Below are 91,154 nucleotides of genomic sequence, written 5' to 3'. Positions count from 1 at the left end.
TGGCCAGCGCACCACGCGATTTCGCCAGATCCGGGTAGGCGGCGGTGATTTCGGCGATCCGCTCGTGCGACAGGCCGGGGTGACTGTCCCGTACCCCGTTGAGCATGGCGTTCACCGCCTCCGGGGTGACCGGCATGATCGGGGAACGGAACAGGCGGAACAGCGACGATTCGTCCTTGTTGGTGCCGATCAGCAGCGGCACCCGATGCGAAAACCCTTGCTGGAACCGGTCGGTGGGATAGCCAGGCAGCAGTTCGCCGTCGACCACGGGCGCGGCGGCCAACGTTCCCGGCACCTGCACCGGCACCTCGTCCATCAAAATGGCGGCGGCGTCGGTGATGCGGTCCAGAGGAAGTTCGACCAGTTCACCTGCCCGTTCCCGCGGCAGCTCGAGCAATTCGAGGAAACGCTCGGCGACCCCGGCGGCGCGTTCGGGACCGAAAACGGTGGTCGCGGGCGGGCTTTGCGCGATCGCCCGATGGAACAGCCCGGCCACCCGTGGCGCGGTGAGCAGAGCAGTGACGCAACCGGCGCCGGAGGATTCACCGAACAGGGTGACGTTGTCCGGGTCGCCTCCGAAGGAGGCGATATTGTCGCGCACCCATTCCAGTGCGGCGATCTGATCGTGCAAGCCCAGGTTCGGCGTGAAATCCGGGGACAGCGAGGACAGATCGAGGAAACCGAACGCGCCGACCCGGTAATTCACGGTGACCACGACGACATCACCGGTTTCGGACAGTTTCCGGCCGTCGTAGACGCCCTGGGCTGCGGTGCCGAGACAGTAGGCTCCGCCGTGCACCCATACCAGCACCGGGCGCGGTACGTCGCTGGTCGCGGCGGGCGCCCAGATATTGAGCCACAGGCAGTCCTCCCCCATCGCCAGCGACCGATCGATGGGCACGGTGTTGTCCATGTTCTGCGGTGCGACCTGTCCGTCGGTGAAACAGTCGCGCACTCCGTCCCACGGTTGCGGCCGCCGCGGCAGCCGGAAACGATGCGGCCCCGAGACCGGCGCAGCGTAAGGGATCCCGCGCCAGACGAAGGACGAACCGGTACGCATCCCGCGGACCGCGCCGTATTCCGTGCGCGCTACCGGCTCGGTACCGTCCAGGCCGGGCGCCGTCTCGAAGAACCGAGTGCTCATCGCAGACCTCCTCATACCTCTGATTTCGAGGGTACGTCCCTGCTCAACGCGAAATCTGCGCCTCTTGACGTACGTCACAACAGCGAGCAGTCCCCGGCGTGTCGCCAATGGAGGGCAGGTGCCACCGATCCCGCCAAGTGTTTCAGCGCGTCGTGGTGCGAGAACGAGGTGTCTACACTCACCACATGCCGAGTTACAGCTTTCGGTGCCGCAGTTGCGGCGACACGTTCGAAGTGAATCGTCCGATGGCGCAGTCGTCGGATCCCGCGCAGTGCCCCAGCGGCCATGACGACACGGTCAAGCTGCTCACCACATTCGCCACCGTCGGCCGGGCTGCGGGGAGCGCGCCGAGTCCGGCGCCCGCCGCGCCGAGTGGCGGCGGCTGCTGCGGTGGGGGCTGCTGCGCCTGACAGCTCGGGTCGGCTCGCCTCAGCCGGAGGTGCGATCGGTGTGGCCGAGGTCGCGTTCGGGTGCCACGCGGTCCCGAACCCGCTGTTTGAGTACGGCGATATCGGGGAAGCCGCCGTCGGTTTTGCGTTCCCATATCTGTTCGTCGTCGACGGTGATGCGGAAGACTCCGCCGGTGCCGGGGATCAGCGCGACCTCGCCGAGATCGGTGGTGAAGGTGGTCAGCAGCTCCTGCGCCATCCAGCTCGCCCGCAGCAACCAGCGGCACTGGGTGCAGTACTCGATCGCGACACGTGCCATGCGCCGACCCTACCGGGGCACTACTGGTCGAGAACCGATGCTGCCGGCCGTTGCCCACTCAGGCGTCGACGACTCCGTCAAGGTAACGCCAGGCCCCTTCCTCCTTGCGGAACCGGCTGACCTCATGCAACGCGCCGCGTCCGTTGCCGTCGCGGTAGTGGGCGGTGAACTCCACGATGCCGTCGTCGTCGAAGGGACCGCCGCGCTCGGTGCGCTGGACGTCCAGGAACAGCCAGCGCCGTTCGGGGTCGAGTTCCAGCCGCGGCGGCCGGGTCCGCGCATGCCAGGAGCGCAGCAGGTAGTCGGCGTCGCCCACGACGAACGCGGTATAGCGGGAGCGCATCAGGGCTTCGGCGCTGGGGGCGGCGCGTTCACCCGCGAGGATGGGGCCACAGCATGCGCCGAAAGTGTCGCCGCGCCGGCACGGGCACGGCTGCGAATCGTCCATGCCGTCGATTGTGTAGCGCTTTCACCACAAGCGAAACTCACCCCCGGTGAGCTGCGGTTCCGGCGAGCGCCGCCGATACCTACCCTCGAACTATGACAACCAGCGGCATCACCCTCGACGAATCGGTACTCGAGCGTCTTCTGCGTGAGCGGGTCGTCTTCCTCGGCGCACAAGTGGACGACGAAATCGCCAACCGGCTGTGCGCCCAGCTACTGCTGCTGGCCGCCGAAGACCCGGCCGCCGACATCAGCTTCTACATCAACTCCCCCGGTGGCTCCGTCGACGCGGGTATGGCGATCTACGACACCATGCACTATGTCCCGTGCGATGTGGCGACCTACGCCATGGGTCTGGCCGGATCGATGGGCCAATTCCTGCTCACCTGCGGCGCAAAGGGCAAACGGTACGCTCTGCCGCACACCAGGATCCTGATGCATCAACCGTCCGGTGTGATCGGTGGCGCAGCCGCGGATATCGAAATCATGGCCGAACAGCACGCCTACACCAAACGGCAGATGGCTGAACTGACCGCCCAGCACACCGGGCAGAGCTACGAGCAGATCCTCGAGGACTGGGACCGCGACCGCTGGTTCACTGCGGAACAGGCGCGCGAATACGGAATGATCGACCACCTCGTCAGCGGGCCACCCCGCAAATTGCGCTGACCGGCCGCACGGATGACGGACGGCTGAATGCTGGATCGGTGGACCAGCGACGACACCAACCGCCCGGCCGAGAGACCCCGCGGGTACAGCGGTTCAAGAGACAGCAGCGACCGCCCGGAAGACCCGAGCTCTGGGTTGCGCACGTCGGCGGCTCGACGGTCGCCCTGGCTCATCGCACAGCTGACAGGTCGGCGGCGATGGCAGCGGTTTCTTCCCGCCAGCGCCGCAACTCCGTCGCACCGGGGGCGAGCTCGTAGTCGTGGTGGTGGGTGGCATGCGACAGCGCACTCCACAGGGTGGCGATACGCGCGGCGGTGAACGGGCCGGTGAAGGCCCGCAGCGCCAGCAGTTGCGCGCGCATCGGGCAGCGCATCAGCTCCGGTGCGACCCTGGCCCACAGTTCGTCGACGAGCTGTTCCAACGCTATCCGCAGAATCCAGGCGGTGGCGCGCGGCCAGAGACCGCCCGCGTCGGTCACCGTTCCGGCGAGCAGCCGGTCGACAGTTTCCAGCCGTTGCGCGACGGACGGCCTGGGCGCCTCCGGCGGGTTCGGTCTCCGGCCGGGACGGCGGTGGCGGTCGGGCCTGCGGCGACTCGAACGCGCCGGGCCGCCGCGCCGGTTGCCCGCGCTCACCGGGACAACCAGTCGACGAGTTTTTCGGTGTCGGCGATCAGTTCGGACACGTCCCGGCTGATGGGCACATGCGCGCCCGCGGTCGCGTCACGTAATGCGTCCACCGCCCATCTACCTTCCTTGGCCAACCGTTTGTTCAGGTCCTCGATACGCCCGGACACACCGAGCACCGCCAGCGCCACCATTGCCCGGGTGGATTGCGCGGTATCGATATGCCGCTGTACCTCGCGGTGGTCGACTCCGTCGTCGAGCATGGTCCGGCGCACCCTGGCCAAGCTCGCGGCCTCCAACGCGGAGCGGCAGCAGGTGGCAACGAGTTCGTCGGCGATCGCGGGTGGCAGCTGCGGGGTGCGGGTCAGGGCGCGTGCGTCGTCCAGATAGCGGCGCACCGGATCACTGGACACCCTGACCTCCACCACCGACCGCTCCCGCCGCTGCACCTCCAGCACGTGCGCATCGATCTGCATCCGGCGCACTGCCTCGGCCAGGCGTTCGTCGTGGGTGAACACAATGACCTGCCGGTTCCACGCGACCGTGGCGAGCACCCTGGCGAGGCCGTCCACCTTCGCCGGGTCCATGGCCTGCACCGGGTCGTCGATCAGCACGAAACGGAACGGGCTGTCGGGCACCGTCGCCCGCGGCAGGAACAGCGACAACCCGAGCGCATGCAATTCGCCCTGGCTCATCACCCCTAGCGCGGCGCCGTCCACCTCGTCCACGGTGACGTCGAGCAGCACCCGCCGCGCGGTGTTCGCGCTGCCCTGCAACCGGATTCCACCCAGCTCCACGTTGCTGTGCTGGCGCAGGCTCTGCCACACCCAGCGGGCGGTTTTCTCCAGCGGAGCCATCCGCTCATCGCGCAGGCCTGCCGTCGCCGACTTGAGCCAGTCTTCGGCCATCCGGGTGGTGCGCAGTTCGCCCGCTTGCGCCGCGACCATACGCGCATCGGCAACCCAGGCCGTCAGACGCGCCGCCAACGGGGCCCACACCTGGTCCAGCCGTTCCAGTTCCTTGCCGACGCCCTGCTGGAGGAACCGCAGTTCGTGGGCCAGGCGGGTATGCGCGCGGGTCAGTCGCCGAGGCAGGTCCGGGGTGTAGTCGGCCGACGCCGCCGCGATCCATTCGGTCCAGGCGTCACATACCGCCGCGGTGTCCAGGGCGGGTGGGCACGCACCATCCGGGGCGAGCTGCACGGGCAGCTCCTCGGCTAGTGCCCACACCTGGGTCAGCACCTGATCGAGCCGGTCTCTCGCTTCGACCAGCGCGGCAACCCGGGCGGTCAGCTCATCGACGGCGGTATCGGCGCCGCTCGCCCAGGCGTCGTCGAGTGTGCCCGCACCGCATACCGGGCAGTGGCAGGCCCCGCCTGCCGCCATATGCCTGCGCGCCTGACGCAGTAGTTCGAGCACCCGCATATCGGCCTGCGCTTCGGCGGTGGCATGGCGGTCCACCTCTGCGCCACATGCGGCGAGCCGGTCCGCGACGGCGGTCACCTCGGCTTCGCTGGGGAGGGTGAGGGCAGCGATCGCGCGCAACGCTTCCGGATCGATACCAGCGCCACCGGGGGACAACGCGCGCTCGAGTTCGTCGAGATCGGTGGTGGGATCACGCAGCAGGTCCGCGGCGCGGGTGGCGCGGACGTCGGCGATGTCGGCCAAGTCGGCCAGCAGCGCCGGCCGTTGTCGCCGGATCGCGCGGGCGATGCGTTCCAGCTCCACCCGCCTGGTCCGAATGGTTTCGTGCGCGACGATCAGGTCGTCCAGGCCGAGCAGTTGGTGTAGCGCGTCGAACAGTTCGCTGGGTTTGCCGTCGACCAGCGCGCCGAGTTCGCTGTAGGACAGGAACGGGCGATACAGCTCGAGCGGCGATGCCCACGCCTCGACCGGATAGGCGATATCGGTGCCGGTGCCGCGGTGCTGGCGCCAGTCGGCTTCGGCCAATGTGGCGTCGGGTGCCCACTCCTTGGTGACGGCCACGCGCGGAGAGTCGCCGTCGACGAGCAGTTCCACCTCGATGCGCGCGTCGGGCTCGTGCAGATTGCGCCAGCCTTCCCGCCAGGCCGCCGATCGGCCCTCCCAGCGTCGGTTGCCCCCGGTGAGCGCCAGTTCGACGGCTTCGGCGAAACTGGATTTCCCACTGCCGTTGCGGCCGACGACCAAGGTCAAACCGGGCCCGGGTGGCAACTCGAGCGCGCTTTCCGGACCGATGCCACGGAATCCGCGGACCCGAATGGCACGCAGGAAGATTCCCGTCACGATATCGGCGTCGTTGTCAGGCACGCTGTCGCCGGTGTTGTCGGTGGCGCCGAGCGCGTCCAAGACGGTTCGGGCGACTTCGGTGGGAACCGCCCGGTCGGCGGCCAGTCTGCGCGAGACCAGGTCGGCCACTCGGATCGGGTGCGCCGCCTCGTTCGCCGATTCCATACGCATTCACCCCCTGCACACCGCGGCACTTGGTCCCCGCGCGCGATCGCGCTGACGAAAGCTTGGCGAAACGCTACCCGATCACCGGGCGTTCGCCCAGCCGCTGCACGGGATTCAGCAGTGGCAGAACGTATCACCAGGGCCGAATCTGCCCGCGGGGATGGAATTGGTCATCGAAGGCTGGGCCTGCGCACCGATGTCCACCCCTCGCCAGCCCCGTCGGGCAGCTCGATGGTGTGTCACCCGTCGCCGGGCGGCCCGGCCGAGCCGAACAGGACAGGATGTCAGACATACCCGAGTCACGCAAGATGAAAGCTGCAAACGAGCAGATACGGAACAGGCGCGCTCGCAATGTTTTCCGGCTACCACACGCTTGCGGCGGGAACTTGTCAGCGCCCTGCGATACAACTTCGGGCGACCGACGAACGGGGGACCACATGACCGACGCGACGAACGAAGGCGGCCGATGAGCCAGCGATGGACCGAAACCCAGGTGCGGTCGCTGGCACCGGACAACAGTTCGTTGACCGCGGCCCGGAAACTAGCCGGACGGTGGAGCGACGACGGATGGACCGATACCGCGCTGTGGGGGTTGTGCGCGGGCAGCGGATCGCGGCCGTATCAGACCATTGTCGACCTGTCCGGCCCCGCCTACCGCTGCTCATGCCCGAGCCGGAAATTCCCGTGCAAACACGCGCTGTCGCTACTGTTGCGCTGGTCGCGGGGCGAGGTGGGCGAGCAGGAGGAACGAGCCGACTTCGCGGCGAGCTGGATCGACGGACGCACCACCAAAGCCGCGACCGCCGCGACGCGGGCGCCACGCACCGATAACCCGGCAACCGCCGAACAACGCCGGGCGCGGGTGAGCGCGGGCCTGGAAGAACTCGACACCTGGCTGACGGATCAGGTGCGCACCGGTCTGGCCCAGGCGGACCGTTCCTTCCGCGCGTTCGAAACGATCGCGGCGCGGATGGTGGATGCGCAGGCGCCAGGAGTAGCTGCCATGCTGCGCAAGCTGCCCTCACTCGTCACCACCCGACCCGATTGGCCGGAGGCGTTGCTCAGCCGATATGCGCGACTGCATCTGCTGGTCGCGGCGCACCGCAAGCTCGACGAACTCGAGCCCGCGCTCGCTGCCAGCGTGCGCACGCATATCGGGTACCCGACGGCCGCCGAAGCGGTGCGTCGCGAACCCGCGGTCCGCGACCACTGGATGGTGCTGGGCATGCGGCTCACCGAGGAGGAACGCCTGTACACCCGCCGGACCTGGTTGCTGGGACGGCGAACCCAGCGCTGGGCGCTGGTGCTCGAACACGTATACGGCGGGCCCGGATTCTCCGCCGAAATACCCGCCCCCGGCCTCATGGTGGAGGCGGACCTGCACTACTACCCCGGCGCGGCACCGCTACGAGCCTTGTTCGGCGAGCGCCACGGCGCCCCCGAACCGTTCACCACCCTGCCACCGGAACCCGAGCCCCGCCCGGTGTCCGACCCGGCTCGCGTTCCACCCTCCGCAGCGACCACACCGAAGACACCAGCAGTCCCTGAACCACCCCCAACTGACCCACATACCCAGCCCCGTCCGGTTTGCGGCCCGGCTCGCGTTTCAGCCCTCGCAGCGCACGCGCCGAAGGCGCAAGTCGCGAGGGCTGAAACGCGAGCCCCAAAGGGCCGCAAACCCGCGCGCGCCAGCGCGCCAAAAACACAGCAAACCCGCCGCAACGAAGTCGCGTCCACCAAACAGAGCTACGCCGAGGCGCTGGGTGCCGACCCGTGGCTGGACAGCTGGCCGGTGCTGCTGCGCGATATCCTCCCGGTCCGCGCCGACGGCTGGTATGTCGCCGAATCCGACGGTTCGGCGCTTCCCTTGGTGCCGCTGGACGAGCCGTGGCGGCTGTTGTCGGTTTCCGGCGGCCACCCGGTGACGCTGTGCGCGGAATGGAACGGTGAGCGCCTGTCCCCGATTTCGGCGTTCACGGCAGGCGAAGTGAACGACCTCGGCTCGGCCGGTGAGGCGCAGCCGGGCGCGCCTGCCGCGCTGGCCGATCTGGCGTCCGTCGCGTTGCTGGGCACCGCCCGCACATCCGCGGACGAGCACCGCCTTCCCGCGCCGGTCGCGTCGGCGGCCGCACGGTTGGCAGGTGACGCCGCGGTGCGGCTGCTCGAAACCACGGCGCTGCAACAGGCCTTCGCTACCGCTGGGCTGGCGGCAGCTACGGTGAAACCGAACCTGGATACCGCCGCCGACGACCCACGCAGGCTGCTGCCGCCCGCCGCCGCGGACCGGCTGGCCGGGATGCTGCGGGAGCGTTCGGATTTTCTGACCGAATGGTTCGCCGCCGCCGATCCGCTGAACTACCGTGCGCCTGACCGGTTGTGCGGGCCGCTGTTGGAATTCGCGCACCACAACCGGGACCTGCGTGAACCGGCGCTGCGACTGGCGGGGAGCCGCGGCAGTTGGCTGGCTGCCCAGTTGCCCGAATGGCACGCGCTGGTGCGGCACGGGGTCACGGCACCGGATGCCCCGGATGAGGTGTGGCGACTGGGCAGCCCGCCGGAGCGTAGACAGTGGCTGGCGCGGTTGCGTGATCGCGACCCCGCTGCGGCCCGGGACGAGCTGGCAGCCGGATGGGCCAAGGAATCGGGCCCGCTGAAAGCCGAATTGCTCGCGGTGCTCGGCGACCGTCTCTCGCCCAGCGACGAAGGTCTGCTCGAAACCGCGCTCGACGACCGGCGCGCCGATGTGCGGCGCAACGCGGCCGGTCTACTGGCCTGCCTACCGGATTCGGCATTCGCACAGCGCATGATCGAACGCGCCGAAGCCTGGATACACCGCGGAGGCGAACGGGAGCGACTCGAACTGGTCGTGCAGGTCCCGGAAACTCTGGACGAGGCAACCATCCGCGACGGGATCACCGACCGCAGTGTGGAGTTCAGTTACCGCTGGATGGGGGCGCCCGACACCGCGGCAAGCAGGCTGCGTCAACTGGTGGCCGCGATACCGTTGCGCTACTGGTCCGACCGGTTCGGCGATCCGGGCACGACCACCGCGGCACGGATCGACGACCGATTCCGTCAACCACTGTTCGACGGCTGGATGGACGCCGCGCTCACCCAGCAGGCCCCGGTCTGGGCGCGGACCCTGTTCCAGGCCGGTATGCCTTCCGATCAGGCGATGCTGCGCCGAAGGGAACTGTTCGCGCTGGTACCCGCGGCGGACCGGACCCGGCACCTGCTGCGCCTGGACGGTTCCTGGCTCTCGGAGATCGAGGCACTGCTGCCTGCGATCGAACGGCCATGGCCACGGGAACTGGCACAACATCTGATCCTGTTGCTGTTCGAACGGGCGCGGGCCGCGGCACGCAGGCCCGGCGCGCAGGGCACCTCCCCCGCCGCGCATCGCTCGCTGCTGCTGGCCGCATCCCTGCACCTGCCTCCCGATACCGCGCGCGAGATCGCCGCGCTCGCCCCGCGCTGCCAAGACCCTGCCTGGCAGCAGGCGTTCGACCGTATTACCGATGACCTTCGCCACCGCTCGATCGCGCTCGAGGAGCTGCATTGACCACCGAAACCACCGCCCCCGAATCCGCTCCCGCGCTGCTGCACCCGCACGCCGAACAGGCTTTCGCCGACGAACTGCGTGCCCTCGCCGCCGCCGACGACCGGCCGCGGCCACCGTCGTGGCGGCTGTCGCCCTGGGCGGTGGTCACCTATCTGCTCGGCGGCGTCCTCGCCGACGGAACCGTGATCAGCCCCAAATATGTCGGACCGCGCAGGCTCATGGAGGTCGCCGTCGCGACGTTGGCCACCGACCGGGCGCTGCTGCTGCTCGGAGTGCCCGGAACAGCCAAAACGTGGGTTTCGGAACATCTTTCGGCCGCCATCAGCGGCTCCTCCACGCTGCTCGTGCAAGGCACCTCCGGCACCGCCGAGGAGGCCATCCGCTACGGCTGGAACTATGCACGACTGCTCGCGGAGGGGCCGAGCGAGGGCGCGCTGGTTCCTTCGCCGGTGCTCACGGCCATGCGTACCGGGGCGATCGCCCGGCTGGAGGAGCTCACCCGCATCCCGTCGGATGTGCAGGACGCGCTGATCACCATCCTGTCGGAGAAAACTCTGCCGGTCCCCGAACTCGGTATCGAGGTCCAGGCCGCCAAGGGTTTCAACGTCATCGCCACCGCCAACGACCGCGACCGCGGCGTCAACGACCTGTCCTCGGCGCTGCGGCGGCGATTCAACACCGTCGTGCTGCCGTTGCCGGCCAGCGAAGCCGAAGAGGTCGATATCGTCACCCGGCGGGTGGCGCAGCTGGGCGCCGCACTGGAGCTACCCGAGGTGCCCGCGGCCGCCGAGGAGGTGCGGCGGGTAGTGCGGGTCTTCCGGGAACTGCGTTCCGGTATCACCGCCGACGGTCGCACCAAACTCAAATCGCCGTCGGGCACGCTGTCGACTGCGGAGGCGATCTCGGTGATCACCAGTGGTCTCGCACTGTCGGCGCATTTCGGCGACGGTGTGCTGCGGGCCTCCGATATCGCAGGTGCAGTATTGGGTTCGGTGATCAAGGACCCGGTAGCCGACACCGTGGTGTGGACCGAATATTTGGAAGCCGTGGTGCGAGAACGACACGAGTGGTCCGATTTCTACCGGGCCTGCCGTGAGGTGACCGGATGAACACCAGCGCAGCAGCACCCACCGTCGGCCCCACCGAAGCGGCGCCCTATGCTCACCTGTTCGCAGGGACACCCGACGCCCGCTCCACCCCTCCCGAACTCACCGGCCCGCAGACCCGCGTCTTCGGCATCCGCCACCACGGACCCGGTTCGGCCCGTTCGCTGCGGCTCGCACTGACGGAGTTCCGCCCCGACGCCATCCTGATCGAGGGTCCCGCCGACGCCGACCCGCTGGTCGCCTTCGTCGGCGCCGAGGGAATGCGCCCGCCGGTCGCGCTGCTGGCTTATGTCCCCGACGAGCCCGCCCGCGCCGCGTTCTGGCCGTTCGCTGCGTTCTCCCCGGAATGGCAGGCGCTGCGCTACGCGGTGGAACACGATATCCCCGTTCACTTCTGCGATCTCCCCGCTGGCAACGTCCTCGCCGCCGACGACCCACCCGGCACCGGCGACCCCTTGTCCGAACTCGCAGCGGCCGCAGGCTACGACGACGCCGAACGCTGGTGGGACGCAGTGGTCGAATCCAGCACCGACGCCGATATCTTCACCGCCATCACCGAAGCGATGAGCGCACTACGCGAAGCCGGCACTGAAGCCTGCCTCAGTACATCACCGCTGTCACCAGTACCCCCGACGGCCCCACCAGACGGCAACCGCGGCAACGAACGCAACGAGCCAACAGGCCACAAACCTGAGATCGACACAGCCGGCAACGCGGAGGCCGACCCCACCGACCGCAACACCAACGGAACCACGACGGCCGCATCGACCAACAACAACGCACGCGGGACCGCAACCAACGGAGTGCGATCGATCGCCGACGTCTCCCCGCAACAGCCCCTCTGGCGCGCCGCAGAGGCCCTGGTGGCTTTCGGGTCCAGCCGAGCAGATTCCTCCGCTCCGCAGGTAGCAGTCCACCAGCCGCCATCCGGCAGCACGGGCGGCGACACGAAAGCCGCCCAGGCGGCCACCAGCACTCCGACCGATCCCGACCAAGACGCGTCCACCACAGCATCCGATAACACAGCAGGCGCAACCGCGACCACTGCGGACGTCGAGGCAGCAGGTACGGCCTGGAGCACACCGGGAATCGATGCTCATACTTTGCGTCGCGAGGCGTATATGCGGCAGGTGCTGCGGAAGACGTTGAAAGCGGGTGCGCAACGGGTCGCTGTGGTGTGCGGGGCGTGGCATGCGCCTGCGCTGGCCGGGCCGCTCGGTCCGACGGCGGCCGATACCCGGTTGCTGAAGGGGATGCCGAAGGTGAAGGCGCGCACGACGTGGGTGCCGTGGACGCATTCACGGCTGACGTCGGCGTCCGGGTACGGCGCGGGCGTGACATCGCCGGGCTGGTACCACCATTTGTTCGTCCAGCCGGAGCAGCCCGTCGCAGCATGGTTGACCAAGGTCGCGACTGTGTTGCGGAGGCACGATCTGCCGGTGTCTAGTGCACACATCATCGAATCGGTCCGGCTCGCCGAGTCTTTGGCCACCTTGCGTGGCAGGCCCCTGGCGGGGCTGTCGGAGGTCACCGAGGCAACCCGCGCGGTGCTGTGCGAGGGCGACGAGACGATGCTGCGGCTGATCGGCGCGGAATTGGTGGTGGGCGAGGAACTCGGCGCGGTACCCGAGGGGGTGCCCGCGGTCGCGCTGGACGTCGATCTGCGCGCACAGCTGCGTTCCCTGCGTATGAAACTCGACCCGCTGATGAGAACCGTCGACCTGGATCTGCGCAAGGAACGCGATATCGCGAAATCACGGCTGCTGCACCGGCTGCGGCTGCTCGACGTGGCCTGGGGCACCCGCACCGACAGCGAGGTCCGCTCGACCGGCACCTTCCGGGAGACCTGGACGCTGCAGTGGCGGCCCGAATTCGCCGTCGCCGTCATCGAGGCGGCGCGCTGGGGCACCACGGTGCGCGGCGCAGCCGAGGCGAAGATCCTCGACACCGCTTCCCGCGACGACAGCGGTGTCGGCGACCTCACCGACGCGCTGGAGTTGGCGCTGCTCGCCGATCTGGGCGGTGCTACCGACGGTCTGATCGCGCGCTTGGCGTCGGCGGCCGCGGTCGACCACGACGTGAGTCACCTGCTGACCGCGCTACCCGGTCTGGTGCGGACACTGCGGTACGGGGACGTGCGCGGCACCGACACCGCTGCACTCACCCAGGTGGCCGACGGCATGCTGGTGCGCATCTGCGCCGGGCTGCCCGCCGCCGTCACCGGTTTGGGCGCCGATGCCGCGCTGGAACTGCGCGCCCTGCTCGATACCGCACACACCGCAATCCTGACCCGCGACAACGAGCAGGCCACCGATACCTGGCTGTCCGCGTTGCGCAGGCTGGCCGACCGCGGTGACGTGCACGGCGCACTGACCGGGCGGGTGGTACGGCTGCTCAGCGATGCCGGGGTGATCGAGCCCGGCGATTCCGCGCTCCGGCTCTCGGCGGCGCTGTCGGTCGGTAGCAGCGCCGCCGACAAGGCGGCCTGGATCGACGGTTTCGTCGGTGGTCGCGGGCTGCTGCTAGTGCATGACCGCGGGCTGCTACGGCTCGTCGACGACTGGCTGACCACCCTCACCGACGACCAGTTCGTCGAAACCCTGCCGCTGCTGCGCCGCACTTTCGGTGCCTTCGAATCCGGGGAACGCCGTGCCATCGGCCGAGCGGTCCGCGCAGGCGGCCCCACTCGAGCGAGCACGGCGGCCACCGGCCTCGATCTCGCACGTGGTGAGCTCGCGATGCGGGTCGTCGCCGAGATTCTAGGAGTTGCGGTATGAGCGAGAACATCAACGGTGCCGCCGATCGCGCAATGGTGCGCTGCGATGAGGACAACCGGATCCGGCGGTGGCGGTTAGTGCTGGGGCAGGCGGCCGAATCCGAACTCGGCGCCCTCGGCGGAGCCGACGACCCGGCCATCGACCGCGCCCTGGCGGCACTGTACGACAGCGCCGACCCCGACCAGGGCAGACGTTCCGGCGGATTACAAGGCTCGGCGCCGCGGGTGGCGCGCTGGCTCGGCGATATCCGCAATTACTTCCCCGCCACCGTGGTCGAGGTGATGCAGCGCGACGCGGTGGAGCGGCTCCAACTCACCCAGCTGCTGCTGGAACCGGAGCTGATGGAGGCGGTGGAACCGGATGTCCATCTGGTCGGGACCTTGCTGAGCCTGAACCGGGTGATACCGGAAACCACCAGGGCGACTGCGCGGGCGGTGGTGGCGAAGGTGGTGCGCGAGATCGAGGAGCGGATCGCCTCACGCACCGTGGCCGCGGTCAGCGGCGCGCTCAACCGAGCTGCCCGGGTGAGCCGCCCCAAGCCGCGCGATATCGACTTCGACCGCACCATCCGCCGCAATCTCGCCAACTATCTGCCCGAGCAGCGCACCATCATCGCCGAACGGTTGGTCGGCTACGGCCGCCGCGCCCACGCGGTGCACCGGGACGTGATCCTGGCGATCGACCAATCCGGTTCGATGGCCTCGAGCGTGGTGTACGCGTCGGTATTCGGTGCGGTGCTGGCGTCGATGCGGTCGCTGCGCATCTCACTGGTGGTGTTCGACACCGAAGTGGTGGATCTGACCGAGCAACTGTCGGATCCGGTGGAGGTGCTGTTCGGCACGCAACTCGGCGGCGGCACCGATATCAACCGGGCCATCGCCTATTCCCAGTCGCTGGTCACCCGCCCCGACGATACGGTCTTCTTCCTCATCTCCGACCTGTACGAGGGCGGTATCCGCGAGGAGATGCTGCGCCGAATAAACACACTGCGTGAATCCGGCGTACAGGTGGTGGTGCTACTGGCGCTGTCCGACGACGGTGCACCGTCCTACGACCGCGATAACGCCGCCGCCCTGGCCGCGCTCGGCGTCCCGGCCTTCGCCTGCACCCCCGACCGATTCCCCGAACTACTGGCCCAAACCCTCAACCGCAGCGACCTGTCCAGCTGGTCGAGCGGCACGACATAAGCGACCGCCCCCGCCGGATGACCAGGCCCACCACCTTCGAGGTGAGCCGAGCTGTGGTATCGAGCGCTCGTCTGCACCCCCGAACTGCGGCTCACCCGAGTGACAGACACCCCCCCCCGAGGGCAGCCGCACCTCACAAAGCGGCGTAACAAACGCTCGACCGCACTTCTCGAACAGCGGTACACCCCGCCTGACAGGCAGCCTCACCGTCCCGAGGCGAGCTCCCGCACCTCACAGAGAGCACTCGAACACGCACCGCTGCTCAAACATGCGACGGACATCCTGGACCCGAGGCAGCCAACGGCTCACCCGGCCTCCTGACCCGAGGCAAACGCCGCACCTCACAAAGCGGCGTAACGAACACTCGACCGCGCTGGCTCAAATATGCGACGAACAGCCCCAGACCCGAGGCAGTCAGCCGCACATCCCAGAGCGGCAGTAACAAGCACCCGCCTGCGCACTCCCGGAACAGTGGTTTACCTGCGTGGCTGCCCGCCCTTCGAGGCGGGTGGTCGCGCCTTACAGGTCGGAGATGGCGGCCAGCGGTGGAGTGCGGGCGGCGCGGACCGCCGGCCACAGGGCGGCCAGTACACCTACCAGCGCCGAGCCGACCAGCATCAGGACCAGCTGTCCCCACGGGACAATGATTTCCTCCAGCCCCAGGTCTCGCAGGGTGCGCAGGAAGCCGACGCCGAGGCCGAGGCCGAGCAGTGCGCCGATGATGGCGCCGAATACGGCGATCAGCATCGATTCCAGGTAGATGCTGCGGCGTACCTGCGCGCGCTGGGTGCCGACCGCGCGCAACATACCGATTTCGCGGCGCCGCTCCACCACCGACAGCGCCAGGGTGTTGACGATGCCGAGGATCGCGATCACCACCGCCAACGCGAGCAGCCCGTACAGGATCGCCATCATGGTGTTGATCTGTCTGCCCTGTGCGCCCTTGAAATCCTCCTTGTCTTGGACCTGCACCACCACGAACTGTTCAGTGGCTTGTTCCAGATCGGTGCGCATCGCGGTCAGGTCGGCTCCGGGCTGCGCCCGCACCAGCACCAGTGCGTCCACCCGCAACGCCACCGGCATCACCTGCTCGTATACCGCCGAGGGCAGCACCATCGGGCCGAGCAGCGGTGAGTTGGTGTAGACCCCGGCGACCGTCACCGGGATCTTCTTGTTGTCCAGGCTGTTGAGGGTGATGGCGTCTCCGGCCGTCACGCTGTGTTCAGTGGCTTCGTCCTCCGACAGCAGGATCTCGTCGTCGCCGAACTGGGCGCTGCCGCTGATGATGTCGTAGTCGAGCACCCCGTCGATCGGCCCGTCGGGTGAGGTACCGAATTCGTCGTCGTCGCCGATTTTCACGGCGGCCCCACGTAACGCGACGACCTCGGCGACGCCGGGCACCGAATCCCGGACTGCAGCGGCGGCGCCGCGCGGCACCCCGATCATCTGCGGCCCGGCCAGCACGTAGTCGGCCTTCATCCCCTTGTCCACCAGGACGTCGACGCTCGCTTTGGCGGAAGCCCCGAGCATGCCGATCGCCGAAACCAGCATGAGCCCCAGAGTGAGCGCGAACGCGGTTGCGGCGGTGCGGCGCGGGTTACGCACCGCGTTGTTGCGGGCCATCCGCCCGATCGGGCCGAACGGGCGCAACAACAACCCGAGTGCGCCGACCACCGGACGCGACAGTGCGGGCGAAACGAACAGCACCGCGAACACCAGCGCGAGCGCGCCGACCCCGACAACGGTCGCCGCGGTGCCGCCGGTGCCGCGAGCGCCGAGCACCACGAACACCAAGCCTGCCACCGCAAGCACCGTGCCGATCACCGTGCGTACCCGCAGCGATTCACCGCTGGTTGAGGCAAATTCTTCGCGCATCGCCTGCACCGGCGGGATCGTGGCTGCCCGGCGGGCGGGTGCGTACGCGCTGAGCACGGTCACCAGTAGCCCCACCGCGAGACCGACCAGCACGGTACGCGGCCGCACCGCCAGCGAGCCCGTCGGCAAGCCCAGATCGAATGCGTTGAGCGCCCCCGACAGCCCGAACGCGAGCGCGATACCCGCAGCGAGACCGATCACGCTGCCGATCACGCCGATCACCAGCGCCTCGGCCACCACGGAGCGGCCGACCTGCCCGCGGCTCGCGCCGACGGCCCGCAACAGCGCCAGCTCCCGCAACCGCTGCGCCACGATCATGGAGAAGGTGTTGTAGATGATGAAGGTGCCGACGATCAGCGCGATGGCGCCGAAGGCCAGCAGGAAGTAGTTGATGAAGTTGAGCGCCTCGGAGATCTCGGCGCGCATCTCCTCGCGTACCTGCTCCCCGTTCTGCACCTTGTAGTCGGGCAACGCCGCCGCGATCCGGTCGCGCAGTTCGTCGCCGCCGATCCCCTGGGCGGATATATCCACATAGGCGACGTGTTTGCCGTCGGTGAACAGCTGCCGAGCCTGGGCGTCGTCGAACAGCACCCCGATATAGCCCCCGGTATCGGTCGCGACCTCGTAGATACCGGTCACTGTGACGTCGATGATCCCCTTGGACGGGATCATCACTTTGGTCCGGTCGCCGACCTCGAGCCCGGCCCGTTCTGCGCCCCCGGTATTGATCGCTATCTCGCCCGGCTGCGCAGGCGCAGCGCCCGCCACGAACCGCTCCGGTTCGGCTACCGCACGTTCGGGAGGCATATACGATTCGCCCCAGCTGGGCGCGCCACCGGTCTGCACCGCCTTCTTCCCGGTGGGGTCGAGCAGTACCAACGGCCCGTTCACGTTCGGCGCGACCGCGCCCACCCCGTCCATATCGGTGATCTGGTCGACCACCTGCTGCGGTACGCCCATCGACTGCCGCTCCTGCGGGCTCACCCGGACCGCGACACCCTTGGCTTCGTCGGCGTAGATCCCGTCGAAGGTGCGCTGCAGGGTATCGGTGAACACGAACGAGCCTGCGATGAACGCGGTGCCCAGCACCACCGACAGCAACGTCAGCGCCAGCCGCACCTTGTGCGCGGCGAGGTTGCGCAAGGCCACCTTGCGCATAGGGTTGGCCGCCATCACCGTGTCTCCAGGGCCTTCATCCGGTCCAGCACCGAGTCGGCGGTGGGGTCGCGTAGTTCGTCGACGATGCTGCCATCGGCGAGGAATACCACGCGGTCGGCGTACGAGGCGGCGTGCGGGTCGTGGGTGACGATGACGACGGTCTGTCCGAATTCGTCGACCGCGGTCCGCAGGATCGACAGCACCTCGCTGGAGGAATGCGAATCCAGGTTGCCGGTCGGTTCGTCACCGAAGATGATTTCCGGTTTGCCCGCCAGCGCCCTGGCGCACGCCACCCGCTGCTGCTGCCCGCCGGACAGTTCGCTCGGCCGGTGGGTGAGCCGGCCGGTCAAGCCGAGGCGGTCGAGGACGGTGTCGAGCCAGGCACGGTCAGGTTCCCGGTTCGCGATATCCAGCGGCAGGGTGATGTTTTCCAGCGCGGTCAGCGTCGGCACCAGGTTGAACGCCTGGAAGACGAAACCGATCCGGTCCCGCCGCAGCTTCGTCATCTGTTTGTCGGTCAGTTCGGTCAGCTCGGTGTCGCCGATGCGGACGGTGCCGGAGGTGGCGCTGTCCAGCCCGGCCAGGCAGTGCATCAATGTCGACTTACCGGAACCGGACGGACCCATGATCGCGGTGAACTCGCCGCGCACGAAATCGGCTGATACCGCGTCCAGGGCCGTGACCTGGGTGTCTCCGGACCCGTAGACCTTGGTCAGTTCGATCGCGCTCGCCGCGATCAGGGATGCCTCGTCTGTCTCGGCCGGGTCCAGATCCACCGCGTGTGAAGTCATGGTGTCCAGTTTGTCGGGCGAGGCGCCGCCGCGCCATCGGTAATCACCCCGACCTCGGGTAAGCGGACGCCCATGAGCTCGCCGGTCAGTTCAGCGGCGCCGACTTCCACCAGGTGAGAACCTCGTCGATCGTGCCGACCACGCCGTCGGTGAACATCAGGAACTGTGCCCGGTTCGGATCGCCGGTGAACACCGTGATCATCATCGGGCTGTCTTTCTCGAGTTTGTAGTTGGTGTAGGTCTGGCCACCGTTGCTGTCGGTGGACTTCTGCGCGCCCGACAGCGACTGCACCACGGCTTCCACGTCGGCGGCCGATTCGTACACGTAGAACCGATAGAAGGGGTCGTCGTTGTTGTTACCGCCGTAGCAGCGCCACTGGTAGGTCCATGTGCCGAAGTCCGGTTCGCCTGCATCGGGCGAGGGCGGGGAGTCGGAGCTGGCGTTCCAGCAGTTTGCGGCGTTGTATCCGACATCGCCGGAGGTCGTCGCGGGCACCATGCCGGGGAATTCTTTGCTGAGGGAATCCAGGGTGGCCGGGACGGAGGCCGCGGTGCTGGAAGCGCTGGTGCTGGTGCTGGAACCGTCTGCCGTCGACGACGAATCGTCGCCACCGATGGCGACCACGATGCCGATGCCGACGGCGACGAGCACCACGAGGCCGAGGCAGAGACCGATGATCAGACCGGTGTTCTTGGTCGATCCCTGCGGCGGGGGCGGCTGGTTGTAGGGATAGGCGGGCTGCTGCTGGTATGGGCCGACCCCTGGGCCACCGATATTGCCCTGATTCGGCGCGGTAGGCGCCGCGCTCGGGTAGGGCTGGCCGGGTGCGCCGCCGGCGAACGGTTGCGCGACGCCGGCCGGCGACTGCTGCTGAGCCCCGCCTGCCTGGGGCTGGGACTGCAGCCCGCTGGGGTATGGCTGGGCCTGTGTACCACTGGGATACGGCTGGGCTTGCAGCCCGCTGGGATAGGGCTGGGCTTGGGCGCCGCTGGGATAGGGCTGGGCTTGGGCGCCGCTGGGATAGGGCTGGGCTTGGGCGCCGCTGGGATAGGGCTGCTGGTGGCCGCCGCTGGGATAGGGCTGCTGGTGGCCGCCGCTGGTATACGGCGGCGTGACCGGCAGTGCGGGCGAGCTCTGGTTGCTCAGCGCCTGCTTGGCGGCCGCGGCGAATTCCGCGCAGGAGCCGAAACGGTCGTCGGGACGTTTGGCCATCGCCTTGGCCAGCACCGCGTCGAGCGCGATCGGCAGACCGGGGCGCACGGTGCTCAGCGCGGGCGGCGGCGACTGCAGATGTCCCTGGATCACCGCGGCCGGGTTGGTCGCTGTGAACGGGCCATTGCCGGTGAACAGCCAGAACAGCGAGCAGGCCAGCGAGTACTGGTCGGAGCGGTGATCCAGCGAGGCTCCGGTCAGCTGTTCCGGCGAGGCGTAGGCCAGGGTGGCGGTGAAGGTGCCGGTCTGGGTGAGGTGGCCGGTGTCGTCGCGCAACCGGGCGATACCGAAGTCGGTCAGATAGACCCGTTCGCCGCGTCCACCGGTGGACCGGGCCAGCAGGATATTGGCTGGTTTCACGTCACGGTGCAGTACACCCATCCCGTGCGCGTAGTCGAGTGCCTCCGCGGTTTCCTGGATGATCTGCACGGCGCGTTCCGACGGCAGTCGCTGCGGATCCACCGAAGCGGCGTCGATGCCGTCGATGTACTGCATCGAAATCCACAGCTGCTCGTCTTCGAGGCCGCGGTCGTAGACGGTGACGATGCTGGGATGGTCTAGCCGGGCAACCAGATCCGCCTCCCGTTCGAACCGCGCCCGCACCTCCTTGTCGAAGAACATCTCCCGGTTCAACAGCTTGAGCGCAGTCATTCGCGGCAACCGCGGATGCTTTGCAAGATAAACCGAGCCCATGCCACCCCGACCCAGCTGCCGGTCGATGACATAGCCGGCGAAAACGTCACCGTTGGCCAGCATGTCCGCTCCACTTCCCGCCACGCACCGGGACCCACCGGTATGTGGCGTACAGGCAAAAAACGCGACCGAGCTCCTCCGGCTCGACCACGTGAAAACATCGAAACCATAGCAGTACTCGCGCGATCAGCCGCCGGGTTGCCGCATCGGGCAAGGGCGGCAGACGGCGATGAACAATAGCCCGCGACTATGGTGGCTGGCCGAGATCGCGCGGCGGTGGCTGCCGCGTGGGCAGTGTCGGCGGGGGTAGCGGAGCCGAGCCGGGGCGGCGCAACCCGGGCAATTCGATCATCGCGGGCGTGGGCGGACGCCGCGGCGCGTACGGCCGCGGCGCAGCGGCGACGGACGGGTCGGCCCCGGTCATCATCGGGGCGTGACCCGGATGAGGCGAGGGGCCTATCGTGGGGCCTGCGCCGGTGGCAGGAGCCACCTGACGCAGGGCCGCAGGCCTGCGCAGTGACGCAGCGAGCGCCCGCCGGGCCGCGGCGGCGAATTCGAGGCAACTGGCGAACCGGTCGGCAGGCTGTTTGGCCAGCGCGCGGGCGAGTACGTTGTCGAGCGCGGGCGGCAGGCCCGGCCGGATCCGGCTCAATTGCGGCACCGGCGCGTGCAGATGTGCGTGGATCACCGCGGCGGGCGATTTCCCCGGATAGGGCGCCGCACCGGTCAGCAGCCAGAACAGCGTGCAGGCCAGCGAGTACTGGTCGGCGTGCGGGTCGAGTTTCGCGCCGACGAGCTGTTCGGGCGCGGCGTAGGCGAGGGTGGCGGTAATGGAACCGGCATCGGCGAGGGTGGTTTCCGAATCGCGCATCCCCGCGATGCCGAAATCGGTGAGCAGGACGCGTTCCGGGTGCCCGATGGGGGCCTTTGCCAGCAGGATATTGCCCGGTTTCACATCGCGGTGCAGTACTCCGTTGGCATGTGCGAAGTCCAGCGCGGCAGCGGTTTCGCCGATGATCTGCACTGCTCGCCCCGGCGCGAGCACGTCGACGTCGGCAGCCGAGGCGTCCGACCCCGGCACGAACTGCATGGAAATCCACAGCTGGCGGTCTTCGGTGCCGCGGTCGTAGACGGTCACGATATTGGGGTGATCGAGCTGGGCGGCCAAATCGGCTTCGCGTTCGAACCGGCGGCGAATCTCGTTGTCGGTGTAGAGGTTCGGGTTCAGTAGTTTGAGCGCGATCAGCCGCGGCAGCCGCGGATGCCTGGCCAGGTAGACCATGCCCATACCGCCGACACCGAGCCTGCGGCGAATGGTGTAGCCCGCGAAAACGTCACCAGCCTCGAGCATTACAGACTCTCCCCCCTCGTCCGGGTTGAACTCGATGCTACCTACTCTGTGTATCTGCCCGCCGGGCACCGATGCAACGTCGATCTCGCCGGGTGTGGGGTCTGTTCCGTCGAGCCAGTCCTGTGCTGTCGGTGCACAGTGTTGTCGGTGGTCACCGATAGGCTGACCACATGCGCATTGGAGCACATGTCAGGCTCGACAGCGATCCGATCGGCTTCGGCGAGCAACTCGGCGCCGATGTCATCCAGTTGTTCGTCATCGATCCGCAGAGCTGGGACAAACCGCAACCACATCCGCGGGCCGAGCAGATCCTGGCCAGCCCGATCGATGTGGTTGTGCACTCCTCCTACCAGATCAATGTGGCCAGCCTGAACAATCGGCTGCGGATGCCCTCGCGCAATGCGGTGGCGCAGCAGGCGAAGGCCGCCGCCGATCTCGGCGCGTTCGGGCTGGTGGTGCACGGCGGGCACGTCCGCTCCGACGACGAGATCGAGGCGGGCATCGTCAACTGGCGCAAACTGTTCGAACGCCAGCAGGACAAGGGTGGTTTCGCGGTGCCGATCCTGATCGAGAACACCGCGGGCGGAAACTACGCGATGGCACGGCATTTCGATGCCATTGCCCGGCTGTGGGATGCGGTCGGCGATTTCGGCGCCGGTTTCTGCCTCGACACCTGCCACGCCTGGGCGGGTGGTGAGGAGCTGGTCGGCGTGGTGGAACGGATTCGCGCCATCACCGGCCGTATCGATCTGGTGCATCTGAATTCTTCCCGCGACGAGTTCAACTCCGGCGCCGACCGGCACGCCAACTTCGCCGACGGCACGATCGATCCGCAACTGCTGGCCGAGGTGTGCCGCACCGCCGATGCACCGGTCATCCTGGAGACCCCTGCCGAAGGCATCGCCGACGATCTGGCCTACCTGCGCGAACACGTGGGCTGAGCACGGTGGGGCGGGTGCATCCCAATACCGGTGAACGCACCCTGCCGCCAGGGGCACCGAGGGCGCGCCCAACCAAGCACTACACCGCCGCGGACTGCGACGGCAGGCGCATGACCGGACAAGGGCCGTTCCGGTGCACAGCGCCGGGCGGCTGCCGACACCGGCCGTGGACGAAGAACCGTGCCGTTCGGCCACTGGGCTACGACGTGCCCGCTGAGGCCGTCTCATCCCGGCGAACGCGCATAGTTCACACTGATGCGCATGAGTAACCGGCCGCTGGAGGGCGTACGCGTCCTGGAACTGGGCAATTATGTGGCTGCGCCCACAGCGGGGCGCATTCTCGGCGATTTCGGCGCCGAGGTGATCAAGGTCGAGCGCCCCGGCACCGGGGACGAACTGCGCAACTGGCGCCTCTACGGCGGCGACACCTCGATGCTGTACCGAACCATCAACCGGAACAAGAAGTCGATAACCCTGGATCTGCGTACCGAGACCGGCCGCGGGATCGTGCTCGACCTGATCCGGCAGTGCGATGTGCTGTTGGAGAATTTCCGTCCCGGCATGCTGGAGAAATGGGGGCTGGGCCCGCAGGTGCTCGAAGAGGTCAATCCCGATCTGGTATTGACCCGGATCTCCGCCTACGGGCAGACCGGTCCGCTGGCCGCGCGGCCCGGTTTCGCCGCGGTCGCCGAAGCGGTCGGTGGGCTGCGGGAACTGGTGGGTGATCCGGACCGGCCGCCGGTGCGGGTGGGGGTGTCGATCGGTGATTCCATCGCCGGTATCTATGCGGCCTTCGGCACAGTCATGGCCCTTTTCCAGCGGGAACGACGCGCCCCGCAGTCCGGTGCGGCCGCGCCGCTGGCCGATCGAACCATCGACGTGGCGCTCAACGAGGCGATCCTGTCGGTGATGGAGTCGCTGGTGCCGGATTATTTGGCCTATGGGATCAACCGGGAACGTGTCGGCGGGCGGATGGAAGGTATCGCCCCCAGCAACGCCTACCCGTGCTCCGACGGCACCAGCATCATCATCGGTGGTAACGGCGACGCCATATTCCAGCGCTATATGCGGGTCATCGAACGTCCCGACCTGGCCGCCGACCCGGAACTGCAGGACAATGCCGGACGCTGGCGTCACCGCGACCGGCTCGACGCTGCGATCGGCGCATGGACCGTCCGGCACACCCGCGACGAGGCGTTGCGGATCCTGGAGGCCGAAGCCATACCGTGCGGCCCCATCTACACCGCCGCCGATATCGTCGCCGACGAGCAGTACGCGGCGCGCAACATGATCCAGACGTTCCCAGTGGACGTCGGCGAGCCCGAACCGAAAGCAGTGGGTTTCACCGGGATCGTCCCGGTACTCGGCGGGCAGTCGCTGCCCATCCGCAATATCGGCCCCGATCTTGGTGAGCACACCCGCGAGGTGCTGCGCGAGATCCTCGGGATGAGCGATGAGCAGATCACCGAGGTGGTCGGTGACGGCGCAGGCAACAGCCGGGCCGAGACCGCGCCGGAGACCCGGTGAGACGCCGCCGCGTTGCGCGCCGCCCCCGTGGCCGTGCCGTACACGAATTGCGCGCGCCGGAACACCGCAGGCCGACCGTGCACCCTAATCCCGCTGGGCTCAACGAGAAACCATGCGGTGGTGTCATGTGCACCCGGCCGCAGATACGGGAGAATCAGGTGCACCAGACCAAGGAGCAATGATGACCGGGTACGGCGAGGCGATACTGCGCGACGTCACCCTGCGTGACGGACTCCAGCTGACCGGGAAGATGCTGCCGGTGCGGCGCAAAGCGGAGGTGGTGCGGCGGTTGCTCGCCCTCGGTGTGCCCGCGCTGGAGATCGGTTCGATGGCGCGGCCGGATCTGGTGCCGCCGATGGCCAACACCATGGAACTGGTCGAAGAACTCACCCCGGATGAGCTGAGCCGCTGCTGGCTGTGGGTGGCCACCCCGCGTCATGTGGAAAAAGCCGCGGCCGCGGGGGTGCGCAACTTCCAGTACTGCTTCTCGGTGTCCGATGCGCATAATCGCGCCAATATCGGCCGTGATACCGAGGCGAGCCTGGCCGCCATGCCGGAGGCGGTCGAATTCGCCCGTGCGGCGGGCGGCAGTATCCAGCTGTGCCTGGCGACGGCGTTCACCTGCCCGTTCGATGGCCCGGTCGATCCTGCCCGGGTGTTGGCTATCGCCGCCGATCCGCGCGCCGAGGGCGCCGACGATATCGTGCTCGCCGATACGCTGGGTCAAGCCCACCCCGCGCAGGTGGCGGCGCTGGTCACGGCGGTGCGCGAGCACACGCCGCGGCGCCGCATCGTCTTCCACGGGCACGACACCTGGGGTATGGGCGTGGCCAACTCGCTTGCCGCCCTCGACGCGGGCGCCCAGATGGTCGACGGCTCCCTCGGCGGTCTCGGCGGCTGCCCGTTCGCGCCCGGCGCCAGCGGCAACACCCCGAGCGAAGACCTGCTGTTCGCCACCCGCCCGGCTTGGTTCACCCCGGCCACCCTGGCGGGCCTGTTATCGGTCACCGACACCATCCTCGGCGAGCTCGGCGAACCCAACCGCTCCCGCACCGCCGAGGGCGCGCGTTCGAAGGCGTCGGCCTTCGAATGGGTGGTCTCCGGCGCGGGAGAACCGGCTCGCTGATTACGGGCTCGGTACCCCCGGTAGGCCGGCGAACAGCAGCTGGAAGACCGTGGGATGGTTCTGGTGGATCCGCGTGGAGGGGACGAAGGGCGTGACTTCCGCGGTATCGGTGACCACGTAGTCGGCGTGGCTGCCGGGTGTGCGGTCGAGTACACCGGTACAGTCCGGCCCGCCGGTGGCGTTGACTTTCGCCAGGTCCTCCGGATATTTGTACGCTTCGGCTCCATACATGAAGCTGGCGTTGAAGGATGCTCCCGGTCTGCGCCCGCCCACCAGGTCTTCGGCCAGCGGCATGGCTTCGGCGAGACCGCGGATTGTGCAGTCGATGCCGGTGCGGTAGTTGTAGAGCAGTTCGCTGGTCGGCCGCAGCAGGTCCAGCGCCGTGATCAGTGGCTGTTCGCTGTCGTGTAGTACGGCGCCGGTGGTTTCAGCGAGGCCGATGGTGTTGAGCAGCAGGTTGTCCAGGTTTTCCGGGTTGTCGGTGATCGCCGCGCCGGTGACGGTGGCGTTGTCGACGGTGCGCAGCAGGCCGGGCGCGGTGTCGGCGTACAGGTTGGTCACCTGGGCGCCTGTCTGCAGATCGCGACGCAGTGCGGGCAGGGACGGGTTGATATCGCGCAGGTAGGTATCCGATCGCACCAGTAGGTCGCCGAGTTCGGTACCGCGGCCCTGTAGGGCGGTGCCGATGGCGGTGAGGGTGGCGTTGAGCTCGGCCGGTTCGATCATCGCCAGCACCTCGGTGAGGTGCTGGAACAGGGTGTTGAACTCCACGGTGACCGATTCGCCGTGCAGGACCGCTCCTGGACGCAAGGTGCCCGAGGGCTGCGCGGGTTCGACGAAGTTGACGTATTTGGCGCCGAATACGGTGGTGGAACGGATATCGACTCCGGCGTTCGCCGGCACGAGCCGCATCAGGTCGGGGTCGAGCTCTAGCCGCAACCGCACTCCGTCGCTTGCGGTGTCGATCTCGTCGACTCGACCTATTTCGATACCGCGGAATTCGACCTTCGCCTCTGGATCGAGCACTAATCCGCTGCGTGGAACCTCGATGGTAACCGGCTTGTGGGTGGTGAATCCGCCGCTGAACATCGTCAGGGCGGCCGTGATGACGAGCGCGAACACTCCCAGCATTGCCAGTCCGGCGAGCTTCAGCCGCAGGATCTCACAGGTCGCCCGCAGTATCGGGTATTTGTGTGCTGTCTCAGCCTCGGTTGTCTCGGCCTCGGTGTTTCTCGGCACCACCATTCACCTGCCTTGCGGCCGAACACATGACCGCGCTGGCCGGGTTACGTCGGATTGTTGTCCAGACAGTTGTCTATGGTAGGTGCGACAGGGTGGCCAGCGGGTTGTTTTCGGGGGATGCGGCACATTTTGGTATCGGATACGAAAAAGGCCCGCTCACAGTGGGTGAGCGGACCTTTCGAAGGCTTTGGTGGAACTCAGAGCAATCCTTCTACGGCCGAGACGACCTCCGGCGCATCCGGGGCAGTGGTGGGCCGGAATCGAGCAGCCACCGCACCGTCGCGGGCGATCAGGAACTTCTCGAAGTTCCACTGGATATCCCCCGCCGCACCCTCGGCGTCAGGGGTTCCGGCCAGTTCCCGGTACAGCGGGTGCCGATCGTCACCATTGACATCGGTCTTCTCCAACAGCGGGAAATCGACACCGTAGGTGGTGGAGCAGAACTGCTGGATCTCCTCGGCGTTGCCCGGCTCCTGCCCCATGAACTGATTGCACGGAACGCCCACCACACTGAAACCGCGGTCGCCGTAGTTCTTGTGCAACTCGACCAGCCCCGTATATTGCGGAGTGAGCCCGCATTTGGAGGCCACATTGACCAGCAGCACCACTCGGTCACCGACCAGCCCGGCCAGTGTGGACTCGTCCCCGGACAACGTGCGCACCGGAATGTCTCGTATGTTCACTCGTATTGCACCTGCCAACTCTTGATTCCGTTGATCCACCCCGAGCGCAACCGTACCGGATCCGCTACCTGCCGCAGGCCGGGCATGGCGTCGGCGATCGCGTTGAACATCAGATCGATTTCCAGTCTGGCCAGGTTGGCGCCGACACAGTAGTGCGTCCCGGTGCCGCCGAAGCCCACGTGCGGGTTGGGATCGCGCAGCACATCGAAGGTGAACGGGTCGGCGAAACCTGCCTCGTCGAAATTGGCCGAGCTGTAGAACAAGCCGAGGCGCTGCCCCTTCTTGATCTCCTTGCTGCCGAGCACATGATCGGCGGTTGCGGTGCGCTGGAATGCGGTGACCGGTGTGGCCCAGCGAACGATTTCGTCGGGCGCGGTGCGTGGCCGCTGCTGCTGGTAGAGCTCCCACTGTTCGGGGTGGTCGACGAAGGCCTTCATACCGTGGGTGATGGCATTGCGGGTGGTTTCGTTTCCCGCGACCGCGAGCAGGATGACGAAGAAGCCGAATTCGTCCGACGCCAGATGTTCCCCGTCGACATCGGCATTGACCAACTGGGTGACGATATCGTCGACCGGGCACGCCCGCCGCTGCTCGGCCATATTCCAGGCGTAGCCCAGGATTTCGGCCGAAGCGACGGTCGGGTCACCGTATTCCGGGTCGTCGTAGTTGAGCATCTGGTTCGACCACTCGAATATCTTCTTGCGGTCTTCCTGCGGTACACCGAGCAGTTCCGCGATCGCCTGCAGCGGCAGTTCGACGGCCACCTGGCTCACGAAATCTCCGCCGCCAGTTTTCTTGGCCGCAGCCACGATACGTTCGGCGCGCTCGGTGAGCGCGGCCCGCAGGCCCTCCACCGCACGCGGGGTGAACCCCTTGGAAATGATCCGGCGCACCTTGGAATGTTTCGGCGGGTCCATATTCACCAGCAGCGCGCCGGTGACCGACATCTGCTCCGGCGTGATATCGCCCGGCAGCCGGATGATGGCGCCTTTGTCCTGCGAGGAGTACAGCTCCGGATTACGCGAGATCTCCCGGACATCGTCGAGCGTGCTGACCACCCAGTACCCGCCGTCGTTGAAACCGCCGGAGGTTTCATCGGGTTGGGCGTTCCACCAGACCGGGGCGGTGCGCCGCAGCAGGGCGAATTCTTCGACCGGACTGCGGTTTTCCCACAGTGCCGGATCGGTGAAATCGAAGCCGGGGGGAAGTGCCGTTGTCATGGATGATCCTTTCGTTCCTCCGGTTCCGGCGGCGGACGCAGCGGGGCTTCGGGCTGCACCTCGACCAGGACCAGGTGGGCGCCGCGGGGTGTGGAGACGACGGCGGTGACGGCGGCGGCCAGGTCGCTGGCGCGCAGCATGTAGGGATGGCGGGCGAATCCCCATTTCTGCCAGTCCTCCAGCAGCGGACCGACCACTTCGGGGGTGGCGTTCATACCCATCCCGGTCACGGTGGGGCCGGGACGGACGAGGGAAGCACGGATACCGGTGCCTTCCAATTCCATGCGCAACTGTTGGCCCATCGCTTCGACACCGGCCTTGGCCGCGCTGTAGGCGCCGTTACGTGGACGCGGCGTGGGCGCGCAGTCGGAACTGATCAACACCACATCCCCGCGACGCCGCTGCATCATCCCGGGCAGCACCGCATGCACCATCCGATGCTGGCCGACCAGATGCACCGTCACCTGATGCAGAAAAAGCTCCGGATCCATCTCCTGGATCAACCCGAATTCGATATCCCCGGCACCCGAGACGAGGATCTCGGTCGGCCCGATCGCCTCCTCGGCCGCCGCAACGAACGCGGTCACCGACTCCTGATCGGTCACATCGAGCCGATGCGCGAACGCCGTCCCGCCGTCGGCGCGGATCTTCTCGGCCAGCTCGTCGCAGATGCCGACACGCCGCGCCCCCAACGCCACCGGATGCCCGAGTTCGGCGAGGGCGACGGCGGTGGCGGCGCCGATCCCGGAGGACGCGCCCGCGATAATCGCCGGACGGCGTTCGGGATGAGGTTCGAAACGCGGCATCACGCCACCTCCACGGTGATCGGGAGCTTGGCGAAGCCCCGCACATTGGTCGAATGCACCCGCACGATCCCCTCGTCACGTACCCGGTACGACCGCACCCGGGAGGCGAATTCGCGCAGCGCGACACCGGCTTCCAGCCGGGCCAGGTGCGCGCCGAGGCAGAAGTGCACGCCGGCACCGAAACTGGCCAGGTTCCCCTTGTCTGCCCGGTCCAGCACATAACTGTCGGCGTCGGCGAAGACGTCGGAGTCTCGGTTGGCCGAACCGATCAGCAGCAGCACCTTGGCACCTGCCGGGATGGTGCCCCCGTGATAGTGCAGCTCCTCCACCGCGGTACGTGCCACCAGCTGGCTCGAGGTGTCGTAGCGCAGGGTTTCTTCCACCCAGTCGCTCACCAACTCCGGGTCGGCGACGACTTTCGCGTACTCCTGCGGGTTGCGGCCCGCCCAATACAGGGCGTTGCCGAGCAGTTTGGTGGTGGTTTCGTTACCCGCCACCACCATCAGGAACATGAAACCGATGATCTCGTCGTCGGTGAGCGCATCGCCGTCGATTTCGGCGTCCAACAGTGCCGAAGTCAGATCGTCGGTTGGGCTCTGCCTGCGCTGGGCGACCATATCGGCGTAGTAGACGACCAGGTTCAGCGACGCCTCGATCGCGGTATCGGGTACGTCGAGAACGCCGTCGTCGCGGTGCACCACCGCGTCGGCGAGCCTGCGGATCTCGGTGCGGTCGCCGCGCGGGACGCCGAGTAGTTCGGAGATGACGTCCATCGGCAGTTTGCCGGCGACTTCTTCGATCCAGTCGAAGTCGCCGCGTTCCAGCGCGGGTTCGAGGTATTCGAGGGTGATATCGCGGATACGCTCTTCCATCTCCGCGACCCGCTTGGGTGTGAAGCCTTTGTAGACCAGCCGCCGCATCCGCATATGTCGCGGGTCGTCCATCGCCAGAAACGACATCACCCGGTGCGCGTTGGGTCCCCACGCTGCCGGGTCCAACGACACTCCGTTGGCGCTCGACAGCCGGGCACTGTCCCGGAACGCGCCGGTCACATCGGCGTGCCGGGACAGCGCGTAGAAGTCCAGGTCCGGATTGTGGTACAGCGGCGCCTCCTGGCGAAGTCGCTGATACGTCGGGTACGGATCCTCGTGGAACCGGTAGTCGTACGGGTCGAATGTCACTGGCTGCGCGGACTGCGCGGACACAGCGTTCACTACATCCCCCTCTGCTTCGATAACGAGTTCTCGTCACGTCGAACGCGAGTGCCGCGAGACAGAGACACATAGCTGGACATGTGTCTGGACGGTACCAGCGCCAACACGGCCGGACAATGAATTCGCCGATTATCACGTGATCAGCAACCCTTACTCCGAGAAAGAAAGCGCAGCGAGGACCGGTCGCGTCCTGAGATCGAGAACCTCTGAAGCAACTAACGGAAACGCCCCAACTGCTAGAACCAGTTCTTGCACTCGGCGAGCAATCCGGACTATATTCCGTACACCTGTCCAGACAGTATTGGGGCCTTGCATGCACAGTCTTCTGCCCAACAACAGCTCGCAGCTGTTGATCGGCGGCAAGCTGGTCGCCGGCGGCAACGGTGTCTTCGAGACCGTGAACCCGGCGACCGAAGAGGTGATCGGCACCGCGGCCAACGCCAACGGGGCCGATATGGACACCGCGATCGCCGCCGCGCGGACCGCCTTCGACAACACCGACTGGTCCCGCGACCACGCCTTCCGCGCCCACTGCATCGACCAACTGCGGACCGCGCTACAGGCCCGGGTGGAAGAACTGCGTGCGATCACCGTCGCCGAAGCAGGGGCGCCGATCATGCTCACCAGCGGCCCGCAACTGGAAGGCCCCATCGCTGACCTCGATTTCGCCGCGCGGCTCGCCGAAAGCTACAAATGGGAAACCGATCTCGGCGTCGCCTCCCCGATGGGCATCGCAACCCACCGATCGCTGCGCCGGGAAGCGGTCGGTGTCGTCGGTGCGATTACGCCGTGGAACTTCCCACACCAGATCAACTTCGCCAAACTCGGTTTCGCCCTCGCCGCAGGAAACACCGTGGTGCTCAAACCCGCACCGGACACCCCATGGTGCGCGGCCGCGGTCGGTTCGATCATCGCCGAGCACACCGATATCCCCCCGGGCGTCATCAATATCGTCACCTCCGACGATCACGGCCTCGGTGCCCAGCTGACCAGCGACCCCCGCGTCGATATGGTCACCTTCACCGGCTCCACCGCCACCGGCCGCGCGGTGATGGCCAACGCCGCCACCACTGTGAAGAAAACCTTCCTCGAACTCGGCGGTAAATCCGCGTTCCTCGTACTCGACGACGCCGACCTCGCCAAAGCCGTCGGGTTCGCCGGTTTCTCGGTATGCGTGCACGCCGGGCAGGGCTGCGCACTGAACACACGACTGGTGGTGCCGCGCGCCCGCTACGACGAAGCCGTGCAGATCGCGGCCGCCACCCTGGGCGGCATCACACCGGGAGATCCGACGAACCCAGGCACCATCTGCGGGCCGCTGATCTCCGACCGGCAGCGCGCCCGGGTGGAACGCTACCTACAGATCGCCCGTGACGAGGGCGGGCGCATCGTGGTCGGGGGTGGCCGACCGGCCGATAAAGACCGCGGCTTCTTCATCGATCCCACCGTCATCGCCGATATCGACAACACCGCCACCGTGGCCCGCGAGGAGATCTTCGGGCCGGTGCTGTCGGTGATCGCGCACGACGGCGACGACGACGCCATCCGCATCGCCAACGACTCCCCCTACGGGCTGTCCGGCGAAGTCTGGAGCAACGACCCCGACCGCATCCGGCACGTCACCGATCGCGTACGCACCGGAACGATCGCGGTCAACGGCGGTATCTGGTACAGCGCCGATGCGCCGTTCGGCGGGTACAAACAGTCCGGTATCGGCCGGGAAATGGGCGTCGCCGGGTTCGAGGAATACCTGGAGACCAAGCTCGTGGCCACCTCTCAGTAGCCACTCTCAGCCACTCCCCACGAATCCGCCCCGAGCTTTCCCCCACAAAGGAGCACCCATCATGGCCCGTTTCACCGGCAGGTCGGCCATCGTCACCGGAGCGGCCCGCGGTATCGGCGCCGCCTATGCCGAAGCGCTGGCCGGCGAAGGCGCCTCGGTTGTCGTCGCCGATCTCAATGCCGCGGCCGGGCAGGCGGTCGCCGACAAGATCACCGCAAACGGCGGCACCGCGTCCTTCCACACCGTCGACGTCGCCGACCCGGATTCGGCCGCAGCGCTGGCCGATTACACCGTCGAGCAGTACGGCGGCATCGACCATCTGGTCAACAACGCCGCCATCTACGGCGATATGAAACTGGACCTGCTGCTCACCGTGCCGTGGGACTACTACAAGAAGTTCATGTCGGTGAACCAGGACGGCGCGCTGGTGATGACCCGCGCGGTCTGGCAGCACATGACCGCACGCGGCGGCGGCTCCATCGTCAACCAGTCCTCCACCGCGGCCTGGCTGTACTCCGGCTTCTACGGGCTGGCGAAGGTCGGCGTCAACGGCCTCACCCAGCAACTGGCCACCGAACTCGGCGGTTCCAATATCCGGATCAACGCCATCGCGCCCGGCCCGATCGACACCGAAGCCACCAAAACGGCCACCCCCGCTGCCATCGTCGACGACATCGTCAAGCGGCTGCCGCTCAAGCGGATGGGCACACCGGAGGATCTGGTCGGCGCGGTGCTATACCTGCTGTCGGATGAGGCGAGCTGGGTTACCGGGCAGATCTTCAATATCGATGGCGGCCAGGTGATCCGCTCATGAGCGCCGGGGCCGGCCTGCGGGTCGGTTTCATCGGTCTCGGGTCGATGGGGGCGCCCATGGCAAAACGCCTGCTGACCTGGTCCGGCGGCCTGACCGTCTGCGATACCCGGCCGGAAGCGGTCGAGCCGTTCACCGAGGCCGGAGCCGAAGCGGCAGCCACCCCGGCCGAGGTCGCCGCGCAATGCGAGCTCATCTCGATCGCTGTCGTGGACGATGCGCAGGTGCGTTCCGTGCTCACCGGACCCGACGGGGTGCTGGGTGCTGCCGCGCCGGGAACCGTTGTCGCAGTCCATTCCACGATCAGCGACGGCACCGCCGAGGAACTGGCCGACCGCTGCGCCGAACACGGCGCGGAATTCGTGGACGCACCGGTCAGCGGCGGCGCGCCAGGCGCAGACCAGGGCAGGCTGGCGGTGCTGCTCGGCGGCAGCGATACCGCGGTCGCGGCCGTGCGCGAACCATTCGCCACCTTCGCCGATCTGATCGTGCACGCCGGTCCCGTGGGTGCGGGCACCCGGATGAAGCTGGCACGCAACCTCGTGCATTTCGTCTCCTTCACCGCCGCCACCGAAGCGCAACGCCTGGCCGAGGCCGCCGGGCTGGATATCACCCAATTGGGCAAAGTGGTCCGGCATACCGATGCGGTCACCGGCGGCGCGGGCGCGATCATGTTGCGCGACACCACCGCCCCGATCGCCGAGGGCGATTTCTGGCTGCCGATTCTGCGCCACGTCCGTAATCTCGGCGAGAAGGATCTCGGGCTGGCGCTGGAGCTCGGCGGCAAGCTCGGAGTCGACTTGCCGCTGGCCGGGCTCGCCCTGGACGGTCTCGGCCCCGGACTGGGTGTCGGCACCGAGCGGCACGCACACAGCGATAGTGAGGAACCGTAGATCATGGCTGATGCCGCAAGCATTCGACCGCTGCCCGCCGCCGAAGTCACCTGGGACCGCACCGCCGATGTCGTCGTCGCCGGCTACGGCATCGCCGGGGTCTGCGCCGCAATCGAGGCCGCACGCGCCGGCGCGGACGTGCTGATCCTGGAACGCACCAGCGGCTGGGGCGGGGCCGCCGCGCTGGCAGGCGGTTTCATCTACCTGGGCGGCGGCACCCCGTTGCAGCGGGCGCTCGGTTTCGAGGACAGCCAGGAGAACATGGAGAAGTTCCTGCTCGCCGCCGTCGGCCCGGGCGCGGACAAGGCCAAAATCGCCGACTACTGCCGCGGCAGTCTCGAGCACTACGACTGGCTGGTCGACTGCGGTGTGCCGTTCAAGGAGGCGTTCTGGGGCGAACCCGGCTGGGAGCCACCGCACGACGAAGGACTGATGTACTCCGGCGGCGAGAACGCCGCCCCGTTCAACACCATCGCCACGCCCGCGCCGCGCGGGCACGTCCCGCAGATGCAGAACAAACGCACCGGCCAGAAGGGTGGCGGCTACATGCTGATGAAGCCGCTGGCCGAAACCGCCGAAAAGCTCGGTGTCGGCGTCGAATACGACACCCGTCTGCAGCGGCTCGTCGTCGACGGCGACCGGGTGGTCGGGGTGATCGCCAAACAGTATGGCAAGCCGGTCGCGATCCGCGCGCGGCGCGGCGTCGTGCTCGCCACCGGCAGCTTCGCCTATCAGGAACAGATGATCGAAGGGTATGCGCCGCGCCTGATCGGACGGCCCGGCGCCGCGATCGAAGAACACGACGGCATTGCCATCCGGGTGGCCCAGGCACTCGGTGCGGAACTGGCGCATATGGACGCCACGGAGGTCGCGTTCTTCGGTGATCCGCAGATGATGGCGCGCGGCATCATGGTCAACGGCCGTGGTCAGCGCTATATCGCCGAGGACACCTATCCCGGCCGGATCGGGCAGGCAACCCTGCTCCAGCAGGAGAACCAGGCGTACCTGGTGATCGGCGAGGCCGCCTACGAGGAGGCGCTCACCACCGAGACCTCCACGCCGTTCTTCCGGCAGCCGCCCACCTGGGCTGCGGAAACAGTGGCCGAACTCGAGACCGATATGGGGCTGCCCGCACTGGCACTGCAATCGACGGTGGACTGCTACAACCGGCACGCCGCAGAAGGCAAAGACCCGCTGCTCGGCAAGAAACCGGAATGGGTGAAACCGATCGAAGGCCCGGTGGCCGCGTTCGATATGCGTGGTTTCACCGCCGGTTTCACCCTGGGCGGGTTACGCACCGACCTGGATTCGCGGGTGCTGCATGTCGACGGTGCAGCCATTGCCGGCTTGTTCGCGGCGGGTCGCTGCACCTCCGGGATCTGCGCAGGCGGGTACGTCAGCGGCGCATCGCTTGGCGATGGCAGCTTCTACGGCCGACGTGCCGGCATCGCGGCCGCGAAGAACTGATCGGTAGGATCCAGACACATGCCCGAAGGTGATTCCGTGGCGGTGGAGGCGACGCGCCGTCGCCTCACCGCGAAACAGGCCGACACTGTCGACAAGCTGACCAAGGCAGCGGTGGAGGTGCTGGCCCGAGAGGGTTTCGCGGGGATGACGATCCGGATGGTCGCGGCAGCGGCCGGGGTGGGCACCGCCACCGCGTACACCTACTTCTCGTCCAAGGAACACCTGGTCGCCGAAATCTTCTGGCGGCGACTGATGGCCGCGCCGTCCCCGGCCAGCGACGATCCCGACCCTGTGGTGCGGGTGGTGGCCGAGCTGCGCAGTATCGCCATGCTGGTGGCCGACGAACAGGAGGTCTCCGGCGCGGTCACCAGCGCCATGCTCGGCCGCGACCCCGATGTCGCACATCTACGCGCCCGGATCGGCGGCGAGATCCGCAAACGGATCGAACGAGCCCTCGGCCCCGACGCCGACAACGACGTGGTGGTCTCCCTCGAACTGCTCTACGCGGGGGCGCTGGTGCGGGCCGGTATGGGCTATGCCTCCTACGCCGATATCGCCGACCTCATCGAGAAATCCGCCCTGCTGATCCTGCGCTGAAACACCCCGATCGGAAAGAACATGCCGAGCAGCCGTCCCAAGCAGCTGGATTCACCGCTGGTTCCGAAGTTCATCAAAGCGATGTCTGAGATCAACGTGTGGCTCTACCGCCGCACCGGCGGCCGGGTCGGCGGAAAGTGGCGGGTGGGTGCGGGCTTCCGCAACCCCGTCCCGACCCTGCTGCTGGAACACCGCGGCCGAAAATCCGGCAAGGAATTCACCGTCCCGCTGCTGTTCCTGCGCGACGGCGACGATCTCGTGGTCGTGGCTTCCCAGGGCGGCTTGGCGAAGAACCCGCAGTGGTATCACAACCTGCTGGCCCGCCCGGATACCACCGTACAGATCGGCAGGGAAAGCCTACCGGTCCACGCGCGCCTGGCCGGCGATGCCGAACGGGAACAGTTATGGCCGAAACTGGTTGAGTTGTACGCGGATTTCGACACCTACCAGTCCTGGACCGAACGCCGCATCCCCGTGTTCATCCTGGAACCGCGCACTCCCTGACCTCGCCGCCGACAGGACGGTCGCACCCGGCGACCCCCATCATCCCGGTGCCGGGATGATGGGTCCGCAGCGACGCAGCGGGGCCGGGCGCGGTGTGCCCCGGCGGCCGCGCTGCGCGGGCCACCGAGGGCATTCGACCCGAACGCGGATCAGGCGGGAGTTCCGAGGTTCACCGGGATCGACAGGGGTCCGATGGTGAAGAACGATGGGGTGTAGGGGATATCGTCCGGGTCGATCGCCAGACTCAAGTCGGGGAAGCGCCGGTACAGCGTGGACAGCGCGAGCCGGCCTTCCAGTCGGGCCAGCGGTGCGCCGATGCAGAAGCGGGGTCCGTGGCCGAAACCGAGTGTGCCCGCGTTGGAGCGGGTCATATCGAACTCGTTCGCGGTGTCACCGTGCTGCAGGCTGTCGACGCCGGCCGCTTGGTAGACCACGCCCACCGCGTTCCCCTTGGGGATCGGTACACCGGCGATGGTCACGTCCTCGAGGGTGAACCGGAAGCTGGTCATCATTACGGAGTGGCGGTAGCGTAGGGTCTCCTCGACCACATCCGCCCAGCGGTTCTCCGCCTTGGCGAGGGCGAGTTGTTCGGGATGGCGCGCCATCGCGACGACGGCGTTCCCGAGCAGATAGACGGTGGTCTCATGGCCGGCGATGAGCATGAGCCACAGGATGGCGACCAGTTCGTCGGTGGTGAGCCGGTCGCCTTCGTCGCGCGCCCGCACCAGGTCGGTGGTGAGGTCGTCGGTGGGGTCGTTCTGCTTGCGCTCGACCAGTTGGTACAGGTAGCCACGGAGATCGAGCTGAGTTTGGAACGCCTCCTCGGGTGTCGCGGTCTGCGACAGCGAGTCCAGAGTCCACTTACGCAGCTGGGCGCGTTCCGACTCGGGCACCCCGAACAGCTCGCTGATCACAGCCATGGGTAGGGCGTCACAGAAGGTGGGGACCAGGTCGACTCCGTCGCCGGCCGCCGCCACCTTGTCGAGCAGTTCGTCGATGAGCTGCTGAACCCGCGGTTCCATGGCCTGCACGCGGGACGGCGTGAAGCCCTTGCCGACGAGGCTGCGCAGCCGCCGATGATCCTGCCCGTCCTTGGTGGACAGGTGATCCCCCTGAACAATGGCCCGGAAAGGCCAATCTTCCGGGATCGAACCGTCGTACAGCGCGGGCCAATGCTTCGGGTCCCGCGCAAAGGTCTTGTTGTCACCGGCAAGGATCTCCTGCACGGCGTTATGGGTCAGAGCCACGTATGCGGGCACACCTCCCGGGAACTCCACTTCGACCACCGGGGCGATCTTCTGTAGCCGGATGCAGGTGTCGAGCGGTCGTTCGTCCAGAGCAGGGAAAGAAGGCAGGCTCGTCATAGCGATAGCCCTTCGGAGAGGCGCGACTTGTCGACGCGGTATCAATGAGAAATGTTGCGCGAGAGATCATGTCAGACCGAGGTGCCCTCATGAGAACACTTGGACGAGACTCGTTGCCGGATAGTTACCGTCACGCGCATCGGATACGACTTTCCGCAGGTAGTTATGCGCTTTCACGAATGTAACTCGGGGGCAATTTGTTCTGGGCCCGCATTCGATCCGACTCGCGTAGCTTCGTCGACGGCGTGCTGACCGCTGAGCACTGCGCTGTCACCGGCTCTCGCCGCGTCTCGGTCACGCCCCGCCGGCAACGCATCCCGGAATCACCTCGGTTTCCGGGATGCGTGCAGGGTGTCGGCTAGTTCTGGTCCGCGTTCGCCGGAACGTTCCCGCGTTCGGCGGCCAGCGTCGTATCCGGTCCGTGCCCCGTATGCACAACCGTCTCACCGGGGAGGGGGAAGAGACGCTCGTTGATGGAGGCGAGGATGGTCGGATAGTCCGAGTAGGAACGGCCGGTGGCGCCGGGGCCGCCTTCGAAAAGGGTGTCGCCGCTGAACAGTTCGTGCTGGTCCGGCAGATACAGGCAGCAGGAGCCGGGGGAATGGCCGGGGGTGTGGAGCACTTGTAGCCGGGCTGCGCCGATGGTGAAGACCTGGCCGTCGGACAGCGGACGATATTCGGCACCGGGGTGGGTTTGCTGCCACAGCACATCGTCGTCGGGGTGCAGGTAGATCGGCGCTCCGGTGGCCGCCGACAGGCCGGGGGCTGCGGTGACGTGATCGTTGTGGGCGTGGGTGCAGACGATGGCGGCGACGCGGCGGCCCGCGACGGCGTCGAGCACCGGCTGCGCGTCGTGCGCGGCGTCGATGATCAGCACATCGGAGTCGTCGCCGACGAGCCAGATATTGTTCTCCACATCCCAGCAGCCGCCGTCCAGACAGAACTGACCTTCGGTGACGACCCGCTCGACACGCGCGCTCACAACACCACCACCGAACGCAGCACTTCCCCGCGATGCATGGTCTCGAACGCCGTCTCCACCGAATCCAGCCCGATCCGTTCGGTGACGAACTTGTCCAGCGGCAGCCTGCCCTGCCGGTACAGGTCGATCAGCATCGGGAAATCGCGCTCGGGCAGGCAGTCCCCGTACCAGGAGGATTTCAGCGCGCCACCGTGGCTGAAGAAGTCGATCAGCGGCATCTCCAGCGTCATATCGGGAGTGGGAACACCGACCAGAACGAGGGTGCCTGCCAGATCACGCGCGTAGAACGCCTGCTTCCAGGTTTCCGGCCTACCGACCGCGTCGATCACCACATCCGCACCGAAACCGCCGGTGAGTTCCTGGATCTCGGCCACCGCATCCGCGTTCGAGGCGTCGATCGTATGGGTGGCGCCCAGGTCACGGGCCCATTCCAGTTTCTTCGGGTCGCGGTCGACCGCGATGATCTTCGCCGCCCCCGCCAGCCGTGCACCCGCGATGGCAGCGTCGCCGACCCCGCCACAACCGATTACCGCGACCGAATCACCGCGGTCGACGTTCCCGGTGTTCATCGCCGCACCCAGCCCGGCCATCACCCCGCAGCCGAGCAGCCCGGCCACCGCGGGATCGGTGTCCGGGTCGACCTTGGTGCATTGGCCCTCATGCACCAGTGTTTTATCGGCGAATGCGCCGATTCCGAGCGCGGGTGTCAGCTCGGTGCCGTCGGCCAGTGTCATGGGCTTGGAGGCGTTGTGGGTGTCGAAGCAGTACCAGAGGTGGCCGCGTTTACAGGCCCGGCACTGGCCGCAGACGGCGCGCCAGTTCAGCACCACGAAATCGCCGACCTCGACATGGGTGACCGCACTGCCGACGGTTTCCACGACTCCGGCCGCCTCATGTCCGAGCAGGAACGGGAATTCGTCGTTGACACCGCCGTCGCGGTAGGTCAGATCGGTATGGCATACCCCGCACGCCTGGATACGCACCACCACATCGTGCGGTCCTGGATCGGGGACGACGACCGTCACCAGCTCCACCGGCGCACCGGATCGGCGGGCGATAACACCTCTGACGTTCTGCGGCACGGCTTCTCCTTTCGCGCGATATCGGTGTGGGACCGACAGCGCTCAGGTTATCGGGCCGCGCCCGTGTCCGGGGGCTTCTGCGAAAGTCCGGGGGGGAGGTGCGATCGCCGGCTCGAACTCCCCTGGACGAGACTGCGGCGGCGGGACGAAACGTCCCGCCGCCGCGATACCGGCGAATGTTCAGATACCTCCGAACACCTCCAGGAGGTAGGCGAGGTCCGCGGCTATGCCCGTGAGCGTAGCCACCAGATCCAGAGCGGAAGATCCCAGGTCCAAGACGGCAGATCCCATGTCGAGCAGGTCCATCTCTTCCATCGGTCCTCCTAGGTCCGTGTTGCTCGCGCTATCAAAGGTACCGCCACGGGGTCGTTCAGCAAACCCCTGGAATACCTCTCACCGCTGCGGTCGGCAAGCACGGTTACGGCCGCACAGCCGACGACCGGGAGCGTGGGTTGTCCCGCTGGACGGACCGCCGGAATCCCAGCCGGGACAGTCGGCCTCCGGCCGGACGCGGATGGTTGTCCCGCTCGATCCCTCGGCAGGATCATCGCCACCGACGCGGCCGATCAGAGCGCGGCTAGAGCTGCGGCCACGTCGATACCGCACCGAGCCGTGCCCAAAGACTTTGCGACGCCCCAGCAACTACCGAACTCACGCCTGATGGCGTAGACGACGCATAACCGGGCACACTTCGTTGCCCTTTCCGCCGATGTCGTTACGACCATCTGCCACACCGCCGATAATCGACCGATCGGTACTCCTACCGGGAAGCCGGTAGCGACGACAGTGCCCGCACCCCGGCGGGCGTCAGCGCACGAAGGGTTCGAGCCCCCTGTCGCGCAGCTTGAGCAGGATCAGGCCCGCGGTGCAGGCCAGAATGAGTCCCGCGACGGTGATTTCGACGTGCAGGCCCGCTATGCCGAGAACGGCTCCCACCAGGCCGCCGACGAAGAACAACCATCCGCAGAGCCGAGCGACGACGACGGCCGCGCCGCGCCGCTGCGGACTGGGTTCGTCCGACTGCGGATTGGACAGGTCTTCCGGTGACTGCGCCGCGACTTCTGCCTGCTGCGCGTCGGCCGAACTGGCCGCCGATGACAGCTGGCCGGTCGACTGGTCTCCCATCATCCACTCCTCGATGACGCCGGCCCTGTGTGGTGCCGCGCGAACTGCGTCGATCGCGCTCGTTCAGGTTTCCGGCGTCGCACACGTAACTCAGGCCACTTACGCTACGACCACAACCTCACGATTGTGTCGCGACACGTGCCCGCGACACGCCGACGAAATCAATTCGATATCTGGATTGCGCTCTTTTCTGACCGTATCATTGCCGGTTCCCCACCGGTTTTCGCCTGTCACCACACCCGCCTGGTCGCGGCAGCCGCCCTGGATTATGGTGAGGCGACCCGGAGATCACCCAGGAGCAACAACCGATGGAGAGCAGTAGGACGAAGGTTGCCGGACCGCTGGCAGCCGCGGGCGCCGTATCCCTCGGCCTGATCCTCATCGGCGCCTGTGGAATCGGCCACGACGACACCTACGTCGCCCCACCGCCGATCAAATCCGGTCCGCGCGCGGCCACGCCGCCCCCGCGCGACGGCACCACCACCACGGTCGCGACAGTAGCCATCCCACCCTCCCCCACCTGGCGGATCGCCCCCGTCCCACCGCCGCGCCGCACCCTGCCCACGGAGTACACCACCGAACCCTCGGACGAGCGCGACAGCGATTACCCCGACACCGCACGCGGCACCGACGAAACCACCACTGCGTCCACCCGCCCCACCCCGAGCCGCGCCAGCACCTCGGATGAGGAAACCGCGCCCTACCAGCAGCCGGTCGAGGCCGAGCCCACCACCGGCCCGGCTGCGGCCCAGTTGCCGATCCCGGTGTTGCACCCCACCGAAACCCTCGCGCCCGCACCGGCCTCCCCCAGCGAGCAACCCACCGTCGCGCCGGAACTCACCGAGCCCACGCCCGAAGCCGGAAACACCGGCACCGAACAGCCGGGCACCACGGAAGCCACCGAACCGAGCCCCGCTGCAACCGTGCCGCTCACCGAGCTACCCGGCCCGACGCAAACCCAGCAGCCTTCCGCCGCAGCATCCGAAGCACCCGTCCCGACCACAACCGGCGAAACCGGGTTCTCACCGACCGACCTCGTTGCGCCGGTGCCGGCCCCGGCCATCGGCTGACCAACCGCTGGGTTCAGCCTGCGCCGCAGACAACCGGCTCGAGATGCCGTGCCGGGCGACCGAGCCGTAGACCCTGAGCAGTGCATCCGGGTACACAGAACAACACGCCCGGCTTGACGACGGCCTATCCACAACGACCGGTTCGGTTCCTTCGGCCTGGTCGAACTCCAGGAACCGAACCGCGCCGCTGCCCTAGAGTTCGACCAGCTCGTAGTTGCCGACCTGCTCGGTGAGCACCCGCAGGTGTTCCAGCCGGCCGCCGAGGGTGCACTCGATGGCGGTCAGGCGGGCCGCGTAGTGGCCGACCGGGTATTCAGCGGTCATGCCGATACCGCCGTGCATCTGGATTGCTTCCTGGCCGACGTGCCGCGCCGAACGGCCGACCTGCAACCGGGCGCGGGAGAGGATCACCTGGTCGGTGGAGCCGTCGGCCAGCGACGCGGTGGCGTAGTAGCTCATGCTGCGGGCCAGTTCCAGCGAGACGTACATATCGGCGGCGCGCTGGGTCAGCGTCTGGAATTTCGACAGCGTGACACCGAACTGTTTACGTGTCTTCAGATAGTCGGTGGTCAGCCGCAGTGCCTCGGTCATCGCCCCGATCGACTCCGCGCACAGCCCGGCCTGCGCGTGCGCGAGCACCGCGTTCACCGCTTCGGTGGCGTCACCAGCCGCGCCGAGCAGTTCGCCGGGGGCCGATTCGAATTCGAGCTGCGCGCCGCGCTGCCCGTCCATGGTGGAAAACGGGGTGCGAGTGACGCCGTCGGCGTCCGCGGCCACCAGGAAGACGCCGACACCGCCGTCCGGCAAGGCCGCGGTGACCACGAGATCGTCGGCGCAGTCACCGTGCAGCACCGGGTTTTTAATACCGGTCAGTACGTATGCGTTCTCGGTGGCGGTTGCGCGGGTGGAGACCTCGAGATGGGGCCAGCGGGTGCCCGGTTCGGCGTGCGCGAGAGCGAGCAGTTTCGCGCCGGTGGCGACCTCGGTCAGGATCCGCTGCCGCTGCTCTGCGGTGCCGACACGAGCAATGAGCGAACCGGGTGTCAGCACCGCATCCAGCAGAGGTTCCGGCGCCAGCCTGCGGCCGATTTCCTCCAGCACGAGCATGATTTCCACCGGGCCCGCACCCATACCGCCGTCTTCCTCGGCGAAAGCCAGCCCGAGTATGCCCAGCTCGGCCAGCTGCCGCCAGACATCGCGGCTCCAGCCGAGTTCGGTTTCGGTGACCTTCAGCCGCGATTCGGCGTCGTAGTTGCGGGCCAGCAGGTCACGCACGGTGTCGCGCAGCAGGACCTGTTCATCGGTGAGATCGAAATCCATGTCCTGGCCTCACAGTCCGAGAATCGTGGAGGCGATGATGGTGCGCTGCACCTCGTTCGAACCTCCGTAGATGGTTGTCTTGCGGGTGTTGAGGTAGCTGGGGCCGCTGTGCTGCGCCCAATCCGGGGTGGCGGTGTTCTCCGCACCGACCAGCAGTGCGTCCGGTCCCGCAACCTCGAGCAGCAGTTCGGTGGCCGCCTGCTGCAGTTCCGATCCGCGCAGCTTCAGCACCGACGACACCGGGTTCGGCTTGCCCTCGGCGGAATTGGACACCACCCGCAGCTGCGTCAGCTCCAGCGCGAGCAGTTCGTTCTCCAGTTCGGCCAGGCGAGCGGCGAACAGTGGATCATCGAGCAGAGTGGCTGTACCTACCGCCGCATTCGCTGCGTACTCTTTGGCGAGCCCGAGGCGGACTTTGGTGCGGCCGACGCCGGTGATCCCGGTGCGCTCATTGCCGAGCAGGAACTTCGCGTAGGTCCAGCCCTGGTTCTCCTCGCCGACCAGCTGATCGGCCGGTACCCGGACGTTTTCGAAGAACACCTCGTTGACCTCGTAACCGCCGTCGATCAACTTGATCGGGCGCACGGTCACCCCCGGCGATTTCACATCGAACAGCAGGAACGAGATACCGGCCTGCTTCTTCGGTGCGTTCGGGTCGGTGCGGACCAGGCAGAAGATCCAGTCGGCATACTGGGCCAGGGTGGTCCAGATCTTCTGCCCGTTGACGATGTAGGAATCGCCGTCGCGGACCGCGGTGGTGCGCAGCGAGGCCAGGTCCGAGCCCGCGTCCGGTTCGGAGAAGCCCTGGCACCACCAGATATCGAGGGCTCGGGTCGGCGGCAGAAAGCGTTGTTTGAGTTCTTCGGAGCCGAACTGCGCGATCACCGGTCCCACCATCGTGGCATTGAAGGTGAGCGGCTCGGGCACGCAGGCCAGCTGCATCTCGTCCTGCCAGATGTGGCGCTGGAGCGGTGTCCAGTCCTTGCCGCCCCACTCCACCGGCCAGTTCGGCACCGCGAGGCCGTGGTCGTCGAGGGTTTTGTGGGCGGTTACCACGTCTTCGCGCGACAATTCGTGGCCGCGTCTGACACGCTCACGGATCTCGGCGGGGATCTCGCTCCGGTAGAACCGGCGCAGTTCGTCGCGGAAGGCGACATCATCGGGGGAAAGGGCCAGTTTCATACGCATCTCCCTGCGTGTCTCGTACTTCCCGAGTCAAACCTACCCCGCGGTAGTCCGGCTGTGTCGAGTGGATCACACAGCGGCGGGCGGTAGCCGCGATTCAACCGAGGCGCAAACGGAGCGTGACCATCCGATGACAGACCGGTTCCCCCGGCCGCGACCTGGTAACTTGCTGGCGTGGCTGAGCCCGGCGACCCTGCTCGCGGTCGGCTCGGTGCCGTCGCAGCGGTTCGCAGATCCAGGGAGTAGCAGTGAACGACAGAACCATCGCACGCGTCGCCGTCTCGGCGGCCGCTATCGGAATCGGCGCGGTTCTGACCTTCACCGCACCCGCATCGGCGGCCCCCACCGCACCGGGAACCACCCAGCCCGCCGCACCGGTGCACGACCCTGCCGTCCTGGCCGGACTCGACGAACTCACCACCGAAACCGCCCACGACCCCGCCGCCCGCGCGGGCGTCACCGCCCTACGCGACTACGCCGCACTGGTCGACATCGCCGAGCTACGCGCCACCAACGGCGTATTCACCCCGTTCGCCTACCCGGCGCTGACCTTCGGCTGCGGCGGCAACGGCCTGATCACCACGATCTTCGCCGCAGGGACCGCCAACGGCCCCAGCAGCAATATCAGCTACGAGGCACCGGGCACGCTGACCTTCCACGCCACCCCCTCCCATCCCGGCGCACCGCTGTCGTCGGGGCTGGTGGTGGCCTGGCTCAACATCAACAACGGCCGCAGCGGCATCAGCGCGCTCGACGATATGACCGAGTACCACATGCCATCGCTGTCCAAGACCGTCGACAGCGGGCCCGGCACAGTGATCGCATCGATGTGGGGCACCATCAACTATCCCGGCGCGATGTGCGTGATGACACCCACCGTCGGCCTGTTCGGTGTCCCCGAGGCGCCGGTGCAGGCGCCGCCGCCCGCCCCGGCGCCGAACCCCGAGCCACAACCCGCCGCCCCGGGGGATAACACTCCGGGCCACCCCGCGCCTGACGGCTCCGCCCCCGCCCCGGCCACGCCTCCCGCCCCGCAGCCGGAAACCGCCCCCGCCCCGCCGTCGTCCGCCGCGGCCACCACCTCCCCGGCCCCCGCAGGCGTCCAGGTCGGGCGCTGACTCGACCCAGCCGTTCGACTCACCCCCACCGTTCGACGAAGGCGCGGATATCGGCCGCCTGCGCTGGACCCAGCCTGTCACCGACCGGGGTGCTGCCGACGGTGGTTTCGCGCATGCACCGCCCGATAACGCCTGGTGAGCACCGTCACCAGCAACGAGAACGAACCGCTCGCCGCCTCAGCTGCGCGCAAGCCGCAAGCGCTGCAAAAGGGGCAGCAGGTGTCCACCGGTTTCCGCGATAGCGCGGGACAGTCAGAGGCAGCGGGGCCGAGCATTCTAGCGGAATTTCACCAGCAATCGTGGGTTCCCACGCGCTGCCTGCTTCTTGGCAAGATCGAAAACCATGGGTTTTTTCGAAGGGGCACGTGGGAGGTTGCACTACCGGGAGTGGGCGGTCGAGCAACCGGTCGCCGGGCTGATACTGCTACCCGGGCTAGGACAGCACAGCGGGCACTACCACCGGTTCGCACGGCAGCTCAACGCCCACGACATCCAGGTGTGGGCGCTGGACACCGCAGGGCACGGGCTCAGCGAAGGCGATCCGGACCGGCCGGGGACACTGCGCGAACTGGTCGACGACGCAGCCCTGTTCATCGAATTGGTGAGGGTGGAGCAGCCGGATAGGGCGTTGGCGCTGATGGGCCATTCGCTCGGCGGGGTGACAGCACTCGCCGCGCTCGGAGCAGCAATACCCGCATCCGGGGACGATGAAGAAGAACCGGCCACCGACGCGGTCGCGGCGGACTACCCCCTGATTCCTACACCGATCACCGAGGCCCTGTCCGGTGTGGTGTTGTGCGGGGTGCCGAAACGAGCATTGGGCGGCGGTGCACCGAACGCACCAGGAACGCCGCTGCCGCGCGAGCTTCCGGTGCTCGCCGTGCACGGCGTCGACGATCGGCGGGCGCCGATCACGGCGATACGGGTATGGACTCGGCGCCATGAATGGGTAGATTTACGGGAGTACGCCGACGCCGGGCACGACCTGCTGCACGAGCCGGTACATGCGCGGGTCGGCGCTGACATCGCGGAGTGGGTGCGAAGCGTTGTGGGGTCGGTACGACACCGGTGAACCGAAGCTGCGCGGACAGCGGATCAGGGAAGGGGGACGGGATGCGGCCGAACAGTATTGCCGCGCTCGGCTCTGCGGTCGAGGACGGGCAGTTGTGGATCGACGGGGTGCTGGTTGCCGAGGGCGCACACGAACGGTGCGCGCAGCGCTATGAGCAGCTCGCCGATCAGGTCGAAGCGCAGATCCAGGCGCTGACCGCCGCCACCTCGCTGCCGGGTTTCGGCGGTTTCGATTCCGGCGCCGCGCTGCGTCGCGGTTTCGAGGACAAGGCGACCGGAGCGATCGGCGCGCTGCGCGAATATGCCGCGGGGGCCAGGGAACTCGCCCACACCTTCCGCGTGGCGGCCCTCGCCTACCAGGACACCGATGATGCGCTGGCGGCGACGCTGGCCACAGCGGGCGATACCGCAGTGGGCGTGGGAGCGGTCGATGCGTGAGATGCCGAGGGGTGCGCGGCGCGGCGAGTACGAACGCGTCGACCCCGAATACGCCTCCACCGTCGAGGTTTTCGACAACCTGACCCATCAGGAGATCCACGCCGGAGTCCAGCTGATGAACCCGGCGGTGCTGCTGTCCGGGCAGCAGTCCTGGCAGGGTGCCGCCACGGCCCTGGCCGATGCGGTCGGACAGGCGCACACCGAGATCGGCGCCGCCATCGCCGACGGCTGGCGCGGTGCCGCCGCCGGCGGCGCCGCCGCGGCGATCCGCGATTTCGAGCGGACCGGGCGGGAGCTCGCAGATGTGATGGCCGCGGTCGGTCTGCGGTTGAGCCAGGCCGGTGACGCCGCCGAAACGCTGCGTGCCGGTGTCGGTGAGCCGTCGGCTGCCGAACCCGATCTCACTGCCGCACTGCTGGATCCGTCGCAGGCCAGCGAGAACGCCTCCGTTGCTCGCGGCGCCGAGAACGCCAGGCAGGACGTGGTGCGGATGATGGACAGCGTCTACATCGGCGCCTTCGTTCCCACCGGGTCCGGGGTGCCAGCCTTCCCCGAAATCCCCGCCACCTCCGGCGCGCCCGCCTCGACTACCCCCACCGGTGCGCTGTCCACCGGTATCGCCAACCCCGAACCAGCGGCCGGGCAGTCACCGGCACGCCCGGCCGCCACCATGGTGAGCAACCCTGCCGCCGAACCCCAGAGCACCGCTCCGGCAGCGCATTCCCCGTCCCCTACTCCCACAGCTTCCCCGGCCACCACACCGACCCCCGCGCCGTCCGCACCCGCCCACACCACACCGTCCACGGCCACCACCCCCGCGTCCACCGCCCCTACCGCTTGGACCGCCACCGACCGTCCCGTCACCCCGGCGTCCACCGGCCCGGCCACGAGCGTTTCCGCGGCGGCCGCATCGGTTCCGGTGACAGCACCTGCCTCCTCCTCGGATGATCAGCGCAAACGCCAAGAGCGGCGCGATAATTCGGGCACTGAAGCCATCACCGGTATGGGTGCGGGTGCGGTCGGCGGGCTGATGGGCGGGGCGATGGCCGCCTCCGACACCCCGCGTTCCGGGCCGAGCGCCGCCGCACGCAACACCGCGGCCGCGGCGTCCCGCAACTCCGAGGCCGAAGACGAACTCGATGACGATCTGCACTTCATCGACGACGATTCGACTTTCCTGGAACCCTCCGACGAGCACGGCGAACTGATCGGCGCGATGGACCCCACCACCCCGCCCGTGCTCGGTGAATGGACCGAAGAGGATTGAACTGGACGCTCACCCCGGACCAGTTCGCGCTGGCCTGGGCCCGAACCGACGGCGACCGCATTCCCTACCCGCTTGCGGTCCGGCTCTCCGCCCGCGACACCGCCGAACGCGCCGCCCAGCTGCCCGCTCTGCAGCAATGGTGCGACGACACCCTCGACGCCGACCTGGAAGCCGCGCTGCGGGTGCTCGGACGCCCCGAGGTATCCGTGGAGGTGTTCGGACAGCACGGCGACGGCGCCGGCGTCACGCGACCCGTGCGGGTGCTCGGCGCCGCAGCAGGCAATATCGCGGTGGTCGCGGCGCAACGTCCCGGCCCCGCTCCGGACCGGGGCGCCGAACTGTGGATCAGTGTCGGCGCGGCAGTCTCACTCCCCGGCCGCGTGGTGCGCGCACTGCCCGCGAACACCGCGGGCACGCTGGCCCGGCTCAGCGCGCCGCTGGCGAAAGTCACCGAGGACAGCCGGGACCTGGTCACCATGCCGGTGGCCGGCCCGACCGTGCCCGCCCGTATCCGCAAACTGCTCAAACAGCGCCGAGACGGTATCGGCCAGATCGTGGTGTCGGTGCGCCGGGACGGACAGACGCGCCCGTTCGGCGTGCTGTGCTGGATTGATGTGACCGGCGACGGCCGGTACGCGATACGCACCGGCACCGACGTGGACATCGCCGCCGTCACCGCGGAAAGCTTCGCCGCCGCCCTGCGCCCGATGATCGCCGCCGCCCAGCGCTCGGTGTTCGTCGACCACTGACGAGCGCGTGTGCACGGTCGTCCCCGGGTAGCTTGCCGAGGGCTCTCCGGCCTTGGCTTGTTCTCCAACCCACTCGCGCCATGCCTCAGCTGATCGCCCGACCGCCGGGCGGACACGCTGTAGCGCCGGTTATCAGCGAGGCGCGGCCCGGAGCAGTTCGGTGACTTCGCTGTCGTCGAGCTGATGGAAGTCGCGGTAGGCGTTGCCGACACCGCCGAGGGTGTCGGGTACCAGCGGGCAGACCACCTCGTCGGCCTCGGCTTGCACCCGGTACAGTGCCTCCGGCGAGGACACCGGCACCGCGACCACGAGCCGTTCCGGCTGACGCAGCCTGGCCACTCGGCAGGCGACCGCCGTGGTCGCGCCGGTGGCCATACCGTCGTCGACGATCACCACGGTGCGCCCGGCCAGCGGTATGGCGGCGGTATCACCGCGCCACAGCACCCGGCGGCGCTCCAGTTCGGCGCGTTCGGCTTTCTCCAGCTCGGCCAGCCGGTCCAGGGTGAGCCCGGTGTGCTGCAGGATCACGTTGTTGATCACCTTCGCGCCGTCTTCACCGATCGCGCCCGCCGCCAGTTCCTGCTGCCACGGCACACCCAGTTTGCGCACCAGGAGAATGTCCAGATCGCCGCCGATCACCTCGCGCACCGCGGCAGCCACCGGAACCCCGCCACGGGGCAGACCGAGCACCAGCGGATGCGCCGCGCGCAGGTGCGTCAGTTCGCGACCCAGCGTACGTCCGGCCGAGACCCGATCGGAGTAGACCATCACCTCGAACGCTACTCCGCTGCACGCCCGCTGATCGTGAATCTGCGCAATGCCAGGCTGGGGTTGCGCTCACGTACCCGCGCCAGCTGGTCGAGGTCGATATCACCGAAGATGACGCCCGGCTCGTCGTCCAGTCGGGCGAGCACCGTCCCCGCGGGGTCGATGATCAGTGAGCAGCCCGCGCCGCGCGGCCCGCATTGGTCGGCGGCGGCGACGTAGACGGTGTTTTCGATGGCGCGGGCGCGCAGCAGCGTCGTCCACTGGTCGATTTTGCCCGGGCCGGGTATCCACTGCGCCGGTAGCAGCAGCACCTGTGCGCCCGCCGCGGCCACCCGGCGGCAGCCTTCCGGGAAACGCAGGTCGAAGCAGGTCTGCATGCCGAAGGTCACACCGTCGACGGTGAAGGTGGCGGGCTCATCGATGGGGCCGGGGCGGACGATATCGGATTCGCACTGACCGAACGCGTCGTAGAGGTGCACCTTCCGGTAGTGCGCGATCAGCGAGCCGTCGGGAGCGAGGGTGACCAGGGTGTTGTGGATGCGGTCGTCGCCCGGCTCTGCCGTCTCGGCCACCCCGGCGACCAGGTGCACGCCCGTTTCCCTGGCCAGCTCGGCGAGACCGGTGACGAACGGACCGTCCAGCGGTTCGGCCGCCGCCACCACCCGCCGGTCCAGTCGTGCTGTCGCGAACATCGAATATTCGGGCGCGACCACCAGCCGTGCGCCGCGTTCGGCGGCGGCACGGACGTGCCCGGCCAACGCCGAGAGGTTGGCCGAGACATCGGTATACGGCGCGAACTGCACCGCCGCAATGGTGAGCTGGGCCGAGCGCGGCTGCCCGGCCGAGGGTGATATGTCCGGTCCCATGGCCCTCACGGTATTGGGCCGGTGGCCGGGAGTACCAGCACCAGGCAGTAAACTGCTGCTCAATGAGCACCAAACAGGTCGACAGGGTTACCGGCGTTACCGGCGACGACGCTCCAGGTGACGACGGCACGAACACTGCAGGCCCGTCCTTCGCCGATCTGGGAATCGATGACCGCATCCTCGCGGCCATCGCCGATGTCGGCTACGAATCCCCCTCCCCCATCCAGGCCGCGACCATTCCCCCGCTGCTCGACGGCGCGGATGTGGTCGGTCTGGCACAGACGGGCACCGGTAAAACCGCTGCCTTCGCCATCCCGATCCTGATGGGTTTGCAGCAGGCCGAGGGCAAACATCCGCGCGCGCTGGTGCTCGCCCCCACCCGTGAGCTGGCGATCCAGGTTGCCGAGGCGTTCGGCCGCTACGCCGCGCATATGCCCGGCCTGCATGTGCTCCCCATCTACGGCGGGCAGAGCTACGGCGTGCAGCTGTCCGGGCTGCGCCGCGGCGCGCAGGTGGTTGTCGGTACCCCGGGCCGGGTCATCGACCACTTGGAGAAGGGCACGCTCGATCTGTCGAAGCTGCAGTACCTGGTACTCGACGAGGCCGACGAAATGCTGAAGATGGGGTTCCAGGAGGATGTCGAGCGCATCCTCGCCGACACCCCGTCGCAGAAGCAGGTGGCGCTGTTCTCGGCGACGATGCCCGCGGCGATCCGCAAGATCTCCAAACAGTATCTGCACCATCCGGTCGAGATCACGGTCAAGGCCAAGACCTCGACAAACACCAATATCAGCCAGCGCTGGGTGCTGGTCTCGCATCAGCGCAAACTCGACGCGCTCACCCGCATCCTCGAGGTGGAGTCGTTCGAGGCGATGATCATCTTCGTCCGCACCAAACAGGCCACCGAGGAGTTGGCGGAGAAACTGCGCGCCCGCGGTTTCTCGGCTGCGGCCATCAACGGTGATATCGCCCAGGCGCAGCGGGAACGCACCATCGGCCAGTTGAAGGCGGGCACACTCGACATCCTGGTCGCCACCGATGTCGCCGCACGCGGCCTCGATGTGGACCGGATCTCGCATGTGGTCAACTACGACATCCCGCACGACACCGAGTCCTATGTGCATCGCATCGGCCGCACCGGGCGCGCGGGTCGCAGCGGTGAGGCGCTGCTGTTCGTCGCGCCGCGGGAACGGCATCTGCTCAAGTCGATCGAACGCGCCACCCGGCATCCGTTGCTGGAGATGCAGCTACCCACCGTCGACGACGTGAACGCGCAGCGGGTGTCCAAGTTCGGCGATGCGATCACCGAGAACCTCAGCTCGGACAATCTGGCGCTGTTCCGCACCCTGATCGAGGACTACGAGCGCGAACACGACACCCCGCTGGCCGATATCGCGGCCGCGCTGGCGGTGAGCGCGCACGACGGCGACAACTTCTTCCTCGAACCCGAACCCGAACCGTCCGAACGTCCGCACCGCGAGCGCGACCCCCGCAGGTTCGACGACGACCGCCGCGGCGGTACGGCCCCGCGGGGGCGGGGCGGCGGCGACTTCGCCACCTACCGGATCAGCGTCGGCAAACGCCACCGCGTGGTGCCCGGCGCGATCGTCGGCGCTATCGCCAACGAGGGCGGGCTGCGCCGCAGCGATTTCGGGCATATCAGCATTCGTCCCGACCACAGTTTGGTTGAGCTGCCCGCACAGCTGCCGCCGGAGACGCTGGAGGCGCTGCGCAGCACCAGGATCAGCGGCGTGCTCATCCAGCTGCAACTGGATCAGGGGCCGCCCACGCACCGCGCGTTCAGCCGTGGTCCGCGCCGCGATCGCGACGGCGGGAAACGTCAGGAGCGGCGTAAGCCGCGTTCCTGATCGCCGCCAGGGTGGGGGTGGTGCTTCGAGATCGGCCCAGGTGACTACAGTGTTGCCGTCCGATGCGCGAGGAAGCGCACAGCGGTGCGGATGGACACAGGAGGGCCGCGTTTGTGTTCGTGTTCGGTGACCGTGTCGTCTGTGATACCGCAGATCTGATACGCGCCGCGCGCTGTGAGTTCGCACTGTTGCGTGCGCTCGACGCCGAACTCGGCAATATCGAACCGCAGGTTGTGCAGCCTCGAGCAGATGCCGACATAACGTGCCCGGATGCTCCGGCCCCCTTCCCGGGAACCGCAGGCGGTGCGCTGAGCGGCGCCGGGTATGAACACACGCTGTCCGGGTTCCTGGGCGCCTTCGGCGCTCGGGTCGCACAGGTGGGCGGGCCGGGAGCACCCAGCTACCCGCTCGCTGCCGGGGTGTGCGCCGGCGAGCGCCCCGCCGATATCGTTGCGCGCCTCGATGGGGCGCACACCGAAACCCTTGCGGCACTGCGGGACAGCGCTCCGGTCATCGCCGGGGCGACGTTCTTCGATGGTCGATTCGTCGCGCGGGCCGATTTCCTGGTGCGTGTCGAGCACCGTATCCGTTACCGCGTGCACGGCGGCACCAGCGACGACAGGCACGCTGTCGCGGCGGCAGTGGAGCTCGCGGGGGCGGGGCGCGCGCTGGAAACTGCGGGCGTGCCTGCCGATCCGCTGGTGTCGCTTCGCTTCGGGCAGGGGCAGCGGGGGCAGCGTTGTGGTCGGGTATTCGAACTCGACGATCTGCTCCCGGTTTTCCGTGCACGCCGCGCCCGGCTCGAGCGCATCGTCGAGGAAAAACTGAACGAGTTGCTGCCGGTGCAGTGGGGCGATCCGCGCTACCTGGCCTGTGCGCACTGCCCGACCTGCACACGCGCCGCCACCGAGGCCCGCGACCTGCTGCTGGTCGCAGGGATGGACGCCACGACCCGCGCCCGGTTGCGGGAAGCGGGGATCACCAGTATCGACCGGTTGGCGGCGGGCAGCGACGCGGTGGCGACGGTGTCCTCGCGGGTGGTGCGGCGGCTGCGGGAGCAGGCCGGAATCCAGTTGCGGCGGGAGCGTTCCGGCAAGCCCGAACTCGATATCGTCGACCCCGCTGCGCTGGCCGCACTGCCACCTCCGACGCCGGGTGATCTGTCGCTCACCATCGAACCGATCGCGCCGCGGCAGGTGCGTATCGCGCTCGGCGGCCGTAGCGCGGTGCAACTGCAGCGCGATATTCCGGTCGAACCGAACCCGCAGGCAGCCATTCCCCGCGAAACACGGGAGGCGCAGCGGCGGGCGCTCGACGAGGTGCTCGCCTTCGTCACCTCCCGGCAGCGAACGCATCCCGGACTGCGCGTCTTCCACTACACCCCCGCAGTCCGCTCGGCGCTGCTGAACGCGAGCGCACGCCTGGGCGCCGGAGAGGAGACAGTGGACGAACTGTTGCGGGCCGGCGTACTGGTGGACCTGTATCCGATTGTGCGCAGCGCGATCCGTATCGGCGAGGAAACCTATGCGCTGGAACGGATTCGCCGCGTACTTTCCCCTCCCGGGCACGCAGACGGCGAACCACCCTGCCTGACCGTGCTGCGGCTACGCGATCGCCTTCTCGACGCCGCGGCCGAACGCCGCATCAGCGCTTCCCACCCTAGCGCCCAACCCGCTCCGCACCACACCCAGCCCGGTCCCCCACCCAGGCCGACCTCGGTCGAAGCCGCGCTCGCAGAGTACGCGGAAAGCCGTCCGGAGATGCAGCGGATTGCCGCATTGATGGCTGCGGCGTCGGGTTATCACCGGCGGGAGCGGCAGCTGAGGTGGTGGGCGCATGCCGATCGGCTGCGGTATCCGGTGGAGGACTGGCCGGATGCGCCGGGGATGATGGTGGCCGACAACGCTGTGCTCGACACGAAATGGCATTTGAGTCCGCGCGGCGACAGCGTGCGCCGGTTCCTCACCTTGACCGGTCGCATCGCCACCGGCGGCCCGCTGCCTCCCGGCGCACCTGTCTACGTCTACTACGATCGGCCTGCCGGGGCCGCTGGGCGGGCGGTGGCTCTCGCGACGGTCCTCGGCTGTTCAGTGGATGCGAATTTCGACGACACGGTGCGATTGGAGGAAAGGCTCGATCCAGGTCGCGAGCCCTACGACGATCTGCCGGTTGCGCTCGCGCCGGGGCTGCCGGAGCGGGACGAAAGTGTGGAAACCGCAGTCGAATACGCTGCGGGCCAGCTGCTGATGACCTTGCCGAACCTGCCCGAGCAGGCGGTGTTCGATGTGCTCGCGCTGCGGGCGCCGCGTTTGCGTTCCCTGGACGAGCTGCCGAAAGTGCACGGCGATCATGCGGCCGCCATCGCCACGGCCGTGCACGACCTCGACGCTTCCTATCTGGCCGTGCAGGGCCCCACCGGCACCGGTAAGACCGCGACGATCGCCAGGGTGATCGAGCGGGTGGTCATCCGGGACGGCTGGCGGGTGGGCGTGGTGGCGACAACGGCGGGGGCGGTGGAGAACCTGCTGGACGCGGTGGTGCGGATCGGGGTGCTGCCGCAGCTGATTGCCAAACGGGACGCGGCGGCCGTCGCACCGGAGTGGTCGGTGATCGAGGCGGGCCGCTATCGGAGTTTCCTCGCCCACGCGATCAACGGATGCGTGCTCGGCGGTTCCCCCGCCGATTTCGCCGACGAACGGCTGGTGCCGCGCGGGGCGCTGGATCTGCTGGTGATCGCCGACGCGGGCCGTTTCGCACTGGCCGATACCGTCGCGGTTGCGGTGAGCGCCCGCAATCTGCTGGTGGTCGGGGATCCGGTGCCCCGGCCGCCCAACCACCGCAACCCCGCGATGTCAGCGGAGGGACCGCATCCGGAGCCGGTGGGGGGTTCGGTGCTCGGTTGGCTCACCGCGGGCCGTGCGACGCTGCCCACCAGCCGCGGCTACTTCCTCGATCGCACCTGGCGGATGCATCCCACGGTGAGCGCGCCGATATCGCGCTGCTATTACGAGGGCAGGCTGCGGGCCAGCGAAACCGTCACTCTGGCCCGGCATCTCGTCGGCGTTGAACCGGGTATCGGCACCGTGCTGGTGGATCATCACGGCAACTCCACCGAATCCGAGGAGGAGGCGCGGGAGGTGGTGCGCCAGGTCAAGGCGTTGCTCGGCCTGCCGTGGACGATCGGCGCGACGACGCGGCGGCTGCATCCGCACGACATCGTGGTGGTGACGCCTTACCGCGCCCAGGTCGCCCGGATCCGCATCCTGCTGGCGCGCGCCAGAGTCGATGACGTCCTGGTGGGCACTCCGGAGTTGTTCCGCAACCGGGAGGCCGCCGTGGTGCTGCTGTCGCTGGCCACATCCAGTCCGGTGGATGCGCCGTACGGTATGTCGTTCCTGGTGTCGCGTGCCCTGGTTCAGGGGGCGGTGGGCCGGGCGATGTGGAAGGCGATCATCATCCGCTCGCCGCTGTTGACCGAATTTCTGCCCGGTACACCGGAAAAGCTTTCCGAACTCGCCCGATTTCTGCGCCTGGATTGATAAAGCCGTTCAGCATTCGCAATATGGCGAAATGCTTTTTGCCTGTTCGTCTCCGTAACGGGAAAGGGTGGAAATCAACGGGATATTCGAGCGATTTCCCTGACCGAGCGTGCTCGAATTACCTGTACCGTACCGGTCGGTTTATGGCGAAAATCACTCTGCTACGGGTATTTCAGCGAACAGACGGCAACTGGTTCACCCGAAACACTTACCCTCACCGCGATACGTCGGCACGGCCGTGCGCCCGCCGTCCTCGTCGATCAGATACACCCGGTCGAAGCGTTCACACAGTTCCCCCGCCTTGGCATGCCGGAACCACACCCGATCTCCGGCGCGCAGCCCGGCCGACCCCGATAGCGGCGTCTGCACTTCGCCCGCCCCCTCGGCGCCGAGCAGCCGCAACCCCTGCGGCCACACGGGTTTGGGCACCCGTGACGCTCCCGCAGGCCCGGAGGCGATATAGCCTGCGGCGAAGACGGTCGCGATACCGCGGGCGGGATTGCGCAGCACCGGCATCGCGAAGAACAGCGCGGGCTTGCCGGTAAAACAGCGATAGTTGTCGAACAGGGTCGGCACGTAGAGGCCGGAGCCTGCGGTGACCTCGGTAACCGCCCGATCGGCGGTGCTGACCTCGACAGATCCTGTCCCGCCACTGTTCACGATCTGCAGCGCGTCCACCACCGATTCGACCGCCGTGAGCACCGCCACGCGCCGGTCGGCGATCTCGGCTGCCGACGCCCGTTTCATCAGCCGCACTGCGATATTACTGTCGGGCAGCCCGGCGATCTGGGCTTCGTAGGTCATCACACCGACCACCTCGAAGCCGCGTTGCCGCGCCGCCGCCGCCAGTTCGGCGGCCTGCCCCGGAGTGCGTACCGGAGAGCGGCGTACGCCCAGATGCAGCGGTCCGACACGCAGGGAGGCATCGATATCCAGGCAGACGCGTGGCCGCACCAGATCGGAGCCGAGCGCGGCGCGGGCCAGGTCGAGTTGATCGATATGGTCGATCATCAGGGTGATCGAGCGCAGCGCCACCTCGTCGGCGGCGAGTTCGGCCAGCGCCGCCCGGTCGACGGTGGGATAGCCCAGCAGTACATCGCGGGCCCCGAGACGTACCAGCCAGAGCGCTTCGGCCAGCGAATAGGACATGATTCCGGCGAAACCGCCTGCGGCGGTCAGCTCCGCACCGAGCACTTCGGAGAGCACCGCGCGGCAGCGCACGGATTTACTGGCCACACGGATGGGGGTGCCCCCGGCGCGGCGTACCAGGTCGGCGGCGTTGGCGCGTAATGCTGCCAGGTCGAGGGCGGCCAGCGGCGGATCGAGGTCCGCGGTGGCCGCGTGCAGTCGGGCGATCGGCGTGGTCTCGCGCACCTGGCTCACAGCGACCACTCAACCATCTAACTGGTCAAACGTCCAGCAGTTTGCCCGGGCTTAGACTGCCACGGCTTTGGTGGCCAGGCTGGACACCAGGTCGTCGAAGACGACCAGGATCGTCTCGTCGTCACAATCGGCCAGCCAGCGCAAGACCGTACCCTGGATCACCGACATCGAGTAGGCGGCGATGGAGTCGACCGGCTCCAGCCATTGCGTCCCCGAACGTTGCGCACACAACTCCAGGAATACGCAGATCTCATCACCCTTTGCCCGGAACTCGGCCGACGCCACCGGGTCGGGCACACCGTCGGGTGTGGTCTCCCAATGCCGGCGCAGCCTACGCACGATCTCCTCGTAGGCGAGCACCTGCTGCTCCGGGGACGACTGGATCAACGGCCAATACGCACTCAATCCGGCATGCAGCAACACGCGCAACGCGCGTACGCCGGTGATGTCCAGCGAAGCAGCCGCTTTTTCGACCGCATCGCAGATGGCCGGAAGCAAACGGTGCTCCAATATTTCTCCACGTGCACTCAACGACAGCTCCCTCGACAAACGTCTCGCGTTCCGGACCGAAAGCACAGGTCCGGCTGCGACCGCTGAACAAGACCAACAACAGTCGGGAAAGTTGCAGCCCAACAGTCCAACGTTCATCAATAGTAGAAGGTATTCGGGGATTAGGAATAGCTTGGATCGACAATTACGTACTTGAAGATTGTTTTGTTACCCAAACGGGACCACCCCGCGCCCTCGAACCCCAGCGGCACTCCATCGCCGGGCGACCGAGCCGCCCCCCTCGAGGCTCTGCCAACCCTTCCTGACGAAGGTGCAGGTCATCTTCTACTGTACGGCGCACAACGACCGCCCCGGCACCACCTGTGTCGTAGCCCACAAAGAAACGCCCCTCCCCGAACCGGTCCAGATCCACCCACCCTTCCGCACCTCCCAGTTCCCCCTGATCTCCCCACCCGCTCGGTTGGCCGCCCACACGGTACGCACCCCTGCTTGGTGGCCTCCCGCCCGGTTCACGACCCAGCTCGCGTTTCAGCCCTCGCAGCTAGGAGCGCCGGGGCGGACGAACGTCCGACCCGCACACACCAGCGCGCCAAAGACACAGCAAACCCGCCGCGCCGGAGGCGCGGCAATCACACAGAGCCGATCAGGCGTTCGCGCAAAGCTGTGCGCAGGTCTGGGGTCAGGCCGACAGCGGTCAGGTAGCTGTCGAACTCACCGTGTAATTCCACGACCGCGTCGGTGGCGCTACGCAGATACTCCTCTGATACGCCGAGCAGATCGTCGGCCAGGTGGTGATCCGGACCGAGCCGTTCACTCATCATGGCGCGCAGGGTGGCGACCGCACCGTTGCTGAGCAGATAGTCGGCCAGCACGTCGGCCTCGGTGACTTCCACTGCGCGCAACAGTGTGGCGATCGCCCAGCCGGTGCGGTCCTTACCTGCCGCGCAGTGCACCAGTACCGCGCCGTCACCGCGGACGATGGACTGGGCGATCGCAACAATCGCGGCATGAGCTTCGGGGCGAGCAGGAAACATCCGATAGACCTCGAGCATGTACCCGAGCGCGGTGTCGGTGCGCGCCTGATGCGGCGGAGCCGCGCCCATACCGGAGTCGAACGGAGTCACGGTAAGCCGGATATCCGGCGGCAACCGATCATGGCCCATATGCGCGATCTCGTCGGAACCGCGCAGATCATGCACATCGGTGACACCCAGCTCACGCAACACCGCGTGACCGGATTCGTCCAGCCTGCTCAACTGTGCCGAGCGCAGCAGCACACCAGAACGGACAGTGGCGCCATCGCGGGTGCGCAGGCCACCGATATCGCGATAGTTGAACGTGCCGTGGATCCGGAGGTGATCGACGAAAGGCGAAACAGACACCCGAGCAGTATCTATGGCGCGCTGACGCGCGCGGGTTTGCGGCCCCTTGGGACTCACGTTTCAGCCCTCGCGACTCGCGCCTGCGGTGCATGCGCGAGGGTCGGACGTTCGTCCACCCCGGCGCTCCCAGCGAGGGTCGGACGTTCGTCCACCCCGGCGCTCCCAGCGAAGGTCGGACGTTCGTCCACCCCTGCGCTCCCAGCGAAGGTCGGACGTTCGTCCACCTCTGCGCTCCAAGCTGCGAGGGCGGAAATGCGAGACGGGCCGGGCTGCATCCCTTATGTTCTGCCGCTATCGCTCGGGGGCTGTCTCTCGGTGCTGGTGCTTGCCGTGTTCGCAGCGCGCACGAGGCCGTCGGCGCCGATGGTGACCTGGTCGCCGGTGTGGAACCAGGTTCCGGTGAAACGGTCGGCGGTGGCTTGCGGATCGTTCCAGTAGCGGGGCGCCACGTTGGGCCCACGGCACAGCAGCTCTCCGTGACCGGTCTTGGCTTGCGGTCCCCACAGTGCCAGTTCCGTCCCGCCGAACGGGAAACCGAGTGCTGCACCGCCGTCCGGTTCGGCGGTGCGGTCGATGGCCAGGCCGATACCGCTGGTCTCGGTCGCGCCCCACACCGACCACTGCCGAGCGGACGGGAAGGTTCGCCGCAGCGCGACGGCCAGGTCGGCGGGGTTACGGTTCCGCTCCGACGGTCCGTTTCGGGGCGGAGGCGCGGCTTTGCCCGGTCCTGGGCGGTGGCCTGCGGTGCTGATGCGGGCGACGCCTTCCGTCCGCAGCCCCTCGGCCCGCTGCGCCGCCAGCTCCGGCAGGAGTCTGCCGAGGAGCCGCGCGCTCGCCGAGATGGTGTCGATCCGTTCCGCGACGATGGTTTCGGCGAGCCTGCCGTTATCCGGGGCGAGTACGACGGTGCCGCCGACGGCGAAGGTGGGCAATAGTTGGTCGACGCAGCCGCTGGCGTGGGCGAGGGGCAGCAGCACCAGGTTGCGCAGGCCGTCGGTGGGCAGATCAAGCGCCGAAACCATGGAACGGATCGCCGACAGCAGGTTCTCGTTGGTCAACTCCACCCCCTTCGGGGCAACCGCCGCGCCACCGGACGCCGAGATACCGCTGGTGTAGCAGAGCAGGGCGAGGTCGTTGAGTGAGGCGCCGTCGTCGATGAATGCGGCGCCGTCGGGGAGTTCGACGTCGCACGCTCCGCCGGCTCTGGTGGCGCTGCAGCCGCGGTCGCCGAGCACGAAATCGGCACCGCTGTCGGCGAGCACCCGCTCGGCCAGTGCTTCGGAGAGCCCGTCGTGTACCAGCACCGGCACCGCGCCACTGAGCAGCGCGCCGAGGAACGCCTGCACCCAGCGCGTGCCCACCGGCATGTGCACGGCGACGCGGTCGCCGTAGCCGATGCCGTGTTCCTGCAGTCCGCCTGCGATCCGTGCGGCGGAATGCCACAGCTGCCGGTAGGTGAGCCGGGGTCCGTCGATCTCGACGACCGCTTCGCGATTGGCGAAGGCGTGCACCTGCCGGTCGAGTAGTTCGGTGAGTGCCGGACTCAGATTGCCGTAACGCAAAACCCCGTCCGCTCCCCTGGCCAGCGGATCGCCCGGCTGGACGCCGGGTATCGGGTATTCGACGAGCAGCCCGGCCGGATCGACTGCCCCGTAGTCTCTTCCGGGTGAGACGCTTCCGGGCGGCCCGATGAGTCCCGTCGTGCCGTCTCTCATCGGACCTCCACGTACCTCGAAACCGCCGGGCACCCTGCACTATATGACGAAGGTCACAATTTCGCGGGAATAGTCGGCGAATGTTTCTGTCTCGTCATCGGCCTGCCCGCCCGGTCCCGCTCTCACCTGCCGGTATAGGTCGCCTTGCCCGGGCCGAGTTCCAGGAAGCTGCGCACCGCGCCGCGCAGGTCTTCGGTGCCGAACAGTTCACCCGACACCTGTGGGGTCACCGAATCCGCGTGCGCCACGCCCCCGGAGCGCCATGCCTCCACAATCCGCTTCGTTGCCGCATGCGCCCGCGTCGGCCCTTCGGCGAGTCGATGGGTCAGCGCGAGGGCAGCGGGCTCCAGATCCTCGTGCACCGCGTTGACCACACCCCAGTCGGCCATCGTGGCCGCGTCGTAGAGGTCGCCGGTCATCACCAGTTCCCGCGCCCGACCCGATCCGGCGCGTTCGGCCAGCCGCTGCGGGCCGCCCATGGACGGAGTCAAGCCGACCACGATCTCCACCAGTCCGAACTTCGCCTTCGGCGCGGCCAGGATGATGTCGCAGGCCAGCGCGATCTCGAACGCCGCGGTCAGGGTGAGCCCGTGCGCGGCGAACACCACCGGGCAGGGCAGCGCCTCCAGCGGATGACAAATCCGGGTGAACAGGTCGCGCCACAGTTGCGCACCCTGATCGGCAGTCAACCCGTCGAAGGTGTGCACGTCCACCCCACCGGAGACCACCTTGCCCTCGGCGCGCAGCAGCACCGCGCGCGGCGGGTTCGCCGACAGGTCGGCGATATCGGCAACCAGGGCATCGAACATCGCCTGGTCGAAGAGGTTCAACGGCGGGTTGGCCAGCGTCAGCGTGGCCACTTCGGCCCCACCTTCGGTGCTCTCGCGTACCAGCCGAGTCGGTTTCTTCTCGCTCATCCGGTCAGCCTATGGCGTGGATCTGCGACACTGGCACAGTGACCGAGACAGCATCGGACGCAGCCGAACACCAACCGGGCAAATACGTCGAGCCCGGCGAGTTCAAGCGCGACACGAACTACATCACTACCCGCATCACGGCCGACGGCCACGACGGATATCCGGTGGAGCCGGGCCGCTACCGCCTGGTCGCCGCACGAGCCTGCCCGTGGGCCAACCGCACCCTGATCGTGCGCAGGCTGCTCGGGCTGGAGCAGGCGATCTCGCTTGGCCTGTGCGGACCGACGCACGACCAGCTGAGCTGGACCTTCGATCTCGACCCCGGCGAGGTCGACCCGGTGCTCGGCATCCACCGGTTGCGCGACGCCTACCTGGCCCGATTCCCCGACTATCCGCGCGGGATCACCGTGCCCGCCATGGTCGACGTGCCGACCGGCCAGGTGGTGACCAACGACTACGCGCAGATCACCCTCGATTTCTCCACCGAATGGACCGCCCACCATCGCGAAGGCGCGCCGCAGCTGTACCCGGAACCGTTGCGCGCCCAGATCGACGAGGTGAACGCGCGCGTGTTCCGCGAAGTCAACAACGGGGTGTACCGCTGCGGGTTCGCGGGCAGCCAGGACGCTTACGACACCGCCTACGAACGGCTGTTCACCGCACTGGACTGGTTGTCGGAGCGACTGACCGACCAGCGCTACCTGGTCGGTGACACCATCACCGAAGCCGATGTGCGGCTGTTCACCACCCTGGTCCGGTTCGACGCCGTCTACCACGGGCATTTCAAATGCAATCGCAGCAAGCTGACCGAGATGCCGGTGCTGTGGGCTTACGCGCGCGATCTGTACCAGACCCCCGGCTTCGGTGACACCGTCGATTTCGGGCAGATCAAAACGCACTATTACGTGGTCCACACCGATATCAACCCGACCGGTGTTGTGCCTGCAGGACCGGACCTGTCCAACTGGCTCACCCCGCATGGCCGCGACGCACTCGGCGGCAGGCCGTTCGGCGACGGCACCCCGCCGCCGCCCCCATCGCTGGACGAACGCGTTCCGGCGCTGCACGGGCCACGGTGAGTCTCCGCTATCGGAACCATCGAGCTGGGTACTCCGTTCTCAGAACGAACTGATGGCCGCTGCGTTCGTTGCGCGGCGCTTGCGGGGGCTTTCCGCGGTCGCGCTTCGCTACCGCATCCGGGCCCGCCGCTCCGCCGCTGTGCCCTACAGTTCACCAGCAGAGGCCGAAGAGGAGGATGACGCCGTGTTGTTCAAAGGGGCGTTCGAAAAGTCCATTGTCGAACTGCTCGACACCGGTTCCCGGCTACAGGCGCCCGCCGTGGCGAAATATGTCGAGCGAATCCGGCGAGCCCACCCCGAGGAAAACCCGGCGCAGATCACTGAACGGCTGGAAAAGCAGTACCTGCTCGCGGTGACGGGCAGCGGCAGCGCGGTCGGCGCATCCGCAGCCGTCCCCGGCGTCGGTACGGTCGCCGCACTGGCGGCGGTCGGCGCCGAGACGGCGTTCTTCATGGAGGCCTCTGCACTGTTCACCCTCGCGGTGGCGGCAGTGCACGGCATCAAACCCGAGGAAACCGAGCAGCGCCGCGCCCTGGTGCTCGCCGTGGTGCTCGGCGACGCCGGTATGGAGATCGTGCAGAAGCGGATCGGGACATCGGCGAAGAACTGGGGAACCGCGTTCGCCGACCGGGTTCCCGGCCTGTCCGGGATGAACGACTCGCTGCTCAAGCGGTTCATCGTCCGGTTCATCACCAAACGCGCCGCGTTGATGGCCGGCAAGGTGGTGCCCGCCGGTATCGGCGCGGTGATCGGCGGCGCCGGTAACCGGGCGCTGGGTAAGGCCACCATCAACAATGCGCGCAGAGCGTTCGGCCCCGCCCCGGCGACCTGGCATGACAAAACGATCATCGAGGCCGACCCGCTGCCCGCGCTGGACCCATCCGTCTCGAACACCCCCACCGGCCCGCAGTGAGCGAGGCTCGACCGCAGGCGTTCTCGGTCCGTGCGCTGACCAAACGCTACGACGACACGCTGACCACCGCGGTGCACGAGGTGAGTTTCACCGTCAGCTCCGGCTCGGCCGCAGCCCTGGTGGGCCCGCCCGGAGCCGGGAAAACAACCATCCTGCGGATGCTGCTCGGCCTCGTAGAACCCAGCGCGGGCACCGCCTCCGTTGGCGGCCGCGGTTCAGGCGCCGACCGCGGCGGCGCGGTGGTCGGCGCGGTGCTGTCGCCGCGCGGTCTGCATCCCGCTCGCACAGTAGGTGATCATCTGCGGGTGTACGCGGCCGCGCTCGGTGCGCCCGCCCGCCGGGCGCGCGAGGTGCTGGAGATGACCGGGCTCACCGAGCAGGCGCGGCTACGTTGCGCCGAACTGACGACGGGGCAGCAGACCAGAACCGCCCTGGCGACCGCGCTGCTCGGAGCGCCACCGCTGCTGGTGCTCGACGACCCGGCCGTGGGCCTGGAATCCGCCGAACAGAACTGGCTGCACGAATTTCTGCGCGGCCACACCCGCCGCGGCGGCACCGTGTTGCTGACCTCGCAGAGCCTGGCGGCCGTGCTGCCGGTCGCCGACCGACTGATGGTGCTCAGCGAAGGCGCCGTGGTCTATCAGGGCACTCCGGGTGCGCTGCGCCGTAGTCATCCGGACCGGCTGGTGGTGGCTGTGTCGCCGCCGGCTTCACCGATCGCACTGGCGACAATGCTCGCCGCGCACGGCTTCACCGACGCAGTGATCCGGAGCGACGGGCGGTTGGCGGTGGCAAACGCCACCGAAGCACAGATCATCGCCGCAGCGGCGGCCGCCTCGGTGCGGCTGGACAGTATCGTCGCCGATCTGATCCACCCCGACCGCGTGCTGGCCTCGCTCACCAGGACGGCCACCGCACGCCCCATCGCCCCCTACTCCGGCCCCGCACCGGGGCAGCTGCCGCAGCCGTCCACCTCGATGCCGTACGGGATGCCACGATGATCGATATTGTTCCGGCGGAACTGCTCCCCGCGGTCGATTCCGAATACCGCAAGGCGGCCACCCTGCGCTCCACCCGGGTGCTGGGTGCGATGCTGATCGCGATCGCGATCGTCGCGGGTTCGGTCACCGCCATTCTCGCGGGCCCGCTCGACCCGGAAGGCCAACCGGTCACCGGCGCCGCCACGATCGGGCTATACCTGGCGCTGACCATAGTGATCCTGACGGTCGGCGCGTTCGGCGCAGCGAGCGCCGGCTCGGAATACCGCTACGACACCCTGGCGGTAACCGCGCTGTTCATCCCCGACCGCAACCAGCTGATCGCAGCGAAACTGCTCGTCACCGCCGGTGCAGCGCTGGCGGCCGCAGCCGCCGCCGAGATCGCGGCCCTCACCTGCCTGTTCTTGTTCGGCAGAGATAAATTCGAGGTCACCGGCTACTTGTTCGCCGCGCTCGGCGGCGGACTGTTCGCCGCCGTGTGCTGGGCGCTGATCGGCACCGGGATCGGACTGTGGCTGCGCTCGCCGAGCTTCGGTATCGCCACCGTACTCGGCTGGATTTTCGTCATCGAACCACTGATCTGGCTGGTCGTCGACGGTATCGGCCGGACAGGGCTTGCAACGCTGCTCCCGGTTTCGGCGACCATCAGCACCATCGCCGTCGGCTCCTTCCCCGACAGCGACCTACTCGCCCCCGCCCCCGCCGCCGTAGTGGTCCTGCTGCTGTGGGCCATCGGTTCCAGCGCCCTCGGCTGGTGGGCTGTCCGCAACACCGAGCTGTAACATGACCGCGCCTCCGGCGCGGCGGGTGTGCTGTGTCTTTGGCGCGCTGGCGCGCGCGGGTTTGCGGCCCCCTTGTGGCTCGCGTTTCAGCCCTCGCGATTTGCGCCTTCGGCGCGTGCGCTGCGAGGGCTGAAACGCGAGCCGGGCCGCAAACCGGCCGGGGCTGGGTGAGTGCGGGACAAGGCAGTTGTAGCTGGAGCGGTTCGGGAGTCTCCGGTGCGTATGTGGCGAGAGCTGAAACGCGAGCCGGGCGAGGCTGGAAAACGGGCGGAACAGGGGGACGATCAGCGGCTTGGGTCGATGGCTGAGGAGTGAGGGGAACAACCTGTGGTCGGTGGGTGTCGTTATGGTCGATGGCAGGTGATCTCAGGGGGCAGTCGAGGGGGCGGCACGGTTGAGCGGTTCGACGATGAAGCAGGAAGTGGTTGGGCAGGGCGGTGCGGTGAGCGGGCGTACGGCGAACCGCGCTGTTCCGGCCACCACCGGGAATCCTGGTCTGGAGCCGGCCAGGCCGGGTTGGCTCCGCAGGATCTGGGCCGAATGCCTTCGTCACCCGGGCACGCTCGCCGGGATCGGGATCGCGCTGCTCATCGGGACCGTGGCGCAGATCGTTGCGCCGCTGCTGACCAAATGGGCCGTCGATGCGGCAGGGGTCGGCGATACCGGTGTGATCGGTGTGGTGGCCTGGCTGTTCGTGGTGCTGGCCTGCGGGCGGTTCCTGGCGACGTTCGGGCGGCGGCTGCTTGCCGGGAGGCTGTCGTTGGATGTGCAGCATTCGCTGCGCGTGCAACTGCTCGATTCGCTGCAGCGGCTCGACGGCGCCGGGCAGGATGCGATCCGCACCGGGCAGGTGGTGTCGCGCTCCATCACCGATCTGCAACTGGTGCAGGGGCTGCTGGCGATGGCGCCGCTGTCGGGTATGGCGTTGCTGCAGTTCGTCCTGGCCGCCGCCGTGATGGTGTGGCTGTCGCCGCTGCTCGCCGGGGTGACGCTGCTGATGGTGCCCGCCGTCGCGGCCGTGGTCTACCTGATACGGCCGCGGCTGCATGCGGCGACCTGGTCGGCGCAGCAGCGCGCTGCCGAACTGGCTCAGCACATCGAGGAAACCGTCACCGGTGTGCGCGTGGTCAAAGGGTTCGGCCAGGAAGCGCGGATGGTCGATGTGCTGGAACGGCACGGCCGCACCCTGTTCGCCGAGCGGATGCGCGCTGCCGCGATCAACGCGCGCTTCACCCCGACCCTGGCCGCGATCCCGCAGGCCGGGCTGGTCGCGGTGATCGCGCTCGGCGGTGTGCTCGCGCTGCGCGGCAGCATCGGTCTCGGCACCTTCCTGGCGTTCACCGCCTATATCGCGACCACCACCGCCACCGTCCGCGTCATGGCCTCGGTGGTGATCCAGACCCAGCTGACCCGCGCGGCGGCCGAACGGGTGTACCAGGTGATCGATGCGGCGCCGACGGTAGCGGATCCGGCGCGGCCGCTCGATCTGCCCGACGGCCCGCTCGGTATCGAAATCGACGCGCTGACCTTCGGCTTCGACCCGCAACTTCCGGTGCTGCGCGAACTGGACCTGACTGTGCAGCCCGGCGAGACAGTGGCGATCATCGGTCCGGCTGGTTCGGGAAAAACAACGCTTTCGCTGCTGCTGCCCCGGTTCTACCGCCCCGATACGGGCAGTATTCGGCTGTTCGGCACCGGGGATTCGCCCGCCGATTCCGGTGTCGATATCGCCGACGTGCCCGCCGAGCAGCTGCGCTCGGCCATCGGCGTCGTCTTCGACGACCCGTTCCTGTTCAGCGACACTATCGCCGCCAATATCGCCCTCGGCAGCCCGGACGCCACCGACGCCGAGATCAGGGCCGCGGCCGGGCTCGCGGCGGCCGACGAATTCATCCAGCACCTGCCTGACGGCTACGACACCGTCGTGGGGGAACGCGGGCTCACCTTGTCCGGCGGGCAGCGGCAGCGGATCGCCCTCGCCCGGACACTGCTGGCGCGGCCGCGCATCCTGGTGCTCGACGACGCCACCTCCGCGGTGGACGCGGTCACCGAGGCTGCCATCTTCGCCGCCCTCCCCGACCCGGGCCGCCGCACCACCCTGATCCTGGCGCACCGGGAGTCGACCCTGGCCCATGCCGACCGGGTGATCCGGTTGCCCGCTCCGGCCGTGCACACGCCTCGGCCGGTGCTCGAGCAGCTACCGGCCCCGGCGGCCGAGTTGAGCGCCACACCGGAACTGCGCCGCACCATCGAACAGTTACCACCGGCAACCGAGAAGCCGAGTCTGGATCCCGACCGGCTGCGCGAACCGGACCCCGGTTTCCGGCTGATCCGGCTGCTGTGGCCGGTGCGCGGGCTGGTACTGGCCGTGGTGGGGTTGCTCGCGCTGGACGCGCTGATCGGCATCGGTTTCCCGCCGATCGTGCGGTATGCGATCGACACCGGGGTCACCGGCGCTCGACCGTCTGCGCTGGCCTGGGCCGCACTGCTCGGCGCACTGTTGGTGGCGGTGGGTTGGGTGGTGACGGCCGCCGGTACGAAACTCACCTCCCGCACCGGGGAACGGGTGCTCTACGGGCTGCGGGTCCGCAGTTTCGCGCATCTGCAACGGCTGGGGCTGGACTACTACGAGCGGGAACTGTCCGGCCGGATCATGACCCGGATGACCACCGATATCGACGCGCTCTCGACGTTCTTGCAGACCGGGGTGTCGACATCGATCGTGAGCGTGCTGACCCTGGCAGGCATCACCCTGGCGCTGCTGGTCATCGACACCTCGCTTGCCCTGGTCGTGCTACTCGGTGTGCTTCCGCCGCTGGTGATCGCCACCGTGATTTTCCGGCGCGTCTCCTCCGCCGCCTACACCGTCTCCCGGGAACACGTTTCCGCGGTCAACGCCGATTTCCAGGAGAACATCGCGGGCCTGCGCGCGGTGCAGGCCGCCAGGCATGAGCGGCTCGCGGCGCGCCGCTTCGCCGAATACTCGCTGCGGTACCGGCGTAGCCGGATGCGAGCACAGCGGGCAATCGCGGTGTACTTCGCGTTCGTCGGCTCCTGGTTCGATCTGGCGCTGGCCATGGTGGTGTTCGTCGGCGCACGGGAGGTGGCCACCGCAACCACCAGCACGGGAACCTTGGTCGCATTCGTGCTGTACTTGGAACTGCTGTTCGGGCCCGTACAGCAGTTGTCGCAGGTGTTCGACGGTTATCAGCAGGCCAGGGTGGGGCTGCGGCGCATCGGCGCGCTGTTGCGCACGCCCTCGTCGATCGACGCCGACCCGCCGGATGCTGTAGCGATCACCGCGGCCGGGCTGCGCGGCGATATCGAGTTCGACAAAGTGCGGTTCCACTATCCTGGCACCGAGCGTCCCGCCCTCGACGGAGTCGAACTGAATATCCCGCCTGGGACCACGCTCGCGCTGGTCGGCGCGACGGGCGCGGGCAAATCCACCATCGTCAAGCTGCTGGCGCGTCTTTATGACGTGCCGCGCGTGCCGCGCGTCGACACGGACACGGATTCCATGGGCGCGGTTCGCGCCGACGGCGTCGACATCCGCGACTACCGCTTGGCCGAGTACCGGTCGCGGCTGGGGATCGTCCCGCAGGAAGCGCATTTGTTCACCGGCGATATCGCAGGCAATATCGCGTTCGGGCAACCTTCGGCAACCGAGGAACAGATCGACGCGGCCGTACGGGCCGTCGGCGCCGCCGACATGATCGCCGGGCTGCCGATGGGTTTGCGCCAGCCGGTGGGGGAACGGGGGCGCGGGCTCTCGGCGGGCCAGCGGCAGCTGATCGCACTCGCCCGCGCCGAACTGGTCGATCCGGATCTGCTGCTGCTGGACGAGGCGACCGCGACACTTGACCCGGAAACCGAACACAAAGTGCTGGTCGCAACCAGATCACTGGCGAGGAACCGCACCACCGTCGTGGTCGCGCACCGGCTCGCGACGGCCGCGCGAGCCGATCGGATCGCCGTTGTGGAGCATGGCCGGATCGCCGAAATCGGCGCCCATGACGAACTGCTGGCCGCGGACGGGCCCTATGCCCGGCTCTGGGCAGCCGCAGCGAACACTGAGGGAATATTCTCGACAGAGGATGAGTCGTCATCTATGAGACCGGATACCACCGGTGGTGGGTAGGGTCGCCGATTTCCGGTTGGGCCTATCCTCGGAGGGGGGCAATCGGCGAGCGTCCGCTGATCCCCGTGCCGGGCACGTCACAAACGTCGCAGCGCGAAGAACGAAATGAGGCGAACACCTGCTGTGAGCAGCTCACTTTCCCAGTTCGGCCAGAACCAGTGGTTGGTCGACGAGATGTATCAGAAGTACAAACAAGATCCATCTTCGGTCGATGCAAGTTGGCACGAGTTCCTCGCCGATTACACTCCCGACACTTCGGGCGACTCCGGTAACAGTTCGGCCCCACCCACCCAGGCCGCGCCCGCCGAGCCCGCGCCCGCGAAGACCCCTGCCCCCGCCGAACGCGCCTCCGTGCAGGCCCGCGCCTCGGTCACCGGTGGGAGCACCGCAGAGCGCGCCGACACCGCAGCCGCGACGAACAACAAGACTGCTGCGAACAAGCCCGCCCCTGCCGCGACATCGGTAGCCACCACCCCCAAGAGCTCCGCCGCGAACGCTCAGCAAGCGCGCAAACCGCAGACCACCCCCGCGCCGAGCTCCAATGCCGCACCCACCTCCGGCGGCCCCAAGCCCGCCGCGGCCGAGGACCAGAGCAAGGTGCTGCGCGGCGCAGCCGCCGCCGTCGCCAGGAACATGTCGGCATCGCTGACAATTCCCACCGCGACCAGCGTGCGCGCCATCCCGGCCAAGCTGATGATCGACAACCGGCTGGTCATCAACAACCACCTGGCCCGCACCCGCGGCGGCAAGATCTCGTTCACCCATCTGCTCGGTTACGCCATCGTGCAGGCGGTCAAGTCGTTCCCGAACATGAACCGGCATTTCGCCGAGATCGACGGTAAGCCGAACGCGGTCACCCCCGCACACACCAATCTCGGCCTGGCCATCGACCTGCCGGGCAAGGATGGCAGCCGGTCACTGGTCGTCGCCGCCATCAAGGGTGCGGAGGATATGACCTTCGGGCAGTTCCACACCGCCTACGAAGACATCGTGCGCCGCGCCCGCGACGGCAAGCTGACCACCGAGGACTTCAGCGGCGTCACCATCTCGCTGACCAACCCGGGCACCATCGGCACCGTGCATTCGGTGCCGCGGCTGATGCCAGGTCAGGGCGCGATCATCGGCGCGGGCGCGATGGAGTACCCCGCCGAGTTCCAGGGCATGAGCGATGAGCGCATCGCCGAGATCGGTGTCGGCAAGCTGATGACGCTCACCTCCACCTACGATCACCGCATCATCCAGGGCGCGGAATCGGGTGACTTCCTGCGTACCATCCACCAGCTGCTGATCTCCGACGAGTTCTATGACGAGATCTTCCACGGCCTCGGTGTGCCGTACGAGCCGGTGCGTTGGCGCAAGGACGTCAAGGAACGCGGCGTCGACAAGAGCACCCGGGTGCTCGAGCTGATCGCCGCCTACCGCAACCGCGGCCACCTGATGGCAGACACCGACCCGCTGCGCCTGGTCAAGGACAAATTCCGCAGCCATCCCGACCTCGACGTCACCCAGCACGGGCTGACCCTGTGGGACCTGGACCGCGAATTCAACGTCGGTGGTTTCCACGGCCAGGAGCGGATGAAGCTGCGCGATGTGCTGTCGGTGCTGCGCGACTCCTACTGCCGTCACGTCGGCGTCGAATACACCCACATCCTCGAGCCCGAGCAGCGGCAGTGGATTCAGGACCGGGTGGAGAAGAGGCACGTCAAACCGACCGTCGCCCAGCAGAAGTACATCCTGAACCGGCTGAACGCGGCCGAGGCCTTCGAAACCTTCCTGCAGACGAAGTACGTCGGGCAGAAGCGTTTCTCGCTGGAGGGCGCCGAATCGGTGATCCCGATGATGGACGCGGTGATCGACCAGTGCGCCGAGCATTCGCTCGACGAGGTCGTCATCGGCATGCCGCACCGCGGCCGGTTGAACGTGCTGGCCAATATCGTCGGCAAGCCGTACTCGAAGATCTTCACCGAGTTCGAGGGCAATATGAACCCGGCCGCCACTCACGGTTCGGGCGACGTCAAGTACCACCTGGGCGCGCAGGGCACCTACCTGCAGATGTTCGGCGACAACGAGATCGAGGTTTCGCTGACCGCGAACCCCTCGCACCTCGAGGCGGTGGACCCGGTATTGGAGGGCCTCGTCCGCGCCAAGCAGGATCTGCTGGACAAGGGCGACGGCGAGGAAGGCTTCTCGGTCGTGTCGCTGATGCTGCACGGTGACGCCGCGTTCGCGGGTCAGGGTGTGGTCGCGGAGACGCTGAACCTGTCCGGACTGCGCGGCTACCGGACCGGCGGCACCATCCACATCGTGGTGAACAACCAGATCGGTTTCACCACAGCGCCGGAGAACAGCCGGTCCACCGAATACTCCACCGATATCGCGAAGTTCATCGGGGCGCCGATCTTCCATGTCAACGGCGACGACCCGGAGGCGTGCGACTGGGTGTCCCGGGTGGCGGTAGACTTCCGGCAGAAGTTCCGCAAGGACGTCGTGATCGATCTGATCTGCTACCGGCGGCGCGGCCACAACGAGGGCGACGACCCGTCGATGACCCAGCCGTACATGTACGACGTCATCGACACCAAGCGCAGTGTCCGCAAGAGCTACACCGAAAGCCTGATCGGCCGCGGCGATATCTCGCTGAAGGAGGCCGAGGACGCGCTGCGCGACTACCAGGGCCAGCTGGAGCGGGTGTTCAACGAGGTCCGCGAACTGGAGAAATATCCGCCGGAGCCGTCCGAATCGGTCGAGAACGACCAGAAGGTGCCCGCCACGGTGGTAACCGCCGTGGACAAGTCGGTGCTGCAGCGGATCGGCGATGCGTTCCTCAACGTCCCCGACGGTTTCACCGTGCACCCGAGGGTCAAGCCGGTGCTGGAGAAGCGCCGCGAAATGGCCTACGAGGGCAAGATCGACTGGGCGTTCGCCGAACTGCTCGCCTTCGGCACCCTCATCGACGAGGGCCGGGCGGTGCGACTGACCGGCCAGGACTCGCGGCGCGGCACGTTCACCCAGCGGCATGCGGTGATCATCGACCGCAAGACCGCGCAGGAGTACACGCCGCTGCACAACATCGGCAGCGCCAATCCGGGTTGGTTCGCGGTACACGATTCGGCCCTGAGCGAATTCGCCGCGGTCGGTTTCGAGTACGGCTATTCGCTGGGCAACCCGGATGCGCTGGTGCTGTGGGAGGCGCAGTTCGGCGACTTCGTCAACGGTGCGCAGACGATCATCGACGAGTTCATCTCTTCCGGTGAGGCCAAGTGGGGTCAGCTGTCGGAGGTCGTGCTGCTGCTGCCGCACGGTCACGAGGGCCAGGGTCCCGACCACACCTCGGGCCGTATCGAGCGGTTCCTGCAGCTGTGTGCGGAGGGTTCGATGACTGTCGCGGTGCCGTCGACTCCGGCGAACTACTTCCATCTGCTGCGCCGCCATATGCTCGACGGCATCCGCCGGCCGCTGGTCGTCTTCACTCCGAAGTCGATGCTGCGCAACAAGGCCGTGGTCAGCGACCTGCAGGACTTCACAGAGGGCCGGTTCCGCTCGGTGCTCGACGAGCCGACCTACGAGCAGGGCACCGGCGATCGCGATGCGGTGAAGCGCGTTCTACTGACCAGCGGCAAGCTCTACTACGAGCTGGCCGCCGCCAAGGCCAAGCAGAAGCGCGATGACATCGCGATCGTGCGTGTCGAGCAGCTGTACCCGGTGCCGAAGTTCCGCCTGAACGAGGCGCTGTCGGGTTACCCGAACGCCGATGACATCGTCTGGGTTCAGGAGGAACCGGCCAACCAGGGCGCCTGGCCGTTCTTCGGCCTGCACCTGCCCGAGATCCTGCCCGATCATGTGGGCAAGCTGCGCCGCATCTCCCGTCGCGCTATGTCGGCTCCGTCCTCGGGGTCGAGCAAGGTGCACGCGGTCGAACAGGCCGAGATCATCGCAGAGGCATTCTTGCCGACCAACTGATCGCTACCCGGTAGAAGGGGCCGAGTCCGTCGACTCGGCCCCTTTGTCGTCTGCACCGCCGCTCGGCAGCTCACCACCGAAACCGACCGAAGGACGGTGTTTTCCCTAGTTCTGCCGGGTTCTGTGCAACTTCTCCCCAACCTCCCCCTGCACCGTCTCCGCTGTGTTCATAATGCTGTCTGCTCGGGGCAGTAATAGGCATGTGATCTCGAGGAGGCAAAATGTCGGCAACTGTCGACGATCCCGCCAATCCCGGTAAAGATCTGCGTACGACATCCCGGTTGACCGGTGTTCCCGCCAAGCAGGCCCTCGTGGACCTGGCGATCTACGAACTCCTACAGTTTTCCCGGCGCCCCGCCGAACCCGACCACCCGCCTCTCGGCGACGAGTCACGCTTCGACCAGCAAGAACTCGGCGAACACTCGCAGCGGCCGAGCGGCATAGACCAGATGTGGAATTGAGCCTGTTGGCTCCAGGGGGCGTTCAGTCGCGGAATGCGTCGGCCAGCGCCGGGTTGACCGTATTCGTCAGCGCCAATAGTGATTCCATCAGCAGGTCGACGAGTTCGGCTCGGGTGATGGTTTCTTCGCGCAGCCACGACAGCGTGGTCTCTTCGGCGAACGCGATCCAGCCGCGCACCGTGAGCAGCAGCCGGGGCTGGTCTCGTTCTGCGGTCGGGACAGGGGCCGCGGCGAGGATGATGTGCACGATAGCGCTGCGGGTCTGGTCGACCATGGCCGCCAGTTCCGGGTTGGAGCCGGACGGGCCGCGCAGCAGCGCTTGATACGAGGTGCGGCTTTCGCTGGCGTAGTCGACGTAGCGACTCACCGAATCCCGCAGCATTTCCGATAGGCCCAGCGACAGGTCGGGGGTCACCCGCGTCAGTAGTTCGGCGTTGGCTTCGCGGGCGACTTCTAGCTGGAAGTCCTGTTTGGTGGGGAAGTAGTGGAACAGCAGCCCGCGCGAGATTCCGGCTTGGGCGGCGATATCGCTGACGGAGATGTCTTCGAGGGAGCGTTCGCCGAGCATCTCGAGACCCAGCTCGATCAGCTGAGCTCGGCGCTCTTGTGGATTGAGGCGGACTCGCTTGGCTGTTTCGGCTGAACTGGTCCTACGCACGCCCTCATCCTACTGAACGTCGGTCAATAACCTGCTGCCGACCTACTGAACATCGGTCAATACTATTGACCTCCACTCAATAGGGACGTACTCTGCGATATATGAGTCGCAAGGTTACAGACAAAGCTGTCGGCAACCGCCCCGTCCGGCATCTACGGACCATCATCATCGGCAGCGGGTTCGCCGGCCTCGGTCTGGCGATCCGGTTGTCTCAGCAGGGGCGCAACGATTTCCTGGTGCTGGAGCGTGGCCACGACGTCGGGGGCACCTGGCGCGATAACACCTACCCCGGCGCCGCCTGCGACGTGCCGTCACATCTGTACTCGTATTCCTTCGCGCTCAACCCGAACTGGTCGCGCTCCTTCTCCCGGCAGAACGAAATCCAGGGCTACATCCGCAACGTCGCCGAAAAGTACAACGTGCTGGACAAGCACCTGTTCAACTGCGACGTCACCGGGGCAAGGTGGAACAACGAGGACAGCCGCTGGGAGATCGAATCCAGCCAGGGCTCCTTCACCGCCGATACCGTGGTCTCCGCGGTCGGCGCGCTCTGCGAACCCGCGCTACCGGATATCAAGGGCATCAACGACTTCACCGGCGAAATCTTCCACTCCGCCCGCTGGAACCACGACTCCGATCTGGCCGGTAAGCGGGTCGCGATTATCGGCACCGGCGCCTCGGCGATCCAGATCGTGCCCGCCATCGCGCCCAAGGTCGCCCACCTCGACGTCTACCAGCGCACCGCCCCCTGGCTGCTGCCCCGGCTCGACCGCCCCTACCTGCTGCCCGAGCGGCTCGCGTTCAAATACCTGCCCGGTGTGCAGCGCCTGTCCCGCGCCGCCATCTACGCCGCCCGCGAAACCCAGGTCGTCGGCCTGGCGAAGTTCCCTCCGCTGATGCGCGGCATGGAGGCGCTGGCCAAGGCGAAACTGCAGTACGAGATCCGCGACCCGCAACTGCGCGCCAAGGTGACCCCGAACTTCCGGATCGGCTGCAAACGCATGCTGATCTCCAACGATTACTACCCCGCCCTGAGCCGCGACAACGTCGACGTGGTGACCGACGGGATCGCCGAGGTGCGCGAAAACGCCATCGTCACCAAGGACGGCACCGTCCGCGAGGTCGACGCCATCATCGTGGCCACCGGCTTCCACGTCACCGACTCGCCGACCTACAACACCATCGCCGGTAAGGACGGACGCACCCTGTCGGAGGTGTTCGACGCGATCGGCCAGCAAGGCTACAAAGGTTCCGCGATCGCCAACTTCCCGAACATGTTCTTCCTGCTCGGCCCCAACGTGGGACTGGGCCACACGTCGATGGTGTACATGATCGAATCGCAGATCAACTACATCTCCGACGCGCTGGCCACCTTCGATCGGCTCGGCCTGCGTACCGTTGAGGTCCGCCGCGAAGTGCAGGACGCATTCAACGCCGAATTGCAAGCCAAGCTCGTCAAGAGCGTCTGGAATACCGGCGGCTGCGCCAGCTGGTACCTGGACAAGCACGGCAACAACACCACCCTGTGGCCGGATTTCACCTTCGAATTCCGTAGGCTCACCAAGAAATTCGATGTCGCCGCCTACGAGACGACCACCGTCGGCGACACCACCTCCCCTGATCTGAAAGTGGTGACCGCACAGTGAGCAACGACGGCTACTTCCGCGGCAAAGTTTGCGTGATCACCGGGGCCGGTTCCGGTATCGGCCGGGCGCTGGCGATCAACCTGGCCCGCCGCGGCGCGAAGCTGGCACTGTCGGATATCGACGCAGACGGTCTCGCCGAAACCGTGCACAGCTGCGAGGAGCTCGGTGCGCAGGTGAAATCCGATCGGCTCAATGTGGCCGAGCGGGAAGCAGTGCTTGCCTACGCCGATGCGGTGAAGGCGCATTTCGGCGTGGTGCACCAGGTGTACAACAACGCCGGTATCGCCCACCACGGCGATGTGGACAAGACCGAGTTCAAGGATTTCGATCGGGTGATGGATGTCGACTTCTGGGGAGTCGTCAACGGCACCAAGGCTTTTCTGCCGCATCTGATCGAATCCGGCGCCGGTCATGTGGTGAACGTGTCCAGCCTGTTCGGGCTGCTGGCGGTCCCGGGGCAGAGCGCGTACAACTCGGCGAAGTTCGCGGTGCGCGGTTTCACCGAGGCATTGCGCCAGGAGATGATCGTCGGCCGCAAGCCGGTGCAGGTGACCTGTGTGCATCCGGGCGGGATCAAGACCGCCGTGGCCCGCAGCGCCACCTACGCCGAGGGAATCGACGGTAAGAACGCCAGCTCGATGTTCGACAAATACCTGGCCATCCACTCCCCGGAGATGGCGGCGCAGACGATCGTCGACGGTGTGCGCAAAGGTCGCGGCCGGGTGCTGATCGGCTGGGAGGCCACGCTGCTCGATCTGTTCGTGCGGGCGATCCCGTCGACCTATCAGCGCATCGCGGCCAACGTCGAACGACGCTTCCTACCCTGATCGCTCGGCCTGCCCTGCTCGAAAGAAGAATATGCGCGATATCGCGATCCCGTTGCCGATCGCACGGGCCCTGCTGAACCCGTTCTACCGGGTCGGTTTGAACGAACGGCTACCGTGGCGGGCGCAGCGGGCACTGCTCGATATCGGTTCCCGGCTGCAACCTGTCCCGTCCGGCACGGTCGTGCATCGCCTGCGCCTGGGTGGCCGCCCTGCCGAACGGCACGGCACGGCGGCCAGCGACTCCTCCGCGGCGGTGCTGTATCTGCACGGCGGCGGGTATGCGGTCGGTTCGACGGCCACCCACCGTTCGCTCACCGCACGGCTGGCGCACCAGACCGGCGTCCCCGTCTACTCGCTGGACTATCGGCTGGCCCCGGAGCACCCGTTCCCGGCCGCGCTCGACGATGCGGAGGCAGCGTTTGTGGAACTGGTCGACGGCCTCGGCCTGTCCCCGAGCCGGATCGCCATCGCCGGTGATTCCGCCGGTGGCGGGCTGTCGCTGGCCACCGCGCAACGCCTGATCGCCCGGCACGGGTACACCCCGGCCGCGCTCGGGCTGATCGCACCGTGGGCCGACCCGAATCAGATTCCCGATCGGCACCGCGACCTGGTCATCAGCAAGCCATGGTCACGAGCCTGCGCTGAGGCGTATCTGGGCGGCGGCGACAACACCGATCCCGGTTACGCACCGCTGCGCGGGATGCTGCATGGCCTGCCGCCGACCTATGTTCAGGTCGATACCGGCGAGCTGTTGCACAGCCAGTGCATCGAGTTGGCCGCGGCCCTGCGCGCGGCCGGTGTGACGGTCGCGTTCACCGAGAGCAGCGGGCTATGGCATGTGGCGCAGTTGCAGGCCGCACTGGTCGGGTCTGCGTCCTCGATTCTTCGGGAGCTGGCCGATTTTCTGTGCGAAGCCATATCTGGTGAAGCCATACCTGAGGCGCATCTTCGCGACCTAGGATGATCACTGACCGGCTTTGTTCGCGCGGGCCGGAGCGCGGACCGGAGCCGGTAACGGGTGGTCGAAGTCACGGCCCCTCCGCGGGTGCCGTAAATTACTGACGAGTTAACCCACGTGGAAGGGCCATGATGCGAGAGTTCGAAGCTCCGGCTTCCTACACCATTCCCGAGGACGCCAATAATTCCGACGGCGTCTTCCGCCATGCCCAGGAATCGCCGAACGCGGTGCTGTTCAACATCCCCGATGGCAAGGGCGGCTGGCAGGATGTGACGGCGACACAGTTCGCCAGGACCGTCACCGACGTGGCGAAAGGTCTCATCGCCTCCGGTATCGAGCTCGGCGACCGGGTGGCGATCATGGCACCCACCCGCTACGAATGGGTCGTCCTCGACTTCGCCACCTGGGCCGCGGGCGGCTGCACCGTGGCCATCTACGACAGCTCGTCGGCCGAGCAGGCCAAGTGGATCCTGCAAGACTCCGCCACCAAACTGCTGGTCGTCGACAACGCCAAACATCGCGCCGTGATCGACGAGATCGGTGAAGGCGCGCTGCCCGACCTGCGCGAGACGCTGCAGTTCGATACCGGCGCGATCGAGGAGATCATCGGCCGCGGCTCCGACCTCGACGACGAGGCCGTGCACAACCGCCGCAGCCAGGTCGTTGCCGCCTCCCCGGCCACCCTGATCTACACCTCCGGCACCACCGGCAGACCCAAGGGCGTCATGCTCAGCCATGCCAACCTGTATGCCGAATCGAAGTCGGACCGGATCGCGCTGGGTAAGTACGTCGCACCGGGCAAAAAGACCCTGATGTTCCTGCCGCTGGCGCACGTGTTCGCCCGCGCTGTCGGCCTAGCCGCGTTCGACGCCAAGGTCACCGTGGCCCACACCTCCGACTGGACGACCCTGGTGCAGCAGTTCGCCGAGCACAAGCCGCACTTCGTGCTCTCGGTGCCGCGAGTGTTCGAAAAGGTGTACAACGGCGCCAAGCAGAAGGCACACGACGAGGGCAAGGGCAAGATCTTCGACGCCGCCGCCGACACCGCCATCGCCTACAGCCAGGCGCTGGAGACCGGTGGCCCCGGCCTGGTGCTCAAGCTCAAGCATGCGCTGTTCGACAAGCTGGTCTACGGCAAGCTGCGCGCCGCGCTCGGCGGCAACTGCGAGGCCGCGGTGTCCGGCGGCGGCCCGCTGGGAGCACGCCTCGGTCACTTCTTCCGCGGTGTCGGCGTCACCATCTACGAGGGCTACGGCCTCACCGAAACCACCGCCGCCGTCTCGGTGAACACCCCCGAGCACATCCGGGTCGGCTCCGTCGGCCGCCCGATCGAGGGGCATGCCGCCCGGATCGCCGAGGACGGCGAGCTGCTGCTGCGCGGTTCGGTGGTATTCGACGGCTACTGGGGTAACGCCGAGGCCACCGAGGAGGCGTTCGACGACGGCTGGTTCAAGACCGGCGACCTGGCCACCCTGGACGCGGACGGCTTCATCACCATCACCGGCCGCAAGAAGGAGATCATCGTCACCGCCGGCGGCAAGAACGTCTCCCCGTCGCTGCTAGAGGATTCGCTGCGGGCACATCCGCTGATCAGCCAGGTGATGGTGGTCGGCGACGCCAAACCGTTCGTCGCCGCGCTGGTGACTCTGGACCCGGAGGCGCTGCCCGGCTGGAAGGAACGCAACGGTCTCGCCGCGGACACCCCGATCGAACAGGTGGTGGAGCACCCGAGCCTGGTCGCCGAGATCGATGCCGCGGTTGCCGAGACCAACAAGCAAGTCTCCAAGGCCGAGCAGATCAAGAAGACCCGGATCCTGACCGTCGACTGGACTCAGGAAACCGGTGAGCTCACCCCGAAGATGTCGCTCAAGCGTGCCGTGGTGATGAAGCAGTACGCCGCCGAGGTCGACAAGATCTACAGCTGATCGCCTGGACGAAGACGCCGGTAGCGAACGGATTCGCTACCGGCGCCTTCGTGTGTCATGCCCGGCTCAAGGAGTCAGGGATTCGGTCTTCGCTCGCTCCACGGGCGGCGTCGCTCCGGTTCGGGCAGATACCCCGTGCCGCACGAACAGGAACGAAGCCACCGCGCCCGCCAACAGGAACAAAGCGGGCAGATAGGTGGATTCCTCTAGCGCCGAGCTGAACGCAGCCTTGACCGGTTCCGGGATGGCGGTTGCGCCCACACCTTCCCCGACCGGGGCCTCGCCGAGGCCGCCTGCGTTCATGCGGGCGGCGACCAGGGCGCTGATCGCGGCGCTGCCGAGTACCGCACCCACCTGACGGGTCGTGTTGTACACACCCGCGCCCGCGCCCGCACGCTGCACCGGCAGATTATGGGTGGCGGTGGTCGCCAGCGGCGACCAGATGCAGGAGTTGGCGAAACCGGCCAGACCTCCCGCTACCAGGAACCAGACCAGCGCAGAGTCCGGCGTCATCAACTTCGCGAACCACATCACCGACAACGCGAACAAGGTGAACCCGGCGGCGGGAATCAAACGCGGATGCATCCGGTCGCTGAGCTTGCCGATGAACGGCGCGCAGATACCGGTCACAATCGCCATCGGTGCGAAGACCAGCGCCGACTCGGTTGGCGTCAATTCCCGCACAGCTTGCAGGTAGAAGTAGGTCGGTATCATCACCGCCGTCGACGCCGCGCCCATTGTCGCGATAGCAAGATTCGACAACGCGAAGTTGCGTTCCCGGAACAGGCCGAGCGGCACCAACGGCTCCCCGGTATTGCGGGCCTGATTCACCAGGAATACCGCGAGCACAACCACACCGGCGCCGATCAGCAGCCAGATCCGCAACGACCAGTCGTAGGTATTGCCTTCCTGGATGCCGAATACGAGCAAGAACATGCCGACCGCGCTGAGTACGACACCGGGGATATCGAACTTGTGCTGATTGGTGGGCAGCGCCGGAACCAGCCATACGGCCAACGCGAACGCGAAGATCCCAACCGGGACGTTGACGATGAAAATCCATTCCCAGCCGAGCCCATCGACCAGCACACCGCCGAGGATCGGGCCGACCAGCGTGGCCAGGCCCGCGACACCGCCCCACAGTCCCATGGCCGCCCCGCGCCGGTCCGGCGGGAAGGTGCGGGTGATGACCGCCATGGTCTGTGGGGTCATCAACGCCGCGCCGAGGCCTTGGACTGCGCGCGCCGCGATCAACATGGCGATCGTGCCCGACAGCCCACACCACAGCGACGCGGCAGTGAAGACTGCGAGCCCGAGCAGATAGACGTTCCTGGGGCCGAAGCGGTCGCCGAGCCGTCCGGTCACCAGCAGCGGCACAGCGTAGCCGAGCAGGTAGGCGCTGGTCACCCAGATGACGGCGTCGATATCGGTGTGCAGGCTCTGCATAATGGCCGGGTTGGCGACCGCGACGATCGTCGTATCCAACAGGATCATGAAGAACCCGATGACCAGCGCGAATAACGCCAGCCATGGATTACGTTGAGAAGACATCGTTTCCGTTCCTGATCGGAGGCACCCGAGACGCCGGGTTCGGTAGCGCCAGGTCAGCTGGGAACCGTGGTGCGTCCTGTGATCCAACGTCATCTGCCTGGGTGGCGATTCTCCCCGCTACAGGCCGTGGGCGTCCAGCCAGGTGCGTGCGAGCTCCGCCGGGTCGGCCGCATCGTCGCGGACCCGGCGCACCATGGTCAGCAGTTCGTCGGTGGTGAGTTCACCGGCGACATAGTTGAGTTTTTCCCACTGCCGTTCACCGAGCACATTCTTGCGGACCAGGGCCAGTACATTCTGGGCGGGCAAAGCGTATTCGTCGTCGGACAGCACGGTCAGCCCTGCCCCGCCGCCGGGCATCAGTTCGGCGGGACCGGTGAGTACGCCCGCCTGGGCCCGGCCCTCGGTGAGGGCGCGACGCAGTTCACCTGCATCGGGCAGCGTCAGGGTCGCGGCGAATTCGCAGCCGTCGATATCCGCCGCGGGCGCGGGCAGCGTGAGCAAGCCGGATACCGGGGCGACGGCCACGGTGAAGGCCGGGCAATGCGGCAGCAGATCGTCGATCGAGCCGATGCGGTACTGCCCGGCGGCCGCGTCGGTGAGCACCACCCGTGGGCGCAGATCGGTGCCGTCGGCGGCGTCGGAGACCACCAGTCCCGGCGGGAGCGACCCGTACAACGCTTCGGTCACCTTGTCGACGGTCCCGTCCTCGCTGTCGGCGCCGAGCGCGGCCAGCAGCGCGCCGTTGTGCTCGCCGACCAGCGTCACCTCGGCCGCGTCCAACACCGCCAGATAGTCGGCGCGGCCGCCCAGATCCGGTCGCACTGCGGTGACGATGCCGGTGCGCGCCAGCGCCTGCGCGTAAACCTCGGCAAGCACGCGTGATTCCGCCGAGTCCCCCGCACCCACCACGACCGGCGCGGGCGCATCATCACTTCCACAGGACACTGCCAGCGCGGCAGCCGCGGCGACAAGGACTCGGGCCAGCATCCGCCTCGACGCAGCCAGCACCATCCGGCGACACCAACTCTCCGTTAACCAGCGGGGCACCCATCAGGGCGGTATGGACGTCACAGAATGTACCGGTGCCTGCGAGCGCACCGATACCGGCTCAGACCCGGAACCGGACGCCCCGCTGGTTCGTCAGCTGACTACTGCTCAGGCAACGCCTTCGGCGCGGGCCACGGCGGCGACGGCGTCGGCGACCGCAGGCGCGACGCGCGGGTCGAGCGGGCTCGGCACGATCTTGTCGACGGCCAGCTCATCGGCGACGACACCGAGGATCGCGTCGGCGGCGGCGATCTTCATCCCCTCGGTGATCCGGCGCGCCCCCGCGTCGAGAGCGCCCTTGAAGACGCCAGGGAAGGCGAGCACGTTGTTGATCTGGTTCGGGAAGTCGCTGCGGCCGGTGGCGACGATCGACGCGTACTTGGCGGCCACATCGGGGTGGATCTCCGGATCCGGGTTCGACATGGCGAACACGATCGACTCCGGCGCCATCGACGCAATGAGCTCTTCCGGGATCTTTCCGGCGGACAGGCCGAGGAACACATCGGCACCGGCCAGCGCGTCGGCGGCGGAACCGGAAAGCCCGCGCGGATTGGTGCGCTGCGCCAGCTCGGACTTCACTTCGTTGAGGTCGAGCCGCTCACGGCCGATGATGCCCCGCGAGTCGAGCACGGTGACGTCCTTGATGCCTGCAGCGAGCAGGATATTGGTGCAGGCCACGCCTGCCGCGCCCGCACCGGACACCACGACCTTCAGGTCGGCGGGGTTGCGGCCCTGCACCTTGGCCGCACCGTTGAGCGCCGCCAGCACCACGATGGCGGTGCCGTGCTGGTCGTCGTGCATCACCGGGCAGTCCAGTGCCTCAACAACCCGCTTCTCGATCTCGAAGCAGCGGGGCGCGGAGATGTCTTCCAGGTTGACCGCACCGAAGCTGGGCCGCAGCCGGACCAGCGTTTCCACGATCTCGTCCACGTCGGTGGTGTCGAGCACGAGCGGAATGGAGTCGAGCCCGGCGAACTTCTTGAACAGTGCCGCCTTGCCCTCCATCACCGGCAGCGAGGCGCGCGGGCCGATATTGCCGAGGCCGAGCACCGCGGTGCCGTCGCTGACCACCACGACCAGCCGGTCGGTCCAGGTGTAGCGCTTAACCAGCGCCGCATCCTCCGCGATCGCGCGACTGACCTGCGCGACACCGGGGGTGTAGGCGATCGATAGGTCGCGCTGGGTGTCCAGCGGCGAGCTGAGCTCTACCGACAGCTTGCCGCCGAGGTGACCGGCGAAGATCTCCTCATGAGTGATCGCCGTCAGATCAGCGGCCTCATTTTTGCTGGCAGTGGCATTCGGTGCGTCAGTCACAGGTGACACGATTTCACTCCTGCTCGGTACGGTCGCAACCGGGGGACGGTTACCGCCGGGTATTGGGTGTTAGGTGCGTCATAACGCTCATCGGGTGCGCTGACCGGCATGTTTCCGGTGGGAGTCGATCCGCCGCGTACTCGCCGAAACGAGGTGAATACGAAGGCTCGGGGTAGCACTGATCCGGTGCAGCGGGAGCCGGACGGGTGGGCCCGGTAGAACTCGAGAGCAGGGCCGTCACCGGTCACGATGGTGCGTCGTGCAGCGGTAACAGCCGGTTATCCCCTGCCCGGCGGTGGCAACGGTCGGGAATCCGCAACATTCTGCCAGCTACCTCGGTCGATTTCCAAACCGGGCGCCTCATGCGTGTTGTGTTCGGTGTCGGTCCTGCCATCGACTCAGGGTAGGGCGCTGGAGTTATCCCCACGTAAGAAGAAACGCGCAGGAGGTTGCGCCTCGGAGGTGAGCTGTCACTCCCCCGCACCTTCCCGGCTGTGAGCCCCTGCCCGGCGTCCCACTCGAGGCAGGGTTCTCCTCAGCCCCACCATTGGGTCCAGAGTAGAACCCCAGCCGCCAACACCACCGCGGCGGAAGCGGCGAAAGCGGCCGCACCGCGTTGCCGATCCGAAAACACCTGCGCCGCAATAGCTATCGCCGCAATTACCACATGCCAGATCACCGAAACCCCGCCCGGCCCGGGAAACCCACGCCGCGCACCGAGAAACGCGGCACCCACCACGACGAACGCGAGCAACACCACCCCGGCGGCGACGATCCCGCTTATTCCGCGCGCCAATTTCACGAGCCGACCACCGGCACCCCGGTCGCGCGGCCGACCAGTTTCTCGAACTGCGCCGGATCGGTGGTGCATTCGCCGAGCCGGAGGGTTTTGTTGGTGCCGTGGTAGTCCGACGAGCCGGTGGTGAGCAGCCCGAGATCGGCAGCGAGCTCCTGCAACAGCAGCCGATCGGCTCGGCTGTGGTCGGGGTGATCGACCTCTAGCCCGCCGAGCCCGGCGCCCGCCAGCTCCCTGACCTCGTCCAGCGCCAACAGCCGGCCGCGCTTGCGGGCGCGGGCGTGAGCGACCACACTCACCCCGCCCGCAGCAGCGATCATCTCCACCGCGCGACGCAACGGTGTATCGGCCTTTTCCACGTAATAACGCCCGCGCGGGGCGAGCAGTTCGACGAACGCCGCGTCCACCGATGCCACTACACCGGCCGCGACCAGCGCGCGGGCCAGATGCGGGCGCCCCGCCGACGGGCCTGCCGAGGCCAGTACCGCGACCGGGTCGATGGGCAGACCGTCGGCCGCCATGCGCTCGGCCATCGCCCGCAACCGTTCGGTGCGTTCGGCCCGCAGCCGCTCACGCTCCTGCGCGAAACTGCGGTCGGCGGGATCGAACAGATAGGCCAGCAGATGCACCGCCACCGGCCAGCCGTCGTCGCCGCGGCCGACGCACGACATCTCCATACCCCGCACCAAGGTCAGCCCCGCAGGCCGGGCCGCAACCGCCTCGGCCCACCCCGAGGTGGTGTCGTGGTCGGTGATCGCGACGACGTCCAGACCGGCCTCGGCCGCCTTGCGCACCAGCTCGGCCGGGGTGTCGGTGCCGTCTGATGCGGTGGAATGGGTATGCAGATCGATGCGCACGCCCTCCAGTTTGGCAGTGCGCCGTCAGCGGACCATCAGATGCACCCACCAGATACGCCGACGGAGCATTCGTCAGCGAACCGCCAGGTGCGCCGTCAGCGGGCTGTCAGGGTGACCGCCCCGGCTGTCACAACTGCGCGACTCCCCGCCGCGGGTCACGCACATCGATCCCCGCTTCGGCCCACGCGTCGCGCAGCGCCTGGGCGCCCCTGACCCGCACCCACGCGGCCTCGGTGGCGGTCACCGGGGCAACGCTGAAATATCGCACCGGCTCGGCGGGTTCGGGCAGCCGGATCTCCGGAATATCACTCGCGCCGAGCAGTACCGCGGTGAACGGGGCATCCCGCCACAGTGGCTCGCCCAGATCGAGCAGGGCATCCTCTTGCAGCACAACGCCTTCCACCGCGGGTGCGGCGACAAGTACGCCGAGCGATTTGGCCAAACCGGAACTCGCGCCGACGCCCGCGCGCAAGGTCAGCACCAGCTCGGCGCGCGGCCCACGCACCGGGTCGGCGAGGACCTCGGCGGGGTCGCCCATCGGATGCCGCGAACCGCCCAGCGTCGCGTAATGCACCAGATCGTCGGATGCGATGCGCAGGATCTCGATCGATTCCAGCCCGAGGAAGGTCACCGAGGCGGCATCGACAGCGGAGGAGTCAACACCGAAGTGCCGCAGCACCCCGCCGCGTACCTGTTCGACCACGTCCATCGCCTAGATGGCCAGCCGGGCGAGCAGGTCCCGCGCCTGCTCGGCGGTTCTGGGATCGCACAGCACGTCGTAGCGGCCCGCGACCAACTGCATGGTCGAGGCGAAATCGCGCTGCCCGCGGGTCGCCGCATACGGGATGGTGGCGGAGATCAGCCCGAAGATGATGCCGCCGATCAGGCCGACCAGCAGCGGACCGAAGGCACTTCCTGCGGTGAACAGGCTCAGCAGCAGCCCGAGGAACAACCCGAGCCACGCGCCGGACACGATACCGCCGCCGATGACCTTGCCCCAGTTCAACCGGTAAAGAACTCGCTCGACCTGCATCAGGTCCACTCCGACGATGGTCACGTTCTGCACCGGGAACTGGTTGTCGGCCAGATAGTCTACGGCCCGCTGCGCCTCGGCATAGGTCGGGTACGAGCCGACCGGCCAGCCCGACGGGGGTGTCGGCAGGTTCTGCCTACCGCGATTGGCGTTCCCCAAGGGATTCGTCATGACTCCATTCTGCTATCCGATGCGGCCGCGACGCTGCAGCTGTGTCCGGTCCATCATCGGTATGCGGCCGCATATCAGTGGTTCACGCCGGCGGCGGGGTGAAAACAGAGGTGCGTTTCATACCGGCGGCCCGGCCCTTTTCCGCGATCACCGCAGCCATCTTGGCGCTGGCTTCGTCGATCATCTCCTCGCCGAGCATGACCGCGCCGCGGGCACCGCCTGCCGCCGAGGTGTGGTACGCGTAGGCGTCGAGGATCAGTTCGGCCCGGTCGTAATCGTCTTGACGCGGACTGAAGATCTCGTTGGCCGCGTCCACCTGACTCGGATGCAGCACCCATTTGCCGTCGAAACCCAGAGCCGCGGTGCGGGCGGCGGCGCGGCGAAATCCGTCGAGGTCGCGGATCTGCAGATAGGGGCCGTCGATGGCCTGCAGGCCGTGTGCGCGGGCGGTGAGCAGGATGGTCATCAGAATGTGATGGTAGGCGTCGCCGGGCTGGTAGCCCTCCGGCTGTTCACCGACCACCAGGGTGCGCATGTTGATGCTGGCCATGAAATCGGCCGGACCGAACACCAGTGCCTGTACCCGGGGACTGGCGGTGGCGATCTGGTCGATATTGCGCAAACCGAGCGCATTCTCGATCTGTGGTTCGATGCCGATGTGGCCGGGTTCCAGGCCGTTGGCCTGTTCCAGCTGGGTCAGCAGCAGATCCAGCGCGCGCACCTGACCGGCGTCGGTGGTCTTCGGCAGCAAGATGGCATCGAGGGCGGTGCCTGCGCCGTCGACGACCGAGATCACGTCGGCGTAGGTCCAGGCGGTGGTCCAATCGTTGACCCGGACCACCTTCAGCTGATCACCCCAGCCGGAATCGTTCAGTGCAGCAACAATATTCGCCCGCGCCGCGGCTTTTGCTCCCGGCGCGACGGCGTCCTCCAGGTCGAGGAACACCTCGTCGACCGGCAACCCTTTGGCTTTTTCGATCATCTTCGGGTTGCTACCCGGCACGGCGAGCACGGATCGGCGCGGCTTCATCAACTCTCCTTCTCGTCGGCCCTGGTCGGCCCGAACCCTCTAGCCTGACAGTCATGGCAGCTACCAGGGTGTACGTCGCCAGGCTGGCCGGCCTGGCGGTGCTCGGTCCGGATGGGGAGTCTATCGGCCGGATACGCGATGTCGTGGTGGCCATTCGCTACGACCGGCAGCAGCCACGGGTCCACGGGCTGGTGGTCGAGTTACCGACACGGCGGCGGATCTTCGTGCCGATGCTGCGGGTGACCTCGATCGAACCGCGCATGGTCGCCCTCAATACCGGCACGGTCAGCTTGCGCCGGTTCGCGCAGCGGCCAGGCGAGTTGCTGGCCTTGGCGCAGATCGTGGATTCCGCCGTCCGCGTCGACGACCCTGACCTGCCCGATCTGACCGGGGTCGACGTGTTCGTGGTCGATCTGGGGATCGAGCAGACCCGGACCAGGGACTGGCGGTTATCGCGGGTCGCGGTACGCGGGCATCGACGGCTTGGTAGGCGGCGCACCGTGCACGTGGTGGATTGGTTGCAAGTCAGCGGGCTGACACCGTATGAAATCGGTAGGCCCGGGCAGGATGTCACCACCTTGCTGGAGCAGTTCGAAGGACTGCGTGCGGCCGATGTCGCGTATCGGCTGCGGGAACTGCCGGAGAAGCGGCGCGTCGAAGTGGCGGTCGCACTGGACGACGAGCGGCTCGCGGATGTCATCCAGGAGCTGTCCTCCGACGAGCAGGTGGGTCTACTCGGCAAACTCGAGGTGGAACGCGCCGCCGATGTCCTGGACGCTATGGACCCCGACGACACCGCCGACCTGCTCGGCGGGCTGCCGGAAAACGAGGCCGAAGCGCTGCTGGCGCTGATGGATCCGCAGGAGTCCGAGCCGGTCCGCAGGCTGCTCGAGCATTCTCCCGATACCGCGGGCGGCCTGATGACACCGCGACCGGTGGTACTCACCCCATCGACCACCGTCGCCGAAGCGCTGGCCCGAGTGCGCAACCCCGACCTGACGCCGGCGTTGGCGTCGATGGTGTTCGTGGTCCGGCCGCCCACCGCAACGCCGACCGGCCGCTACCTCGGCTGTGTGCATCTCCAGCAGTTGCTGTGCGAACCGCCGGCGCATCTGGTGGGCGGCCTGCTCGACTCCGATCTGGCTACGCTGCGGCCCGAGGTACCGCTCGCCGCGGTCACCCGGTATTTCGCCACCTACAACCTGGTGTGTGGACCGGTGGTCGATGCGCAGGGGCATCTGCTCGGCGCGGTGAGTGTCGACGATGTGCTCGACCATCTGCTGCCCGCGGGCTGGCGCGAAGAAGACGAACTGCACGAGGGAGTCGGCAGTCATGACTGATAAGGGCACGGTGAGCCGGGCCGCCACGGCCGCCCGGCAACGGCTGGAGACGCCGGTCGAGTCGCGGTTCCGGTTCGACTGGGACGCCGAGGCATTGGCGCGCGGCAGCGAACGGATAGCCCGTTTTCTCGGTACCGGGCGGTATCTGGCGTTGCAGACGGTGGTGGTGGTCGTCTGGATCCTGTTGAACGTTTTCGTGATCGCGCTGCGCTGGGATCCGTATCCGTTCATCCTGCTCAACCTGGCTTTCTCCACCCAGGCCGCCTACGCGGCGCCGCTGATCCTGCTGGCGCAGAACCGCCAGGACAACCGTGACCGGGTGTCACTGGAGGAGGATCGGTTGCGGGCCGCACAAACCAAGGCCGACACCGAATTCCTGGCCCGCGAACTGGCCGCATTGCGGATCGCGGTCGGCGAGGTGGCCACTCGTGATTATCTGCGGCGCGAACTCGACGAAATGCGCGACGTGCTGGACCGGATCGAGGCCGCGAATATGCCGGGCACAGAGATAGCCTCGGACAAAACCAAGCATATCGAGCGAAAAACCGAACGCAGCAAATCCGCGGGCCGAAAGCAGCCGCGGGTTCCGGCTTCCCCGTCCAGCGGCGATCCAGCCGATGATTGACCCGGAAATCCCCGACACTGTACTGACTGCTGGGTAACCTGGATCACGTTGTCCTGAGCGGGTGACCGGTCGAATGTCCGAGACAGCTTGCTCACCAGCGACGTAGAGGATTGGTGCGGCCGAATGCGGATACCTACACCGATAGCGATGTCTGCTCTAGTGGTGGCGGGCCTGGTGGCCAGCGGTTCGGCGACCAACACCGTGACCTCGTCCGCCCCGCCCGAAGCCCCGGAGTCGCTGCTCACCACCGACCGCGACGGCACTACCGAAAACAACACTGCCAACGCCACCACCAGCGAAGAGCCGGTGACCCAGACACTGGGCATGTTGCCTGTCTCTCCCCAGCCTCCGCGTAACCTCCGGGCTTTGAGCCCACCCGCCGACGGGATCCCGCTGTTCGCGGGCACTGTTCCGCTGCACACCCTCACACTGCCCGCCGCGGGCAACGCACTCGGCATACCGGAGATCGTGCTCGCCGCCTACCGCAATGCCGAACTGGCGCTGGAGTCATCGATGCCGGGCTGCGGCCTGACCTGGAACCTGCTGGCGGGCATCGGGCGGATCGAATCCGGGCACGCGGGCAACGGCCGCACCGACGCCGCGGGGACCACCCTCACCCCGATCTTCGGTCCCGCGCTGGACGGCACCCTGCCCGGGAACGAGATCATCCGGGCCGCCGACGGCAGCTATGTGCGCGCGCTCGGCCCGATGCAGTTCCTGCCGAGCACCTGGAGCCGCTACGCCGCCGACGGCAACGGAGACGGGGTCGCCGAC

Annotated in this window: 74 protein-coding genes; 37 read left to right on the top strand and 37 right to left on the bottom strand. The window is 67.5% G+C overall.

Annotation, left to right across the window (positions count from 1 at the left end; genetic code table 11):
- Positions 1-1,144 (bottom strand): carboxylesterase/lipase family protein (locus B0T44_RS17155; protein WP_081512240.1); only part of this gene is annotated, 1,144 nt, incomplete at its 3' end.
- A 107-nt stretch (positions 1,145-1,251) separates the two neighbouring features.
- Between B0T44_RS17155 and B0T44_RS17150 the strand changes: the two genes are divergently transcribed.
- On the top strand, positions 1,252-1,554 hold the full coding sequence (locus tag B0T44_RS17150) for an FmdB family zinc ribbon protein (RefSeq protein WP_368026131.1): 303 nt from the start codon (positions 1,252-1,254) through the stop codon (positions 1,552-1,554).
- Between the two features lie 19 nt (positions 1,555-1,573).
- Here the strand turns inward: B0T44_RS17150 and B0T44_RS17145 are convergent, their stop codons facing one another.
- Both B0T44_RS17145 and B0T44_RS17140 read right to left on the bottom strand, forming a co-directional pair.
- The gene (locus tag B0T44_RS17145; protein ID WP_077121613.1) at positions 1,574-1,852 is read right to left on the bottom strand and encodes an Rdx family protein; all 279 of its coding nucleotides are present in this window, start codon (positions 1,850-1,852) and stop codon (positions 1,574-1,576) included.
- 58 nt (positions 1,853-1,910) lie between these two features.
- The gene (locus B0T44_RS17140; protein ID WP_077121615.1) at positions 1,911-2,300 is read right to left on the bottom strand and encodes a YchJ family protein; all 390 of its coding nucleotides are present in this window, start codon (positions 2,298-2,300) and stop codon (positions 1,911-1,913) included.
- Positions 2,301-2,392: 92 nt separating this feature from the next.
- Between B0T44_RS17140 and B0T44_RS17135 the strand changes: the two genes are divergently transcribed.
- On the top strand, positions 2,393-2,965 hold the full coding sequence (locus B0T44_RS17135) for an ATP-dependent Clp protease proteolytic subunit (RefSeq protein ID WP_077121617.1): 573 nt from the start codon (positions 2,393-2,395) through the stop codon (positions 2,963-2,965).
- Positions 2,966-3,134: 169 nt separating this feature from the next.
- Here the strand turns inward: B0T44_RS17135 and B0T44_RS17130 are convergent, their stop codons facing one another.
- Positions 3,135-3,599 carry a hypothetical protein gene (locus tag B0T44_RS17130; RefSeq protein ID WP_245839660.1) on the bottom strand — a complete coding sequence of 155 codons (465 nt, stop codon included), beginning with the start codon at positions 3,597-3,599 and terminating at the stop codon, positions 3,135-3,137.
- Entirely contained in the window at positions 3,596-6,022 is a 2,427-nt protein-coding gene (locus B0T44_RS17125; protein WP_077121619.1) for an AAA family ATPase, read from the bottom strand. The genes B0T44_RS17130 and B0T44_RS17125 overlap by 4 nt, the downstream gene beginning before the upstream one ends.
- Positions 6,023-6,488: 466 nt before the next feature.
- Here B0T44_RS17125 and B0T44_RS28095 point away from each other — a divergent pair, with 466 nt between their 5' ends.
- The 4 genes from B0T44_RS28095 to B0T44_RS17105 are packed head-to-tail and all read left to right on the top strand — an operon-like array spanning position 6,489 to position 14,654.
- Positions 6,489-9,584: an SWIM zinc finger family protein gene (locus tag B0T44_RS28095; RefSeq protein ID WP_254893691.1), complete on the top strand. Its 3,096-nt coding sequence runs from the start codon at positions 6,489-6,491 to the stop codon at positions 9,582-9,584.
- The gene (locus B0T44_RS17115; protein ID WP_077114707.1) at positions 9,581-10,693 is read left to right on the top strand and encodes an ATP-binding protein; all 1,113 of its coding nucleotides are present in this window, start codon (positions 9,581-9,583) and stop codon (positions 10,691-10,693) included. The genes B0T44_RS28095 and B0T44_RS17115 overlap by 4 nt, the downstream gene beginning before the upstream one ends.
- Positions 10,690-13,467, top strand: coding sequence for a DUF5682 family protein (locus B0T44_RS28090; protein WP_254854123.1), 2,778 nt, complete (start codon positions 10,690-10,692; stop codon positions 13,465-13,467). Before B0T44_RS17115 ends, B0T44_RS28090 begins: the two co-directional genes overlap by 4 nt.
- Positions 13,468-13,499: 32 nt before the next feature.
- Positions 13,500-14,654, top strand: a complete 1,155-nt coding sequence (locus B0T44_RS17105) for a VWA domain-containing protein (protein WP_077114793.1) — start codon at positions 13,500-13,502, stop codon at positions 14,652-14,654.
- Between the two features lie 519 nt (positions 14,655-15,173).
- Here the strand turns inward: B0T44_RS17105 and B0T44_RS17100 are convergent.
- From B0T44_RS17100 to B0T44_RS17085, 4 genes are all read right to left on the bottom strand, one after another.
- Positions 15,174-17,702 carry an ABC transporter permease gene (locus tag B0T44_RS17100; RefSeq protein ID WP_077114706.1) on the bottom strand — a complete coding sequence of 843 codons (2,529 nt, stop codon included), beginning with the start codon at positions 17,700-17,702 and terminating at the stop codon, positions 15,174-15,176.
- On the bottom strand, positions 17,702-18,478 hold the full coding sequence (locus B0T44_RS17095) for an ABC transporter ATP-binding protein (RefSeq protein WP_077114705.1): 777 nt from the start codon (positions 18,476-18,478) through the stop codon (positions 17,702-17,704). Before B0T44_RS17095 ends, B0T44_RS17100 begins: the two co-directional genes overlap by 1 nt.
- 85 nt (positions 18,479-18,563) lie before the next feature.
- Entirely contained in the window at positions 18,564-20,384 is a 1,821-nt protein-coding gene (locus B0T44_RS17090; protein WP_438269028.1) for a serine/threonine-protein kinase, read from the bottom strand.
- Between the two features lie 247 nt (positions 20,385-20,631).
- The gene (locus B0T44_RS17085; protein ID WP_077114703.1) at positions 20,632-21,735 is read right to left on the bottom strand and encodes a serine/threonine-protein kinase; all 1,104 of its coding nucleotides are present in this window, start codon (positions 21,733-21,735) and stop codon (positions 20,632-20,634) included.
- Between the two features lie 170 nt (positions 21,736-21,905).
- Between B0T44_RS17085 and B0T44_RS17080 the strand changes: the two genes are divergently transcribed.
- From B0T44_RS17080 to B0T44_RS17070, 3 genes are all read left to right on the top strand, one after another.
- Positions 21,906-22,676, top strand: coding sequence for a deoxyribonuclease IV (locus tag B0T44_RS17080; RefSeq protein WP_077114702.1), 771 nt, complete (start codon positions 21,906-21,908; stop codon positions 22,674-22,676).
- Between the two features lie 261 nt (positions 22,677-22,937).
- Positions 22,938-24,203 (top strand): CaiB/BaiF CoA transferase family protein, encoded by a 1,266-nt coding sequence (locus B0T44_RS17075; RefSeq protein ID WP_077114701.1) that lies wholly within the window; start codon positions 22,938-22,940, stop codon positions 24,201-24,203.
- A 181-nt stretch (positions 24,204-24,384) separates the two neighbouring features.
- The gene (locus tag B0T44_RS17070) at positions 24,385-25,329 is read left to right on the top strand and encodes a hydroxymethylglutaryl-CoA lyase (RefSeq protein ID WP_175647910.1); all 945 of its coding nucleotides are present in this window, start codon (positions 24,385-24,387) and stop codon (positions 25,327-25,329) included.
- Here B0T44_RS17070 and B0T44_RS17065 read toward each other — a convergent pair whose 3' ends face one another.
- The 5 genes from B0T44_RS17065 to B0T44_RS17045 form a co-directional block, all read right to left on the bottom strand.
- A complete protein-coding gene (locus tag B0T44_RS17065) occupies positions 25,330-26,460 on the bottom strand; it encodes an MCE family protein (RefSeq protein ID WP_077114792.1) in 1,131 nt (376 codons plus the stop codon).
- 308 nt (positions 26,461-26,768) lie between these two features.
- Positions 26,769-27,254 carry a glutathione peroxidase gene (locus B0T44_RS17060; protein WP_077114699.1) on the bottom strand — a complete coding sequence of 162 codons (486 nt, stop codon included), beginning with the start codon at positions 27,252-27,254 and terminating at the stop codon, positions 26,769-26,771.
- Entirely contained in the window at positions 27,251-28,474 is a 1,224-nt protein-coding gene (locus tag B0T44_RS17055; protein ID WP_077114698.1) for a cytochrome P450, read from the bottom strand. Before B0T44_RS17055 ends, B0T44_RS17060 begins: the two co-directional genes overlap by 4 nt.
- The gene (locus tag B0T44_RS17050) at positions 28,471-29,280 is read right to left on the bottom strand and encodes an SDR family oxidoreductase (RefSeq protein ID WP_077114697.1); all 810 of its coding nucleotides are present in this window, start codon (positions 29,278-29,280) and stop codon (positions 28,471-28,473) included. The genes B0T44_RS17055 and B0T44_RS17050 overlap by 4 nt, the downstream gene beginning before the upstream one ends.
- Positions 29,280-30,485, bottom strand: a complete 1,206-nt coding sequence (locus tag B0T44_RS17045; RefSeq protein ID WP_175647918.1) for a cytochrome P450 — start codon at positions 30,483-30,485, stop codon at positions 29,280-29,282. Before B0T44_RS17045 ends, B0T44_RS17050 begins: the two co-directional genes overlap by 1 nt.
- Before the next feature lie 322 nt (positions 30,486-30,807).
- Between B0T44_RS17045 and B0T44_RS17040 the strand changes: the two genes are divergently transcribed.
- The 6 genes from B0T44_RS17040 to B0T44_RS17015 all read left to right on the top strand — a co-directional run bounded on the left by B0T44_RS17040 (position 30,808) and on the right by B0T44_RS17015 (position 36,549).
- The gene (locus B0T44_RS17040; RefSeq protein WP_077114696.1) at positions 30,808-32,277 is read left to right on the top strand and encodes an aldehyde dehydrogenase; all 1,470 of its coding nucleotides are present in this window, start codon (positions 30,808-30,810) and stop codon (positions 32,275-32,277) included.
- 61 nt (positions 32,278-32,338) lie between these two features.
- Positions 32,339-33,091, top strand: coding sequence for an SDR family oxidoreductase (locus B0T44_RS17035; protein ID WP_077114695.1), 753 nt, complete (start codon positions 32,339-32,341; stop codon positions 33,089-33,091).
- The gene (locus B0T44_RS17030) at positions 33,088-33,981 is read left to right on the top strand and encodes an NAD(P)-dependent oxidoreductase (RefSeq protein ID WP_077114694.1); all 894 of its coding nucleotides are present in this window, start codon (positions 33,088-33,090) and stop codon (positions 33,979-33,981) included. Before B0T44_RS17035 ends, B0T44_RS17030 begins: the two co-directional genes overlap by 4 nt.
- A gap of 3 nt (positions 33,982-33,984) precedes the next feature.
- The gene (locus B0T44_RS17025; protein WP_077114693.1) at positions 33,985-35,448 is read left to right on the top strand and encodes an FAD-dependent oxidoreductase; all 1,464 of its coding nucleotides are present in this window, start codon (positions 33,985-33,987) and stop codon (positions 35,446-35,448) included.
- A gap of 18 nt (positions 35,449-35,466) precedes the next feature.
- Positions 35,467-36,045 (top strand): TetR/AcrR family transcriptional regulator, encoded by a 579-nt coding sequence (locus tag B0T44_RS17020; protein ID WP_077114692.1) that lies wholly within the window; start codon positions 35,467-35,469, stop codon positions 36,043-36,045.
- Between the two features lie 21 nt (positions 36,046-36,066).
- Positions 36,067-36,549 carry a nitroreductase family deazaflavin-dependent oxidoreductase gene (locus B0T44_RS17015; protein ID WP_077114691.1) on the top strand — a complete coding sequence of 161 codons (483 nt, stop codon included), beginning with the start codon at positions 36,067-36,069 and terminating at the stop codon, positions 36,547-36,549.
- A gap of 149 nt (positions 36,550-36,698) precedes the next feature.
- Here the strand turns inward: B0T44_RS17015 and B0T44_RS17010 are convergent, their stop codons facing one another.
- From B0T44_RS17010 to B0T44_RS16995, 5 genes are all read right to left on the bottom strand, one after another.
- On the bottom strand, positions 36,699-37,913 hold the full coding sequence (locus tag B0T44_RS17010) for a cytochrome P450 family protein (protein WP_081512237.1): 1,215 nt from the start codon (positions 37,911-37,913) through the stop codon (positions 36,699-36,701).
- 358 nt (positions 37,914-38,271) lie between these two features.
- Positions 38,272-38,895: an MBL fold metallo-hydrolase gene (locus B0T44_RS17005; RefSeq protein ID WP_077114690.1), complete on the bottom strand. Its 624-nt coding sequence runs from the start codon at positions 38,893-38,895 to the stop codon at positions 38,272-38,274.
- Entirely contained in the window at positions 38,892-39,977 is a 1,086-nt protein-coding gene (locus tag B0T44_RS17000) for an S-(hydroxymethyl)mycothiol dehydrogenase (protein WP_077114689.1), read from the bottom strand. The genes B0T44_RS17005 and B0T44_RS17000 overlap by 4 nt, the downstream gene beginning before the upstream one ends.
- A gap of 180 nt (positions 39,978-40,157) precedes the next feature.
- The gene (locus B0T44_RS28085; protein ID WP_254893690.1) at positions 40,158-40,292 is read right to left on the bottom strand and encodes a hypothetical protein; all 135 of its coding nucleotides are present in this window, start codon (positions 40,290-40,292) and stop codon (positions 40,158-40,160) included.
- A 492-nt stretch (positions 40,293-40,784) separates the two neighbouring features.
- The gene (locus tag B0T44_RS16995) at positions 40,785-41,105 is read right to left on the bottom strand and encodes an SdpI family protein (RefSeq protein ID WP_139347636.1); all 321 of its coding nucleotides are present in this window, start codon (positions 41,103-41,105) and stop codon (positions 40,785-40,787) included.
- A 305-nt stretch (positions 41,106-41,410) separates the two neighbouring features.
- Here B0T44_RS16995 and B0T44_RS28415 point away from each other — a divergent pair, with 305 nt between their 5' ends.
- Positions 41,411-42,172 carry a hypothetical protein gene (locus tag B0T44_RS28415; RefSeq protein WP_077114688.1) on the top strand — a complete coding sequence of 254 codons (762 nt, stop codon included), beginning with the start codon at positions 41,411-41,413 and terminating at the stop codon, positions 42,170-42,172.
- Between the two features lie 192 nt (positions 42,173-42,364).
- On the opposite strand, the gene B0T44_RS16985 is transcribed toward B0T44_RS28415, so the two are convergent.
- Together B0T44_RS16985 and B0T44_RS16980 are read right to left on the bottom strand one after the other, a co-directional pair.
- Positions 42,365-43,492 (bottom strand): acyl-CoA dehydrogenase family protein, encoded by a 1,128-nt coding sequence (locus tag B0T44_RS16985; protein WP_077114687.1) that lies wholly within the window; start codon positions 43,490-43,492, stop codon positions 42,365-42,367.
- A 9-nt stretch (positions 43,493-43,501) separates the two neighbouring features.
- Positions 43,502-44,674, bottom strand: a complete 1,173-nt coding sequence (locus B0T44_RS16980; RefSeq protein ID WP_077114788.1) for an acyl-CoA dehydrogenase family protein — start codon at positions 44,672-44,674, stop codon at positions 43,502-43,504.
- Between the two features lie 251 nt (positions 44,675-44,925).
- Here B0T44_RS16980 and B0T44_RS16975 point away from each other — a divergent pair, with 251 nt between their 5' ends.
- The 5 genes from B0T44_RS16975 to B0T44_RS16950 all read left to right on the top strand — a co-directional run bounded on the left by B0T44_RS16975 (position 44,926) and on the right by B0T44_RS16950 (position 49,320).
- Entirely contained in the window at positions 44,926-45,795 is an 870-nt protein-coding gene (locus tag B0T44_RS16975; protein WP_077114686.1) for a hypothetical protein, read from the top strand.
- Between the two features lie 343 nt (positions 45,796-46,138).
- Positions 46,139-46,867 carry an alpha/beta hydrolase gene (locus tag B0T44_RS16965; RefSeq protein WP_077114685.1) on the top strand — a complete coding sequence of 243 codons (729 nt, stop codon included), beginning with the start codon at positions 46,139-46,141 and terminating at the stop codon, positions 46,865-46,867.
- 41 nt (positions 46,868-46,908) lie between these two features.
- Positions 46,909-47,304 (top strand): hypothetical protein, encoded by a 396-nt coding sequence (locus B0T44_RS16960; protein ID WP_077114684.1) that lies wholly within the window; start codon positions 46,909-46,911, stop codon positions 47,302-47,304.
- Positions 47,297-48,571, top strand: coding sequence for a PPE domain-containing protein (locus tag B0T44_RS16955; RefSeq protein ID WP_139347635.1), 1,275 nt, complete (start codon positions 47,297-47,299; stop codon positions 48,569-48,571). Before B0T44_RS16960 ends, B0T44_RS16955 begins: the two co-directional genes overlap by 8 nt.
- Complete coding sequence (locus B0T44_RS16950; protein WP_254854121.1) at positions 48,553-49,320, top strand: ESX secretion-associated protein EspG; 768 nt, start codon at positions 48,553-48,555, stop codon at positions 49,318-49,320. The genes B0T44_RS16955 and B0T44_RS16950 overlap by 19 nt, the downstream gene beginning before the upstream one ends.
- A gap of 132 nt (positions 49,321-49,452) precedes the next feature.
- Here B0T44_RS16950 and B0T44_RS16945 read toward each other — a convergent pair whose 3' ends face one another.
- Positions 49,453-50,088 carry a phosphoribosyltransferase gene (locus B0T44_RS16945; RefSeq protein ID WP_077114681.1) on the bottom strand — a complete coding sequence of 212 codons (636 nt, stop codon included), beginning with the start codon at positions 50,086-50,088 and terminating at the stop codon, positions 49,453-49,455.
- A gap of 11 nt (positions 50,089-50,099) precedes the next feature.
- A complete protein-coding gene (locus B0T44_RS16940; protein ID WP_077114680.1) occupies positions 50,100-50,954 on the bottom strand; it encodes a carbon-nitrogen hydrolase family protein in 855 nt (284 codons plus the stop codon).
- A gap of 62 nt (positions 50,955-51,016) precedes the next feature.
- Between B0T44_RS16940 and B0T44_RS16935 the strand changes: the two genes are divergently transcribed.
- Positions 51,017-52,822, top strand: coding sequence for a DEAD/DEAH box helicase (locus B0T44_RS16935; RefSeq protein WP_081512235.1), 1,806 nt, complete (start codon positions 51,017-51,019; stop codon positions 52,820-52,822).
- A 113-nt stretch (positions 52,823-52,935) separates the two neighbouring features.
- Positions 52,936-56,361 (top strand): AAA domain-containing protein, encoded by a 3,426-nt coding sequence (locus tag B0T44_RS16930; RefSeq protein WP_077114786.1) that lies wholly within the window; start codon positions 52,936-52,938, stop codon positions 56,359-56,361.
- 195 nt (positions 56,362-56,556) lie between these two features.
- Here B0T44_RS16930 and B0T44_RS16925 read toward each other — a convergent pair whose 3' ends face one another.
- The 5 genes from B0T44_RS16925 to B0T44_RS16905 all read right to left on the bottom strand — a co-directional run bounded on the left by B0T44_RS16925 (position 56,557) and on the right by B0T44_RS16905 (position 62,268).
- Complete coding sequence (locus B0T44_RS16925) at positions 56,557-57,744, bottom strand: alanine racemase (RefSeq protein ID WP_139347634.1); 1,188 nt, start codon at positions 57,742-57,744, stop codon at positions 56,557-56,559.
- A 51-nt stretch (positions 57,745-57,795) separates the two neighbouring features.
- Entirely contained in the window at positions 57,796-58,275 is a 480-nt protein-coding gene (locus B0T44_RS16920) for a TetR family transcriptional regulator (protein ID WP_254854120.1), read from the bottom strand.
- A 608-nt stretch (positions 58,276-58,883) separates the two neighbouring features.
- On the bottom strand, positions 58,884-59,636 hold the full coding sequence (locus B0T44_RS16915; protein WP_077114679.1) for a tyrosine-protein phosphatase: 753 nt from the start codon (positions 59,634-59,636) through the stop codon (positions 58,884-58,886).
- Between the two features lie 278 nt (positions 59,637-59,914).
- The gene (locus B0T44_RS16910) at positions 59,915-61,351 is read right to left on the bottom strand and encodes a class I adenylate-forming enzyme family protein (protein WP_081512234.1); all 1,437 of its coding nucleotides are present in this window, start codon (positions 61,349-61,351) and stop codon (positions 59,915-59,917) included.
- 122 nt (positions 61,352-61,473) lie between these two features.
- On the bottom strand, positions 61,474-62,268 hold the full coding sequence (locus tag B0T44_RS16905; RefSeq protein WP_077114678.1) for an enoyl-CoA hydratase/isomerase family protein: 795 nt from the start codon (positions 62,266-62,268) through the stop codon (positions 61,474-61,476).
- 11 nt (positions 62,269-62,279) lie between these two features.
- On the opposite strand from B0T44_RS16905, the gene B0T44_RS16900 reads away from it, so the two are divergent.
- From B0T44_RS16900 to B0T44_RS16870, 7 genes are all read left to right on the top strand, one after another.
- Positions 62,280-63,347: a glutathione S-transferase family protein gene (locus B0T44_RS16900; protein ID WP_425436769.1), complete on the top strand. Its 1,068-nt coding sequence runs from the start codon at positions 62,280-62,282 to the stop codon at positions 63,345-63,347.
- Between the two features lie 187 nt (positions 63,348-63,534).
- Positions 63,535-64,260 carry a hypothetical protein gene (locus B0T44_RS16895; RefSeq protein WP_077114781.1) on the top strand — a complete coding sequence of 242 codons (726 nt, stop codon included), beginning with the start codon at positions 63,535-63,537 and terminating at the stop codon, positions 64,258-64,260.
- On the top strand, positions 64,257-65,261 hold the full coding sequence (locus B0T44_RS16890) for an ABC transporter ATP-binding protein (protein WP_077114677.1): 1,005 nt from the start codon (positions 64,257-64,259) through the stop codon (positions 65,259-65,261). The genes B0T44_RS16895 and B0T44_RS16890 overlap by 4 nt, the downstream gene beginning before the upstream one ends.
- Complete coding sequence (locus B0T44_RS16885) at positions 65,258-66,040, top strand: ABC transporter permease (RefSeq protein ID WP_077114676.1); 783 nt, start codon at positions 65,258-65,260, stop codon at positions 66,038-66,040. Before B0T44_RS16890 ends, B0T44_RS16885 begins: the two co-directional genes overlap by 4 nt.
- A 409-nt stretch (positions 66,041-66,449) precedes the next feature.
- On the top strand, positions 66,450-70,181 hold the full coding sequence (locus B0T44_RS16880) for an ABC transporter ATP-binding protein (protein ID WP_081512233.1): 3,732 nt from the start codon (positions 66,450-66,452) through the stop codon (positions 70,179-70,181).
- A 105-nt stretch (positions 70,182-70,286) separates the two neighbouring features.
- A complete protein-coding gene (locus B0T44_RS16875; protein WP_081512232.1) occupies positions 70,287-74,141 on the top strand; it encodes a multifunctional oxoglutarate decarboxylase/oxoglutarate dehydrogenase thiamine pyrophosphate-binding subunit/dihydrolipoyllysine-residue succinyltransferase subunit in 3,855 nt (1,284 codons plus the stop codon).
- Positions 74,142-74,362: 221 nt separating this feature from the next.
- A complete protein-coding gene (locus B0T44_RS16870) occupies positions 74,363-74,602 on the top strand; it encodes a hypothetical protein (protein WP_077114674.1) in 240 nt (79 codons plus the stop codon).
- 22 nt (positions 74,603-74,624) lie between these two features.
- Here B0T44_RS16870 and B0T44_RS16865 read toward each other — a convergent pair whose 3' ends face one another.
- Positions 74,625-75,260 (bottom strand): TetR/AcrR family transcriptional regulator, encoded by a 636-nt coding sequence (locus tag B0T44_RS16865; protein ID WP_077114673.1) that lies wholly within the window; start codon positions 75,258-75,260, stop codon positions 74,625-74,627.
- A gap of 101 nt (positions 75,261-75,361) precedes the next feature.
- On the opposite strand from B0T44_RS16865, the gene B0T44_RS16860 reads away from it, so the two are divergent.
- The 4 genes from B0T44_RS16860 to B0T44_RS16845 all read left to right on the top strand — a co-directional run bounded on the left by B0T44_RS16860 (position 75,362) and on the right by B0T44_RS16845 (position 80,616).
- Positions 75,362-76,906, top strand: a complete 1,545-nt coding sequence (locus B0T44_RS16860) for a flavin-containing monooxygenase (RefSeq protein ID WP_077114672.1) — start codon at positions 75,362-75,364, stop codon at positions 76,904-76,906.
- Positions 76,903-77,733: an SDR family NAD(P)-dependent oxidoreductase gene (locus B0T44_RS16855; RefSeq protein ID WP_077114671.1), complete on the top strand. Its 831-nt coding sequence runs from the start codon at positions 76,903-76,905 to the stop codon at positions 77,731-77,733. The genes B0T44_RS16860 and B0T44_RS16855 overlap by 4 nt, the downstream gene beginning before the upstream one ends.
- 31 nt (positions 77,734-77,764) lie before the next feature.
- The gene (locus tag B0T44_RS16850; protein WP_077114670.1) at positions 77,765-78,697 is read left to right on the top strand and encodes an alpha/beta hydrolase; all 933 of its coding nucleotides are present in this window, start codon (positions 77,765-77,767) and stop codon (positions 78,695-78,697) included.
- A gap of 125 nt (positions 78,698-78,822) precedes the next feature.
- Complete coding sequence (locus B0T44_RS16845) at positions 78,823-80,616, top strand: AMP-dependent synthetase/ligase (protein ID WP_077114779.1); 1,794 nt, start codon at positions 78,823-78,825, stop codon at positions 80,614-80,616.
- 66 nt (positions 80,617-80,682) lie between these two features.
- Here B0T44_RS16845 and B0T44_RS16840 read toward each other — a convergent pair whose 3' ends face one another.
- The 8 genes from B0T44_RS16840 to B0T44_RS16805 all read right to left on the bottom strand — a co-directional run bounded on the left by B0T44_RS16840 (position 80,683) and on the right by B0T44_RS16805 (position 88,415).
- Complete coding sequence (locus B0T44_RS16840) at positions 80,683-82,167, bottom strand: MDR family MFS transporter (protein WP_077114669.1); 1,485 nt, start codon at positions 82,165-82,167, stop codon at positions 80,683-80,685.
- Between the two features lie 117 nt (positions 82,168-82,284).
- Positions 82,285-83,178, bottom strand: coding sequence for a glycine betaine ABC transporter substrate-binding protein (locus B0T44_RS16835; RefSeq protein WP_077114668.1), 894 nt, complete (start codon positions 83,176-83,178; stop codon positions 82,285-82,287).
- Between the two features lie 144 nt (positions 83,179-83,322).
- Positions 83,323-84,537 carry an NAD(P)-dependent malic enzyme gene (locus B0T44_RS16830; protein WP_425436770.1) on the bottom strand — a complete coding sequence of 405 codons (1,215 nt, stop codon included), beginning with the start codon at positions 84,535-84,537 and terminating at the stop codon, positions 83,323-83,325.
- 526 nt (positions 84,538-85,063) lie between these two features.
- Positions 85,064-85,330, bottom strand: a complete 267-nt coding sequence (locus B0T44_RS16825; RefSeq protein ID WP_081512230.1) for a hypothetical protein — start codon at positions 85,328-85,330, stop codon at positions 85,064-85,066.
- Entirely contained in the window at positions 85,327-86,181 is an 855-nt protein-coding gene (locus B0T44_RS16820; RefSeq protein ID WP_077114665.1) for a PHP domain-containing protein, read from the bottom strand. The genes B0T44_RS16825 and B0T44_RS16820 overlap by 4 nt, the downstream gene beginning before the upstream one ends.
- Before the next feature lie 127 nt (positions 86,182-86,308).
- Positions 86,309-86,890, bottom strand: a complete 582-nt coding sequence (locus tag B0T44_RS16815) for a suppressor of fused domain protein (protein WP_081512229.1) — start codon at positions 86,888-86,890, stop codon at positions 86,309-86,311.
- Positions 86,891-86,893: 3 nt separating this feature from the next.
- Positions 86,894-87,385 carry a YflT domain-containing protein gene (locus B0T44_RS16810; protein WP_077114664.1) on the bottom strand — a complete coding sequence of 164 codons (492 nt, stop codon included), beginning with the start codon at positions 87,383-87,385 and terminating at the stop codon, positions 86,894-86,896.
- Between the two features lie 82 nt (positions 87,386-87,467).
- The gene (locus B0T44_RS16805) at positions 87,468-88,415 is read right to left on the bottom strand and encodes an HpcH/HpaI aldolase/citrate lyase family protein (protein WP_077114663.1); all 948 of its coding nucleotides are present in this window, start codon (positions 88,413-88,415) and stop codon (positions 87,468-87,470) included.
- Positions 88,416-88,468: 53 nt separating this feature from the next.
- Here B0T44_RS16805 and B0T44_RS16800 point away from each other — a divergent pair, with 53 nt between their 5' ends.
- The 3 genes from B0T44_RS16800 to B0T44_RS16790 all read left to right on the top strand — a co-directional run.
- Complete coding sequence (locus tag B0T44_RS16800) at positions 88,469-89,755, top strand: magnesium transporter MgtE N-terminal domain-containing protein (RefSeq protein WP_077114662.1); 1,287 nt, start codon at positions 88,469-88,471, stop codon at positions 89,753-89,755.
- Positions 89,748-90,380: a DUF1003 domain-containing protein gene (locus tag B0T44_RS16795; protein WP_077114661.1), complete on the top strand. Its 633-nt coding sequence runs from the start codon at positions 89,748-89,750 to the stop codon at positions 90,378-90,380. Before B0T44_RS16800 ends, B0T44_RS16795 begins: the two co-directional genes overlap by 8 nt.
- Positions 90,381-90,527: 147 nt before the next feature.
- The coding region (locus B0T44_RS16790) for a lytic murein transglycosylase (protein WP_254893689.1) at positions 90,528-91,154 on the top strand (627 nt) is incomplete at its 3' end.

It is taken from the genome of Nocardia donostiensis, assembly GCF_002081715.1.
Lineage (GTDB): Bacteria > Actinomycetota > Actinomycetes > Mycobacteriales > Mycobacteriaceae > Nocardia > Nocardia donostiensis.
The sequence above is the reverse complement of the archived record's forward strand: the minus strand, read 5'-3'. Positions and strand labels throughout refer to the sequence as shown.

Bases quoted from the DNA above. Each gene is read 5' to 3' on its own strand.
- B0T44_RS16945 (WP_077114681.1), bottom strand. From the start codon at position 50,088: ATGGTCTACTCCGATCGGGTCTCGGCCGGACGTACGCTGGGTCGCGAA.
- B0T44_RS16885 (WP_077114676.1), top strand. From the start codon at position 65,258: ATGATCGATATTGTTCCGGCGGAACTGCTCCCCGCGGTCGATTCCGAA.
- B0T44_RS16810 (WP_077114664.1), bottom strand. From the start codon at position 87,385: ATGACGAATCCCTTGGGGAACGCCAATCGCGGTAGGCAGAACCTGCCG.
- B0T44_RS16965 (WP_077114685.1), top strand. From the start codon at position 46,139: ATGGGTTTTTTCGAAGGGGCACGTGGGAGGTTGCACTACCGGGAGTGG.
- B0T44_RS16845 (WP_077114779.1), top strand. From the start codon at position 78,823: ATGCGAGAGTTCGAAGCTCCGGCTTCCTACACCATTCCCGAGGACGCC.
- B0T44_RS17050 (WP_077114697.1), bottom strand. From the start codon at position 29,280: ATGCCGCGTTTCGAACCTCATCCCGAACGCCGTCCGGCGATTATCGCG.
- B0T44_RS28095 (WP_254893691.1), top strand. From the start codon at position 6,489: ATGAGCCAGCGATGGACCGAAACCCAGGTGCGGTCGCTGGCACCGGAC.
- B0T44_RS16800 (WP_077114662.1), top strand. From the start codon at position 88,469: ATGGCAGCTACCAGGGTGTACGTCGCCAGGCTGGCCGGCCTGGCGGTG.
- B0T44_RS17010 (WP_081512237.1), bottom strand. From the start codon at position 37,913: ATGACGAGCCTGCCTTCTTTCCCTGCTCTGGACGAACGACCGCTCGAC.
- B0T44_RS17105 (WP_077114793.1), top strand. From the start codon at position 13,500: ATGGTGCGCTGCGATGAGGACAACCGGATCCGGCGGTGGCGGTTAGTG.
- B0T44_RS16860 (WP_077114672.1), top strand. From the start codon at position 75,362: ATGAGTCGCAAGGTTACAGACAAAGCTGTCGGCAACCGCCCCGTCCGG.
- B0T44_RS28090 (WP_254854123.1), top strand. From the start codon at position 10,690: ATGAACACCAGCGCAGCAGCACCCACCGTCGGCCCCACCGAAGCGGCG.
- B0T44_RS17065 (WP_077114792.1), bottom strand. From the start codon at position 26,460: ATGCTGGGAGTGTTCGCGCTCGTCATCACGGCCGCCCTGACGATGTTC.
- B0T44_RS16910 (WP_081512234.1), bottom strand. From the start codon at position 61,351: ATGAGAGACGGCACGACGGGACTCATCGGGCCGCCCGGAAGCGTCTCA.
- B0T44_RS17070 (WP_175647910.1), top strand. From the start codon at position 24,385: ATGACCGGGTACGGCGAGGCGATACTGCGCGACGTCACCCTGCGTGAC.
- B0T44_RS16940 (WP_077114680.1), bottom strand. From the start codon at position 50,954: ATGGGACCGGACATATCACCCTCGGCCGGGCAGCCGCGCTCGGCCCAG.
- B0T44_RS17040 (WP_077114696.1), top strand. From the start codon at position 30,808: ATGCACAGTCTTCTGCCCAACAACAGCTCGCAGCTGTTGATCGGCGGC.
- B0T44_RS16870 (WP_077114674.1), top strand. From the start codon at position 74,363: ATGTCGGCAACTGTCGACGATCCCGCCAATCCCGGTAAAGATCTGCGT.
- B0T44_RS17100 (WP_077114706.1), bottom strand. From the start codon at position 17,702: ATGGCGGCCAACCCTATGCGCAAGGTGGCCTTGCGCAACCTCGCCGCG.
- B0T44_RS16880 (WP_081512233.1), top strand. From the start codon at position 66,450: ATGAAGCAGGAAGTGGTTGGGCAGGGCGGTGCGGTGAGCGGGCGTACG.
- B0T44_RS16980 (WP_077114788.1), bottom strand. From the start codon at position 44,674: ATGAAACTGGCCCTTTCCCCCGATGATGTCGCCTTCCGCGACGAACTG.
- B0T44_RS16900 (WP_425436769.1), top strand. From the start codon at position 62,280: ATGGCGTGGATCTGCGACACTGGCACAGTGACCGAGACAGCATCGGAC.
- B0T44_RS16935 (WP_081512235.1), top strand. From the start codon at position 51,017: ATGAGCACCAAACAGGTCGACAGGGTTACCGGCGTTACCGGCGACGAC.
- B0T44_RS16950 (WP_254854121.1), top strand. From the start codon at position 48,553: ATGGACCGAAGAGGATTGAACTGGACGCTCACCCCGGACCAGTTCGCG.
- B0T44_RS28415 (WP_077114688.1), top strand. From the start codon at position 41,411: ATGGAGAGCAGTAGGACGAAGGTTGCCGGACCGCTGGCAGCCGCGGGC.
- B0T44_RS16955 (WP_139347635.1), top strand. From the start codon at position 47,297: ATGCGTGAGATGCCGAGGGGTGCGCGGCGCGGCGAGTACGAACGCGTC.
- B0T44_RS16995 (WP_139347636.1), bottom strand. From the start codon at position 41,105: ATGATGGGAGACCAGTCGACCGGCCAGCTGTCATCGGCGGCCAGTTCG.
- B0T44_RS17090 (WP_438269028.1), bottom strand. From the start codon at position 20,384: ATGGGCTCGGTTTATCTTGCAAAGCATCCGCGGTTGCCGCGAATGACT.
- B0T44_RS28085 (WP_254893690.1), bottom strand. From the start codon at position 40,292: ATGGAAGAGATGGACCTGCTCGACATGGGATCTGCCGTCTTGGACCTG.
- B0T44_RS16960 (WP_077114684.1), top strand. From the start codon at position 46,909: ATGCGGCCGAACAGTATTGCCGCGCTCGGCTCTGCGGTCGAGGACGGG.
- B0T44_RS16795 (WP_077114661.1), top strand. From the start codon at position 89,748: ATGACTGATAAGGGCACGGTGAGCCGGGCCGCCACGGCCGCCCGGCAA.
- B0T44_RS17080 (WP_077114702.1), top strand. From the start codon at position 21,906: ATGCGCATTGGAGCACATGTCAGGCTCGACAGCGATCCGATCGGCTTC.
- B0T44_RS17145 (WP_077121613.1), bottom strand. From the start codon at position 1,852: ATGGCACGTGTCGCGATCGAGTACTGCACCCAGTGCCGCTGGTTGCTG.
- B0T44_RS17085 (WP_077114703.1), bottom strand. From the start codon at position 21,735: ATGCTCGAGGCTGGTGACGTTTTCGCGGGCTACACCATTCGCCGCAGG.
- B0T44_RS16850 (WP_077114670.1), top strand. From the start codon at position 77,765: ATGCGCGATATCGCGATCCCGTTGCCGATCGCACGGGCCCTGCTGAAC.
- B0T44_RS16875 (WP_081512232.1), top strand. From the start codon at position 70,287: ATGAGGCGAACACCTGCTGTGAGCAGCTCACTTTCCCAGTTCGGCCAG.
- B0T44_RS17140 (WP_077121615.1), bottom strand. From the start codon at position 2,300: ATGGACGATTCGCAGCCGTGCCCGTGCCGGCGCGGCGACACTTTCGGC.
- B0T44_RS16840 (WP_077114669.1), bottom strand. From the start codon at position 82,167: ATGTCTTCTCAACGTAATCCATGGCTGGCGTTATTCGCGCTGGTCATC.
- B0T44_RS17030 (WP_077114694.1), top strand. From the start codon at position 33,088: ATGAGCGCCGGGGCCGGCCTGCGGGTCGGTTTCATCGGTCTCGGGTCG.
- B0T44_RS17095 (WP_077114705.1), bottom strand. From the start codon at position 18,478: ATGACTTCACACGCGGTGGATCTGGACCCGGCCGAGACAGACGAGGCA.
- B0T44_RS16905 (WP_077114678.1), bottom strand. From the start codon at position 62,268: ATGAGCGAGAAGAAACCGACTCGGCTGGTACGCGAGAGCACCGAAGGT.
- B0T44_RS16815 (WP_081512229.1), bottom strand. From the start codon at position 86,890: ATGGACGTGGTCGAACAGGTACGCGGCGGGGTGCTGCGGCACTTCGGT.
- B0T44_RS17025 (WP_077114693.1), top strand. From the start codon at position 33,985: ATGGCTGATGCCGCAAGCATTCGACCGCTGCCCGCCGCCGAAGTCACC.
- B0T44_RS16835 (WP_077114668.1), bottom strand. From the start codon at position 83,178: ATGGTGCTGGCTGCGTCGAGGCGGATGCTGGCCCGAGTCCTTGTCGCC.
- B0T44_RS17015 (WP_077114691.1), top strand. From the start codon at position 36,067: ATGCCGAGCAGCCGTCCCAAGCAGCTGGATTCACCGCTGGTTCCGAAG.
- B0T44_RS17020 (WP_077114692.1), top strand. From the start codon at position 35,467: ATGCCCGAAGGTGATTCCGTGGCGGTGGAGGCGACGCGCCGTCGCCTC.
- B0T44_RS17035 (WP_077114695.1), top strand. From the start codon at position 32,339: ATGGCCCGTTTCACCGGCAGGTCGGCCATCGTCACCGGAGCGGCCCGC.
- B0T44_RS16805 (WP_077114663.1), bottom strand. From the start codon at position 88,415: ATGAAGCCGCGCCGATCCGTGCTCGCCGTGCCGGGTAGCAACCCGAAG.
- B0T44_RS17055 (WP_077114698.1), bottom strand. From the start codon at position 28,474: ATGACAACGGCACTTCCCCCCGGCTTCGATTTCACCGATCCGGCACTG.
- B0T44_RS16985 (WP_077114687.1), bottom strand. From the start codon at position 43,492: ATGGATTTCGATCTCACCGATGAACAGGTCCTGCTGCGCGACACCGTG.
- B0T44_RS17075 (WP_077114701.1), top strand. From the start codon at position 22,938: ATGAGTAACCGGCCGCTGGAGGGCGTACGCGTCCTGGAACTGGGCAAT.
- B0T44_RS17150 (WP_368026131.1), top strand. From the start codon at position 1,252: ATGGAGGGCAGGTGCCACCGATCCCGCCAAGTGTTTCAGCGCGTCGTG.
- B0T44_RS17125 (WP_077121619.1), bottom strand. From the start codon at position 6,022: ATGGAATCGGCGAACGAGGCGGCGCACCCGATCCGAGTGGCCGACCTG.
- B0T44_RS17135 (WP_077121617.1), top strand. From the start codon at position 2,393: ATGACAACCAGCGGCATCACCCTCGACGAATCGGTACTCGAGCGTCTT.